The organism is Psychrobacter sp. Ps7, assembly GCF_022129225.1.
Classification (GTDB): domain Bacteria; phylum Pseudomonadota; class Gammaproteobacteria; order Pseudomonadales; family Moraxellaceae; genus Psychrobacter; species Psychrobacter immobilis_A.
The window spans coordinates 1-115,343 of sequence record NZ_JADQAH010000004.1 but is presented as its reverse complement, the minus strand read 5'-3'; the positions used below and the strand labels follow the sequence as shown (position 1 = coordinate 115,343).

Annotated in this window: 103 protein-coding genes, 1 tRNA gene and 1 pseudogene (1 of these 105 running past the window's edge); 46 read left to right on the top strand and 59 right to left on the bottom strand. The window is 42.8% G+C overall.

Annotation, left to right across the window (positions count from 1 at the left end):
* A protein-coding gene (locus I3257_RS02870; protein WP_238048755.1) for a nucleoside deaminase crosses the window boundary here: on the bottom strand, nucleotides 1-78 show its beginning. The gene continues 408 nt to the left of window position 1, outside the view; 78 of the gene's 486 nt are visible here — the first part of the coding sequence; it begins with the start codon at nucleotides 76-78; the stop codon falls past the left edge of the window.
* Between the two features lie 287 nt (nucleotides 79-365).
* A complete protein-coding gene (locus I3257_RS02865; protein ID WP_045454074.1) occupies nucleotides 366-1,019 on the bottom strand; it encodes a UPF0149 family protein in 654 nt (217 codons plus the stop codon).
* 246 nt (nucleotides 1,020-1,265) lie between these two features.
* Here I3257_RS02865 and I3257_RS02860 point away from each other — a divergent pair, with 246 nt between their 5' ends.
* Both I3257_RS02860 and I3257_RS02855 read left to right on the top strand, forming a co-directional pair.
* Nucleotides 1,266-1,706 (top strand): hypothetical protein, encoded by a 441-nt coding sequence (locus I3257_RS02860; protein ID WP_238048754.1) that lies wholly within the window; start codon nucleotides 1,266-1,268, stop codon nucleotides 1,704-1,706.
* A 116-nt stretch (nucleotides 1,707-1,822) separates the two neighbouring features.
* The gene (locus tag I3257_RS02855; RefSeq protein WP_238048753.1) at nucleotides 1,823-2,254 is read left to right on the top strand and encodes a cell division protein ZapA; all 432 of its coding nucleotides are present in this window, start codon (nucleotides 1,823-1,825) and stop codon (nucleotides 2,252-2,254) included.
* 82 nt (nucleotides 2,255-2,336) lie between these two features.
* Here I3257_RS02855 and I3257_RS02850 read toward each other — a convergent pair whose 3' ends face one another.
* From I3257_RS02850 to I3257_RS02835, 4 genes are all read right to left on the bottom strand, one after another.
* On the bottom strand, nucleotides 2,337-2,633 hold the full coding sequence (locus I3257_RS02850; protein ID WP_238048752.1) for a hypothetical protein: 297 nt from the start codon (nucleotides 2,631-2,633) through the stop codon (nucleotides 2,337-2,339).
* A 357-nt stretch (nucleotides 2,634-2,990) separates the two neighbouring features.
* Nucleotides 2,991-5,084, bottom strand: coding sequence for a glycine--tRNA ligase subunit beta (gene glyS, locus I3257_RS02845; protein WP_238048751.1), 2,094 nt, complete (start codon nucleotides 5,082-5,084; stop codon nucleotides 2,991-2,993).
* A 9-nt stretch (nucleotides 5,085-5,093) separates the two neighbouring features.
* Nucleotides 5,094-6,083 (bottom strand): glycine--tRNA ligase subunit alpha, encoded by a 990-nt coding sequence (glyQ, locus tag I3257_RS02840; RefSeq protein ID WP_201605245.1) that lies wholly within the window; start codon nucleotides 6,081-6,083, stop codon nucleotides 5,094-5,096.
* A 500-nt stretch (nucleotides 6,084-6,583) separates the two neighbouring features.
* Nucleotides 6,584-6,796 (bottom strand): PspC domain-containing protein, encoded by a 213-nt coding sequence (locus I3257_RS02835; RefSeq protein ID WP_238048750.1) that lies wholly within the window; start codon nucleotides 6,794-6,796, stop codon nucleotides 6,584-6,586.
* A gap of 561 nt (nucleotides 6,797-7,357) precedes the next feature.
* Between I3257_RS02835 and nadR the strand changes: the two genes are divergently transcribed.
* From nadR to I3257_RS02815, 4 genes are all read left to right on the top strand, one after another.
* Nucleotides 7,358-8,398 (top strand): multifunctional transcriptional regulator/nicotinamide-nucleotide adenylyltransferase/ribosylnicotinamide kinase NadR, encoded by a 1,041-nt coding sequence (gene nadR / locus I3257_RS02830; protein WP_238048749.1) that lies wholly within the window; start codon nucleotides 7,358-7,360, stop codon nucleotides 8,396-8,398.
* Nucleotides 8,399-8,502: 104 nt separating this feature from the next.
* On the top strand, nucleotides 8,503-9,234 hold the full coding sequence (pnuC, locus tag I3257_RS02825) for a nicotinamide riboside transporter PnuC (protein WP_238048748.1): 732 nt from the start codon (nucleotides 8,503-8,505) through the stop codon (nucleotides 9,232-9,234).
* 195 nt (nucleotides 9,235-9,429) lie between these two features.
* Complete coding sequence (locus I3257_RS02820; protein WP_055124739.1) at nucleotides 9,430-9,882, top strand: Mpo1-like protein; 453 nt, start codon at nucleotides 9,430-9,432, stop codon at nucleotides 9,880-9,882.
* A 347-nt stretch (nucleotides 9,883-10,229) separates the two neighbouring features.
* Entirely contained in the window at nucleotides 10,230-10,412 is a 183-nt protein-coding gene (locus I3257_RS02815) for a hypothetical protein (RefSeq protein ID WP_157292421.1), read from the top strand.
* A gap of 338 nt (nucleotides 10,413-10,750) precedes the next feature.
* On the opposite strand, the gene I3257_RS02810 is transcribed toward I3257_RS02815, so the two are convergent.
* The 4 genes from I3257_RS02810 to I3257_RS02795 form a co-directional block, all read right to left on the bottom strand.
* Entirely contained in the window at nucleotides 10,751-11,167 is a 417-nt protein-coding gene (locus tag I3257_RS02810; protein ID WP_157292423.1) for a hypothetical protein, read from the bottom strand.
* An 8-nt stretch (nucleotides 11,168-11,175) separates the two neighbouring features.
* Nucleotides 11,176-11,709 (bottom strand): hypothetical protein, encoded by a 534-nt coding sequence (locus I3257_RS02805; protein ID WP_060491787.1) that lies wholly within the window; start codon nucleotides 11,707-11,709, stop codon nucleotides 11,176-11,178.
* A 4-nt stretch (nucleotides 11,710-11,713) separates the two neighbouring features.
* Entirely contained in the window at nucleotides 11,714-12,442 is a 729-nt protein-coding gene (locus I3257_RS02800; RefSeq protein ID WP_238048747.1) for a BLUF domain-containing protein, read from the bottom strand.
* A gap of 188 nt (nucleotides 12,443-12,630) precedes the next feature.
* Nucleotides 12,631-12,990: a hypothetical protein gene (locus I3257_RS02795; protein WP_109591771.1), complete on the bottom strand. Its 360-nt coding sequence runs from the start codon at nucleotides 12,988-12,990 to the stop codon at nucleotides 12,631-12,633.
* A gap of 431 nt (nucleotides 12,991-13,421) precedes the next feature.
* Here I3257_RS02795 and I3257_RS02790 point away from each other — a divergent pair, with 431 nt between their 5' ends.
* Nucleotides 13,422-14,660: an amidohydrolase family protein gene (locus I3257_RS02790; protein WP_238048746.1), complete on the top strand. Its 1,239-nt coding sequence runs from the start codon at nucleotides 13,422-13,424 to the stop codon at nucleotides 14,658-14,660.
* Between the two features lie 212 nt (nucleotides 14,661-14,872).
* Here the strand turns inward: I3257_RS02790 and I3257_RS02785 are convergent, their stop codons facing one another.
* Nucleotides 14,873-15,664 carry a glucose 1-dehydrogenase gene (locus tag I3257_RS02785; RefSeq protein WP_193007180.1) on the bottom strand — a complete coding sequence of 264 codons (792 nt, stop codon included), beginning with the start codon at nucleotides 15,662-15,664 and terminating at the stop codon, nucleotides 14,873-14,875.
* Nucleotides 15,665-15,952: 288 nt separating this feature from the next.
* A tRNA-Gly gene (locus I3257_RS02780) sits at nucleotides 15,953-16,027 on the bottom strand.
* 654 nt (nucleotides 16,028-16,681) lie between these two features.
* Here I3257_RS02780 and I3257_RS02775 point away from each other — a divergent pair.
* From I3257_RS02775 to I3257_RS02760, 4 genes are all read left to right on the top strand, one after another.
* Nucleotides 16,682-17,494, top strand: coding sequence for a M48 family metallopeptidase (locus tag I3257_RS02775; RefSeq protein ID WP_045453551.1), 813 nt, complete (start codon nucleotides 16,682-16,684; stop codon nucleotides 17,492-17,494).
* A gap of 368 nt (nucleotides 17,495-17,862) precedes the next feature.
* Nucleotides 17,863-18,186: a BolA family protein gene (locus tag I3257_RS02770; protein WP_201560495.1), complete on the top strand. Its 324-nt coding sequence runs from the start codon at nucleotides 17,863-17,865 to the stop codon at nucleotides 18,184-18,186.
* 92 nt (nucleotides 18,187-18,278) lie between these two features.
* Nucleotides 18,279-18,638, top strand: coding sequence for a SirB2 family protein (locus I3257_RS02765; RefSeq protein ID WP_060491792.1), 360 nt, complete (start codon nucleotides 18,279-18,281; stop codon nucleotides 18,636-18,638).
* A gap of 147 nt (nucleotides 18,639-18,785) precedes the next feature.
* Nucleotides 18,786-19,187, top strand: a complete 402-nt coding sequence (locus I3257_RS02760) for a hypothetical protein (protein ID WP_201560496.1) — start codon at nucleotides 18,786-18,788, stop codon at nucleotides 19,185-19,187.
* 162 nt (nucleotides 19,188-19,349) lie between these two features.
* Here the strand turns inward: I3257_RS02760 and trxC are convergent, their stop codons facing one another.
* The 3 genes from trxC to I3257_RS02745 form a co-directional block, all read right to left on the bottom strand.
* Nucleotides 19,350-19,787 (bottom strand): thioredoxin TrxC, encoded by a 438-nt coding sequence (trxC, locus tag I3257_RS02755; protein WP_201560497.1) that lies wholly within the window; start codon nucleotides 19,785-19,787, stop codon nucleotides 19,350-19,352.
* Nucleotides 19,788-19,884: 97 nt separating this feature from the next.
* The gene (locus I3257_RS02750; RefSeq protein ID WP_045444095.1) at nucleotides 19,885-20,067 is read right to left on the bottom strand and encodes a DUF2892 domain-containing protein; all 183 of its coding nucleotides are present in this window, start codon (nucleotides 20,065-20,067) and stop codon (nucleotides 19,885-19,887) included.
* Nucleotides 20,068-20,237: 170 nt separating this feature from the next.
* Nucleotides 20,238-21,110, bottom strand: coding sequence for an MBL fold metallo-hydrolase (locus I3257_RS02745; RefSeq protein ID WP_201560498.1), 873 nt, complete (start codon nucleotides 21,108-21,110; stop codon nucleotides 20,238-20,240).
* A 357-nt stretch (nucleotides 21,111-21,467) separates the two neighbouring features.
* On the opposite strand from I3257_RS02745, the gene I3257_RS02740 reads away from it, so the two are divergent.
* The 5 genes from I3257_RS02740 to I3257_RS02720 all read left to right on the top strand — a co-directional run bounded on the left by I3257_RS02740 (nucleotide 21,468) and on the right by I3257_RS02720 (nucleotide 25,563).
* Nucleotides 21,468-21,758 carry a metalloregulator ArsR/SmtB family transcription factor gene (locus I3257_RS02740; RefSeq protein ID WP_045444611.1) on the top strand — a complete coding sequence of 97 codons (291 nt, stop codon included), beginning with the start codon at nucleotides 21,468-21,470 and terminating at the stop codon, nucleotides 21,756-21,758.
* A 238-nt stretch (nucleotides 21,759-21,996) separates the two neighbouring features.
* A complete protein-coding gene (locus tag I3257_RS02735; protein ID WP_238048745.1) occupies nucleotides 21,997-23,706 on the top strand; it encodes a SulP family inorganic anion transporter in 1,710 nt (569 codons plus the stop codon).
* Nucleotides 23,707-23,923: 217 nt separating this feature from the next.
* Entirely contained in the window at nucleotides 23,924-24,250 is a 327-nt protein-coding gene (locus tag I3257_RS02730; protein WP_060491797.1) for a sulfur transferase domain-containing protein, read from the top strand.
* Nucleotides 24,251-24,330: 80 nt separating this feature from the next.
* Entirely contained in the window at nucleotides 24,331-24,663 is a 333-nt protein-coding gene (locus tag I3257_RS02725; protein WP_198330184.1) for a TIGR01244 family sulfur transferase, read from the top strand.
* A 150-nt stretch (nucleotides 24,664-24,813) separates the two neighbouring features.
* Entirely contained in the window at nucleotides 24,814-25,563 is a 750-nt protein-coding gene (locus tag I3257_RS02720) for a glutathione S-transferase family protein (protein ID WP_238048744.1), read from the top strand.
* A gap of 44 nt (nucleotides 25,564-25,607) precedes the next feature.
* Here I3257_RS02720 and I3257_RS02715 read toward each other — a convergent pair whose 3' ends face one another.
* From I3257_RS02715 to ahpF, 3 genes are all read right to left on the bottom strand, one after another.
* The gene (locus tag I3257_RS02715) at nucleotides 25,608-26,372 is read right to left on the bottom strand and encodes a hypothetical protein (RefSeq protein ID WP_238048743.1); all 765 of its coding nucleotides are present in this window, start codon (nucleotides 26,370-26,372) and stop codon (nucleotides 25,608-25,610) included.
* A gap of 72 nt (nucleotides 26,373-26,444) precedes the next feature.
* Complete coding sequence (locus tag I3257_RS02710) at nucleotides 26,445-27,302, bottom strand: hypothetical protein (protein ID WP_238048742.1); 858 nt, start codon at nucleotides 27,300-27,302, stop codon at nucleotides 26,445-26,447.
* A 129-nt stretch (nucleotides 27,303-27,431) separates the two neighbouring features.
* Nucleotides 27,432-29,009 (bottom strand): alkyl hydroperoxide reductase subunit F, encoded by a 1,578-nt coding sequence (gene ahpF, locus I3257_RS02705; RefSeq protein WP_238048741.1) that lies wholly within the window; start codon nucleotides 29,007-29,009, stop codon nucleotides 27,432-27,434.
* A 502-nt stretch (nucleotides 29,010-29,511) separates the two neighbouring features.
* On the opposite strand from ahpF, the gene I3257_RS02700 reads away from it, so the two are divergent.
* Nucleotides 29,512-29,760 (top strand): DUF465 domain-containing protein, encoded by a 249-nt coding sequence (locus I3257_RS02700; protein ID WP_045444089.1) that lies wholly within the window; start codon nucleotides 29,512-29,514, stop codon nucleotides 29,758-29,760.
* A gap of 173 nt (nucleotides 29,761-29,933) precedes the next feature.
* Here the strand turns inward: I3257_RS02700 and ahpC are convergent, their stop codons facing one another.
* Nucleotides 29,934-30,500: an alkyl hydroperoxide reductase subunit C gene (ahpC, locus tag I3257_RS02695; RefSeq protein WP_045453533.1), complete on the bottom strand. Its 567-nt coding sequence runs from the start codon at nucleotides 30,498-30,500 to the stop codon at nucleotides 29,934-29,936.
* A 348-nt stretch (nucleotides 30,501-30,848) separates the two neighbouring features.
* On the opposite strand from ahpC, the gene I3257_RS02690 reads away from it, so the two are divergent.
* Nucleotides 30,849-31,757, top strand: coding sequence for a hydrogen peroxide-inducible genes activator (locus I3257_RS02690; RefSeq protein WP_201582013.1), 909 nt, complete (start codon nucleotides 30,849-30,851; stop codon nucleotides 31,755-31,757).
* A gap of 45 nt (nucleotides 31,758-31,802) precedes the next feature.
* Nucleotides 31,803-32,486, top strand: a complete 684-nt coding sequence (locus tag I3257_RS02685) for a hypothetical protein (protein ID WP_238048740.1) — start codon at nucleotides 31,803-31,805, stop codon at nucleotides 32,484-32,486.
* Here the strand turns inward: I3257_RS02685 and I3257_RS02680 are convergent.
* The 7 genes from I3257_RS02680 to I3257_RS14205 all read right to left on the bottom strand — a co-directional run bounded on the left by I3257_RS02680 (nucleotide 32,464) and on the right by I3257_RS14205 (nucleotide 41,309).
* Nucleotides 32,464-33,069 carry a methyltransferase domain-containing protein gene (locus tag I3257_RS02680; protein ID WP_238048739.1) on the bottom strand — a complete coding sequence of 202 codons (606 nt, stop codon included), beginning with the start codon at nucleotides 33,067-33,069 and terminating at the stop codon, nucleotides 32,464-32,466. The genes I3257_RS02685 and I3257_RS02680 overlap by 23 nt on opposite strands.
* A gap of 154 nt (nucleotides 33,070-33,223) precedes the next feature.
* Nucleotides 33,224-33,898, bottom strand: a complete 675-nt coding sequence (locus I3257_RS02675) for a YgjP-like metallopeptidase domain-containing protein (RefSeq protein ID WP_238048738.1) — start codon at nucleotides 33,896-33,898, stop codon at nucleotides 33,224-33,226.
* Nucleotides 33,895-35,433 carry a DUF1513 domain-containing protein gene (locus I3257_RS02670; RefSeq protein ID WP_238048737.1) on the bottom strand — a complete coding sequence of 513 codons (1,539 nt, stop codon included), beginning with the start codon at nucleotides 35,431-35,433 and terminating at the stop codon, nucleotides 33,895-33,897. The genes I3257_RS02675 and I3257_RS02670 overlap by 4 nt, the downstream gene beginning before the upstream one ends.
* A gap of 3 nt (nucleotides 35,434-35,436) precedes the next feature.
* A complete protein-coding gene (locus I3257_RS02665) occupies nucleotides 35,437-36,585 on the bottom strand; it encodes an imelysin family protein (RefSeq protein ID WP_238048736.1) in 1,149 nt (382 codons plus the stop codon).
* Between the two features lie 151 nt (nucleotides 36,586-36,736).
* On the bottom strand, nucleotides 36,737-38,404 hold the full coding sequence (locus I3257_RS02660) for a di-heme oxidoredictase family protein (protein WP_238048778.1): 1,668 nt from the start codon (nucleotides 38,402-38,404) through the stop codon (nucleotides 36,737-36,739).
* Nucleotides 38,405-38,703: 299 nt separating this feature from the next.
* A complete protein-coding gene (locus I3257_RS02655) occupies nucleotides 38,704-40,164 on the bottom strand; it encodes an imelysin family protein (protein ID WP_238048735.1) in 1,461 nt (486 codons plus the stop codon).
* A 491-nt stretch (nucleotides 40,165-40,655) separates the two neighbouring features.
* Nucleotides 40,656-41,309: an OmpA family protein gene (locus tag I3257_RS14205; RefSeq protein ID WP_045444070.1), complete on the bottom strand. Its 654-nt coding sequence runs from the start codon at nucleotides 41,307-41,309 to the stop codon at nucleotides 40,656-40,658.
* A 351-nt stretch (nucleotides 41,310-41,660) separates the two neighbouring features.
* Here I3257_RS14205 and I3257_RS02640 point away from each other — a divergent pair, with 351 nt between their 5' ends.
* The 5 genes from I3257_RS02640 to minE all read left to right on the top strand — a co-directional run bounded on the left by I3257_RS02640 (nucleotide 41,661) and on the right by minE (nucleotide 46,515).
* Nucleotides 41,661-42,623, top strand: a complete 963-nt coding sequence (locus tag I3257_RS02640) for an acyltransferase (protein WP_109591811.1) — start codon at nucleotides 41,661-41,663, stop codon at nucleotides 42,621-42,623.
* Between the two features lie 289 nt (nucleotides 42,624-42,912).
* Nucleotides 42,913-43,998 (top strand): hypothetical protein, encoded by a 1,086-nt coding sequence (locus I3257_RS02635; protein ID WP_238048734.1) that lies wholly within the window; start codon nucleotides 42,913-42,915, stop codon nucleotides 43,996-43,998.
* A gap of 126 nt (nucleotides 43,999-44,124) precedes the next feature.
* Nucleotides 44,125-44,958: a septum site-determining protein MinC gene (gene minC, locus I3257_RS02630; RefSeq protein WP_238048733.1), complete on the top strand. Its 834-nt coding sequence runs from the start codon at nucleotides 44,125-44,127 to the stop codon at nucleotides 44,956-44,958.
* A gap of 451 nt (nucleotides 44,959-45,409) precedes the next feature.
* On the top strand, nucleotides 45,410-46,225 hold the full coding sequence (gene minD / locus I3257_RS02625) for a septum site-determining protein MinD (RefSeq protein WP_045444058.1): 816 nt from the start codon (nucleotides 45,410-45,412) through the stop codon (nucleotides 46,223-46,225).
* Nucleotides 46,225-46,515, top strand: coding sequence for a cell division topological specificity factor MinE (gene minE, locus I3257_RS02620; RefSeq protein WP_055124765.1), 291 nt, complete (start codon nucleotides 46,225-46,227; stop codon nucleotides 46,513-46,515). The genes minD and minE overlap by 1 nt, the downstream gene beginning before the upstream one ends.
* A gap of 95 nt (nucleotides 46,516-46,610) precedes the next feature.
* Here the strand turns inward: minE and I3257_RS02615 are convergent, their stop codons facing one another.
* The 10 genes and pseudogenes from I3257_RS02615 to pilG form a co-directional block, all read right to left on the bottom strand.
* On the bottom strand, nucleotides 46,611-47,138 hold the full coding sequence (locus I3257_RS02615; RefSeq protein WP_109591815.1) for a cytochrome b: 528 nt from the start codon (nucleotides 47,136-47,138) through the stop codon (nucleotides 46,611-46,613).
* 146 nt (nucleotides 47,139-47,284) lie between these two features.
* Nucleotides 47,285-47,800, bottom strand: coding sequence for a hypothetical protein (locus tag I3257_RS02610; protein ID WP_193009023.1), 516 nt, complete (start codon nucleotides 47,798-47,800; stop codon nucleotides 47,285-47,287).
* Between the two features lie 17 nt (nucleotides 47,801-47,817).
* On the bottom strand, nucleotides 47,818-48,822 hold the full coding sequence (locus I3257_RS02605; RefSeq protein WP_238048732.1) for a chemotaxis protein CheB: 1,005 nt from the start codon (nucleotides 48,820-48,822) through the stop codon (nucleotides 47,818-47,820).
* Nucleotides 48,812-49,783: a response regulator gene (locus I3257_RS02600; RefSeq protein ID WP_238048731.1), complete on the bottom strand. Its 972-nt coding sequence runs from the start codon at nucleotides 49,781-49,783 to the stop codon at nucleotides 48,812-48,814. The genes I3257_RS02605 and I3257_RS02600 overlap by 11 nt, the downstream gene beginning before the upstream one ends.
* Nucleotides 49,722-55,703 carry an Hpt domain-containing protein gene (locus tag I3257_RS02595; RefSeq protein WP_238048730.1) on the bottom strand — a complete coding sequence of 1,994 codons (5,982 nt, stop codon included), beginning with the start codon at nucleotides 55,701-55,703 and terminating at the stop codon, nucleotides 49,722-49,724. Before I3257_RS02595 ends, I3257_RS02600 begins: the two co-directional genes overlap by 62 nt.
* Before the next feature lie 30 nt (nucleotides 55,704-55,733).
* Nucleotides 55,734-56,708 (bottom strand): CheR family methyltransferase, encoded by a 975-nt coding sequence (locus I3257_RS02590; RefSeq protein ID WP_238048729.1) that lies wholly within the window; start codon nucleotides 56,706-56,708, stop codon nucleotides 55,734-55,736.
* Nucleotides 56,709-56,820: 112 nt separating this feature from the next.
* Nucleotides 56,821-58,047: pseudogene (locus tag I3257_RS02585) on the bottom strand (methyl-accepting chemotaxis protein); the annotation flags it as partial.
* Between the two features lie 363 nt (nucleotides 58,048-58,410).
* Nucleotides 58,411-58,941, bottom strand: coding sequence for a chemotaxis protein CheW (locus I3257_RS02580; RefSeq protein ID WP_055124771.1), 531 nt, complete (start codon nucleotides 58,939-58,941; stop codon nucleotides 58,411-58,413).
* 3 nt (nucleotides 58,942-58,944) lie between these two features.
* Nucleotides 58,945-59,307 carry a response regulator gene (locus I3257_RS02575; protein ID WP_045444033.1) on the bottom strand — a complete coding sequence of 121 codons (363 nt, stop codon included), beginning with the start codon at nucleotides 59,305-59,307 and terminating at the stop codon, nucleotides 58,945-58,947.
* Between the two features lie 294 nt (nucleotides 59,308-59,601).
* A complete protein-coding gene (gene pilG, locus I3257_RS02570) occupies nucleotides 59,602-59,979 on the bottom strand; it encodes a twitching motility response regulator PilG (RefSeq protein WP_045453505.1) in 378 nt (125 codons plus the stop codon).
* A gap of 689 nt (nucleotides 59,980-60,668) precedes the next feature.
* Here pilG and I3257_RS02565 point away from each other — a divergent pair.
* From I3257_RS02565 to I3257_RS02535, 7 genes are all read left to right on the top strand, one after another.
* Nucleotides 60,669-61,961, top strand: coding sequence for an HlyD family efflux transporter periplasmic adaptor subunit (locus I3257_RS02565; protein ID WP_238048728.1), 1,293 nt, complete (start codon nucleotides 60,669-60,671; stop codon nucleotides 61,959-61,961).
* A 297-nt stretch (nucleotides 61,962-62,258) separates the two neighbouring features.
* Nucleotides 62,259-62,981, top strand: a complete 723-nt coding sequence (locus I3257_RS02560; RefSeq protein ID WP_045444030.1) for a response regulator transcription factor — start codon at nucleotides 62,259-62,261, stop codon at nucleotides 62,979-62,981.
* A gap of 102 nt (nucleotides 62,982-63,083) precedes the next feature.
* Nucleotides 63,084-65,258 (top strand): sensor histidine kinase, encoded by a 2,175-nt coding sequence (locus I3257_RS02555; protein WP_238048727.1) that lies wholly within the window; start codon nucleotides 63,084-63,086, stop codon nucleotides 65,256-65,258.
* 510 nt (nucleotides 65,259-65,768) lie between these two features.
* Nucleotides 65,769-66,539: a methionine ABC transporter ATP-binding protein gene (locus I3257_RS02550; RefSeq protein WP_055124775.1), complete on the top strand. Its 771-nt coding sequence runs from the start codon at nucleotides 65,769-65,771 to the stop codon at nucleotides 66,537-66,539.
* A gap of 19 nt (nucleotides 66,540-66,558) precedes the next feature.
* Entirely contained in the window at nucleotides 66,559-67,245 is a 687-nt protein-coding gene (locus I3257_RS02545; protein ID WP_045453498.1) for a methionine ABC transporter permease, read from the top strand.
* Nucleotides 67,246-67,467: 222 nt separating this feature from the next.
* Nucleotides 67,468-68,427, top strand: coding sequence for a MetQ/NlpA family ABC transporter substrate-binding protein (locus tag I3257_RS02540; RefSeq protein ID WP_238048726.1), 960 nt, complete (start codon nucleotides 67,468-67,470; stop codon nucleotides 68,425-68,427).
* 316 nt (nucleotides 68,428-68,743) lie between these two features.
* Nucleotides 68,744-69,592: an aldo/keto reductase gene (locus tag I3257_RS02535; protein WP_238048725.1), complete on the top strand. Its 849-nt coding sequence runs from the start codon at nucleotides 68,744-68,746 to the stop codon at nucleotides 69,590-69,592.
* A gap of 105 nt (nucleotides 69,593-69,697) precedes the next feature.
* On the opposite strand, the gene ccmE is transcribed toward I3257_RS02535, so the two are convergent.
* The 5 genes from ccmE to ccmA form a co-directional block, all read right to left on the bottom strand.
* Entirely contained in the window at nucleotides 69,698-70,198 is a 501-nt protein-coding gene (ccmE, locus tag I3257_RS02530) for a cytochrome c maturation protein CcmE (protein WP_238048724.1), read from the bottom strand.
* Nucleotides 70,199-70,469: 271 nt separating this feature from the next.
* Entirely contained in the window at nucleotides 70,470-70,691 is a 222-nt protein-coding gene (ccmD, locus tag I3257_RS02525; protein WP_045444018.1) for a heme exporter protein CcmD, read from the bottom strand.
* 44 nt (nucleotides 70,692-70,735) lie between these two features.
* Nucleotides 70,736-71,524 carry a heme ABC transporter permease CcmC gene (ccmC, locus tag I3257_RS02520; protein ID WP_201582032.1) on the bottom strand — a complete coding sequence of 263 codons (789 nt, stop codon included), beginning with the start codon at nucleotides 71,522-71,524 and terminating at the stop codon, nucleotides 70,736-70,738.
* Nucleotides 71,525-71,765: 241 nt separating this feature from the next.
* Nucleotides 71,766-72,422, bottom strand: a complete 657-nt coding sequence (locus I3257_RS02515; RefSeq protein WP_238048777.1) for a heme exporter protein CcmB — start codon at nucleotides 72,420-72,422, stop codon at nucleotides 71,766-71,768.
* A 139-nt stretch (nucleotides 72,423-72,561) separates the two neighbouring features.
* Nucleotides 72,562-73,191, bottom strand: a complete 630-nt coding sequence (ccmA, locus tag I3257_RS02510; RefSeq protein WP_238048723.1) for a heme ABC exporter ATP-binding protein CcmA — start codon at nucleotides 73,189-73,191, stop codon at nucleotides 72,562-72,564.
* Between the two features lie 76 nt (nucleotides 73,192-73,267).
* On the opposite strand from ccmA, the gene I3257_RS02505 reads away from it, so the two are divergent.
* The 3 genes from I3257_RS02505 to I3257_RS02495 all read left to right on the top strand — a co-directional run bounded on the left by I3257_RS02505 (nucleotide 73,268) and on the right by I3257_RS02495 (nucleotide 76,273).
* The gene (locus tag I3257_RS02505; RefSeq protein WP_238048722.1) at nucleotides 73,268-74,362 is read left to right on the top strand and encodes a hypothetical protein; all 1,095 of its coding nucleotides are present in this window, start codon (nucleotides 73,268-73,270) and stop codon (nucleotides 74,360-74,362) included.
* Between the two features lie 65 nt (nucleotides 74,363-74,427).
* The gene (locus I3257_RS02500; protein WP_238048721.1) at nucleotides 74,428-75,237 is read left to right on the top strand and encodes a YbjN domain-containing protein; all 810 of its coding nucleotides are present in this window, start codon (nucleotides 74,428-74,430) and stop codon (nucleotides 75,235-75,237) included.
* A 118-nt stretch (nucleotides 75,238-75,355) separates the two neighbouring features.
* Nucleotides 75,356-76,273 carry a histone deacetylase gene (locus tag I3257_RS02495; RefSeq protein ID WP_238048720.1) on the top strand — a complete coding sequence of 306 codons (918 nt, stop codon included), beginning with the start codon at nucleotides 75,356-75,358 and terminating at the stop codon, nucleotides 76,271-76,273.
* 48 nt (nucleotides 76,274-76,321) lie between these two features.
* On the opposite strand, the gene I3257_RS02490 is transcribed toward I3257_RS02495, so the two are convergent.
* Both I3257_RS02490 and coaBC read right to left on the bottom strand, forming a co-directional pair.
* Complete coding sequence (locus I3257_RS02490) at nucleotides 76,322-77,104, bottom strand: sulfite exporter TauE/SafE family protein (protein ID WP_238048719.1); 783 nt, start codon at nucleotides 77,102-77,104, stop codon at nucleotides 76,322-76,324.
* Nucleotides 77,105-77,143: 39 nt separating this feature from the next.
* A complete protein-coding gene (coaBC, locus tag I3257_RS02485; protein ID WP_238048718.1) occupies nucleotides 77,144-78,568 on the bottom strand; it encodes a bifunctional phosphopantothenoylcysteine decarboxylase/phosphopantothenate--cysteine ligase CoaBC in 1,425 nt (474 codons plus the stop codon).
* A 127-nt stretch (nucleotides 78,569-78,695) separates the two neighbouring features.
* Here coaBC and radC point away from each other — a divergent pair, with 127 nt between their 5' ends.
* The 3 genes from radC to I3257_RS02470 all read left to right on the top strand — a co-directional run bounded on the left by radC (nucleotide 78,696) and on the right by I3257_RS02470 (nucleotide 84,860).
* Nucleotides 78,696-79,379: a DNA repair protein RadC gene (radC, locus tag I3257_RS02480; protein ID WP_198330155.1), complete on the top strand. Its 684-nt coding sequence runs from the start codon at nucleotides 78,696-78,698 to the stop codon at nucleotides 79,377-79,379.
* 349 nt (nucleotides 79,380-79,728) lie between these two features.
* Entirely contained in the window at nucleotides 79,729-82,674 is a 2,946-nt protein-coding gene (locus I3257_RS02475) for an acyl-CoA dehydrogenase (RefSeq protein WP_238048717.1), read from the top strand.
* An 809-nt stretch (nucleotides 82,675-83,483) separates the two neighbouring features.
* Nucleotides 83,484-84,860 (top strand): dicarboxylate/amino acid:cation symporter, encoded by a 1,377-nt coding sequence (locus I3257_RS02470; RefSeq protein ID WP_045444003.1) that lies wholly within the window; start codon nucleotides 83,484-83,486, stop codon nucleotides 84,858-84,860.
* A 108-nt stretch (nucleotides 84,861-84,968) separates the two neighbouring features.
* Here the strand turns inward: I3257_RS02470 and I3257_RS02465 are convergent, their stop codons facing one another.
* Complete coding sequence (locus I3257_RS02465; protein WP_238048716.1) at nucleotides 84,969-85,724, bottom strand: TSUP family transporter; 756 nt, start codon at nucleotides 85,722-85,724, stop codon at nucleotides 84,969-84,971.
* A gap of 497 nt (nucleotides 85,725-86,221) precedes the next feature.
* Between I3257_RS02465 and nhaA the strand changes: the two genes are divergently transcribed.
* The 3 genes from nhaA (at nucleotide 86,222) to I3257_RS02450 (ending at nucleotide 89,606) form a co-directional block, all read left to right on the top strand.
* Nucleotides 86,222-87,424: a Na+/H+ antiporter NhaA gene (gene nhaA, locus I3257_RS02460; protein ID WP_045444001.1), complete on the top strand. Its 1,203-nt coding sequence runs from the start codon at nucleotides 86,222-86,224 to the stop codon at nucleotides 87,422-87,424.
* A gap of 149 nt (nucleotides 87,425-87,573) precedes the next feature.
* On the top strand, nucleotides 87,574-88,158 hold the full coding sequence (locus I3257_RS02455) for a DUF2799 domain-containing protein (protein WP_238034024.1): 585 nt from the start codon (nucleotides 87,574-87,576) through the stop codon (nucleotides 88,156-88,158).
* A 77-nt stretch (nucleotides 88,159-88,235) separates the two neighbouring features.
* Entirely contained in the window at nucleotides 88,236-89,606 is a 1,371-nt protein-coding gene (locus tag I3257_RS02450; RefSeq protein WP_238048715.1) for an oxygenase MpaB family protein, read from the top strand.
* A gap of 66 nt (nucleotides 89,607-89,672) precedes the next feature.
* Here the strand turns inward: I3257_RS02450 and I3257_RS02445 are convergent, their stop codons facing one another.
* Nucleotides 89,673-90,407, bottom strand: a complete 735-nt coding sequence (locus tag I3257_RS02445) for a CoA pyrophosphatase (RefSeq protein ID WP_055124790.1) — start codon at nucleotides 90,405-90,407, stop codon at nucleotides 89,673-89,675.
* Nucleotides 90,408-91,000: 593 nt separating this feature from the next.
* On the opposite strand from I3257_RS02445, the gene I3257_RS02440 reads away from it, so the two are divergent.
* Nucleotides 91,001-91,564, top strand: coding sequence for an NUDIX hydrolase (locus tag I3257_RS02440; protein ID WP_045443995.1), 564 nt, complete (start codon nucleotides 91,001-91,003; stop codon nucleotides 91,562-91,564).
* A 191-nt stretch (nucleotides 91,565-91,755) separates the two neighbouring features.
* Entirely contained in the window at nucleotides 91,756-93,084 is a 1,329-nt protein-coding gene (locus I3257_RS02435; protein ID WP_238048714.1) for a serine hydrolase, read from the top strand.
* Between the two features lie 101 nt (nucleotides 93,085-93,185).
* Here I3257_RS02435 and I3257_RS02430 read toward each other — a convergent pair whose 3' ends face one another.
* Nucleotides 93,186-96,263 carry an insulinase family protein gene (locus I3257_RS02430; RefSeq protein WP_238048713.1) on the bottom strand — a complete coding sequence of 1,026 codons (3,078 nt, stop codon included), beginning with the start codon at nucleotides 96,261-96,263 and terminating at the stop codon, nucleotides 93,186-93,188.
* A gap of 437 nt (nucleotides 96,264-96,700) precedes the next feature.
* Between I3257_RS02430 and I3257_RS02425 the strand changes: the two genes are divergently transcribed.
* Entirely contained in the window at nucleotides 96,701-97,162 is a 462-nt protein-coding gene (locus I3257_RS02425) for a universal stress protein (RefSeq protein ID WP_045453475.1), read from the top strand.
* A gap of 148 nt (nucleotides 97,163-97,310) precedes the next feature.
* Here I3257_RS02425 and I3257_RS02420 read toward each other — a convergent pair whose 3' ends face one another.
* Nucleotides 97,311-98,246, bottom strand: coding sequence for a LysR substrate-binding domain-containing protein (locus tag I3257_RS02420; RefSeq protein WP_060491834.1), 936 nt, complete (start codon nucleotides 98,244-98,246; stop codon nucleotides 97,311-97,313).
* Between the two features lie 233 nt (nucleotides 98,247-98,479).
* On the opposite strand from I3257_RS02420, the gene I3257_RS02415 reads away from it, so the two are divergent.
* On the top strand, nucleotides 98,480-99,565 hold the full coding sequence (locus I3257_RS02415) for a YeiH family putative sulfate export transporter (RefSeq protein WP_238048712.1): 1,086 nt from the start codon (nucleotides 98,480-98,482) through the stop codon (nucleotides 99,563-99,565).
* Nucleotides 99,566-99,824: 259 nt separating this feature from the next.
* Here the strand turns inward: I3257_RS02415 and I3257_RS02410 are convergent, their stop codons facing one another.
* The 6 genes from I3257_RS02410 to I3257_RS02385 all read right to left on the bottom strand — a co-directional run bounded on the left by I3257_RS02410 (nucleotide 99,825) and on the right by I3257_RS02385 (nucleotide 106,624).
* Complete coding sequence (locus I3257_RS02410) at nucleotides 99,825-100,034, bottom strand: cold-shock protein (RefSeq protein WP_045453470.1); 210 nt, start codon at nucleotides 100,032-100,034, stop codon at nucleotides 99,825-99,827.
* A 244-nt stretch (nucleotides 100,035-100,278) separates the two neighbouring features.
* The gene (locus I3257_RS02405) at nucleotides 100,279-100,701 is read right to left on the bottom strand and encodes a YbaN family protein (RefSeq protein WP_087813547.1); all 423 of its coding nucleotides are present in this window, start codon (nucleotides 100,699-100,701) and stop codon (nucleotides 100,279-100,281) included.
* A 348-nt stretch (nucleotides 100,702-101,049) separates the two neighbouring features.
* Nucleotides 101,050-101,445, bottom strand: a complete 396-nt coding sequence (locus I3257_RS02400) for a hypothetical protein (RefSeq protein ID WP_238048711.1) — start codon at nucleotides 101,443-101,445, stop codon at nucleotides 101,050-101,052.
* Nucleotides 101,442-101,582 carry a hypothetical protein gene (locus I3257_RS02395; protein WP_238048710.1) on the bottom strand — a complete coding sequence of 47 codons (141 nt, stop codon included), beginning with the start codon at nucleotides 101,580-101,582 and terminating at the stop codon, nucleotides 101,442-101,444. Before I3257_RS02395 ends, I3257_RS02400 begins: the two co-directional genes overlap by 4 nt.
* Before the next feature lie 198 nt (nucleotides 101,583-101,780).
* Complete coding sequence (locus I3257_RS02390) at nucleotides 101,781-103,550, bottom strand: P-loop NTPase fold protein (protein ID WP_238048709.1); 1,770 nt, start codon at nucleotides 103,548-103,550, stop codon at nucleotides 101,781-101,783.
* A gap of 140 nt (nucleotides 103,551-103,690) precedes the next feature.
* Nucleotides 103,691-106,624 carry a valine--tRNA ligase gene (locus I3257_RS02385; protein WP_238048708.1) on the bottom strand — a complete coding sequence of 978 codons (2,934 nt, stop codon included), beginning with the start codon at nucleotides 106,622-106,624 and terminating at the stop codon, nucleotides 103,691-103,693.
* 317 nt (nucleotides 106,625-106,941) lie between these two features.
* On the opposite strand from I3257_RS02385, the gene I3257_RS02380 reads away from it, so the two are divergent.
* Entirely contained in the window at nucleotides 106,942-108,045 is a 1,104-nt protein-coding gene (locus I3257_RS02380) for a formate/nitrite transporter family protein (protein ID WP_238048707.1), read from the top strand.
* 94 nt (nucleotides 108,046-108,139) lie between these two features.
* Here the strand turns inward: I3257_RS02380 and I3257_RS02375 are convergent, their stop codons facing one another.
* The 6 genes from I3257_RS02375 to I3257_RS02350 all read right to left on the bottom strand — a co-directional run bounded on the left by I3257_RS02375 (nucleotide 108,140) and on the right by I3257_RS02350 (nucleotide 113,567).
* Nucleotides 108,140-109,063, bottom strand: coding sequence for a bile acid:sodium symporter family protein (locus tag I3257_RS02375; protein WP_238048706.1), 924 nt, complete (start codon nucleotides 109,061-109,063; stop codon nucleotides 108,140-108,142).
* Between the two features lie 701 nt (nucleotides 109,064-109,764).
* Nucleotides 109,765-110,235 carry a heavy metal-binding domain-containing protein gene (locus tag I3257_RS02370; RefSeq protein WP_045453460.1) on the bottom strand — a complete coding sequence of 157 codons (471 nt, stop codon included), beginning with the start codon at nucleotides 110,233-110,235 and terminating at the stop codon, nucleotides 109,765-109,767.
* Between the two features lie 71 nt (nucleotides 110,236-110,306).
* Nucleotides 110,307-110,753, bottom strand: coding sequence for a YbjQ family protein (locus I3257_RS02365; protein WP_238048705.1), 447 nt, complete (start codon nucleotides 110,751-110,753; stop codon nucleotides 110,307-110,309).
* Nucleotides 110,754-110,838: 85 nt separating this feature from the next.
* Nucleotides 110,839-111,396 (bottom strand): YecA family protein, encoded by a 558-nt coding sequence (locus tag I3257_RS02360; RefSeq protein WP_055124803.1) that lies wholly within the window; start codon nucleotides 111,394-111,396, stop codon nucleotides 110,839-110,841.
* A gap of 283 nt (nucleotides 111,397-111,679) precedes the next feature.
* On the bottom strand, nucleotides 111,680-111,916 hold the full coding sequence (locus tag I3257_RS02355) for a hypothetical protein (protein ID WP_045443968.1): 237 nt from the start codon (nucleotides 111,914-111,916) through the stop codon (nucleotides 111,680-111,682).
* 184 nt (nucleotides 111,917-112,100) lie between these two features.
* Entirely contained in the window at nucleotides 112,101-113,567 is a 1,467-nt protein-coding gene (locus tag I3257_RS02350; protein ID WP_238048704.1) for a hypothetical protein, read from the bottom strand.
* 494 nt (nucleotides 113,568-114,061) lie between these two features.
* Between I3257_RS02350 and serB the strand changes: the two genes are divergently transcribed.
* A complete protein-coding gene (gene serB / locus I3257_RS02345; protein WP_238048703.1) occupies nucleotides 114,062-115,252 on the top strand; it encodes a phosphoserine phosphatase SerB in 1,191 nt (396 codons plus the stop codon).
* Nucleotides 115,253-115,343: the final 91 nt, after the last annotated feature.

Below are 115,343 nucleotides of genomic sequence, written 5' to 3'. Positions count from 1 at the left end.
ATCGCCCGCCTCTAGCGCTTCAGTAGCAAGCTCTACGCAGCGGCGCAAATACATCATATCATTGTCGGTGATCATCATAATCTCCCTTCTATTATCTAAGCGCCAGTAATGACTCTTAAAATCTCTCATATCTTTTTAGAAAATACTAGGGCGTGTTCTAATTTTGAAAATGGTGATAAAAATGATAGCCGAATCAGAAAAATAGCACAGATAATATCGGGATATTAACCAGCTATTTGACGTAGTTTTGCAAAATTTAACTATTTTTAACCCATTTAGTAGTTTTCGCTTAGATTAGGGGTACGCCCTAGCATGGATGATAAGTTGGCTTTTACGACAGATTGCTTCTCACGATAGCGTCTTTATTATGAAGGACGGTTTTGATTCATCGCATCAACGACTGGCGGCATTGGCTTTGGTAACTTACCTTCTGCCTGCAGCTCTTTGGTGGTTTTGGCATCGATAGCCAGTCCAGCAATCAGGGCAATATCTTTAACAGGTTTACGCTTGCGGGTGGCAAAGCTCACTGGCACCATGCGCGCAAACTCATAAATATGCAGATAAGACTCTTCGCCACCTTCAAAGTTTTCATCATCTTCTAATCGAATACCACCGATTTTGGCCAAATCAGACAGCATCTCATTTTCGTCACCACTAAGACCACAGTCGGTAATCCCAAAACCCGTCATAAAACCATTTGCCCACTGTTTCAATGCCATCACGCGCTCGTACAAATCATGTTCATCATCTGGCACTAATGGCGTGTAAGAATAAGCATCGTCTTTGTCTTTAAGCTGAAAAACCGTGTCTTCCGCTTCTTCTGTTAACAGTGTCAATGCTTCATCAGGTAAAGGCGCAAAACTGAGCTCCTCAAATACCTTAGCCCATACTTGCTCATCAGGCGCATTACAGGCAGTCATCAGCCCTGTCATCAAGCCGTGCACTTCGCTGATAGAGACGTCAGTCCAGTCATCAAAAGCCGTCAGCCATGTATTCCAGCCAGATATATTGTCATTCATAATAGAGGTCCTAGTGATTGATTATTGCTTAAAAAATATTGCTTAAAAAATAAAAACAGACGGATAAAATAGGTGTGAGACATCGCTTGATATTATCAATCAAACCATGGCTAATAAAAATAAACAAACAACGCCTAATATAGGTAATTACTTTGTTGATATAGATATTATGCGGTCACCTATGGCATTATTAAACGCAGAGAACAAAATTCATTCACGCTTACTTGTTAAGGATAAAAACTGACTATGTATGATCAACTTAGAATATTAGAAAAAATGATACTCGACATAAAAAAACAGTATCAGCTTGTCAGTGCTGAACTTAGCAGCCTCAAACAGCATCCTGTTAGCGACCCTAAAGAGCTTGCAGCATTAACGAACAAGCTCAACACTAGCCATAGCGAACGCGACGGTGCCAAAAAACAATTGAACGATCTCGACAAGCGCTACCAAAGCTTGGCTGAAGCGCATCATATGATAGGCGAAGAGCAAGATAAATTGCAAAAACAGGTCAGCCAATTGCAACAACAAAATAGCCAGTTACAGCAACAAAATAATGAATTAAAGCAGCAATATAGCGATATTAAACAGCAAAACAGTGAGCTGCAGAAAAAGAATCAATTGGCAGCGGAGCGTACACAAGTTGTATTAAAACGCTTAACTCACATCGATCAAGTAGAAGGCTGATCAGGGATAGCAATAAACGATGACCGATCACCACTACTTGCTAATGAAACCGACAAAATCAAAACGGTAATATTTTATATTACTCATTTTACTGACCAGACATTGTAGGATTTATCATGACCGATGACCACAAAAACTCTATAGAAAAACAGCCACAAAATGGCCAACAGCAGAATATTTCTTCTAAACCACAACCAGTCGCTGCAACTGGTTCAAATACGTCGAGTGCTACTGTGAAAACCACTATCTCTGAACCACAAATCAAAAAGGTTGATATTGCAATTGCGGGTGTCACTTATCCTATATATTGCCCAGTACACGAACAAGAAGAGCTGCTCTCAGCTGTCTCGTATATCAATAACCATGCGCTAGATCTCAAACGAGATGCGCCAAGCCTCAGTCAAGAAAGTATCTTAGTACTGTGCTGCTTGAATTTGTATGAAAAAATACACACCAATCAAAGAAGCGATGAAGATCGACTACAGCAAGACAAACAATCTGAAGCGCTATTAAATAAAATTATGAAAGACGCACAGTCTGTTTTATAAGCGCATATTACGCGACGAAACAATAAGCGCTTCGCTCTGATGAGCCAAGCGCTTTTTTATGCCTAAGTAATAATCTAATTAATTATACCTCAGAGGTATAAACCTTACCTGCATGAAAGTCTGCTTGATGCTCATAATTACAAAAAAACAATGCTTGGTTTTCGCCAATAGCACTCTCACTATTTGCAGCCAAGTTGGGCTTGGTTTCAAGGACGCCGCGGTATTCAGCCAAGCTGTTGCCACAAAAATTGCACTGACGCGGTGTAATCACATCCCCTTTTTTTGGCATCATGCTTTTGGGCGCACGCGGGTACATAAATTTATAAAACCCCCACATTACTATCCAAATAACGATGATGATAATGATAACAGCAAACACGGCAGTGCTCCTTTAAATATGAGTAAGCGCTATGACTGATAAAAGCCGCTTGGCGGATTATTCAATACGTCTGAACAGTATAACTTAACCAGCAATACTGACGATATAGTCAGAGCATTTTTAAACCGCTACGGTGTTACCCGCCCTAGATGTACTCAGTGTACTATCTGCGGTCGGTCGCCTTGTAGCGATTCTAAAATTCCTTGACTATAGTGCTATGCTTTAGCGAGTTAATTGTCTATCCATTTATCATGATAACTTATCAATAAATGCCATAATACGTTGTAAAAAACTGGCCTTAGCGGGCCAGTTTTTATATTAAACAGAAAATAAAGTGAGCGATCTATATTAGTGAAACTATAGCTGCAACTCACTGATATCAGCGACGGTTAAAAACAATGCGCGTACTTGCTTAAGCAGCGCTAAGCGGTTGTTTTTAAGGGCGGCATCTTCACTATTGACCATCACATTATCAAAGAATTGCGTCAACGGCTCATCTAAGCTGGCAAGCGTTTGCAATATTTGTGTGTAATCCGCTTGCTCTAGCAGCGGTTTAACCGCCGTCTGCGCTTGCAGCACACTTGCGTATAAATCTTGCTCAGCAGATTCAGACAATAGCGCTTCATCCACAGTATCAGCGACACTCACTTCTGACTTGGCTAATATATTGGCAACACGCTTGTTTGAATCAGCAAGCATTGAAGCTTGTGACAATTCGCTAAAGGCTTGTACCGCGCGAATACGCTGATCAAAATCAAGCGGCATATGCGGGTTAATCGCTTGCACTGCCTGAATGGTATCGACGCTCACGCCCTGCTCGGTATACATCGCCCGATAGCGCGAGTTTAAGAATGCCATGACCTGAGTAAACGTATCACCCATTTTTTCAATCTTGCTGCCTTCAGCGTCACTATAGCCTTTGATTGCTTGTTCAACGAGCGCAACCAGATTAATTGGCAATTGCTTTTCAATCAAAATACGCAGGATACCGATGGCTGAGCGACGTAAACTGAAAGGATCTTTTGAACCTGTTGGTGCTTGGTCAATCGCAAAAATACCAACCAATGTATCTAAGCGATCAGCTAATGCTAAGCAAATGCCAATTGGCGTCTGTGGTAATACGTCACCACTGAACTTGGGCAAATATTGCTCTTCTAAACTTTCCGCGACTGCTTCAGGCTCATTATTCAAACGCGCATAATAAGTGCCTGCAATACCTTGTAATTCAGGATATTCACCGACCAATGAGCTTGCCAAATCTGCCTTTGACAAAATACCCGCACGCACCGTTTCATCGATATCAATCTGCTGACCTTGCTGTTGCATCAAGGCGGCAATAAAGGCGGCAAGCTTGGCAATACGCTCAGATTTTTCCCAAATCGTACCCAGCTTGTCTTGGAAGACACGAGTTTTCAAGCTTTCTGTCAACGCAAATAATGGCTGTTTTTGGTCTTGTAAGAAGAAAAACTCGGCATCGGCTAAACGCGGACGCACGACTTTCTCATTACCTTCGATAATTTGATTGGGATCTTTTGACTCAATGTTGGTAATAAAAATAAAGTAAGGCTGCAACTTGCCTGCTTTATCAGTTAAGCAAAAATACTTCTGATCCGCTTGCATAGTAGAAATAAGCGCTTCTTGCGGTACCTGTAAAAAACGCGGCTCAAAGCTTGCTCGCAGTGCAATCGGGAAATCAACCAATGCGGTGACTTCATCCAACAAATCTTGCGGCACGATAGCATCAGCATTTACCTCATCTGCTAGCGCTTTGACTTGGTTTTTGATCAGCATTTGACGCTTATCAAAATCAGCAACGACTTTTAGACCGCCTAGTAATTCTTCGTAGTCATTGGCGTGCGCGATCTCATGATAGTTAGGACTATGGAAGTGATGGCCACGTGTTTGCGTTCCCGTCTGATGGCCTTGGATAGTAGCGTCAATGACAGTACTATCTTGCATCAATACTGCCCATTGTACTGGACGCACAAATTCATTGCGGCTGGCACCTGAACGCATACGCTTAGCAATCGGTAGATTGTCTAGTGCAGTCTGAAAAATGGCAGCTAACAGTTCAGTAGTTGCTTGACCATGAATGACTTGCTCATAACCAACATAATCACCTTTATCGGTGTTAATCGTTATCAGCTCACTGGCTTCAATACCCAAGCCTTTCGCAAAACCCATCGCTGCACGTGTTGGATTACCCTCTGCATCAAACGCGGCTTTAATCGCAGGACCGCGCTTTTGCTCGCTACGATCCGGCTGCTTATCGCTAATGCCCTGAATTTGAAGCGCTAAACGACGCGGGGCAGCAAAGGCTTTGATACTATCGAAGCTGATTTCTGCTTCATTTAATTGTTCGGTGACACTAGCTTGTAGCGCATCACGTAGTGGCTTTAGGCTTTTTGGAGGTAGCTCTTCACACCCCAGTTCAAATAGAATAGTACTCATGGGATGCTCCTATTTATTGTTATTAGTAGATTGGTTGTTATCAATAGCTTGATTGCTTTCTGTATTCTCAGCGGCTTGTTCTTTTGGCAAATACTTATCAAGCGCCGCCTGACGATGTGCTTCGTCTGCCAATGGAAAACCCAATTTTGCGCGTGCTTCAACGTAACCAATGGCAACCTTACGGGCAAGCGTACGCACACGTAGGATAAAACGCTGACGTTCAGTCACTGAAATCGCACCACGAGCATCAAGCAAGTTAAAGGCATGTGAGGCTTTTAGCACCATCTCGTAGGCTGGTAGTGGCAAACCTTCGGCAACCAACTTATCTGCTTGCTGCTCATAAAAATCAAACATCTGGCCCATCATTGGCACATCGGCGTGCTCAAAGTTATAAGTCGACTGCTCAACTTCGTTTTGATGGAAAACATCACCATAAGTGACGCGACCAAACTCACCATCTGCCCAGACCAAATCGTAAACGCTGTCAACACCCTGCACGTACATTGCCAAGCGCTCAAGACCGTAGGTAATCTCGCCGGTCACTGGGAAGCACTCAAGACCGCCTACTTGCTGGAAGTACGTAAATTGCGTCACTTCCATACCGTTGAGCCAAATCTCCCAGCCTAGTCCCCACGCACCCAGCGTTGGCGACTCCCAGTTATCTTCAACAAAACGCACATCATGCACCAATGGATCAATACCAATGGCTCTTAGCGAGTCCAAATACAGCTCTTGGATATTGGGTGGATTTGGCTTTAGCACCACTTGAAACTGATAGTAATGCTGCAAGCGGTTGGGGTTGTCACCGTAGCGACCATCAGTTGGACGACGTGATGGCTGCACATAAGCAGCATTCCAACGCTCAGGACCTAACGAGCGTAAAAATGTCGCGGTGTGAAAAGTACCCGCGCCGACTTCCATATCATAAGGCTGCAAGATAACACAGCCCTTATCTGCCCAATAATTCTGTAGGGTTAGAATTAAATCCTGAAACGTCATCGGTTGAGGGTCTGTATTTTCTATCATCGGAGTTGTCGCTTGGGATGTCATAGTTTGGGTTTTCATAGTAAAGCCACTGTGGAATGGATATTTATAAATAAAGTTTTGATAGCACTCGTACAGCCTATTCGGCAACGACTCTATTTGCCTGCTCACCTTACTAAAAATTGACCATTTTATCTATATTTACATCAATTAAATTTATGCTGCAGACCTAAACCAGTCGTTATAAGGCTCATTTGTAATCAAACTGCTGCAATATAGAAGGCACAAAAGTAGCAGATAAAAAAATACCCAAATGCGCGAGCATCTGGGCAGGAGGAAAGGTATGTCTTTGGTATCCTGATGAGTCAGGCTTTTTGTTTTTTAGTCGAACTGCTATTCTCTTTTTTGTAAAAATCTATCTGAGCTAATCTCGATAGTGATGCTATCAAAACGATACTATTAAAATGGTATTACTATTAAGCGATTAAAAAGATACGAGCAAATATAAAATAACCTTACTCGTAAGACGCACTAGTTGCTTTTGGCATGATTATCCATAAAATTATATAAATTAAGATGCCAGGTACTGCTGCACTCAAAGATGAGATAATCACAAATAATACTCTCACCCAAGTCGGTGACCAACCAACGTATTCGGCAATGCCACCCATCACACCTGCTATCATGCGATTGTTCTGTGAGCGATGTAGTTTTGCTAGTTTAGCCAAATCAAATACCTCTCTATCATTTCTATTGTTATTTAAAATTCTGCTTTTTACTTTTTTTCTTCTATTTTTATGATTTTTTCCGATTGTAGTCAGGAAGCTGCTTAGCCTTCTTAACTTATGAATAAGTATAGCAACTATTTAATATTTATCTGTTGAACGTATAGACGTACTTTGTGAGTTTATGCTAACCAAGCTTGCCCTAATCTGTCATAAAACCTCATAAACTGCTGATTTTAAATAGTTATTTCAAAATGTTTCACGATTAGCTTTATTGCTGCCATATTACACATGTTGTTACAAATCCAATATTTAGCCATTTTCAGCACATAGATATTGTGTAAATGGAATCTCAGAAATGGTGAGATACTCAAACAATCACAGTTAAATTAATAACTTGGTCATATTTTTATCAGAAAAAAGTCGTATAAAAAAACACCCCTTTACAATAACCTACCTGTAAATCGCCTTAAACCTTTATAACATGCTGGTAAATAACAGATATTCCAGCAGTCTATCGATAAAATTAGTGCGATGAAGCATGAATAAAAATTAAGGAAAGCTATGTACGAGTCAGGATTGATGATTGGACATTTTGAGCCACTACATTTAGGTCAAATGCGCAGTATATTGGCTGCGGCAGGACAAGCGAAAACCTTGCATATTATCATTATGGCGCATCCAGCACCGCATCCAGATTTTGACATTACTTTGCAAGACAAAGCACGTTGGCTACAGATGGCGTGTGCTGATTTGCCATTTATCCAGATTCATACCACTCATGAGATTGAGCTGCCGCTACATGATAGCTTCGTCGATGTGACAATCGACATTCCCGCCAGCAATGCCAAACTACAACGTTTGACGACAGCGCTCGACTTACCAGCAGAGACAGTATTGTTTGTGGCAGAAAACCACCCATTGGCGCAGAGTGGTGTCTATGAGCGATTATCGATACCAGTCGTCACGACCCCGCTACAGCCTGAGTTTGATTCTTATGCCATCGCTCGTAATCCAGTCGCGCATTGGTCAGCTATTCATCCCCAAGCGCGCGGCGACTATACCAAAACGGTGGCGATTGTTGGCGGTGAAAGCTCAGGTAAGACCACATTGGTGCATAAACTGGCCAATTATTATGGCGCCAGCTTTGCTTTAGAGATGGGACGCTTATATGTCGGCACTGATTTGGGCGGTAGTGAAGTCGGTCTACAATACAATGATTATGGTCCGATTGCCCTTCAGCATGCTCAAGCTATAAGAGATGCGGCGGCTAATGCGACCGCTCCTGTCACCATCGTTGATACCGGTTTTGTGACTACTCAAGCATTTTGTGAAGAATATGAAGGTTGCAGCCATCCTTTTGTGGCGGCTTGTATCGATGAGTTTCGCTTAGATCATACCATTATGCTAGATAACAATACGCCGTGGATTGATGATGGCATGCGCTCATTGGGCACGCCTGAGGCGCGTGGACGCTTTGAGCGACGTCTTGTCGATATTTTTGCTCGTCATGATATCAAACCGCACATGGTGGATCAGCCAGATTACGATGCGCGCTATCAGCAAGCGCTGCTGCTTATCAATCAGTATGTTTATGGCAAATAGACGACAGGGTAAAAATAGCGATGGCGATAATACAAAAATAATATGATACTAAAAAATAAAATAAGCACCCATTGTAGTTTTAATACTTTAAGGAAAAAGGCTTTATGCGTATTCAGCTATTAGATAATATTACTGGAAAGTGGGCGATGCAATGGATTGTCACTTGGTTCATTTGCGGGGTGATAGCATTATCCACAGGTTTTTGGCTCACGACAGAACACACCACGCTTGATATGTTTTATTTGAGCGTGTCTTTCGTTGGTTTGGTCTGTGTGGTTTCGCTATCATTTCGCAAAAACGTCATGGGCAACGGGTTGGGAATGGCAGCGACTGCGGGAGAAGTCGTCGTGCAGGCGACGTCTGGTGCAGTCGGTTTGATGCTCGCGCCGCTCTTTAACTTTTTCACCCATGTCTACGGTATTTTTTATTGGTCAAAACATACCGATCCTGATGGCGACATGATACCAAAGGCGGCGAGCAAAGCAGTTTGGTTGATTACCGCCGCCTTTATTATTATTGGTCTCGCACTTTTCCCCACGGTGAATGATTTACTGGCCAGCTATGGCTATGCAGTGGTTGAGGATGATAATAGTAAATTCCTAGGATTTATCTCCTTCTTTTGGATCAACGTCATTGCTTTTGTCCTCTCCATTACTGCACAAGCCGCGATGATTTTGCGCTATTCATTTAACTGGTGGTTATGGATTATCGTTAACTTTGTCTGGCTTATCGTCAATCTAATGTCGGGCAATTACATTTTTGCCATTCAAACCATGATATATCAAATAAACGCTTTTATTGGTTTGTATGAATGGCAGCGCAGTGAACAAGGTTAACGGTTATCTTGTATGGTCATAAGCGCTGATATCTCAAAAGAATAAAATCAAAGAGCTCGCAGATATTGGCAAACATGTTGATAACGTTATAGGTTTTGACTGTGCCGTCTATCAGATAATGTGGTGGACTGGTTCAATTAGTGCTACAACTGATAGGAGAGATTTTTCAATTCATCTACTAACATGGAGGTTAGTATGTCTCGTACTCAGCAAAAACGCCTGTCTAAACGCACACTTGAGCAATGGCTTAGTGAATATTCTGTCAGTCATCAAAACCTAGTCAATAAGAAGATCCATTGGCTATGCGTTCCTACTATATTTGTCAGCCTGTTAGGCATGGGCATGTCGCTATCAGTTTGGTTTACCTTGGTACTTAGCGCGTTGGTATTGTTATTTTATATGCGTCTATCCACGCCGTTATTCTTGGCAATGGGGATGTTTATTCTTATTTGTTTGTCAGTAATGGCATTATTACCATGGGGCTTTAAGGTTTGGGCAGCTGTTTTTGTGGTTGCTTGGATTGGACAGTTCATCGGTCATAAAATTGAAGGCAAAAAACCCTCGTTTTTTGAAGACTTACAATTCTTATTGATTGGTCCAGCATGGGTAGCTAATAGCTTGATAGGTCGTAAAAAAAGCCAAGCCTAACTATTTATCCTTGATAGTATCTTTAAGCTTAGTATCTTTAAACTCAGTATCTTTAAGCTCAGTATCGTGAGAATTAGTACCTAAAAAAGCACCGCTCAACAATCCGTTAAGTGGTGCTTTGTATATTAAGCTATCAAAGAACAAGTTATGAAAAATAAGCTATCAAAAAAATTTATTGACTGTAATTAATTACTCTAGATTTCAGAACAATAACACTGTAAATATAGCGTCAAATAGCCACAGCAGAACCTTTTACTTCAAAATCGAACCATTCATTTTAGAATAGAGCCAACAGCATAAATTCAGCCTATTCGCCCGATAGTTAATACGCGATAAGCCTCTACGCAATGTACTGTAGAAATTCTTCATTACGCGCCATCACCGATAGATACAGCACTGGCTGTCCCGTCCTAAACGTTGAGTTGGATTTTTCTGATCGACACGTTGATTTGATCGAAGAAGGGTATGAGATCGTCATTCGCATTAAGAGCTGCAAGATTCCAGCGACCAAACAAAACGGCTGGCGCTGACTCGTTATTCGCTCTGTGCCAGTCCCGATTATCTGAGCAGAATGGAATTACTTGAGACGCTAGCAGATTTGAGAAATCATGAATTTTTACAAGATGGTTTTGGCACAACCAGCAACCTAAAGCTGACCGATGAAGAAGTCAGAAAGCATAAGCACAGGATCCATGCCAAAATTAATACCGCTAATGCTGAGTTTTTGGTAGATATGGCCGTCAAAGGTCAATGCATTACCTTTATACAAGGTCGATATTTGATCACGCGAATAACATCACATGTCTATCATAGTCGAATTATCGCTTATAGCCCTACCGAATCCAGCAATCTTAGTTACTTATGCGCCTTACTCAGTGATAGCAGAAATGGCACCAATCAGTTTTTTGGTCTTATATCTTGCTTCTGCTAGTGCCATCTTATTCTGCGCTACCACGGTCAATACACACGGCTTACCGATATAGTCAGTTTTGACAAATAGCATATTTCCAGCAGTGGCTTCGACAATAGTGATGTCGCACTTGCCCTGCTTCATTTGACTCGCGGATGAATCGCTCAGCGCTGATAGTGTGCTACTCATCGCCGCAAACTTGTCCGTTTGATTGCTCAATTCACTGATCGAAAAGCAACTAATGGGAAAGCCATCTGTGGTGCATAAGCTAACCAATATGACTTCTCTATTGGCGTCACACAATGCTTTCATATGGCTTAATAACGCTATTTTTGCTGGTGATTTTTCGTCTAATTTTTCTTTTAACATAGTCATATCTGGCATTAGTCTTGATTATTAAGGGTATTAAATAATGACAACAGAGACACGGCGGACTCTCTGTTTCTAGGATCTGTATGCAGCACAGGTGCCACCACGTTATGCTGCATCAACATCACTCTTATTTCTTGTCCCAGTGCTGAAAGGCTATCTTTGTCAGCATCTTCGCAATGAGTGATACCAATGATACACGTGGTCTGATTTTTTTCTGGCGCAAAAAAGTGTAATAGCTTATCTAAATTGGCATAATCGGGTGTCTCGCCATATCTAATCAAAATGAGCAATCCCCATAGCGACTGATTGACAAACTCCCATAAAAAAGAAAACCGCTCTTGACCTGGCACACCGTAAATACCTAGCGCCATATCGTCAGACAGAGTGATGCGCCCATAATCGATGCCGACCGTCGTGTACTCTTTACCGATATCAATACTAGATTTTGCTTCTGTTTCGATGGGGCTTATCTCGCTTAATGTCTTGACCAACCGAGTTTTTCCAGCACCTACTTCACCAATGATTGCTAGCTTCTGATAATTCAATTTTTTACCTCATTCCTAAGAATTTTTTGATCGCACCATAAAATTTGTTAGGCTTTTTCTCATTTACGGTTTGCTCATGTATCGGTGCTGCCTCTGTGACGCTCAATAAACCTAAACGATCGAACTCTCTGATAATCTGTGTGACTTGATGATGGCTGCCAAACTCACCACTGTCCGCTAGTGCATTAAACGAATAAGGCTTTTTAGTCAATTTGATACACAGGTTCATAATCATCTGCGGCTGGCTTTCATTGTTGAGATCAGGCCATGCCAGCAATCTTAAATCCTTACCTTCATAATACCTTTCAGGCACCGTATCAGATTTTTTTATATCAATAAACGGTTGAATACGTCTTTGTTGAGACTCATTAAAGCTGTTTAACACAGCGCTATTATTCTCAATGAACGCATTAAAAAAGTTGCCTTGATCCACAAAATCAAACACGCTCACAGCCCAATTATGAAAGCTGCGTTTGATCACGCGCACATCCAAAAACACCCAAAGATCTTCATGTCTAGGATCAGAAGCTATCTTACTCATTAACTTGTCTACTTCCAGATAAGGGCCTTCTAGCACTTGCAGATACTGACGGTCACGGTAAGAGATGATACCCGTAATTTGCGATTTTGGATTGTGCTTGCGAGAGACGCTAACGATGTCTGATAACCCAGTAGGCATTCGAATAGTGCGATCACTGATTGGCACTCTACTGACGTATGCAATACACTTCATTTTGCCACCACTTGATAAAACGGCTCACGCTCGTTAAGTTGTTACCACTGCCTATAAAATAATAATTCGCTATGTACAGTACGTACATAGCGAATTTGACCTTGTTGCCAGTCTTGTCTTATTTAAGGCGCGATAAGCAACAAGGAGAGTTTGATAAATCACTCATTTTTTGAACACGACCAACCGAATTATATCTCTAGTTTATTTTCTACGGCTTGTACCTTACGGCGGGCTAATGCAAGATTGGCTTTTGATTTATCAAGCACCAAATAAATAAACAAGTCTTCATGCTTGGCTGTAGGACGGATGATGTGCAGTTGAGATTCCAAGGTGATTAACATATCTTCGATTTCACCTTTGATATCTAATGATTTCATCGTTGCTACCTTCGCCTTTACCACTTGCGAGTTACCTGCTGCTGCAAGTTCTAAGTCAACGCCGCCGCCAGCCATACCAAGTACCATGCCTGACATGTAGTCGACGATACAGCCACCCATTGCACCATCAAGATTCATTAATTCTTGTAACGACTCATCGATATTTGACATACTTTTTCCTGTTTATTTGATTGTATTTACATGAAGTCATTCCATCACAGAAATGCCTTCGTAGTTTCAAGGTATGAAGCTAAATTTAGCTTATTATTTACTCTTTTTATTATTAGTATATCTTAATATAAATTCAAAACTTATAAGATAATTATAACAATAAAATATCAATAACTAAGTATGTTTTTTGGTAAAAACGATATAGTCTATTTATAAACAAAGTCTACATACCGTAGCGGTGGTCATTATATTCCATATATTAGACTCGATGACGCTTGCCCCTAACCACTCATGAACAAAAAACGACCGTTGGGTAGGAAAAAATAAAAACATCGAATAGTCATGCGGATTTAAAGTTTAAAACCCCCACTCTTGACACTAAAATGCCATTAACCGTTGAGTCATTCCAAGCAAATAGTTAAGGAAAAACGATGCCCGATTTACTTATAAAAAATGCCCAATTACCCAATCATAAAAACTTGGTCAATATCAGTATAAACGGCTCTTATATTGAGAGTATTGACGACATTTCGGAAAAAACTGAACATGATGATGCGCCAAAAGCAATTTACGATGCTAAAGGTTACTTTGTCTGTGCAGGATTCTATGAGAGCCACATTCACCTTGATAAAGCCTGCATCCTTGATCGCTGTACTATAGAGCAAGGTGATTTAAACGAGGCTGTTGAAGAAACAGGTAAGGCTAAAAAGGATTTTACGGAAGTAGATGTGTTTAATCGTGCTTCACGAGTGATTGAGATGGCGATTAAAAAAGGCACCGTTGGTCTGCGCACCTTTGTTGAAACAGATTCAAAAACAGAGATGCGTGCCTTTAATGCCATCAAAAAAGCCCGCGACACCTATGCATTTGCCATCGATATAGAGATTTGCGCCTTTGCGCAATCAGGATTGAGCAATGACCTGCATACTTATGAGCTACTAAAACTGGCATTGTCACAAGGAGCTGATTTGGTTGGCGGATGTCCATACAAAGATGAACATCCTCACAAGCATATTGAAATGGTGTTTGACTTGGCTGAGCAGTTTGACGTCGATGTTGATTTTCATTTAGATTTTGATCTGGATCCACAAGGCTCGAGCATTCCAAAATTGGTTGAAGAAACCATCAAGCGCCATTATCAAGGTCGCGTGTCTATTGGTCATGTGACTAAACTGTCAGCGATGGACAAAGACAAACGTATAGAAATGGCTGCGTTACTGAAATTCGCTGACATTACCTTGACGGTGTTACCAGCCACCGACATATTTTTGAATGGACGTGATTACGAGGCGCTCATTCCTAGAGGCATGGTCAACGCCAATGAGCTATTAGCAATGGGCATCAATACGACTATTTCTAGTAATAATATTTTAAATGCTTTCACGCCTTACGGTGATGCCTCACTGATTAGAATGGCAAATATGTATGCCAATATCACTCAATTAGCAAAAGATGAGCAGATAGCGGAGGTATTCGATATGATTAGCAAAAATGCAGCGAAGCTTTTGTCACGGCAAACGGAGATTAAAGTACGAGCACCGGCTACCCTAGTCATATTAGAAGCGAAAGACGCGGTAGAAGCGATTAGAATTAATTCACAAGCCATCGCAGGCTTTAAGAATGGCAAGCAAACTTTTTGCAATGAGGTCGCTCATATTTGCTTTGAATAACTTGAGTTACTTGAATACTCATTAATTGAGCACATTCAGTCAATTGAAAGATATATCCTATCAATGCGCCAGCATCTTTATCATAAAACATAGGCCTAAAACGATAAAAGCGTCACCCAACTATACGTTGAATGACGCTTTTCATAGCGGGTTTTTTACTATTTACTATAGCTTTAACATCATGGTTTAAATACTTTCATATGCAGATAAGCTTAGTCTAAGGTTTGCACACCGCCGCCATTCACAAATATGGTTTGACCACTGACCCACTCAGATAGTGGTGCGGCAAAATACAGCATAGCACCAGCGATATCATCGGCTTCACCCAAACGTTGAATCGGCGTATGTTCTAGCATTTTCTTTTCGATTTCTGGTGTTAGCACGGTTTTTAAGGCATCAGTACGCGTGGCACCAGGGCCAACCGCATTGACACGTACCTCAGGGCCAAAATCATGTGCCAAGTTCGCCACCATATGATTGACAGCCGCTTTTGATCCCGCATAACCACTCATGTTCGGGCTTTTATTGATACTCGACATCGAAGTGGTAAATACAATCGAGCCATAACCCGACGCTTTCATGTGTGGCACGCATAATTGAGACAAGCGCCAGCCACTAAAAACATTCAACTCAAAATCACGGCGAATATCATCGACCGATGCTGTGGCTGGGTTTTCACGACCACCGCCGCCGCCACCAGCATTATTGATTAAAATATTGACCGTGCCAAATTCAGCGACTACCTTGTCTACCATAGCGACCAAATCTTCATCTTTCAAGATATTACATTCGACTGCCAAGCCTTTGACACCATACACTTCGATATCCTTGACCGCAGCCTTTGCATCTTCTAGTTTTAAATCAGCGATAGCGATATTTGCCCCAGCTTGTGCTAGACGTAACGCCGTTGCTTTACCAATACCATTTGCACCACCCGTCACAATTGCGGTTTTTCCTGACAGATCAAACAATTCATTAAATGCTCTATGTTTGAATTCTTGCATAATTATTCCTTATTATCATCATGTTTATAGATGGATTATTTGTTGTTATATTCGTTTAAACGATCTATATAATTATGCATGATTGAACTGAGCCTAATGTGTCAAATTGACCACCTTTTGTAACTTAGTTTTGACGCTACAACTTTTAGTAATCTATGTCGTGAATTCCGTCGATAGTAACTTAGAATGTCATCGAAATATTCTCAAGAAACAATGACAACCCTTAAAATTAGGACAAAAAAAAGCCTCACGATAAAGTGAGGCTTTGATGCTTTTTCAAGCCATATTTGGAGCGGGAAAAGAGATTCGAACTCTCGACCCCAACCTTGGCAAGGTTATGCTCTACCACTGAGCTATTCCCGCTGAATATCGAATTGTAGTGTTGTTAAAAACAACTCCGTCTCGATAGGCTGGCTATTCTATCAGATATTCTAGTACTGTCAACCTTATTTTTAACGTTTATTTCCAATATTATGTCTTTAACTCGCTATTTATTGATGTAATTATCATAAATAATTGATTTATCGATAATTATTTATTTAAAATAATATCAGTTATTTTTCACAATAATGTTAGAAATCTAAAGCTCTATCCTTGTAGGTAGTATCTCATTGCCTATGAGACTATTTTTTGACTGAGATTTATGCCGCCTATCAAGTTTATAGACGTTAGTCGCGAAAAATAGATTTGTTGGTGTAAACGTCCCTCTCACTTACAATCCTACGCTGTATTGTTACTTTTCCTGCATTGGTTTTGCCTTAGTAACATTATTATACTTATGCCTAATGACAGTTCGGGTAAAATTTTACTGTTGAGGTCGCGTGGCAAGCATAGGTAGAACATTAATAAAAAATTGCCTTACTTGCTGCTTTAACTCTTTATTCCACAAAAAAATTTAATACGAGTCATTTGAACGACAATTGTTTCAACGATAATCACTTTAACGACAACCGCTTTGTTATTAACCGCCACTTTGTTCTATTTTACTTTTTATCATTTACAGCGAGGATGTTTATTATGAAAAAATTACTGACCAGCACCGTGATGGCCGCTTCATTGTCGGCACTAGCCCTGACAGGCTGTACCAGCACCACCAGTACTGGGGCCGTTGGCGTTGACCGTCAGCAGCTATTACTGGTTTCTAGTGAGCAAGTTTTGCAGCTGTCTGCACAGAGTTATGCCAAAACGTTGCAAGAAGCAAAAGCGCGCGGCGTGTTAGATACCAATAAGGCTCAGCTTAATCGCTTAAAGAACATCGCTAATCGTTTGGTCGGTCAGGTCGGCGTCTACCGTCCAGATGCGGCGAAATGGCAATGGGAAGTGCATACGATCAAATCTAATGAGCTGAATGCCTTTGTGGTGCCGGGTGGCAAAATCATGTTTTACTCGGGTATCATTGACCGCCTGAATCTCACCGATGACGAGATTGCGGCTATTATGGGTCATGAGATGTCACATGCGCTGCGTGAGCACTCACGTGAACGTCTCTCACGCCAATATGCCACGCAGACTGGTATCGGTGTAGCGGCCAGCATCTTTGGACTGTCGCAAGGTCAAGCTGAACTAGCAAACGTTGCTGGGGATTTGGGACTGAGCCGTCCGCACAGTCGCACACAAGAAGCTGAAGCCGATCAAATTGGTTTAGAGTTAATGGCACGTGCTGGCTATAATCCGCAAGCAGCGGTTACCTTATGGCAGAAAATGCAAAGCGCAAGCCAAGGTGAGCCACCACAGTTCTTAAGCACTCACCCGACCAGCAGCAATCGTATTGCTCAATTGCAATCGTTAATGCCTAAAGTGATGCCGCTTTATCAAAAAGCGCGCCGCTAACGAGATTGTTAGATTTCATGCTTTGAGTAAATGGCTGTTACTTATAATGATTGTTACTTATAAAAGCAGAGTACAGGCTATCAATTGTGCTCTGCTTTTTTATGCTGATAGCTAACAGATACCGCTACTTGCCATGACCAGCTATTATGTATCGTCATTAAAGACAGTATGTTAAAAAGAATATCTTTCATTGCTATATTTTTTAAAAGCAGGATAGCTCAAAAGTTTAATCGCTTACAGGCACATGCCACTTAATAGCAGACTTTACCGCTAATAGCGTTTGCTATAATGGGCATTATTTGCAATTCACAAATTGCTAAGTATGATACCGCCAAGTACTATTAGGCAAAATATATGGAAAGATCATTATGAGTAAAACACCGACCGCTGATGCCCTCAATGCTGAGCTACAAGCGTTGCAGCCGCAACATATAGAATTGTTGAATGAGTCAATGAATCATTCTGGTTATTTTGATGGTAAAGAAAGCCATTTTAAGCTTACGATTGTTAGTGATGCTTTTGAAGCCAAAAGATTGGTCGCACGCCATCAGCTTGTATATGGACTGGCAAACTCCTTATTAACCTCGCAAGGCGGTCAAATCCATGCTTTAGCGATTCATGCTTATACCCCAGTAGAATGGCAAGGTCAAAGCCCTGATAGTCCGTTATGTGCTGGACAAAACAAGGGCTAATAACGAACTATTGCGAAGATAGTGTTTTCCATACCATAATTATATGTAACCAGTAAGCGCTGAAACTGCACCTTTAAAGGAAATAATATCTCATGAAACATCTACACATGCTCATGGCTGTATTGCTCATTGCCCTGTTTTTATATCAGAGCTATTTGGTATTAAGCTCAAACAAGCAAGCGCCACGCGTGGTTAAAATCTCTTCGCACATTCTCTATGCCCTCATTATTGTGTCAGGGGCAGTCATGCTAATGCAGCTGATGAGTGCCAATGCACCCATACAATGGGTATTTGCAAAAGTAATCTTACTCGTTGCGGCTATCAGTGCCAGTATTAAAGCGTTTAATAATAACGCCACATCTAGCCAAAGAAAGACCGGTATTCTTATTGCTGGAGCGGCGTATGTGGGCATTGTGGTACTAGCCTTTGCTAAACCTGGTAACTTATTTTAATAAACATATGACATTTTTATTGCACAAATACTTATATTACTAGTATTGAAAATATTTAATAAGTGCTATATTTTCAATATCTTAATCCCATTATTTTTGCTATCTTACATAAATACAATCGCCTCAACCTAGCCTAATGGAGCCACTATGAAAACTCTTACTGCAGCGACACTACTGGCGACAGCTGGCATTTTTGGTCTCTCAGGCTGTGCCTCGACGGGCAATGTCACGCCACAATATGTGCCGCCAAGCACGTATCAAAGTTACGATTGCCAAGCCCTTAGTCAAGAATATGCCCGCGTCAATCGCTATGTCGACGCGGCGCGCAATGAGCAATCAACTTTATCCGCCTCAGGTGTCGGGGTTGGGGTTTCTGCGGGACGTTGGGGCATCTCCCCTAATATCAGTTTTGGCGTGGGCAAAAGCAACAATACCAAGGCGCGCGATGCAAAATTATCACGGCTCTATGGCGAGCGTGATGCCATCATTCAATCCGCCCGCATTCAGCGTTGTAGCTTTGCCAATGGTGTTAAGATTTATGGCGAGTAATGCGTGATAGGTTATGTTTAATAGATTACATTTAATAAGTTAAGTTTGATAAGTGAGGTTTAACTGCTCAACTCTTCGATGACTTTAGATAGTATTTATTATGAAAAAAGCCAGCATGCAATAAGCATACTGGCTTTTTTCATAATCATAATTCGTTAAAACTCAAGAACGTAAGCTTTGTACCCACTGAACAATTTGATCGCTAGGTAAAGCACCTGACTGCCGTGCTATCTCTCTACCATTTTTAAAAGCCACCATGGTTGGCAAACTGCGAATATTATAAGGTGCCGCCGCTTGCTCATATTTATCGGTTTGTATTTTGGCAAAGACTACTTGTGGCAGTTGAGCCGCTGCGGCTTTGAACTGCGGTGCCATCATGAGACACGGCTGACACCAACTCGCCCAAAAATCAACGATGGTCAAGACCTCATTTTTTTGAATGACTTTACGAACCGTTTGAGCGTTTAGTTCATGAGGACTCCCCGTTAATAACGGCTGACCACATTTGCCGCAATTTGGCGCAGCACTAAGTTTGGCTGCTGGTATGCGGTTGGTTGCCTGACAATGTGGGCAGACCAGATGAGAGTTTTGCTCACTCATTATAAGACTCCTATGCAAGTAGCATGGGTATTGGTCAATCAAAGTATCCAATACCCATGCCTGATTATGTATTTATGACAATAAATTTAGCGACTGTTTAACGCTTGCAGGTATTCATCCCAAGCATTTTATACAAAGGACAAAAGCGGAAGAGTCCTGTGAGTAAAGGCACTAAGCCAATCACGCCCCACCAGCTTTGAAAATACAAACCCAAGCCGATAATCACGACACCCGCGATAATACGTAGTAAACGCTCAGTACTGCCGATATTAATTTCCATGGTTCAATCCTTAAGTGTGAAGGCTTAATGGTAGAGGGGTAATATAGCCATGTGTTTACGGTAAAGACTAGCATTATGATGGCTTGCTTATACTCGTATTGTGCTTACGTAACGTGATGCATGTTTATAATGTTTGCTTCTTCTGATGTCTACTTATCCTGATATCTGTCTTATTGCCCAAGTACATTAATCGGTACTTTTAGATAACGGGTACCATTGTCTTCTGGCTCTGGGAAATGACCTGCATCGATGTTTACTTGTACCGATGGAATAATGAGACGCGGCATATCAAGAGTGGCATCGCGGCGCTCACGCATTTGCACAAACTCTGCTTCATTGATGCCATCTTTGACATGAATATTGCCCAGTTTTTGTGCAGCGACAGTCGTGGTTGGACAGTGCTGGCGACCCTTGCTTGGATAATCATGGCACAGATATATTATCGTATCTTCAGGGAGCGCAAGGAGCTTCTTGATTGAGTGGTACAGCGTCTTGGCATCCCCACCTGGAAAGTCACAGCGAGCCGTCCCGACATCAGGAGCAAATAAAGTATCACCAACAAAGACTACGGTCTTTTCATCATCAGTAGCAATATAGGCCATATCTGCGGGCGTATGACCTGGTACATACATGACCGTAATAGTAATATTGCCAAGCGCCAAAATATCGCCCTCATCCGTTAGAATATCGAACTGGCTGGCATCGGTGCGAAAACTGGTATCAAAGTTGAATATTTGCTTAAATACTTTTTGCACTTCGGTGATATGTTGACCGATTACCAACTGCCCGCCAAGTGTGTCTTTGACATGTATCGCGGCGGATATATGGTCGGCATGCGCATGAGTCTCTATGATGTAAACCAGCTCCCAACCATGCTCGCGGACGAACTCAATCACTTCATCGACGCTAGTAGTACTAGTACGCCCTGACTTAGCATCAAAATCCAATACGGGATCGATGATGGCACAGACTTGTTGTTGAACGTCCGCGAGTACGTGAGTATAAGTTTCTGTGTCGCTATGTAAGAATGAATGAACTTGCATGGCTACCTCTTTGCTTTTAGATGAATATTTTATTTTTTGATAAATTGTTCAGTATAATATGCACCGGCTTCAGCTTATCGTATTGACCGCCACATATTTATCAACGATGCATGCCAATATAGCAACGATTTAACATTTTATCAATTTATATAATGTAAATAATGATAACTTGCTATCCGTGGCAATATCATTGATAATTAATCTTATCTTAGCTATTAATCCTAAATTTTTTATTATGTCTTATATAAGGAGCTTGCTCTGACTACTTCTACTTCAGCATTGAGCACCTCGACTACTAGCATTGATGATGCGTCATCTAGCGTAGCAGACTTTGCACCTAAAGACCTTGCTGAGCAAATGCAGCAAGCGTCCATGCAAGCCAGCCAACTATTAAAGTCGCTTTCACATCCGGATCGCTTATTACTCTTATGTCAGTTGACTCAAGGAGAATATTGCGTCAGCGAGCTTGAAAGCTTAGTCGGTGTTGGTCAGCCAAGCTTGTCACAGCAGCTTGGTATTTTACGCAAAGATGCGCTGGTGACGACCCGCCGCGAAGGCAAGCAAATTTATTATAGTATTGCCAGCGACGATGCCTTGGCGGTGTTACATTTGTTGTATGAACGCTTTTGTGCCAAAACTGACAGCTAGTTTGTTGGCTTGAGTTTTTAGCATCACTTGTTAGCATCATTTTTCAGCATAGCTTTATGAATTTAGCGCTTGGCTGTATTTAACCTTTTCTTTTATTCAATTTTTTCTACTATAGTCGGTTCAATATAGTTTAGATACTAGGAAGGCGAGCGAAAGTACTACCAATAGTAGACTAAGCGAGCCTGACACCGGATCTGATTTATATAGGATTGACTATATATTGTGATGACATATTGCTATGCCTTCTATCGCCGCTCGTCTGATTCCTGCTTGGTTGCGTCAGTACCAGCTGTCTGCCTTGCCAACTGACGTTGTTGCTGGGTTGGTGGTTGGGGTGCTCGTCATTCCGCAAAGCTTAGGTTATGCGGTATTGGCAGGATTACCACCCGTCTATGGACTCTACGCGGCCATCGTTCCCGTGCTGGTCTATGCATGGATAGGCTCGAGTAATGTGCAAGCAGTAGGGCCTGTCGCTATTACAGCGATTATGACAGCCAGCAGCCTACATCCTTATGCTACAGAGGGCTCTCAGCAGTATATATTGATGGCAAGTTTGCTGTCATTGATGGTTGGTACAATGTTATGGCTAGCAGGGCGGCTCAAGCTTGGCTGGATTATGCAGTTTATCAGTCGCGGCGTTTCAGCAGGCTTTATCAGTGGTGCAGCCGTATTAATTTTTATCAGTCAGCTTAAATATCTGACCGCGATTCCTATTGCGGGAAATAACTTAATCGGTTATCTATCAAGTATGCAAATGTATGCACGCCAGCTACATCCGCTAACCTTAGTTATTGGCGTCATTGCTTTTGCACTGTTGGTGGCCAATCGCTACGGTAGCAAATGGCTATGGAAATCTTGGTTATCAGCGTCTTATGCCAAATGGGCTGAGCGACTGTTTCCGCTTATTTTGCTCGGTATTGCGATTGTTTTGAGCATAAGCTTAAACTGGACAACGAACGGCGTGGCCACGATTGGGAATATTCCACAAGGCTTACCAACCTTTACCCTGCCCTATGTACCAGACTTCGATGAAGCACTGAATCTATTACCTAGTGCAGGTTTGATGGCATTGATTATCTTTGTCTCTAGCAGCTCCGTCGCCAGCAACTATGCACGCCTGCGCGGTGAGGCTTTTAACGCCAATAGCGAGCTGACTGGACTGGGGCTTGCCAATATGGCAGGTGGCTTTTTTCAAAGCTTTACCGTCGCTGGCGGCTTTTCGCGCACCGCTATCAATGCCGACTCAGGGGCCAAAACACCAGTGGCAAGTTTAGTAACTGTGCTGGTCATGATTGCTGCTTTAATCGCTTTTGGCAATGTACTCGCACCACTGCCCTACGCTTTATTGGGTGCAACCATCATGGCATCGATCATCGGTCTCATTGATATGGCAACCTTGAAGTCGGCATGGCAACGCGACCGCCTAGATGCGGCCAGCTTTTTGGCGGCATTCGTTGGTGTGCTGATATTTGGATTAAATACTGGCTTGGTGATTGGTTTGATGGTGTCGTTTGCTAGCCTCATTTGGCAATCGAGTAAACCGCACGTCGCCGTTGTTGGTCAGCTAGCTGGCACAGGGCATTTTCGCAATATAAACCGTCACGATGTGGTGACCTTTAGCAATTTATTGATGCTGCGTATCGATGAGAGCTTATTTTTTGGCAACAGTGAATCCGTCCATCGCAGGGTCATACAAGCCACTCAGCAATATCCAGAAGCGCATGAGATTATTCTTATTATGTCAGCGGTCAATCACATTGACTTGACCGGACAAGAGATGCTTATCAGTCTTAATCAAGAGCTGTTGAACCAAAACAAACATTTAAACTTTAGCTTTATTAAAGGGCCAGTAATGGACATCATCGAGCATACTCCAGTCATTACCACCCTCTCAGGTCAAGTTTATTTAAGCACGATGGATGCGGTAAATGCGCTAAAAGCTATCTAATCGGTCTGTGAGACATATGTTGCTCAATCAAGCATAATTATTATTATGCTGTGACAAAATATAGATATGATAAAAGCTGTGTTATGCTAAATTGGTATAAGCCCCTAAAAAATACAGCCTTTAGAAGAGATACCTAAAGCACAGCCTTTATAAAATGGCGCTTAGCTACAATACTATACATCCAAACGTCTTTTAATATACGCGACCGAAGCTACTTATGACCGATAATTTAACCATTTATAAGCAAATTTATCCAAGCCAATGCACCAAGATTGCTGAGCTTGGCTACCGCTCCGTGCTCAATATTCGTCCTGATGCCGAGACAGAAACGCAGCCCAATAGCGGCGACTTTACCAGTGCGACGGCAAAAGCCAACCTTACTTATCATCATTTACCCTTTGATGATGAGCGCTTGAGCATGGCGACTGTCGAGCAATTTGCGGCGTTTTATCGCTCGATGCCTAAACCGATATTGATGTTTTGCGGGACAGGTGCACGTGCTAAATTGTTGTATCAAAGCGCATTGATGCAAGGTTTGTTGTAAAAACCGCTATACCTTATTGAAATATTTTAATCCAAGCGCAAAAGTTTCGTTTTTACGCTAAAAAATAAAAAGGAGCTCTTATGAGCCATCAAATTAGTATTACCGGACAAATTACCCCTGATCAAGTACCTATGATTGCTGAAAATGGTTTTAAAACCATTATTAACAACCGTCCAGATGGTGAAGAACTAAACCAGCCGACTAGCGCCGAGATTGAAGCTGCTGCTAAAAAAGCAGGTCTTGCTTATAAAGAAGTGTCTTTCGCTGGTAGTGAGCTTAATCAAAACCATGTCGAAGAATTTGCTGATTTCTTTAATCAAGCTGAACAGCCAATGCTGATCTTTTGCCGTACTGGCAACCGCTCAACAGGTATTTATGAAGCGGCAAAGCGTATGGATTTATTAGACGATTGATAGTGATTTAAATATAATCGCTACTGCTGAAAAAACGCCCATCCAAATTTTGGATAGGCGTTTTTTATTGGAATTACTGAACTATAGACTGGTCAATTTTTAATATTGAGCACATAATAAAATACTACTTATACAGCTCAATAGGATTTTATGATGCAAAAACCGCTACTCATCATCGGCAATAAAAACTATTCGTCATGGTCATTACGAGCTTGGCTATTGCTCAAAGCTTTCAATATTGACTTCGACGAGCAATTGATTGAGCTGTTTCATCCATCCGCGACACCCATTCTCAATGAGCATGCGCCAACAGGCAAAGTGCCAGTTTTGGTCTATGGTGAAGGTGATGAAAAAGTTACGGTATGGGATACTTTAGCGATAGCCATTCACGCCAATGATTATTTGACAGAATTAGATCTTTGGACAGGATTGAAGAAGTCTGACGCTGAGACCAATACTAGCAACAGAATAAATAGCGCTTATTGCCAAAGCATCATCGCTGAGATGCACTCAGGGTTCATGGGCATTCGTAGTGAGATGCCGATGAACATTCGAGCTAAAGCAAAAATACAACCTAGCAATGCCTGCTTAAATGATATCGCGCGTATAGAAACAATATTCGAAAATTGCCTGAAAGAGCGCTCAAAAGACGGCTACTTGTTTGGCTCATTTACGGCTGCTGATGCTTTTTTCGCACCAGTTATTCTACGTTTGCAAACGTATGCCGATGCCTCTGGCATAGTGTTGAAATCAACGACCAAACAGTATTGTGAGACGATGTTAAACAATCCTCATCTACAGGCTTGGCGAGAGGCAGCACTTGAAGAAACTCGCGTAATTAAAGAAGATGAAGCAGGTGAGATACTTTCGGTGGTTGGGGTGTTGGCTGACCAAAAATGAATCATTGAAAACGAGCTTAATAATTATCTTTTAAAGGATATTCATTAGGCTCTATATAGCCTTTTTTTTTGGTAGTTGATGGAAAAGATACTATTTTTATAGGTTTTACCCTGATTATATCCATTCACAGTTAGCTTTAGAGGGTAAAACCCGTTTACCGTTTTACTGGTATCAATTTCTAAATCAGCACTCCTATCATTACACAGACGCTGCCCCTTACCACCGCAACTGTCTGAACCATCACTATCAAAACCTGCGCCAATCCAGTTCTCCATTATACCGCGACCATTTGGCGTCAATATCACAAAGCTGGTACTCGTGTAACCTTGATGCGTATCACCATGCTCATTCATAAAGCCCCACGTATTTGGTGCAAACTGTTCTAAACCCCAACCGCCTAAACCAAGCCCCCAACTACCTGCATTCATATAAGGATTGGCCGACTCAACTTGCCAACCTTCACCTTTAGGCTTTAAAACAAACATACCGACTAAACCACTAGCGCCATGACCGCGTAAAACTTCTTTACCATCTTCATCAAAGCTAACATCGCCTGTAATTAATATATATAAGCGTTTACCTTTATCCGTCTCTATGACTTTTTGCCGATCAATATCGATGCAATAGCCGGTCATATAAGGTTCTCTAGTTAAACCACTTACGGAACCAGAAGGGGCAATCGCACCATGACACCCTAATGCTTCATTATAAATCGGATAGTATGGCTTGAGGATATCCATCACGCTATCAGCAGCAGAGGTATTGGTGGCAAATCCTAATAGTCCAAAACTAAGACATAACCTTAACATGAGTATTGATCCATATAATTTGGCGTGCATCAGACATACCTCAATTGAATAATTAAATAACTCTAAACAAAATTATTGTAGTGGATAATCTTTAGTTACTTGATACCCTTTTTTTGGCTCGTATTTTATTTTATAGACCTGATTATTATAGGTATTCTTTTTTGAGGCATCATAGTTATACTTATGACCATTTATTGTAATTTCTAGCGGGTAAAAACCATTTATCAGCGTCGTTTTATCGATATTGAGCTTGGCTTTCAATAATGTGCAATATTCTACCTTTCTATCTTTACTACAGCCAGATAGTGCTATAGGATTGTTTTCTGTAGTTGCTTTCGCAGCTATATGACTATATATCACTTTTTTTGACTTAGGGTCTGGTGTCATTAATACGTATTCAGAAAAAGATTGAATGTAGTGCGAATCACTATGAATATTAATAAATCCCCAAATATCAGGGGCAACTTGTATCAGCTTCCAGTCTTTTAGTCCTGCACCAGAAGCGCCTGCATTCATCACTGGATTAGCGTATTCCACCTCCCAACCGGAACCTTGTGGCTTTAAAACGAACATACCCACTAGACCAGTATCAGCGTGAGAACTATATGCCGCAGCACCATTTTCATGAAAAGCGACGTCACCAATGACTGATATGTATAACCGTTTACCTTGCTTGGTTCGTACCTCCAGTTGTCTATCAATCTCAATGCAATATCCGCTTTGATGCGGTGTTTCTTCGCCAGATGATGAACCGTTATTAGCCATAATACCTTGACACTGCTTTGTCTCATTATAGATGGGATAGTATTCATTCAGAATCTCATTGACGGTTTGCCCTGCATAAGCATTGGTTACACTAAATATAAACGATATAAAAAGCAGACATTTAACCCAATGATTATTTTTGCGAATTGCATATTTATTTTTCACTATTAATGTTCTCATAAAATATTAACGAACATAAGTTAATTGATAAATTTTTACAAGTAGTATATCAGCACCCATAAAAAACCACCTCAAAAGAGGTGGCTTGTTAGAATAAATTTAGCGTGAAATAACTTACTGCATAACCAAGTATTCAAACGCTGATAATGCCGCTTTGCTACCTTCACCCATCGCAATATTAATTTGCTTAAATGGCACAGTAGTTACATCACCACAAGCAAAGATACCTTTGCGATCCGTACGGCAGCGTTCATCAATCTCAATCTCGCCAAAACGGTTCAAATCAACAAAGCCTTTGACAAACGCAGAGTTCGGTACTAGACCAATCTGTACAAACACCCCTGCCAAGTCACGCTCATGAGTATCACCTGTACTGCGATCTTGATACACGATCGAAGTCACTTTACCATCAGTCGCTTTAATTTCTTGCGTCGCTGCGCCAGTGATAAATTCGATATTGGCTTTTTCTTTGGCTTTGTTAATCAATACCTGATCCGCTTTTAAATCATCCGCGAACTCAAGCACAGTCACATGCTTCACGATACCAGCAAGATCTAATGCCGCTTCGATACCAGAGTTACCACCACCAACGACAGCAATGTCTTTACCCTTGAAGAATGGGCCATCACAGTGAGCACAGAAAGCCACGCCTTTACCGATGTTCTCTTCTTCACCCGGAACACCAAGCTTACGCCACTGAGCACCCGTCGCTAAGATAATACTGCGTGTCTCAAACGTCTCACCCGTGTTTAGATGAATGCGATAGTTTTCATCTTCTGTCTCACTGATTTCTTTGACACTGACGTGCTCTTTTAAAGTAATATCGTATTCGCGTAAATGTTTTTCAAAGTTCGCTGATAGCTCAGTACCCGTGGTTAAAGGCACAGAAATTAAGTTTTCGATATCCTGCGTGTCTTTCACCTGTCCGCCGATACGATCAGCAACCATCGTCACTTTTAAGCCTTTACGAGCGGTATAAATCGCAGCGGCAACGCCAGCTGGACCTGCACCAATAATCGTCACATCTTGCTGCTCTAACTGCTCAGCATCGTCATCAGCTTCTGCTAACAAGTCAGGAAATTGCTCTTGCAACTTTCCAATCAATTTGGCCGTGTCGATGAGACCATTGGCAAACGGTTTACCATTTAAGAATACCGCTGGTACACCTTGGATGTTATTAGCATCAACCTGCTCTTGGAATAGAGCACCATCAATCATCTCGTTGCTAATACCATCGTTCAATAGTGCAAACTGGTTGAGCGCTTGTACCACTTCTGGGCAACTGTGGCAAGATAGCGACACGTAAGTTTGAAACTGTAGTGGCTTATTAAAACGCTTAATCAGCTTTTGAATACTTGCATCCAATTTTAGCGTATGACCACCGGCTTGCAAAATAGCCAAAATCAGCGAAGTAAACTCATGACCACCGGGGATACCACTAAAGACGATACCCGTATCAGTCAATGCACCATCGACATGACTGACCACTTTAAAGCTAATTGGACTTGGTAAGCTATCATCAGTTGCTGTTGCATCAAAATTGATTTTATCTGTGGTGCCAGCGATTTTAGTCAAAAAATCAATCAACTCAGCACGCTTGCTATGTTCGCCACTACCCAATACAAAGGTAATTGGACGAGTCATTTTTTCGCTGTAACTTTTGATGGCATCTAATAAACTTTTATCTATCATGTTTGTTCCTCATCATTACTGGATATGTAACGGCAACTGTCATGTTGCTCGTTCAAATATAGACTATTTGGTATTAATAATTTTATCTAAAATATTATAGGCCATAAGTTTATGCCCTTTGATGTCTCTATTATCATAGGTTCTGAGGGTTTCGGCAAGCTGAGAAACTCAAACCTTACGTTTTATAAAACCAATCATTAATTATCATTTATAATTAAATATTAATCTATATGTGGATTATTCTCATGGTAACAAGGCTATTTTTTCGCTACAATCAAATGAAGTTAATAAGAAAAACTCTTATTTCCCTCGTTGCAGATTGTCTTTTATGCAAGTTTATCAAAGAAGCTTTCTGCTACTATTAGGTCTTATCCATATTGAGCTAAATAGTGTTTTGGCTTAATAAAATCAAGTCTCAAAATCATAGCAATTCATCAAAACAATCTTACGACCATGCGCGGATGCTTACTGCAAACTTGCGCTTCATAACAAGGATGACAACATGAGAAAGACTGATACATGGCAAGATAACAAAGACATTATTGCTGAGCTTAAGCTAAAAGACAGTCATTTTGCGACGATCTTTGATGAGCATACCCAGCTAGATCAGCAGATTAATCAGTTGGATAAAAACTTGGTGACACACACCAGTCGCGATGAAGAAATTGAACTGATGAAACGACGAAAACTGCATTTAAAAGATGAGATTTATAAGATAATTGATAAAAATAAACTACAATCTCATGCTTAGCGCTTCACTTATTATCACGATGCATGAATAAAAACACTTATTGATAAATGACATAAAAAGACCCCATCAACTTATGCTGATGGGGTCTTCATTTATAATGCTGATTTAACTCAAAGTAGGATATACAGCACTACAAATATCTAAAGTATTGAGCCAGTTCGTTAAATCAAGAGTTAGATTTTACCAACAAGATCAAGACTTGGTTTTAGCGTTTCTTGACCAGCTTCCCAAGCGGCTGGGCAAACTTCGCCATCGTTTTCACGAACATATTGAGCTGCTTTCACTTTACGTAGCATGTCTTTTGCACTACGGCCAATACCACCAGCATGAATCTCAGCAACTTGAATCAAGCCGTCTGGATCAACTAGGAATGTACCGCGTTCAGCCAAACCTGCTTCTTCGATCATGACGTTAAAGCCACGAGTGATACGGCCAGTAGGATCACCGATCATTGGGTATTGTACTTTACCGATCGCTTCTGAAGAATCATGCCATGCTTTATGCGTGAAATGAGTATCAGTAGATACTGAGTATACTTCTACGCCCAAACCTTTAAGCTCGTCGTAATGAGCCGCCATGTCTTCAAGTTCAGTTGGGCAAACAAAGGTAAAGTCAGCTGGGTAGAATAAAAAGATTGCCCAGTTGCCTTTTACATCTTCAGAAGTGATGGTTTTGAATTCACCATTAACGTACGCATCAGCTGAAAATTCTGGGATTTCTTGATTGATAATAGACGCCATGATTGGCTCCTTTATAGTTGATTGATAGTTAAGTTGATTAAAATTTCTTGGTATGATTGTTTCTATTAAGCCTTTACTGCTTTGGGCTACCTGACAAACTATACGCGAATTCTATCGTTAATCCAGTTAAAAGTTTTTAATGTGATGTTTTGTTTTATTAAACTTGTTAAACTATTCTCTCTACTTTTTATCATCAGTGCATTATGCATCAGCCACTATAGAGCATGCGTCAGTCACTATACAGCCGTTAGGTTACTTTAAGATGACATCGAGTTTGGATATCGAATTGGTACACCAAATGAATCAGCCTAATATATCGCGTTAAAAACCCATTAATAGAGAGGTTTTATGATTACTTTACGTCAACTTGAGTTTGCTTTAGCAGTGGCCAAACACCGTCACTTCAAACGTGCAGCAGAAGACTGTAATATCTCGCAATCGGCACTGAGCTTGGGTATCGCCGAGTTAGAAAAGCAACTGGATACGCAGATTTTTGAGCGTAATAATAAGCAAGTATTGATTACCCCTATCGGTGAAGACATTTTAACGCGGGCGCAGCGAGTTTTTTCTGAAGTCAATGATTTGACCACACGCGCCCATAGCCATCAATCGCCGCTGGCATATCCGATGACTGTCGGTATCATTCCAACGATTGCGCCTTATCTGTTGCCAAAAGTCTTACCTGCCCTGCGAGCCAATTATCCAGAATTTCGTATGACCATCGTTGAGCAACAAACGGAGCGTTTGCTAGAGCAAGTGCGTTACGGTCATATTGATACGGCTATTATTGCGCTGCCTTATGCGGTCGATGGTTTGCACAGCTTTGAGTTTTGGAGCGAGGATTTCTTTGCCGTATTCCCAAAAGATGATGTGCATGCCAAGCTTGAAACCATCAACGCGGATGAGCTGGCTACCGCCAATCTTATGCTGCTCGGCGAAGGGCATTGCTTGACCGATCAAACCCTTTCTGTCTGTCATTTTGACCGTGCACAGATGAAATCAAGCTTTTCAGATGCCAGTCTAAACACCCTGATTCAAATGGCACTTGCCAATATGGGGACGACATTGGTGCCAGAAATGGCGCTCGACCAGCTGCATCTGCAGAACCAAAATGCCGTCGCGATACCACTCGCTGAGAAAGGGCCGCATCGTCATATTGCCTTTGTCACCCGTTTGAACTACGCCCGCGTCGATGATGTCAATTTATTGGGTAAAGTGTTTAAGCAAGCCTTTGAAGATGCTGCTAATAAAGAATAATCTGTTGGTTGTAAATTGCCAGCAGTTATCAAATGAAGGTTAACGATGGACGATTTGTCGCAACTAAATACTGAGCTTGGTACGATTTTCACGTGGCATTTATCCGCTATAAGTAGCCATATCACGCTAGAACAAGTGAGCATACTTTGGCAAAATATCGCCATACGATATAACGAGCCGCAGCGTGTTTATCATAGCTTGCAGCATATTCAGCAGTTGTTTGGGCAGTTCGATCAGGTTAAGGATAATTTGCATGAGCCGCATATCATTGCGTTAGCACTGTTGTATCATGATGTGATATATGAACCGACGCGCTCAGATAACGAGCTTAAAAGTGCAGAATATGCAGTAGAGTCATTAACTGATTATTTAAGTGCGGAGCAATGCCAACATATCTACGCATTGATTATGATGACGGCTAGTCATCAAATTGACAAATGGTCAAACGAAACTAAAGAGAGAGAAAAATACAGCGATGCCGCTTATTTCCTAGATATGGACTTAAGTATTTTAGGGTCATCTTGGTCGGAGTATGAACACTATGCTCACGCTGTACGCCAAGAGTATACGCATGTCTTAGATGACGAGTATCGCGTCGGACGCATGGCAGTATTAAAAGCATTACTGGCACATCCAACGCTTTATCTGACAGATTATTACTATGCACGGTTAGAGAAGCAGGCTAGAAAAAATATTGAGCACGAAATTACGCTTTTACACGCATCTTAATAAACAGCTCACTGCCCTGCCGTGCAGGATGTGAATTATAGCTTGGCTCCATGATTTCAATATCAAAACGCTGCTCAAAACGCCGTTGATATTCAGCTTTTGTGCCGCCAAACGGTGGTTCTTCTCGTCCAAAGTCTTTATCAAAGAGCAAACCAATCAGCTTACCATTCGGTTTCAGTAACGCTGCCATCTGCTGCACATACTCGTCACGGCGTGATGGATTTATCGCACAAAAAAACGTCTGCTCAAGCACCCAATCAAACTGATACTGCTCAGGCGATAACTCAAAAAAGTCGGCACAGATTAAATACTCAACTGGAAAGTCAGGATAACGCTCAGCAAATGCTGCAATCGGCGCGGAGGCAAAATCTACCAAGGTGACATTGGTAAACCCTTGCTCATGTAAATAACCTACTTCGTAAGCATTGCCCGCACCTGGCACCAGAATCGCTTGCTCTTTGGCAGATTCGGGCAGTTGGTCAATATAGGCTTTGAGCGGTGGCGATACCTGTCCCATATCCCAACCGATACTGTCTTGCTCATAACGCTGCTGCCAAAACTCCGCTTGATTGACGTTTTCCATATGACATCCCTGTAGACAAAATTATTATTTAAACGACACGATTTATATCGTTATGTCTTATCATATCAGGCTTATTAGAGCGTGTCTCATTTTAAAGATAGTGATGAAAATGAGGACATGCCTTAAGATTATGGATATTATTTAGATAAATCATTTAATCTAATTTTCCCGTCTTCCCTGCCAGCATATCATGCCAATGCTGATAATCAGGCATTGCGGTTGCCACCGTTTGCCAAAAAGCGCGGCTATGATTGGCATGGTGTAAATGACACAGCTCATGGACGATGACGTATTCGGTGCATTCGATAGGATAAGCAGGCAGATACACAGATAACCAAATTCGGCGCGCACGCGTGTTACAACTACCCCAGCGCGTATGCATTTTTTTTAGGCGTATCTCATTGGCTGTCGCACCGACAATCGGTTGCCACTTTGCAAATAATGCAGGTATCGCTTCAGAAAGATGTTGCCGATAATAGGCAAGTTTTTCATCATGGTTTAAAGTGAACGGTTGCTCTTTACCCCACAATAGCAAAGTACTATCAGCAGTTAAAGCTTGCGCTAAAGGAAGTTTTTGCCGTTTATACTGCTCTAATACTTGTGGGTGGTTTGCTATCGCCCATGACACGCGCTTCATCACAGCCTGCGCAGCTTGGGCTGGGCTAATAAATAGTGGTACAGATACCAGTAATTGATGTGGCTTTAAGCGGAAATTGATATTTTTAACCCGCTTTTTGCTGAGATGTAGCTCAATACCTGCTTGCGCCAAATGCTGTATCGATTTTTCTAATAGGGGAGACTGATATATTGGCGGCACATTCATGCTCATAGCGCTTGCAGATGATTATCAAAGGACATCATATGGCATTGACTGTCTTTAACGATAGCTTGATTTGTAGTGACGATATCTGAGTTCGATATAGATAAATCATTGACCGTTAATCTGGTCAATTGACCTTGCCCATCACTAACGATGAAAGCTGATTGCTCATGATTATCTTCTGCTTTTTCAGTATTATTATTAGACAATACTGCTGCACCTGCACAATCTGGCAGGCTAACATCATCAATCAATGTACGAGTATTTAAATCGTAAATCGCTGCACAACCGCCAATAGGTGTGGTCACGCATAGTAGGTTACGCGCACTATCGACCGCTACACTGGCGATATACTGATGAAAGCGCTGCCATTGATCGTTTGGCATAATAAGAGGTTTAAAATCCGCATCACCGCGCTTATGGGTCAATACTAACGGCACATTGATATGTTTTTCACCTTGGAATTGAATGCCTATCATCACCGTTCCATCGTCATGCATGGCTAGGTGACGCACGCTCATTTGATTGTGCTCAGGCATAATCTGCTCAAGTAAAGCACCATTATGACGGCTGATGTAAACCAATGAAGGACACATGCTGTCTAAATTGAGCTCTTCACGCGACGCTTGCTCGGTTTTGATACCGCCGTTAGCGATCACCAACGTCTCGCCATCAGGATGCATAATCAGCTCATGCGGACCGATACCATACGAGTCATACTCTGCTATTTTTTTATAATTATCGTAAGCATCGTAGATACCGATTTTACCATCCAAACTTATGGTGTCATTCTCGGTCACATACAGCAACTTACCATCTAAGCTATAACAAGCGTGTCCATAAAAATGACGGTTGTTTGCAGCGTTAATGGCGAATTTTACTTGTCCTGTCGCAGTATCAAGCACCCAAAACTTTTCGCTCGGACGACGCCCCATCACCACGACATCTCTATTTTTACTATCGATAAACGCATTTTTAATATCAGCGATGGGCTGAACGACAATATCGTGAACACGTTCAGGCATGGTCGTTTGCCAAACAATTTGTCGATTAGCGTCGATACCGACCACACCAAAATTATTGTCAGCACGCTGCTCATCATTTGCTAATGCGCTATTTTTTGGCATAGAGGCGACACCGCTAACCCAACAAACGGGTCGCGTCAGTACGGTGGTGGTATGTGCCGTGCTAAAGTCAGCGACGCTATGATGGTTGGTATTATTCTTATCATCTAGCGATAAATGATAAGCGTGTTGCCATGCAGTAGCGGCTTGCTGACAAGCGTAACTAAACCGTGCTAGCTGGGGTGTTGGTGTAGAGGTTAACGACTGCAACTGCGAACGTATGCCTACGACATAATCCTGCAAGCGGGCATCAGGCTGACGCTGCTTGCGATAACGATGATGAATACCGACAAGCGCAGCTGTCCCCATGAAAGCAGAAAGCATCGTCAATGCTGATGTTGCCAGCAGCTCATTATTAGACTGCTTATCTTCTGGCTGCCGCGGTAGTTTATTTGCTGTATTAGTATCGATAGAGTGCATTTTTTAATCGCCATCAGTACTGTTAAAGCCGACACGGATACCCAGTGTCGGAATTAATTGGCGCTTAATAATACGTGTAATAGTCGTGAGGTGATCAAACAGCTCTTGTTGAGTGGCTTTATCGGCGGTCCCTAAGTCTTCTGGCATTTGCGCTAATAATGTGGTGGCATCAGCAAGCGCGGTTGATAAATTATCCGCTACTTCATTTTCATTATTGCTGCCCAAAATAGCGGTCAAAACGGGATCCGTCAGTACTTCATTCAATGTCGCCAATTTAGCATTGATAATGGCACGGCTTTGCTCTGCGGTAGCGGCTGGCAAATGACCTTTTGCCTTTCCTGTTAAGCCTAACGGTTGATCGATGGCATTAGACTTCATGGTCTCAACCAACGAGAGTAAAGAATTAAACCATTGATTCAACCCTTGATCGCTGTCAGCCGTTTTATCAATGGCTAATAGATTAGTGGCATTTTGCTGCCAGTTTTTCTCAATATCTTTTAGGCGTGTGCTCAAAGCACTGCTTGCACTCATCACATAAGCACATTGAGCAGCATCCAGACTGTCATTGGCATATAGCGCTTCTTCTAATCCTGGCACCCCTTGCACGATGGCACTCTCGTTAGCCAATTGCTCGGCGGTGAGCTTAGGATTGGCAGCGATTAGATCGGCAACGCCACTGTGTACCAGACCGCGCTCATCAGGATAGTAATTGATATATAAATTACTCATGCTGGCGGTCGCTGGGCCAAAGTTAATCATCTCAGCGCCTGCCCATGCTTGTGCGAGCACTAGCCATTGATCACGCAGTGCTTGCAGCTCATCACCGCTGACTGGTGCTTGCTGACAATGCTTTTGTGCCAAATCATGCAATAAATCACTCTGTTTTGCGGCATCCGCATAGGCTGGAATGACAATGTCATTTGCCACATGGGTCAAATAGGTCTTTTCGGTCTCGGCACTAATATCGACAGCGGTAATTTTATCTCCACTACTATCTTTTTCTGCAGCGCTGGTAGATGCCGCACTGTCTTGCGCAACTTTTTGGCTATCTACTTCTGGCGCTTTATTGTCATCAGCCGGTTTAACACAGCTGATCAGCAAGCCTGCGCTTAAGGCCGATAAGGCCATCGCTAAAGCATGGTTTATTTTCATAAATTTCTCAATATTATTATCAATAATGGTTTAAATTCTAATCTTTACAAGCTCTAGTCTCTAGTGTTTGATTGGGCGGATAACCTTATCAACACTTACTTATTTTCTCAGTTATTGCTCAGTCATTTAGCATAGATAAATGACATTATCTCTATAATGACTGTAAGAACGCATTCAATTCAGAACGACCTTGTTTGTCAAGTTTGAGTACTTTTTGCTGTTGCTTTTGGGCTTCACCGCCGTGCCATAGCACCGCTTCCATCAACGTACGGGCGCGACCATCATGCAAAAATGTCGCTTGTGGATCGACCGTTTGTGCCAGACCAATGCCCCATAAAGCAGGCGTACGCCATTCATAAGAATTAGCTAAAAACTCAACTTGGATATTTTTTGCGGGTAATTTCCCAGCAATCGTGCGATCGGCAAGATCATCACCCATGTCATGTAATAGCAAATCCGTATAAGGATAAATCACTTGTCCATGCTGCTCAAGATGGTCATCGTCGGTTTTTGACAACTGATATCTTGGCGTATGGCAACTTTGGCAACCTATATCATAAAAGCGTTTTTTGCCCGCTAGCACTAGCGTATCGTCAGCATCACGCCGATGCGGTACTGCCAAATTGCGTGTATAAAACTCCACAAACTTAGCCACTTCATCATTGACTTCAACAGGCGGCCTACCATTGCCTTGCTCATCAGCCCCATTCGTCGCATTCATACAAGCCGTCTGTGTCGGCATACAGGATTCATGAGGACGTATATTTGAGGTCAAGCCCATGTCTTCATTAAAAGCACTTTGGTTTTGAGTAATCAGCTTAGTTTGCCCAGCTTTCCAGCCAAAGCGTCCAAGGGCATGCTTGCCAGTCTGTGGATCCATGACCCAATTGAACTTGCCACTGATATCGCCATTCGTACTATTTTTATTATCAACCGCTTGTTTTTTAATCGCTTCATCCGGTATTTGCTCAAGTAATCCAAGCCCAATCATCGGTAAAGCCACTCGCGGCGACACCATCAAATCATCATCAAATGCACCATAACCCGGTTTGGTTAAATTAAAGGTGGGCGCACGCAATGTTTCGATATGACCATCTGCAAAAGTAACGGGCTTGTCTGTCCACTGGACTGCAATTCTGGCTTCAGCAGGCACACCTTGGATGCCTCGATCTTGTAGCTGACCACCATACATAGGATGAACGACTTTTTCGATAAGTGAGTTTTGCAGTTGCTGACGCTGCTCATCGGTGGTCGCTGGCATCGCAAGGCGAATAAGCAAGCTATCGGCATCGTCATCACTGGTCATCGGTGCATGACCGCGACCGTCCTTGACATGGCACGACTGACAGGCAGCAACATTGAACAATGCGCCCAGACCATCGCGGCTGTCGGTGCTGGCAGGGGCAATCACCCAGGGTTGCCGAAAAAACGCATTACCAATAAAGAAATGCCCTTTTCGTGAGGCCGTCAAGTTTGATGAAGGTTTAGAGTAACTCTCAGCGCTGCTAATACTAATACCAGTATCACCACCTTGCTTGACCTCTTGCGGATCAAAGCTTGCCAATTGCTGCATTGGTACGCCAGCGAGCGTTTCGATGGTTTGGAGGCGTTCAGGTGTTAGCGTTGGGTTGTCAGCATTATTAATGGCAGATTTTTCGTTTTCAGAAATATCATCAGACACACTGTCCGTCGGCTGACAAGCACTAAGGGATAGCACACATAGAATACCAAGCGTTGGCTTTAACAGGGTGGTTTTACTGATAAAAGGCGCATAAAAAGAGGCAGGGGTTTTGGCTTTAAAGATATTTGTGGTGTTCATCGTGGTGTTCATAAAGAGTACCTTAGTTCTAATCTAGAACCATTAAAATCGCATGCTATAAAGTGTTTCACTTCTAGTCGATAAGGTACAGCAATGTAATGACGTACTGACCTATCAGGCTATTTTAATATGGTAAAAAAACACGCTGCCAACGGTAGTCGACAACGTGTGTATTATACCTAAATTATTTTTCCATGAAAATAATTCTCATTAGCTTATAACGACTTGTCAGGCATTATCGATCACTGCTATGTCAATCACTGCTATGCTTGCTGTTAAGCCAGTAGATTAATGAGCAATTAAAACTGCGAACCTGCGTCAGCATCTAAATTGTCAATACCGACCGCTTTTGCCGCATTTTCGATACCAGCTGTCAGTTCTTGTAAACTAGTGATACTATTTTCAATCCAGCTACGACGGGTATTTTGCTCTTCAGCTGAAATACCTTGTTTACTTACTTGACCAGCGGTGGCAATCATTTGATCAACTTTGATGCCTTCTTTTTCACCTTTTTCAACAATCACATTAAAGGCGGCTTCTACCTTAGCAAAGTCAGTCGCCAATTTATCAGCCGCTTCTTTATTGTTGGTATCGACTAGATAGTTTTTAACACCATAACCACCGACGCTCTTACCAGCGACTGTCTTATAGTTGCCGTTAAAGACATTTTGGATACCACGGGCATTATTGGCATAGCTTAGATGGGTCAAATCACTGAAGCATTCGTGCTCATCTTCGGTAGAGCCCGTTACAAACGCAACCTGTATACGCTCAGAAGCAAGCTCACCCAATGCTAGGCTGCCCATCTGATACATGATCTGGCGTAGACCATTATCGTATTTGCGAGCCATCAGGTCGCTACGTAAGGTATTCTCACTCTCAGGCTGCCACTCAGCTTCCATTGCAGTCAAATCATCAACCAGTAATTGAGTCGCTGCTTTTAAGAACGCGCCACGACGCTCACATATACCAGCATCTTCATTGACCGTCTCACCACTGGTACATTGACCCGCTTCAGTCACATAATCTGTCACTGGACGATTGCCTGCACCTTCGCCAACGCCGTTGTTATCTTGTCCCCACAGCATAAACTCAATCGCATGGTAGCCGGTCGTCACATTGGCTTCACTGCCACCAATCTCATTCATTTCTGCTAATAGCTCAGGAGTGATAGTACTGGTATCTTGTTTGATACTACCGACCGTAATGCTATCGCTATTGATGATATTGTCTTGGCTATTGTATTCACCTTCATAGCCATCACTAACGTAATCAATCAGCGCCTCATCAAGTGGCCAAGCATTTACCTGTCCTTCCCAACCATCGATACTACCGAGTACTCGTTTATCGTTAGCTGTCACAAAGCCTTCATCAAAACGGAAAATCTCAGTTTGCGAATACGGCTGGCGCGCGGCTTTATACGCCACTTTTGCCGCATCAAGGTTTGCTTGGGTTGGTGTTGTCACATATGTCTCTACTGCTGTTTGCAGGGCTTTAGCAGTATCTAGCGAATCTTTATAGGCCGCATGCGCCATGTTGGCATAGCTGATCATAAGTCTATCGGTATAAGCTTGATCAACCGCTGATAGTTTCGTCGTATCTGCAGCGGTTGTGTCTTGCACCGCTGTTTGCGTATCGGCGGTAGAGTCCGTTTCTTCCTTGGCTTGCTTGGTACAACCCGACACCATTAACAACCCTGCAAGCGCAGCAGCTAAAGTAGTTGGTAAAATCTTACGGCTCGTTACTGTGGTAATCGTCATACATATCCTCAAAAAGTATCGCAAAAGAAAAATGGGCTTTGAATAAAGAGCATTAGGGCATATCCTCATTTTAAATAATGCTGATAAAAATGAGATAAATGACAGTCAAATGAGAAAAACAGCGCCCATAATATCAAAATATCGACCAGAATTTGACACTATTAGACAAAGTTTAGCTATTTTTGGTCCATTTAGAAAAGCCTCAAATGAACTGACAACCTACCCTAGTATCGCCACAATAACAAAGCTTTGTAAATTATAGTGTTATTGATAATCATTATCAATATTTAATTAATATTAATATAACCATTTAGCTAACGATTGTCTTATAAATAGAAACACCAAAAATATTTTAATATTGATTTAAAACTAACGGAATTCTCATACCTAAAATCATTTTCAACTTGAAATCTAAATATCAGGCATAAAAAAAGGCCAGTTTATCACTGACCTTTTTTAACACTATAATGACAGCTAGACCATCGTATGAATTAACGTACGTTGTTTGGCGCATTGATGGTTAATTCAACACGGCGGTTTTGCTGACGACCATACTCGCTGCTGTTATCAGCAACTGGGCGAGACTCACCATAAGCGACGACATTGATACGGCTAGAAGCCACACCGCGTGCGCTTAAATAGTTCGCTACTGCGTAAGCACGATCGCGTGACAGTTTCATGTTATAAGCATCAGAACCTTTGCTATCAGTATGACCAGCAACCGTTATCGTGTTTTGGTTATACTCATTTAGCGTTGATGCAAGCTTATCAAGCGTTGGTCTAAATGATGGATTTAAAGAAGCATCATCAAATGAGAACGTGATGTTGCCTGGCATTACTAGGTCAATATTACCGTTCGCATTTGGCGTAACGGTTACACCCGTACCAGCCATTTGCTGCTCAAGCTGCTTGGCTTGACGCTCCATGTAGTAACCAACACCAGCACCCAAAGCTGCGCCAATCGCGGCATCACGACCTGTGTTATCACCACCTGTTGCTTTTGAAATTGCACCGCCGCCTAAAGCACCTGCCAATGTACCAATAGCAGTTTTGTTCAAGCGTTGTTGTCCAGTGTTTGGATCAGTAGCACAACCGCTAAGAGCTAGACCTGACGCTACTGCTGCAATCATTAATGTATTACGCATAATATTTCCTCTTAAGTTTAAAAAATTATAGACAAAGTGTGCTTTTTATAAATATTTTCTGTTAATTCCATCTACATGCTTAATATACACTCGTCATTATTATGGCAATTACAATCTAATCATGTGTAATATTTTGTCACACCTGTGTATGAGAAGTGCAGAATGATTTAATGAGGCTTTCACAATGACTGGATACCTTTGTGTTCTCACTGTTAACTACCCATTAGCGCAAGGTGTTATCACAAGTCACGTTTACACTCGTACACTCTGAACCGTTTCTGCTAAAATTGTGCAATAAAACTGGCAATGAATCATTTATATACTAATAAGACTGACCGAAAAGGATTTAGCATGCGATTGACATCTACTATTCGAAAAATACACGAACGCAACCCTAAATTAGGCAAAGCCGTTTCACTTGCGACAGCGACTGGGGTTATTGCAGCCAACAGCTTCGGTGGTAGTATTCCCTTATGGTTAATGGGTGTCGGCAAAGTCATCACTGGTGCTCCTATCGCAGACAAAGCGGTCATCAAAATCGCGACTTATTGGATCAGTAGCAACAGTGCCTTGATCGATGACATGTTGCCACGTAAAGATTGGCGCATCAGCTTACCCGATGACGTTCACATCAATGGCAAATATTTGCTGGTCAGCAACCATCAGTCTTGGGTCGATACCAGTATCGTGCAGTACATTAGTGAAAAACGCTTGCCATTGACACGGTTTTTTACCAAATTTGAATTGATTTACATTCCGATTGTGGGTCAAGCCTTTTACTTTTTAGACTTCCCAATGATGCGTCGGCATTCTAAAGAAGCCGTCGCTAAAAACCCTGCTCTACAAGGCAAAGACATCGAAGAAGCCAAACGCGCCTGTGCCCTGTTAAAAGACAAACCTTTTACTTTGTTAAATTACTTAGAAGGTACGCGTTTCACCAAAGCCAAACATGCAAAGCAACAGTCTCCTTATACGCATTTATTGAAGCCACGGGCAGGCGGCCTATCTTTAGCCATTAACGCGCTAGGCGAAGACATCGATGGCATGCTAGATATGACCATCGTTTATCCTGATGGTGTGCCAAGTTATAGTGATTTGTGGAAAGGTAACATCAAGCGTTTGGGCGTCGATGTGCGTTATATTGAGATGCCTGATGCATTATTTAACGGTATTAAAAATGGTGGTTACGAAAATGATGACGCGGTAAAATCTCAAATGTTTGATTGGGTAGAGCAAATTTGGCAGCAAAAAGATCAGCGTATTACTGATATGTTGGCTGAGTTTGAAACAAACCCTAAAGCTCCGAATGCTTAGAGACATCGTTAACAGAGCAACGGCATACAACAGTGAATTACTTTAAGTCGTTTTAAAACTACGATTGAGCGCTGTTGTTTAAAATGCCGATTCGTAAATGCTGACTGTAAACCCCAACTCATAAATGATAATGCGTAATTATAATGAAAGATGGGTTGTTTTTTGGCTCTATTCATTGATAATGTGAATAGTCATGAGCCCATGACTTTTTGACCGTTAGTGACTTGATAGCCCTGTACTATTTGAGCCGCTTATTTTTCGTGCTATTTATCATTTATAAGGTTTGACTGTGCCCGCTTCCTCTTCTACTAGCCTGCCTCTAGACTCAGCGCCTGTATCCAATCAGCCGCCTGATAATACGCTGCCACCGCCAAACCGACCAACGCCAAATCGCTTAAAACTCACTTACGACATCGTGATGATTATTGCCATCAGTATCGATCTATTATTGATTAGTATTGATGCTATCTTAATGAGTAGCTTTAGTAGCAATGCCGCAGGATGGCTAAGTATTAGCAATGCTCTCAGTTGGTATCAAAATACCTTACATGAGCCTTTACGTACCGCTGGTGGATTTTTTACCCTATTTTTGATCTTTGAGCTACTGCTACGTTGGGCGATTGCGATTAAACAAAACGTCTACTATCGCTGGTTCTTTTTTCCTTTTGTCCATTGGTATGAAGTATTGGGGTGCTTTCCGCAGCTGCGTGCCTTACGTTTATTCCGAGCGGTCATCATTGGGCGACGCTTATACCAGCTTGGTTACCAAGTGCTGCCGCAGCCATGGATCAATCGGATTAGGTTCTATATCGACTTATTATTAGAAGAGCTGTCCGACCGCGTCATATTGACAACTATCCAAAACTTTCGGCAGCAACTGACCGATCCTAAAACGCATAAATCTTTTATTGAATCAACGATAACTCGTAATCGTAACGAGATTGAGGCAGCAGTGCTGTCGATACTGCGCACAGAGCTAGCACCAAAACTGCAGGAGTTGACGGCAGCATCAGGTGGCGGCAGTATATTAGCCAGCGAGATGGGCAATGCTATTGAAGAGGGTTTGGCCAATACGCCTGAGCTGCGTCGCTACCTACGCATGATACCGATTGCCGGTAGCTTGATTGAATCACAGTTGCAACACGTCGGGCACAATATAGGCGAAAATGTCGTTTACGCACTCAATAAACGCCTTCTAGACCCTGAACGCCTCGATTCATTGATGGTAGCAATTGCCAATGGCATTGCCAGTATCGATACGGATAATACTGCGTTAGATACCTTGATTTCGAGTATCATTGATGACAGTTTGACAGAATTTGAAGCGCAGGTAAAAGTGCAGCAGTGGAAGCATCAAGAGATGCTTCATCTATAATTCATACTGCTAATAGCACGCCATACCTAAAAAACATTAGGCTTAGCAAGCAAATGAATGGTATGACTCGATAATAAAAACAACACCGTGGATACAGCGACAGAATTATCTCTTGAGGATTTATATATGACAGTTTCAGACAACGACAGCCAAGGCTCGAGCGCCGCGCCAGCATTACCAGCGTTGGCATTTTATGGCAAGATGCTGACTTTTTCACGTTTGCAATTTAGCACAGATGATTTAAGTGCGATAGACGCCCAGCTTGCCGCAACGCTTAGTAATAAATCTAGCAATATCCCGATCCTTATCGATAGCGAGGTTGAACAAGATCTCTCAGCATTGGTAGAGCTTTTATGGTCGTGGGGCTTACAGCCTATTGGCGTCGTGACTGGCACACTAGATGCGCAAGCCCGTGAACAGCGATTGGCCATCTTCCCTGCTGATGGCAAACGTATTGAGCGTATTTTACCTAGCAAGAAAGCTGCAACGCAAGTAAGTAAAGCTCCCGATCATAAACATACAGAATCAACCAGTAACAATGATACTGCAGCCATCAACGAGTCAAATACAGAAACAACGATAGCAACCACCACAGCAGAGACATTGGTGAGCGCTGAGCATATTACTAGCCTAATTTACGATCAAATGCTACGTTCAGGACAAAGCCTGAATCACGTGGGCGGTGATTTGATTTTGACCAATAGTGTCAATAGCGGCGCGGAAGCGATTACCGATAATAGCTTGCACGTTTACGGTCGTGCCCAAGGGCGCTTGGTTGCTGGCGCTACTGGTGACAAAGATGCCCGTATTTTTTGTCAAGTTTTTAACCCTTCTTTGGTGTCAGTGGCGGGAACTTATTGCTTACGAGACAACTTACCTGAGCACGTGATTGACAAATCTGTACAAGTAAGTTTTGTAGAAGGTGAAGGCTTAGTATTTACGGTAATGGATGACGCTTAAATTCTTTTACCGTTAAGAACGATAAATTCATTCATGATTTTTATAAATGTAAACAGGCTAAGCCGATTTTCATCATACATGACGCTTATTAAAAAACGTTTATTAGAAAATCTCAACAGTAGACGTTTAGACAGCGCACTTAATATTATAGTAAGTTTATTTAACAAAACTGTTCTATGATGAATCGCTAGCTCTGCCACTATCTACACTACTCGTCAGCGTCTATTTTATTATTCACAATAGGCAATATTGACCAGCAAATTCTAGGTAGCACCGCTTTGTGATCCATATATAAGCTGTTTTTCTGCTTTACTATGGACGTGCTATAAATTTTTGTTTATTTATGCTAGGCTACCTTCGCAGGTAGTGTATATATAGCATGTGAATAATGTGCAATTGCGCTATTTTTTTATATAAAAGATATCCCATTGATTCATAGGAGTGTGCCATTGTGGCGAAGATAGTTGTAATCACTTCAGGTAAAGGCGGTGTGGGCAAAACCACGACAAGTGCCTCTTTTGCCGCAGGTTTAGCATTGCGTGGCTATAAGACAGTCGTTATCGATTTTGATGTGGGTCTACGTAATCTAGACTTAATCATGGGTTGTGAAAACCGAATTGTTTATGATTTTGTTGATGTCATCACTGGTAGCGCACGCTTGTCGCAAGCACTGGTCAAAGACAAACAGCTTGAAAACTTGTATATCCTACCCGCCAGTCAAACGCGTGATAAAGACGCCCTGACAGACGAAGGGGTGGCAGAGGTTATGTCTGAGCTGTCTAAGCAGTTCGACTATATTATCTGTGATTCACCAGCTGGTATTGAGCGCGGTGCACAACTCGCCATGTATCATGCTGATGAAGCAATCATCGTCACCAACCCTGAGATTTCTTCAGTGCGTGACTCAGACCGTATTATCGGTATCTTGCAAAGCCAGACCAAAAAGGTTGAAGAAAACCAAGGCTCTGTACGTGAGCATTTGATTATTACTCGTTATAATGCTGAGCGTGCAGCAGCCAACGAGATGATGGACATTGATACTATTTCAAATGATATCCTAAAAGTTCCGTTACTTGGGGTTGTTCCTGAAAGTCACTCAGTGCTTGAAGCATCTAACCATGGTGAGCCAGTTATTCATTATACCGATTCAGTTGCTGGTCAATGTTATGATGACATCGTCGCCCGCTTCTTAGGTGAAGAACGCCCACTACGTCATATTGACGTGAAGAAAAAGAGTCTATTACAGCGCTGGTTTGGAGGTCAATGATGACGAAGAAAAAAGGATTTTGGAGTAGCCTATTTGGTACTGACGACAGTGGTAGCGCAGGTAGCGCTAATATGGCTACTGAGCGTCTTAAGGTTATCGTTGCGAGCGAAAATCGCTTAAACAACCGCTTAACAGCTGATCGTATCGAAAAAATGAAACGTGAGATTTTAGAAGTGGTCAACAAATACGTCAATGGCGTACAGATTGATGATGTGAATATCAATCATCGTTCTGAGGACAGCCTAGACGTATTAGAGATGAATATCAGTCTACCTGAACACAAAAAATAAGCGCTGTCTTAGAAAAACAAAAAAGCCCTAAGTATCATAACTTAGGGCTTTTTTATATTGCATGAAATAGTAAGTTTACCTATAGCAGCCTACTATTATTTTATACGCGCTATCAAATTGTCTTTTTTGACAAACTGATGATATAGAGCAGCACCGATATGAATAAGTGTAAAGGCAATAATGGTCGGCCAAATAATATCAGTATGCAGGTCATTATAAAAGCGTGCCAACCCTCTATCTGGTGTAACAAATACAGGGATTTGAAACAAGCCAAAAATATCGACGGGGCGTCCACCATAAACGGACATCAGCAAACCAGCTATTGGCATTGCAATTAATAAGGCATATAAGCCAAAATGCGACAGTTTAGAGGCTAATAACTGCCACTTTGGCATCGGTACAGGTGGCGGCGCCTTAATAAATACACGATTAAGCACCCGTGCTATCATCCAACATAACAAACTAATACCAAACGCTTTATGCAACCCAATATAAAGATTGTTATCCAGATTATCGTACAACAGAATCATTATCCACGTAACCAACAGTAAAACGGCACTGATCCAGTGAAATATCCGGCTGCTAACTGGCCACTTTGACACATTTGAATTGGTACTATTCATGAGCTGTCCTATTACCCTCATCACTAATTATCTATCATCAATGTTATAGACAAAACAACCACTCATTCAACGATTAGCAATCATCAAAGTAATTGGGTAACCCTATTTCTCTGATAGTGAAAAATAACCCTGATATAAGCGAGAAGCTAACTGTCTAAATCGACCAATTGATGCGCAATTTTGTCTAAGTCGGGCACCAAATAAGCTTTATCATCGATCATAACCGTTTGAAAAAGATAGGATAGCATAACGTTTTCATCAAAAGGTAGGGCTGTTTTGTCGCTGTCTATATTATCGGCATGCTTAGGGCTGTTAAATTGCTCAGGAACGTCAATATCTTTGACCTCAGAAATACGCACTTGTCGGTGGTGCAGCTCGCCTGCCGTTTGTAAAGCTAAGCGATGATCGGTAGTATTACCCTCTAATACAATCATGGTATCTGGCATTTGATCCTGTGGTAGCAGATGACATACCACTACCTTTTGCTGCTGCCATTCATAGGTTGCCGTGCGCTCATTATAATCATCCACACTCAAAATCAGGCTGCTTGGAATAAGCCAGTCAGGTTGGTCAAATGCTGGCACAATAGTGACATCAAGCATACCGTTATTTGTGGTCAGTAAACTCACTGCCTCAAACGAATGTTTCAAAATTTGTTTCATACATCGCTCACAATCAGTTAATGCAAAGAGGCTACTACTAATCTTTCATCAATATAGTCTGTTAGTTTTTGTGCTAAATCGGCTGGACTGCCAATAAAACCACAATACCCTGAATCAATAATCGCCTGAGGTTGACTTGGGCAAGCGCTTAAGCTGGGATCTTGTACCCACAATTGACTGTTATTTTCTTGAATGAGATCCAGATACTGCGAACCATCATTACCCATGCCGGAAAATATAATATTGATAAGCTCGCTACCATAAACGTCGCTGGTGTTTTTGAGAATCTGACCAATCGCGGGCTTATACTCACCCTCCCAAGCTTGCTCTAGTAATATGACTCGACCGGTAGAGTCACAAACAATCTGTTTATCAATAGGAGCTATAAGACACTGGCCTGCTCTTAAACGCTGCGAAGAAGTAATCACCTGACAATGCCAGTCATTATGGCGATTCAGGATGCGTGGCAGTGTGCCAATCATCGTTTTATTAAAATGGTGCGCCAGCAAAATACATACCGGTAGCGTCGCCGACAAGTTATCCAAAAATTCTTTTATAGCACTCGGCCCGCCCATAGAAGCACCCAAAAATACCACGTAGCGCCAGTCTACATCAGCATTATCAGGTTTGTGCACGGGTGCATCCATTAAAACGGGTAATGCCAGCATATGTGCCAGCTTACGCTTTAATTTGCGCTGCCATTTCGCATATTGCGGCGCTTCATTTAGGTAAGGTGCTTGACTAAAACCCACCAACACCGCAGCAGGTTTAGATGCCGTGGTCGCGGCTACCACACTGTCGTCGTAATCACTATCTATTAGCCAGATGTCAATCGAGGTATCAGAGCGCCCCTGTTTTTCTTGCAGTTGCGCCCGTGACATACAGCCAACAAGGCTAAAACCACAACTGCGTACAGTATCTGAAAAGGCCATACGCTGATGATGGTCTTCTGCCACTACCATCACCTTAATATCATCCTTGTTTTTTCCTCTTAGCGCCAAGACACGTGCATTATCCTTCATAAGTTAAGCTGACCTTTTGACCCAGTATGTGCTGGATTTTATTAAGTAGCTCTTGTTCTTGGAATGGCTTACCCATGTAATCATTCACACCAATTTCCAGTGCACGCTCACGATGCTTTTCACCTGTACGTGATGTGATCATGATGATTGGGATATGTTGTAAGCGCTTGCTGTGTCTCACTTGAGTAGCCACCTCGAAACCATCCATGCGTGGCATCTCAATGTCGAGCAATATCATGTCTGGTATCATGTCTTGTAATATCTCAATCGCATCGATACCATCTTTTGCCACCGCCACAGTAAACCCTTGGCGCTCTAAGAAACGTGACGTCACTTTACGTACGGTAACAGAGTCATCAACCACTAAAATAGTAGACTTAAACTCTAAACGACTCCGTTTAGAATCAGCAGATTGCGAGATATTTTTGACCAACTGCGCATTACGCATCAAAGCAATCAGGTCTAAGATAAGCATTACTGAACCATCGCCCATGATAGTCGCTGCTGAAATACCTGGTAGATTCGATAACTGTTGTCCTAGAGGTTTGACCACGACTTCAATACGTGACCCTGCAATCTGATCAACCTGCAATGCAATATTTTGTCCGCTACGATTCTTAATGATAATGAGTGGCAAACTGGTATTGGTATTAACGACCAGCTCATTCAGCTCATTGCCTGACAAAATCTCATTTAAATAACGCACTCGATAATCAACATCTTCAAAGTTCAACGTTGCATCGCCTGACTGATAATAGTCATAAAGCTTCTCTGGATTAATCCTTACCACACGCTCAATCTGTACCAAAGGTATCGCATAATAGCGATCCGCGGCACGCACAACCAATGCATCAGATACCGCAACCGTCAGTGGTAAGCGCATCGTAAAGCGTGAGCCTTTACCCAGCTCTGAGACAACCGATACAGCGCCACCTAATTGACGAATCTCGCTGATGACCACGTCCAGAAATCTGCGTCACTTGCTTACTGGTACTCAATCCAGCATGGAAAATATACTGCATGATATCAAGATCAGTTAGGCTATTATCATTTGCATCAATCAAGCCTTGAGAAATGGCTTTGTTACGAACGGCTTCTACATCGATGCCGCGACCGTCATCTATTAACTGAATGACAATCTCACTACCTTCTCGATTTACCTCAAGAGTAATACGCCCACTACGCTCTTTACCTGCTTTTAAACGCGTTGAGGTATTTTCGATACCATGATCGACGGCGTTACGGAGCATATGTTCAAGCGGTGAAGTGATGCGCTCTAGAATGGTTCTATCCATCTCATCATCGGCATTGATGATCGTTAATTCAACAGATTTATTCAGCTCATTGGCAGTTTGTCGTACGATACGCTCAAGACGTGGCGTTAAGCGCGTAAACGGCACCATACGTGAATTCATAAGCCCATCTTGTAACTCGGTCTGTGTACGAGACAGCTGTAATAAAAGGCTTTCACTGTCTCGTGTTTTTTCTAATAGAGTATGATTAATATCAATCAAATCTGAGGCTGACTCTGTCAAAGATTTGGATAACTGATTTAAAGAAGAATATTGATCCATCTCTAGAGGGTCAAACCCTTCATGATTAATCAGCTCATCGTCTATCTGCGACAAGATCTGCGCCTCAAGCTCGATTTCCATTCGACGTAACTGATCAGCCAAGCGCTGTACCGTAATACCCATATCTTCGATACTATTGGTCAAGCTACTCATGCCCATATCGATACGAGCACGGTTGATGGCTGACTCACCAGACAGGTTAATCATATGCTCGATCAAACCACCTGAGATACGAATCATCTCATTATTATTGGCACTCTGATCTTCCTCACCCGTACTGCTGAGCATAGAAGGCATCTCGCTAATATCTTTTGCCAGATACTGTGAGTCTTGCTGCTCTCTAGCAATAAAGAGCGCTTCATGCTGCGATTGTAGGGATTCTTTAGGAATTTGCTTTAGGCTGTCAGGGTTTTTACTAAATTGCTGCAATGCCTCAATCAATAGCGCAGGCGTCGGTGGATTGACATGTTGTCTAAGGATAGAGATCGCATCAGCAAGCCAGTCATGACTGGCAACCAGCAACTCCAATACTTTTTTGGTAGCAGGACGACGATTATCTACAAAATCTGTATAAACCGATTCCATTTCATGTGCCAGATCAGCGATACCAGCTGCGGTGACCATTCGTGCGCCACCTTTGATGGTATGCAAATCACGCTGCAATGCCTGTAATGCTGTCGTATTATTGGTATCTTTTAAGAACAGTTGCAGATACTTATTACGATTGGTGAGCTCTTCAGCTTCTTCTAAAAACACCGACAATATATCAGGATCTGGCAAACCATTCGCCCATGACTGTTTAATCATCATGTCTAGGCTCAAGGTATCAGATACGTCAGCGCTGAGGTGAGCGTTGTTAGCCACCCTATTTTGTGCTTCAGGTTCGAAGTGGGTTTTCGGAATAGGTATGATTAGCTCTACCGTTTCTGGCAAGGCTTGGGCTTTTACAAACTGTTGTAGTTGCTCAATCAGCGCTGAGGCAAAAAATGATTTTTTATGATTTACGATATGCAGTACTTGCAACGACATTGTGTCTTGCACTATTTGCATTATTTCAAGCCATTGTGCTGTCGGTATTCTTCTATTCTCTACAAATGCTTCATAGACACTTTCAGCTTCATGGGTCAGATCACCAATACTACGAATACCTGCCATTCGCGCACCACCTTTGATAGTGTGCAGATGGCGCTGTAAAACTTTTAACGCATTTATATTGCTTATATCAGTACGCCACTTATTAAAACTCTCATCCAGCGCGGCATCGAGCTCTTGAGCTTCTTCTAAAAATATCTCTAATAGCTCAGCATCAGTATCAATAGATTCAAGCTGTAGCTCAGGTGCTGCAACGGCTCTCACGACAAAGATACCCTCATCACCATTGCTATCATCGTCTTGGTAAATACGTTGTAGATCTTCAATAACTTGTTGATCAATCTTCAATGACGTGCTACCAGCCAATGCATCGAACAAACCAACCAGTTGAGCATGACCAGCGTGTAAAACCGACTGGGTATCGATATTTCTTGCTGTATCAATATTATCACTCAAATAGGCATAAGCGTGACCCAACTCATTGAGAATAAAAGTGAATTTTGGAAACGCTTTTGCTTTATTGGCTAAGTAAGCTATTTGCGATATTTGCTGCGATATATAGCCCTGAACATGTGCTGTCTCAGAGTGATTAAGTGCGTCATCTAATTCCCACTCAGCATCCAATAGTTCATCAATATTATTATCCAACAACTGCTCTATCGTTGGTTTGTTATCAGCCGTGACCTTATCATCGCTAATGACGTATTGATCACCAAGCATGGCTTGCAATGAGGCTATGTCTTGCTGACTTTGTGCATCTTCGATCGATATATTTTGCGGCTGAACGTTTTGCTTGTAGTTGTTTAAATAACCGTCCATTAGCGTAGCAGACTTCGCCAATGCTTCTAGATGTTGAGCATTCATCGCAGTATCTTGCTGCTGTAGTAGCTCTAAGCTATGCTCTATCGTTGCGCTAACCTCGCTGATCGCTGCTAAAGCGCTAGAACCTGAAGCCCCTCGCAAGGTATGGAATGCGCGTACAATCTCATCCGTCACTTCAATATAAGACTGATCTTGATGCTCATCAACGAATTGGTCAATATCTTGCAACAGTCCTTCTGCTTCGTCGATAAAAATCTCACAAAACATTTTTTCTTCTTCGCTTTGCGGTGCTAAATAAATAGGCGCTTCTGCTATCATTTCATTGACAGAATTAATCGTCTGCAGCGTGGTATCTATCGCTGTATTAAGATTATCTTGGGTCGGGCTATGCTCATCAATAGCAGGCGATAGTACTGACGCTTGGATGGTCTCATCCTCAGAACTATTTGATGCTTGCTCATACAAGGCAGAATAGCTAAATTCGTCCCCTTGCTGTTTGCTGTAGGCATTGGCGCATGCGATCCATAAAGGCACCATCACCGGATAGTTTTGGCTGTCATTTTCAAATACTGTTAGCATCGCAGGATAGGCAGCTAGCACATCCGCAATAAGCTGACGCATATCTGTTGAGACAGTCACACTATGATCCAAAATGCGATTAAGCATATTTTCTATAGCCCAAGCCAGCTCAGCCGTATAATTTGCACCGACCATACGACCGGAACCTTTTAAGGTATGGAACCCACGACGAATATCCACCAATCCGCTTAAGTCAGCTGGCAATAATCGCCAATCTTCATATAAAGGTACAATCTCAGCCAATACTTCATCAGCTTCTTCTAAAAATATCTCTTTAATATCAGGATCGGCATCATGAGCATCTGCCGCTAGCTGCTCGGTTTCTTGCATAAAGGGTTTGAGTATCGCTGGAATATCAATAGCAGATAAGTAAGCAACAGCAGTGCTCTTTTTACTATCAGCAGTTGTCTCGTTTGACTCATTGCTCATGTCGAGAGCACTTAGCAATTCAGCATCATCATCAAATGGTTGCGATAGTTCTAATGCTGAGTCTGAATCAGCAGTGACAGCATCTAATATGGTCAGCCCAGCATTGATAGGTTGCTGTGTCATGAGATTATGGCTTTGTAGAATAGTGACAGCAGGATCAAAGCTTGGAGATTGTTGCGCTTCAAAATCTATCACTAATGCTGGTAGCCGTTTTGCCGTATCCATCACCAGATTTACGACGTCATCTGTGACAGGCAGCGTTTTATCTAACAGACGATTGAGCAGATTTTCGATTGACCATGCCATCTCGCTGATGCTAAAAGCCCCAACCATACGTCCTGAGCCTTTTAAGGTATGGAACCCTCTACGCACTTCAGTGAGTGGGGTTAAATCCTTTGAGTCTTGCTGCCAGATAGGTAAAAAGTCTTCTAAATCAGCAATGACTTCCGTCACCTCTTCGATAAAGATGTCACGAATCTCTGCGTCCATCTCAAAATTATCAGGCTTAACTTGTTCACGAGCACGCGTTAATGGTTCACTCTCGGTACTATCATCATCAGCCGCATCTTGCCCTACCACACGCTCATTATCTACATCAGTCAAAGCTTGGTTAGCAACATCATTTTGACTATTAGCAGGAGCAATCTCGCCACTATCATCGTAACGCAATACGTTGGTCGCTACAGATTTTTGGGTAAGGAAAGTGTCTTTAATGGTCTCTGGCGATGCAATATAATGAGTAAGAAGTTGGGCGGCAGTCGCAGTATACTCATTTGCCCGCATTAATAGCTGCGGGTCAAAAACCTGCTGCGCAAGGTAGTCAAGCAACAATTCAATAGACGTTAGTCCTTCAGCCAATGCCTGAGTCACATCCCAACTGAGTACGTCAATCTCATGAATGGTCAATTGTGTAAATATACTTGCCATATCATTCATGGTTTGACGAATTGATGGCAATCCCATGTCGGCAAAAGCATCGCCAATATCGGTAAAATCAGCAGCAATGGGCAGTAAGTCAATGTCTTGACGCTGTACATATTCATGGAAGCTTTGTTTGACATCTTCTACCGCGATGCGCAGCTCACGTAAACTTCCACCAACAGAAGCTGTCGCAAGACTTTCTTCCGACTGCGTTTCAATACCTTCAAACGTTGCAGACAATGTCGTAAAAGAAGCAGCATCCCCTATCTTGAGAGATATCGTCTGTTCAGTATGATAGATAGCGTTATATAGCTCTTGAAGCTGACGCTCAATCTGCCATTGTTCTTGTGCAAATCCTGTTTCTGATGATAGAGCCTGCTCTATGTCTGTAACAATTTCATGTATTTGCGACACGTAATAAGTCCAACCTCGACCTTCGAGTTGACTTTGTATTTTCTGTAAAGGAACAAGAAGCGTGTCTGGCTTATCCAAAGTAAAGATAAGTGTCTCAAGCTCACTGAGTATACGTGGTAAAAAGCGTGATCCCGTTGACGACGTTTGCGACAAATTATTTAGAAGTGACAGAGTGCGCTTGCTACTTTGAGCAAGGCTATTTAGTTCGATATACACCCTTATGATTAAGCTTCGAATAACGCTTGATGACAACTCAGCTTGCTGAGTGCGAGACTCTATTACTTGATCCAGCTGACTTAGCAATGACGCATAATGCTCAGGTAATGGGGTGTCATTATGAGCAAGGTCATTTAGCCACAGTTCCGTTAAGTACCAAAGGCGTTGTAAGTCATCATGTTGAGTGGTCTGCCATAAGTATTGGCTGACTCTTTCTAGTGTAGTCAATAAGGACGGTTGATTGGTATTAGCACTCAATAATGCTTGTACTTGCTGTCGCCAAACCAGTAATAATTGTTGATAGTGATAATCAGCTAAATGCGTCGCCGTTCTATTCGCCGGCATCATCACTTCGATGCTATTGATACCATCGATAATATGATCATCGATAGCATGATTATTTAGATTATTATGCTGAGTATTCGCCAAGCTGACCGAGATATCTGGCGCTACCCCCAGTTTCGCTAGCGCTTGAGTAAGCTCGTCAGCAGCATTATCAATTAAAATGGTGTTGTGATTACCCATACCTGCGTATTGATTCAATTCACGCTGTAGCAAGCGATGAGAAAACTGACCAATGCGGCGGTCGTTAGCAGAAATACGCTCGCGACTGCTCACATCTGCCAGCAAGCTCAGTTTATTAGCAAGATTTGCTAATAAACTGAGGCGAATCATCGTTAGCGCGCCGCCAACCTGATGATAATGTTGCACCATCTGATCATAATCAGTGCTATCAGCGTCTAACTGCCAGCCATCAGATATCTGTGATAATTGCTGATTAAACAGTGGTAATAACCACTCAAGCGTCACTATGTCATTGGGCTGGTTTTTCATAGGGTTATCCTAACTTGTCTAGGCACTAATCTAGACATTAATTTTTTGCCACACATTAACCTGTGGGTGCGCAATACGGCGCATATTTGAAGGACGCCAAAACAACGCCTCACCTGGAGCCAATATAATATATCCACCTAACGCACACTGCTCTGATAGCCTTGCCAAAATATCACGCTGATCAAACTTGCGAAAATATAGCAGCATATTTTGACAGATAATGACATGCTGAAGGTGCGAAGTGGGTGGTTTTTGCTCAATAATATTGTGTAAAGCGAAGCTAACATAGCGTCGTAGCATTGGCGCAATCTGCCAGTCGGTCTGAGTGCCAGTCATCGCCTTTTTTGCGGTAGACACCTTATAAAAATGCGATTGACTGATATCACACTTAGCTCGCAATGACTGAACGAACTGCTGGCACAGGTCTGGAATTAACGTCTGCTGCCGCTTATCATACTGCCCTAGTCGTGCTTTTGTAATGGCTTGTTGGCTAACATCTGTACCCAATATCGTATAATTAATCAATTGTTCAGAAGCCAAGCTCATCGCCAATGACCATGTTTCTTGCCCACTGGCACAACCAACACTCCAAATGCGAAATAAATCATTAGCATCATTGTTGTGACCACGATCAGTACTAGTAGCAGTAAGCTGCTGGCGCTGATGCTGTAATGCACACTTTGTGACAAAATCGATAGAAGGCATATGGCGAAAAAAACGACTTTCGTGAATCAGTACTTTATCCAATAACTGCTGGCGTACTTCATCGTTTTTTGGTAGTTGACACCACAGCTTTTCAACTGTCAATCCATGTGATAATGCCGTGTGTTCAATCGCATTTATCAACCATTGCAGCTGGACATTGGGTAGAACGAAACCAATCTCTTGTTCTATATATCGCTGCCACTGCTGCACATCAAAACTGTCTGCCTGCAGCAAACCCTTAATCAACGAGGGCTTGACTGCTTTGATGGAATTGCTGTCTGGTTGAGTAAAATTATTCACGTCACCTGCTATAGTCACTGCTGCAAATCATCGTATCTGCACAGCATATTATTAACACATTAATTTAAAGACGGTCAGTGGTCTAACACCTACTTGACGTTAACACTTGTCATTACACACTTGCTGATAACGCTTCTTCGGTGTCCAACATCTCGTTTTCTAGTAGCTCATCATCGTTCGACACTTTAAAACCAGTGACTGACTCTTGCAATGCTGCAGCCATTTCGCTCAACTCACCAATAGAGCGCGCGGTTGCCATTGTGCCAGAAGAGGTCTGTGAGGTAATATCTTGAATAATATTCATCGTATGAGAGATGTGACCAGCAGATTCTGCCTGCTGCAAAGCGGCGTTTGAGATGTTTTGAATCAAGTCAGCCAAGGTATTAGAAACGCTCTGCACTTCTTCTAGGGCTTCACCAGCATCTTTTGCCAAGCGTGCACCGCGCACAACTTCAGAGGTCGTCGATTCCATTGACATAACGGCTTCGTTGGTATCTGCCTGAATGGTTTTCACCAAGGTTTCAATCTGTTTGGTAGCGTTAGCTGAACGCTCAGCAAGACGTTGGACTTCATCAGCAACGACCGCAAAGCCTCGACCGGCCTCACCTGCCATCGATGCCTGAATAGCAGCATTCAATGCCAAAACGTTGGTCTGGTCAGCAATATCATTAATCAAACCAACGATATCACCAATTTCTTGCGAAGACTCACCAAGACGCTTGATACGTTTTGAGGTCTCTTGAATCTGATCACGAATCACGTTCATACCTTCAATAGAGCGCTGTACAACTTCCGCTCCATTATGAGAGATAGCTACTGAGCGCTGAGCAACAGTCGCTGATTCTGAAGCGTTGTTCGAAACTTGGTCAATCGATACTGTCATCTCATTAATAGCCGCTGATACACCAGCAATTTCTTGTGCTTGGTGCTCAGATGCTTCAGCAAGTTCGACTGCATTCATCTGTGTTTGGTCTGAAGACTGCGAAACGCGGTCAGCCGTGTTGTTAATAACCAAAACCAATTGACGTAATTGGTCAATCGCAAAGTTCACTGAGTCAGCAATTGCCCCAGTAAAATCTTCTGATACGGTGGCATTAACCGTCAAATCACCTTCTGCTAAATCACCCAATTCATCAAGTAAACGTAGAATAGCAATCTGGTTACGTTCGTTTTCTTCTTGAATTTGACGCGCTCGCTCAGATTCCGCTTCTGCTTCCTGACGACGACGCAAGGTTTCTTTTTCAATGAGTAGGCGCTCTGATCCCCCACGCTGCTTCAGTAACTGATACAGAGCAAAGAGGATGCCTAATACCCCTACGACAAATATAATCGCTGGTAAAGTAACGGATTGATTAAAATCAGCCAAGTACTGACTTACTGACGATAACGAATTGACCAGCCAAATCAGGCAGGCCACACTTATTAGCACAAAAAACCCTAACAATAACTTCCACTTGCTATTAGCGTCCTTGCCATCTGTTGTATTGGTCGTACCAGCTACAGGTTTCTTTATAACATCACTCATCGTACGTATTCCTTTCAAACAATCATCAAAGTCTCATCGTGACTGACTTTGACAATCTTATTGTTATAAAAACAACAGTGATTAGCAAAGCCTGTATGAATACTGACACCCAACCGTATCATGTCATTCGCTATTATTTCGTCATCGTTATAGCAGCCAGATAGCTGTTATCGACTGCTATATTGCAGCATCGGTATACTGCAAGTCTTGTGCGAGCAGGCTTGGCATAAAAACATACCAATCTTGCTCATTTTTAAAGAACTTACCATGATTATAAGGAGCAAAGGGCGAATTAGGCTCTATAGCTTCGGCACGGTATTGATCATGCGTAAATTGTTCAATCCCAATAACTTGATCCACTAACAGTCCTGAAAAGAGATTGTCATGTTCAATGACAATGACTTTTCGTTGGCTCATTTGCGTTAAACGACTAGGAACCTGTAGAAACTGAGACAAATCGGTGATTGGCAATAGGCGTCCGCGAATATTGGCGATGCCTAGCATCCAAGGCTTCACTAGAGGCAAGCTGGTATACTCTGGCATGGCCAATACTTCTGATACTTGACCCATCGGTGCAACTAACCGCTGTCCGCCAATCTCGAATACCACACCTTGCCAGTCATACTCTTGTCCACCGCGGCGACCACTTTTGCGCGCGCGTGCCAAGTCTGCTAAACGCAGAAGCTCAATAAACCCTCTGGAAGCCACAATCTACTCCATTACTTTACGAATGATATTAACCAATCCATTTTCGTCAACGGGCTTTGCCATATACTCTTTAGCGCCTTGGCGTTTTCCCCAAACTCGATCGGTTTCCTGATTTTTGGTACTGATCATAATCACTGGAATATGCGCGGTGGTTTTACCTCGAGTAATTTTGCGAGTGGCCTGAAAACCGTTCATCTCAGGCATAACCACGTCCATTAAAATGACATCTGGTAAGTGATCAATCGCCATCTGGCAACCTTGCTCACCATTTATGGCCTCTAATACTTTAAAATTATGTCTGGCAAGCATGTCGCGAAATTTCGCCATCTCAGATGGTGAGTCGTCAATGACTAAAACTGTAGTCATAGGAATTTCCTTTATTTTCGAAAGTATCCATAAGGATATGTTGTTATATTATTGAGACAATCCGACTGAAAGTAGCACGCCAACCATGAATGGCAGCGCAACTCTCTTAACAGTTTCGATTAAATATTGAGCAATTATTAGTAATATTTTATCAATACTAAATCTCTTAACCGTAATGCCTAGCCTAATTTATCTGACTCTATATAAAGCATAGCTATGCATAAATCATACCAACTTGTAAGACGATATTTAATGATATATCTACAAGCGTATATCTACAAGCGGACTTATATATTAGCGGTACTGATTAATCGCCTCGAACAGCTCATCTTTACTAAATGGCTTGGTCAAATACTCATCTGAACCCACAATACGACCACGCGCTTTGTCAAATAAGCCATCTTTAGACGACAACATAATCACAGGTTTGCTGGCATAATCAGGGTTGTTTTTTATTAGCGCACAAGTCTGATAGCCATCCAAGCGCGGCATCATGATGTCGACAAAAATAATATCTGGATTGTTATCGACAATTTTTGCTAAAGCATCAAAACCATCAATGGCGGTCACAACTTCGCAACCCGCTTTTTGTAATAAAGTCTCTGCGGTACGGCGAATGGTTTTTGAATCATCAATCACCATTACTTTTAAACCATCAAAATTATTTTCCATTATCAGTGTCCTATAAACGACTATTTATTCTTAATACCATCCATCAATGCAAAAATTTAACGGTTATTTCAACCTGTCATATCATTCATTATTGGACTGATATGAGACGCTAAATTTGCATTACCATATGTTATGACAGTCGACATATCATCTGCCAGTATCTGCCTGTCAAACAGAGCGTCAACATGGGCTACTATACGCACTTTCTAATTAATAAGCTTACTAAATTGCGCCAAACCTATGGCTTTTTAGACGACTTATTTTGCTTTTATTATCGTCCACTGCAACCGTATTTGGCTTCAAACAAGGTAGAGTACCTTTTATTACTGATGGCCATGACGATAAAAGAGGTAAGCCCGAAGTAGAAGAACCATCAACCTTATGATATTTCTGCATTATATAGAAACGCTTGGCACATTGCTGAATAATTTTCTTTTGTGATAAAAATGTATCATTGTATTTTGTTATGTTTGTTTTAGCACAGTTATCGACTAATTTCCAGTTATGAGTGAGCCAATATTCGAACTGGTCAGTAATATAAAAATATGTTCAGACTAGCTGTCACTCCTACCTTAGCCAATGACTGGATTTAGTAGCCTTAATGTCAGCGGTTTATTAAGTTTTTTGCGCTTATTTCACCCAGTGGCAATTCACTATATAATAAAACGATGACTACTATGGTGACTGCTATGACGGCTTCTAAATTTTTAAAAAATAGCACCTATCTACTGAGTGCTTTTCTTCTTGCTGCCTGTCAGCCATCACCGCCTACCAATGAGCCTGTGACTGCAGAAAACAGTGAGACTGTAGATACCCCTATTGTCATTACCGACGATAGTGTGACCATGACGCCAGATCATATATTGAGCATAAAACCTTCACGTTATCAGCCCAGTCTTGGTTTACAAGGTAAGATCGAACCTATCAAACAGACTAAACTTATCGCTGCATACCCCATTAACGTCGAAGAAATACTGGTTACTGAGGGTCAATGGGTAGAAAAAGATATGCCGCTGCTTATTGTTCGACGCGTGCAATCAGAAAGCAAAACAATAGATGCATCCAACCCAGCCAAGGAGCAATCTTCGGCATCGAACAGCGTTGCCCCAGATTCTGAAATGACGAACGATGCGGTTGATGTAAAGCAAACACACTCACAAAAAACTGACGCTAGCTCAAAACCCAATCAACCTACAGCAGAAAATGGTGCAACAACCACTAAAAACGACCCAATTGCTAACAAGGAAGAGGCAGCAGCAAACGCCACAGTGGGCACTCCTAAAAACGCAGTCGGCAACCTTAAAAACAATGACCAAACCAGCGCTAATAGCACGGCGAGCTTAAAACCGCAGCAGAATCAGTATAATTTGGTCACTGTGCGTGCCAGCTTTTCTGGCCGTGTAAAAAACTTATATGCCAAAGCAGGTCAAAGACTAGAGGCGCGCACGCCTTTATTACAGCTTAGCGATGAAACTAAATTACACTTTATCGCGACCCTACCTATCCAAGCAGAACCGCAACTTTCGGTTGGTCAGACTGTCAATTTTACAGCTGAAGGTATGTCGGAACAGTTCACAGGACAAGTCAGTAAACTGACCGCGACCAGCCAGCCGAAAAAGCTGTTGGTCTATGTTAACGTCATTGACAATGAAGCAAGTCGAGACAAGTTATTGCCAGATATGAAAGTCACGGGGCGGGTTAATTATGGTCAAATAGATGTGGGCACTATCGTGCCTAAGCGGGCGTTGCACGATGTTGACTTGACAGAATTACAAACGTCACCATATAAGCCTCTGTCACCGTTGACTGCTAACGTGTGGATTATTGGACAGGATCAGCGCCTGACACGCCAGCCTATTGAAGTAGTCGAATATGACCCTATCACAAAGCAGTATTTAATTGCAGGTATTAGCAACGACAGCTTGATTTGTTTGGCTGATTTACCGGCTGATGCTAAAGGTAAAAAAGTCAATGTCTCATAGCTATGCATGCCGACAGTTACATTGTGTAGAAACATTAACAAAGCCTCTCTTGTTTTGTAACTGCGTAATTAGGCAATATGACCGTATAATATATAGCATTAACCGAGTATTCTGAATCATTGGTATTAAATGACTCAATATCTTGAAAGTTCGAGAAATCTTAGAAAGTTTGAGAACCTAGAGGCTTAATCGTTTAACTGTTTGAGATCCTAAAATCAGCGATGTATTTATCGTGATACCAAATATCAAAACAGATGAAATGTTTGGCCAACCATAACAACAACTAGAGGATAACCCATGAGCAAGCAGATTTTATTAATCGAAGATGATCCTGATCTAGCTGAGTTAATCAGCGATTACCTGACCATGAATTATTATGACGTCCATCATGCAGGGCTTGGTCAAGAAGGGCTTGATTTATTGGATGCTAAAGAGCGTGACATTGATTTGGTCGTGCTTGACTTAATGCTGCCTGATATGGATGGTATGCAAGTTTGTCAAAAAATTCGCGGCAATAAAAACAACATGACCAATAAAGTACCAATTATCATGTTGACCGCGAAAGGTGATACCACCGATCGCGTGCTAGGTCTTGAGATGGGTGCTGACGATTATATATCTAAGCCTTTTGAGCCACGTGAGCTTCTCGCTCGAATCCGTGCTGTTATTCGCCGTCATGAGCAGCCCAATCAAGCAGATAGCCAGTCTGACAGCTTGACCTTTGGTCGTTTGAGTGTCTTTCCTGACAGCCATGAAGTGACCATCGACGATGAGCCTGTTCGTTTAACGACGCATCAGTTTCAATTATTGCATTACTTTGCCACCCATTCTGGTAAAGTATTGAACCGCGAGCAACTGTGGCAAGCCATGCCCAATGATGACAGCTCAGATAATATCGATCGCGCCATTGATGTTCATATCTCGCGCCTGCGTGCTTTAATTGAAGACAACCCACGCCAGCCAAAACGTATTATTACGGTACGCGGTGTTGGTTATCAATTTGCCACTGATCAGGTTTGATCACAAAAGTGGCAAATTAATCGATAAAAACCATACTTTTGATTTGTTTATGCAAATTAGAAGTATGAGTCGATATAAACGGCTGATAGTAGAGATGGTTTAATGCAGCAGTTGGGATTTCGTTCGGTATTTGCCAAATTATTTGCCAGTGTCATGCTGGCACTTATTTTATTTGCAGTGGCGATGGTGCTGTTGACGCAACTTGTACACGATAAAGATGCAAGTATTCGATCAGAAGTATTGGCCACCCAGATTTTAGGACAAATAGACCCTTTCTTGCACGAGCTGAATATCTCTGTTAGCGAGGACAATCGCTTGCAAGCGCGCTTTATGCTAGCAGTGGTCAAAAAGAGCTTTGATATCTTTGATGAGTCATTGCAGGCAAAGATGGGCTTGTATGACAGCGAAGGTCGATTGCTAATGCAAACGGATAACAGCGATTTGCCATTGGAGTTGCCCGCACCGCCCTCTTTATTTTCACGCGTTTTTCCCTCTCTCGCAGACACCTCCCCTACCAAGCAAGCTCAGGTTTATAGCAGCACCGGCTATACGCTTTTGTATGAATCACGCTTACCGCCTAAAAAACCAGTACTCTCCTCTGCGCTGAATTTATTTACTGGCACACTACTACTGTTACTGATTATGGCAGGTGTCCTATGGTGGATTGCTCGTACCATCACTTGGCGCATCAATCAGATGAGCCAGCAGATGGCGCAACTGGGTGATGGTGATTTTACCGTACGGGTGAATGCTCGTGGTAACGATGAGATCGCCTCACTAGCGCGTGGATTTAACCAAGCAGCACAAAAAATCGAACACCTTATCGATGCCAATAACCTGCTCTTAGCACATGCTTCTCATGAGCTACGTACCCCCATTACTCGTATCCGCTTACAGATTGAGATGATGGATATGCTCGCAGGGGCGCTACCATCTGATACCAAAGCAAAGTTTGATAAACGTGCGCAAGCGATTAACCGCGATTTGTCAGGGCTCAATGATTTGGTAGAGAGTATCTTATTGGTGAGTCGTTTAGACGCCGGTCATGCCTTGCAGCAAGTTGAAAGCTTAGACTTATACGATCTGGTGAATCAAGAACGGCAACATTATCCTGAAGCGACGCTCATTGGTGAACATATTGTGATCGATGGTCAATCATCGATGTTGACCCATTTAATTCGCAACTTGTTAACCAATGCCATGCTACACGGCAAGCCACCCGTGACGGTACTATTGTATGGTGTGCAAACTATTGATGAAGCAGATACCATACCTGATTACCTGCTACAAACGATACTCTGCAGTAGCTTTGCCGATTATAATAGCTCTGATTTTGACTCCTATCACGAACCAATTGAGGCTAATGAAGACGATACGCACAATCATATTGCGCATAGTCATACACACTCAAACGATTCTTCTCATAGTACTGGTAAAGTTAAATCTGAAGCAACGGATGCTATTATCCTGTTGCCAGCACCACCGATATATCGAAATGGAGAAAATATTGCGGTTGAGCATGATCTCAATTCCGATACCGATGTGAATATAGAGACTAAAATCGATAAAACTGATATTAATCATACCAACAGCGACATTGACTCTATTGAAACCTGTGCAACCTTAACAGAATCTACTGATGTGGATAGTGTTCAAACGGACTCAAGTACTTCGACAAACTTAGTTGACAGTGACGATACCTTTGGAAGCACCAGCGCATCCTCATTGATTGCTAATTATCATAACTTTACCAATGATTTGACTGACAAAATTAAAAAGATGGTTTGGAAAGCAGTTCCTGACACTGAAGAGCCGTCTGCAGTTATCAATGACGCTAAGAGTACTGCCTTGAATGATACAGTTCCTAAATCCAAAGGTGCTGTAATAAATAAAGGTGGCAATACACGCGATAAGGGTGATGCTCAAAACAACACTCAAAATCCTACGGAAGCACTCAGTACACCGCGCAAAGAAGGCTTATTTGCCAAGCATCTAAAAAAAGCCAAGACCGATCCTGTACGCCCATTACCGAAATATGCAGTATTGGCAGTGATTGATGAAGGCACGGGTATTCCAGAAGACAAACGTGAAGAAGTATTTAGTCCATTTGTGCGGTTGCAACAAAAAAATAAAGGCTCTGGACTAGGCTTATCACTAGTATCACAAATCGTTACCGCCCATCAAGGGCGCATCATTACTGATACATTAAATGGACATACTAGGTTTTTAGTTGTCATACCAGTCAAGCACGACCCACATTATCACCAGCATGACTAGAATGGGCTAAAAATGGCTAAATTTTGCCAAACATCGTCAAATAGCGTATCAATGTCTCGATATTATTTGCGCTACTTTCCTTGTTTGACGGCAATTTATCTCATTCTTATCACTATTTTTAAAATGAGGACACGACCTAGTCAGCAATGCTATAGTCGATTCAATTTAAAAGTAGTACAAGGCAACTGAGTGTAGATGTATATTTAATACTTCAAGCGAGGTTAACGCAGTAATACTTTTATAGTGGAATGACTATATAGGGTGCTATGAACAGACACTTCATTCTACTCGATCGTCGCGACTCACATTCTACAAACCCCTCTTACTAATAGCTATTAATCATAAGCCTGTCACGGATGTTCATATCCAAAGTGCTCGATAATATGCTATATTAGCGCCCCTTATTATAGGGTTATTAACGGTTGTTTCTTAATTGGCTTCTTACATTGTTAAAGAGGCCCGACAGCGCGTTTGTGACTATTAAAAAAATTATTGAATTTTGAGCCCTCCATGAATGACATGATTGTCTTAAACAATGTGACCAAGAGTTTTTTAAGCGACCGATCAATCAAAGACAAAGATGGCAAACCACATTGGTTTACTGCCGTTGAACCGACCTCGTTATCTGTCCAGCAAGGCGAAATCTTCGGCCTAATGGGATACTCGGGTGCCGGTAAGTCTACTTTGCTACGCCTAATCAATATGCTTGAGCGTCCAGATGCTGGTCAAGTCATCGTCGATGGCACTGACTTGACCACTTTGTCTGCCAGTGAATTGCGTATCGCTCGGCATAATATTGGTATGATTTTTCAGCAATTTAATCTGATGTCCAATCGTACTGTTTTTGACAACGTGGCCTTTAATTTAACTGTTTCAGGATATCCGAGCCGCGACATTCATAAACGAGTCATGGATTGCCTAGAGATTGTTGATCTAACAGACCGCGCTGGTCACTACCCTGCGCAGCTGTCAGGCGGACAAAAACAGCGTGTCGGTATTGCCCGAGCGATTGCCCCCAGTCCTAAAGTATTATTGGCTGATGAGCCAACCAGTGCGCTTGATCCTGCGACGACCCGCAGCTTGTTGACTTGTCTACGCGATATCAACGAACAACTTGGCGTCACCATTGTGATTGTGACTCATGAGATGAGTGTCATCCGTAGGCTTTGTGATCGCGCCGCATTACTGCATCAAGGTCAACTCTTGGAAGTTGCAGATGTTAGAGACGGTCTGATTCAGGCGACCACCCCGATTGGCAAAGGCTTAGTGCACGAAGACTAATGAGGCAGGAGAAATAAATATGTTAACTGGTAGTGAATTATCCGCCTCGATAGACAAGCTGTTTGCCCTGCGCAAAGAGATTGTGAACGCGTTTATTGATACATTTATTATGCTTGGCATCTCAACGACGGTGGCGATTGTCATCGGTGGGTTGTTTGGCATATTTTTGTTTTTATCCAGTGATCGACAGTTTTTGCAAAACAAAACATTGTATGGTCTGCTTGGTGGTATCACCAACTTTATGCGCGCTTTCCCATTTGTCATTTTGATGATTGCCATGAGCCCATTTACTAAGGCTATCGTTGGCACGGGTATTGGACCGATTGCGGCCTCATTGGTACTCGCCATTGCAGGTTCGTTTTATTTTGCCCGTTTGGTCGAGCAAAACTTACGTGAAGTGCCACGCGGTATCATTGAGGCGACCGAGTCTATGGGCGCACGTCCTTTGACCATTATTAAAGTCTTACTCAATGAAGCACGCTCAGGACTGGTATTGTCCGTGACGATTCTCTGTATCAGCCTGCTATCTTATTCAGCAGCGGCAGGTATGATTGGCGGCGGTGGTCTGGGGGATTTAGCCATTCGTTATGGCTACTATCGTTATCAAACGGAGGTGATGATTTTTATCGTTATTGTCCTATCAATAATGGTCGTCTCCATTCAAGCATCGGGTAATTGGTTGGCTAACCGTTTGGATAAACGATAGAAAAAAGACTTAGATAAAGTCAGTTAACGCTAATATGAATAATACTCAGGGTTTAATGCCGATTCATCCTAAGCAAAATGCTTGACTTTGTTACTGAGACCCTTTAATTTTGATACTAACTTAACAGTCGTTAACTTAGCAGCATTACTATCCCTAATGTTGCTTTTTTAATGGCCAGCGTTTGCCCTCCATCCCATCCATCCCTCTTATTAAGGAAGTTCCATGAAATTAACAGATATCAGCCGTCAGTTAGCGACTGCATTTGCTGCCGTTGGCGTATCAAGCCTAGTCTTGGTTGGTTGCAACAACTCATCAGCACCAGAAGCGACTAAAGAGCCTGTTACGGAAGGCTCAACAGCAGAGACTGCCGCTAGCGATATCGATCCTGAGCATACCAAAATTGTCATCGGTACCACCGAAGGTGACTTCGCCGATATGGTGCGCAACCAAGTGAAAAGCTCACTGGAAGCGCAAGGTTACGAAGTTGAGCTGGTTGCTTTTACTGACTATGTACGCCCAAACCTTGCCTTGGCTGAAGGTGATTTGGACATCAACATCTTCCAGCATAAGCCTTATCTTGATACCTTTAAAAAAGAAAACAATCTTGATCTAGTAGAAGTTTTCCAAGTACCTACTGCCCCACTTGGCATTTACTCAGGTAAAAAGACCACGCTTGATGATGTCTATAAAGGCATGAGAGTCTCTGCACCAAATGATCCAAGTAACTTTGCTCGTGCGCTGGTGATGATGGATCATCTTGGCTGGATCACGCTAAAAGACAATATTGATCCGCTAACGGCATCAAAAACTGACATCGCTGATAACAGCAAATACGACATTGAAATTATTGAGTTAGAAGCCGCTCAATTGCCACGTGCTCGTGATGAAGTCGACTTTGCAGTCATCAATGGCAACTATGCCACGGATGCTGGTATCAAGCTGACTGAAGCGCTATTTCAAGAGCCTAGCTTTGCTTACGTCAACTGGTCAGCCATCAAATCAGCCGATGCTGGCAAAAAATGGGTCGAAGATGTGACCAATGCATATAACTCAGAAGCCTTTAAAAAGTATGCTCATGAAACTTTCCCTGGTTATAAGTACCCAAAAATCTGGGGCTCTGATCACAGTGCGCACACGGATACCGCAACAAAACCTGCCCCTGTAGAAGCTGCTGCTCAATAAGCTCTTAAGCCAAAAACACTTAAATCCAAAACACTTAAATATCGTCTTCGTCCCGATTGTAAACGCCCATTGCTAGATAGTGATGGGCGTTTTTTATGGACTCGATTTTACGATTTTTATTTTTTAACCGCGCGCTGCTGTCTATCAGTTACTTAAAATGACGTTACAGCCTGTTTGTCCTTTGTAGGAAAGCGTCACGTGCCCTTTTACTTGCTGCCAATTTTTTCTATAGTGGGTAGGTCAAATAGAGAGGGTGATCAGAATATTGATGATTCGATGCTCTATCAATAAATACATAAATAACAAGGATAATAAGATGCGTGCTAAAACTTATAATATTCGTACCGCTGGACAAGCAAATATTCCTGTACTAGGGCTTGGCACATGGCAATCGACCGGTCAAGATTGTGTTGATGTCGTCAGTCAAGCGTTGAAAATGGGTTACGAGCACATCGATACCGCTCAAGCTTATGGCAATGAAAAAGAAGTCGGTCAAGGTATCAAACAATCAGGGGTATCTCGGGATAAGTTCTTTTTGACCACAAAGATTTTTCCTGATGACATGAAGTTTGAGCCTGAGAAATTGATTGCCGCCGCCAAGCGCTCTTTAGCAGACTTAGATACTGATTATGTTGATTTGCTACTATTGCACTGGCCGGATGACCGCGTTCCTTTATCCGAAACTATTCCTGCCTTGTGCGAGCTACAGAAACAAGGTTTGACACGCCATATCGGGGTTTCTAACTTTAATATTGCTAATATCATTGAAGCTGAGAAATATGCTGATGTACCGATTGTGGTCAATCAGGTTGAGTTTCATCCTTTCATCAAGCAAAAAACCTTGCAGACTTTTTTGAACAATCACCACATTCTACTCGAAGCTTATTCACCACTTGCACGCGGGGATGTATTCGATAATGAGATTATTAAAGAAATCGCTGACAAACATAATGTCACGCCAGCACAGATATCATTGGCTTGGATTCTGGTAGACAAGCATCGTATCGCTATTCCTAAAACGTCTAACCCTGATCATTTGCAAGGCAACTTAGACGCTATAAAAGTACAATTAAGTGCGGATGATATTGAGAAAATCAGCAGCTTAGCGCGTGCTGATGGGCGCAAAATCGAGCATCCAGATTACTCGCCTGAATGGGACGACTAAGTTCTTGTAAGAAACTATCAAAACTTATTAGTACTAAAATTCATGTAAAAAAAGAGCCGCTAATAATATATTAGCGGCTCTTTTACTATGGTATGGACTATATAATTACTGCTGTAAGGTATCTGTCTCATACACCTTTTCAGCAGGATTATATTGCTCAGAAGGAGGCACTACACCGCTACGGTTGTTTTCTTTCATCGATTTGGCCACTTCTGGCGGCATGTAGTTTTCATCATGCTTCGCCAAGACTTCTCCAGCGACAAAAGTATCACCCTGCATCTTACCTGTTGCGACGACACCTGAGTTTTCAGCAAATAAATCTGGCAAAATACCTTGATAAGTCACTGGTACTGTCGATTGAAAGTCAGTAATGGCAAACTCAACGTTTAGTGGATTGTCTTCTGCGCGCTGGACACTACCCGCAACGACCATACCGCCTGCTCGAATACGCTTATCTTGTGGTGCTTCACCTTGTGCAATCGCGGTAGCATCAAAGTAGTAATCGGTCTGTTGCCCAATGGCATAAAGAACCAATACCACGGCTATCGCCGCTCCTGCAAGCGTAAACATAACCCACATCAGTTTTTTGCGACGAACTGCGTTCATACCACTACCTCATTGATGAGTCACTGTTTTATAAACTATAGTCAATGCCATACAAATATATAAAACAGAAAAATTTGAAGAAACTACCATTAGAAAAACGTTCTAAAAATGTCTTTCTAATCGTACTCTTCTAATGGCTATATGGTAGCATTTTTCGGACAAATCAATAAGCCCTATAACCTCTGTGGCAGTCACCTCTTTATCAGGTGCTAAGTTGCAGATTGAGTGGCTAAAAATTAACGGCTAACGCTAGATAGGACGAACCTACTAGCTAATTAGGCTGCTTGGTGACAGGCATGGTTGTTTTAGCAGTACGCTGTGCTTGCCGCGCTTGCTGAATGGTCAACTGTTTGATTAAAGCCTGTCGTTGTCTCCGACTATAAATAACAAACGCCAGCATCATGCCAACGGTAATTGCCCAGCACGACCAAACGAACACGCCATGCTTACCCATGGCAAGAAATTCAGATACGCTATAAAAGTAAGGCTGCATAATATTTTCCTAGCCGTGATTTTTTTTGGCGACAGTCATGACCATCATTTAGCTTGCCCGCGAATGTATTCTTTGACCCATGCTTTGCCTTGATCACGATACAAGATAAGCGTATTGGTACGATAAATCGCTAATGTTGCCACTAATAAATAGCTACCAATAATCATCAGTAATAAGGGCATCCACATATCTGCTGACATCTTAGGCGCGGCGGTCAAAGTAAAGGTCGAGCCTTGGTGCAAGGTGTTCCACCACTGTACCGAATACTTGATAATGGGCAAATTTACTGCGCCAACAATAGACAAAATGGCGGCGGCTTTACCACGATTGGCAGTATGCTCAAACGCGGCAAATAACGCCATCACCCCCGCATACAGAAACGCCAAAATGAGCATAGAGGTCAAACGTGCATCCCAAACCCAGTAAGTACCCCAAGTGGGTTTCGCCCAAATAGAGCCCGTGATTAAGCTAATCACACAGAGCAAGAATCCTAGCGGAGCAAGCGCCTGTGCCACTAAGCTAGCCGTTTTTATTTTCCAAACCAAAAAAATGACCCCTAGCACTGCTAAGGCAAAATAGATGGAAATGGCGATACTGGCAGCGGGTACGTGGATAAAGATAATGCGATAGCTATTACCCTGCAGATAATCAGGCGGCGCAAAAGCGAGACCCCAGATACTACCGATCAACAGGCAAATACTGGCTAATATGGCTAACCACTTGACCCAAGGCGAAAAAATGCGAAAAAACTGCTTGGTACCCACAGTGGTCAAAAAGCCTTGCCAGATGCGCTGCCACAAGCTAGGAGATGAGACGTTATTCAAGTTGGGCATGGGAATAAACCTATTGGCACAGCGTATTGGTTGTAACCGATATAGCGCATCATGGGCGCGACTACCTGTTAACCTGCCGGCGTTAAACACTGGATAAAATCTACAAGTGATTGTTTGCTTAGTTAACTGACTATTATAGCAAAATTGCCAGTTTTCAACATGCTGTTAATACAAAGGTTTTTTATAGCGTTTTTTATTACAAACTCTCAATACAGAGAGTTGTACATAACTTATGTCGCTTCTAATTCAGCCACGCCATTTTTAACGTCATGGCAATCACCCATGGCATCACCAAAACCGAGATAATACTACCTGCTAATAATAAAGCCAGTATCGGTAAACCATTGAGACCAGTGGCAAATAAATCAACCGCTCCTGTGGCAAAAATTAACACTGGTAACTGCATCGGCAAAGCAATCAAAGGCACCAGCACCGCACCATTCTTTAATGACAGCGTCAAACTACTCGCGACCGCTGACAGCATCAAGAGCATCGGACTGCCCGTCACAATAGAAGCCATCAATATCCACGCCTCAAACCAACTAAGCTGAAATAAAGGCACGGCAAGTAAACTAAGCGCTGCCACAATACCACTACTAAAAATCCAATGGATAACCAAACGAATCAGCACCCATAAGGGCAATGATGCTTTGGCGACGAACAATTGCGCCAGCGTGCCATTATCAAGGGCAGGCTTAAACAAACCATCGACACCCATGACCAGTGACAATAGAGCGGCAATCCAAACCGCCGACACGCCAAGGCGTTGCAATAGCGCAGGCTCGCTACCAACTGCTAGTGGAAATAAGGTGATAATGACCAAAAACAGTACCAAAGGGTATAACCATTGTACGGCACCCTGTTGTTTGACTTGCCACTCGCGCCGCCATAGCTGCATAAAGCTGATACCGCGCACCGCAGCTAAGTCAGCATTTGAGCTTTTATTCACTGTTTGTACTGGACCGTCTGTTTCTATCATTTATTTGCTCTTCTACGGATGCTTGGGACACTTATACTGAGAGTATGCAAACTAGTATTCAAACCATATAATCGGACAAATCGAGCACTTGATTGGCAACAGCAACGGCCTGATGACTGGTCATTAATATAGCGCCGCCTTCATGGGCAAAATCGCGCAATCTGTCTTCCATTCGCGCTACCATATCGACATCAAGGGCAGTAAAAGGCTCATCAAGTAGCCATAATGGTGTCACCTCAGGGGTCAATAAATATAACCTTGCAAGGGTAATACGGCGGGTTTGCCCAGCAGATAAATGGCTTGAGCTAATCGTCTCAAAGCCTTGTAATCCTACCCAAGTGAGGGCATCATCAATATCAGTAACGCTTGGGCTAATCCCATATAAATTTAGCAGAAAGGTCAGGTTTTGTGCGACCGTTAGATTTGGATGTATACCCAACTGGTGCGACACGTACAAAGGCTGAATAGGTAAATTCGCTGCTCCTTGATAATAAACTTCACCGCTTAACACTGGCAATAACCCAGCCAGCTGCATCAGTAAAGTGGTCTTACCAGTACCGTTAGCACCAATTAAATGGCAAATGCTACCAGCTGCCAGATTGAGTACAACCCCTTCGCATAGAGGGATTTCGCCGCGCTGAACGGTCAGTTCATCAAGCGCAAGTAAGGCGGTATTCAGAGCTGTCATCAAAACCTCTCATTATTTATTAAGCGGCAATCAATATTCATCACAAACACAGATGACGTTCATGGCATAATACTTTATGCTTACCCCAACCACACAGTATAACAAATTGTCGATTATTATGACCTCAAAACCTATGCAGACTTCAAAAGATAACCAAAATTTAGATATGCCAGCGCTAACCATAGATGGCTTAATCGAGGCACAAGTTGCGTTTATGCAGCAATGGTTGCGCACGCAAGCTGAACCGCTGTCTATGCAGGCATGGCAATGGTTTGCTGCACAGCCATTGAATAAATATGTCAGTGCCGATGATTTGCAACAGCTGATTAATGACTGGTTACTAAACCAGCCGATGACGGATGTGATACGTAAAGATATTCGCGATATCTTGCATACGATTATTTATCATCCAGTCAATGACAATGTGCCGTTGTCTGAGCTGGTGGATGACACTCAAGTGCAGACCCTAGCCAACTATGTCGGTAGCCACGATCAGCAGCGTAATATCTTGATTCATACGCTGGTCGGCAACGAGACTTTTGCCGATTTGCTAACCCAAACACTATATCATGCCATTAACGACTTTATGGAAACCACGCTGGATAAAGCAGGCGCTGCTGGTAAACTCATGAAATTTGGGCGCAGCTCTTTTGAAAAGGCGACTAATAGAAATCTTGATGAAAAACTGCAGGCGTACTTGCATCGTAATATTAAAGATTTAGCACGCCGCGCAGAAGCCAATGCGCAAGAGCATTTATCAAATGACGAAGTCGCGCGATTATTAATCACTGGTTGGGCGCGAATCAAAGACCAGCCTGTCAGTCATCTACAGACTTATCTGCGTGATGAACCTGACAACAGCAGCATCGATCATATCGAAGCCAGCATTCAGCAAAGCTATAACCGCTTGCGCCAGTCGCCTTACTTACACAGCCTTGTGGCAGCGAGCATCGATACTTGGTATGGTAATCATCAGTCAGATACTATTGCGACAGTAGTTTCGAGTCTTCATATTGATGAGCGGGCCATGACTCAATTCAGTACAGCGCTATTACCTATAGTGCACGATGCCATTGAAAGCGAGTGGTTGACGGCACATATTCGTGAAATGTTACAAGCGTTTTATGAGCAACCGAATATCAAAGAAGGTTTAGCACTTAATGCTCAATAATTTACTGTCTTGATGTATTTGTCTCAATTTTCCATCTCATTCATTTATTTGACAGCACCATACTTATGAGTCAACGTAATACACTCAGCTTGTGGCAAAAACTCAAACAGTTACTGACTGGTTCAGTAGCGCAGGCTGATGAAATTGATATGATACAAACAGAGCCTCATGACATGTATAGTAGTGATACATATAGTAGTGATACAGATGATGAGGATACTAGTGACGCTCATGATAATACCGAAATCGATTCTGAATCTGATGTCAAAAATACAAGCGAACATTCAGAAACTGACGCTTTTGACTCGAGTGCCAGTCAACACGAAGCTAGCGACACGCCCATTATTGATTTTCTGAAACAGTACTTTAATGATAAGCAATGGCACTATACTCACTATCGACCCAAAAGCAGTGGCAACAAAAACAACGACCGTCAACAATCACATCACTTATCGCTTAGAATGCGCAATAAAAATCTCGATTGCGGCTATTTGTTTCGCGTGCAAGAAAACAACAAGCTGCTAGCCGTCTATGGAATTTTGCCATTTTTGATACCAGAGAGTCACCAAAGCGCGGCGATGCTACTGATTACTCAAATAAATTATGACTTGCTAATCGGCAATCTAGAAATGGATGTCAATGATGGCGAAATACGCTACAAACACGCTATCGATGTCGAAGCGGTAGGCATCGGTAATGATGTTATCGAGCATTTATTACAAAGTGTCATCGCGATGACCACGGTCGCGAATGAGATATTTAGTGATTTGATCGATAATCAAAACCCTGCGGAAGACTTACCGACATTGCTAACCGAGCTACGTCAACAATCAGATTCTAGAACCTTCTTTTTGCCAACGCAATTTGTGCAGTAATGAACTGACTATCATAGCTATCCGTAGCTTTTACAATGTCTCATCAGCACCTTATTGTTAAAGCGCTTAAACCTATTTATCCTTAACATACTTTTCAAAAAAGACATCCTCTAACACTATGCTAAAAATTGCTTACTCTGATATTTTTCGATATTCCGTGCCTGAAAAACACCGCTTTCCCATGCAAAAATACACCATGATTCCTGAGCGGCTGTTGGCTGAAGGCATTATCAGTACCGACAACTTTTTTGCCCCTGCACGTTTGAGCGAAGATGAAATTTTGACCACGCATACTGCGGACTACTGGTATCAGCTGAAAACCCAAACGCTACCACGAAAGGAAGCGCGAGCCATTGGCTTTGAAATGACACCAGAGCTGGTAGAACGTGGGCGTTATATTGCTCATGCCACTTATGAATGTGCATTATATGCGCAGCAATATGGCGCGGCGATGAATGTCGCAGGTGGCACGCATCATGCGTTTGCTGATCATGGCGAAGGGTTTTGCGTGTTTAATGATGTTTGTATCGCGAGTAATTTATTATTAAATCGCGGACAAGCGCAAAAGATTTTGGTGATCGATTTAGACGTCCATCAAGGCAATGGCAATGCCAGTATTATGATGGATGAGCCACGCGTTTTTGTGTTTAGCATGCATGGCGCAAAGAACTATCCATTTCGAAAGCAAGTATCAGATTTGGATATTGAACTAGACAATGATACTGGCGATGCGGAGTATTTGCAGTTACTAGAGGCGACATTACCACGTTTGATTAGCGACGTTGCGCCAGATATGATCTTTTATCAATCCGCTGTCGATGTACTGGCAACTGATAAATTAGGAAAGTTAGGGCTGACGATAGAGGGTTGTAAAGCGCGTGATGAATATGTATTACGCCAAGCAAAAGCCGCTAAAATTCCTATCGCTATCGTGATGGGTGGTGGCTATTCAGAAGATATCGACGATGTGGTTGAGGCGCACTGTAATACCTTTCGTTTGACGCAACAGATATTTTTTGATGAAATAACAAAATAATGCGCGCATAAAATAGCATCTAAACAGCCAGCTGCCTCGCGAGCTATCTTACAAAAATGCCATAACTCCCTGCCAGCCGACACGAATACCAAGCACGGTAAGTATCAATAAAATAAGCTGACGAAAGCGTGCTTGTGGTAAATAACGACGTAAGCGGATACCAACTAAAAGCGCGGCAATAGATAAAATACTGAGCAAAGTAATCAGCTGCCATTCACCACTGCTGAGCGCCATAATAGGCTCACGTAATACAATTATTTGGGCAATTTTACCCAAAAAATAGCACATGTTGCCGACTTTGGCGATGGTATTTTTATCATCGCTGGCAGACAGTAGATACATCATCAATATGGTCGACATGGCATTGGTCGAGCCGCCAATCACCCCTGCACTAAAACCAACGATGATTAACACAGGCTTGGTAGCAGGTAGACGGAGTTGCTTACCAAGCAAGCTGCTTATGACATAAAAACCAATAACCGCTGCCAATAGCAATAAAATATAGGCGCTATCGACCCATAGTAAGAGCTTCGCGCCTAGAATACTACCAAGTAAGCTGGTCAACGCCAATAACCAATAGCGCCTGCCGTAATAGATAAAATTTTGCCAGATTGTGCGCCCGCCACCCGCGAGCCAAGTCATGGCATTAAGCAATAATGACGGAAAAATGACCAATACAATAGCATGTGGTAACGGGTAGATACTAGCAAGCGCAGTGGTCGTCACCAACGTCACACCCAGCCCACTAATACCGTGTAGCAACGATGCCAGCGCAAAGATTACCATCAATAACAACGTCTGAGTGCTATCACCATCCATCATATTAGCCATAAATATTAAGACCTAATGTCTGGATTAATAGTGACATAACTAGGCATTGTGACCATTGTGGCGTTGCCATATTGTCTCGCCAATGATGCCAGCCAACTGCTCGGCAATCTTATCTTTGCTCGCCTTCTCAAGTGTGACGCTATCGTGCTCATAACGCTCTGAGAAAAATACCTGCATGGCATTGTCATCGCTGGCAAAACCAATATCTGCTCGTGAAACATCATTACAAGCAATCAAATCTAGATCTTTAGACACCAGTTTGCCACGAGCATAGCGCTCGATATCTTGCGTTTCTGCCGCAAAACCAACGACAAACAGCGCTGGATGCGCAAGCGAAATCGTCGCTAAAATATCAGGGTTTTTGACCAAACTCAGCGTCATAGCATCTTGGGTTTTTTTAATTTTTTGCGGGGCAGCTTCTTCAGTACGATAATCAGCGACAGCCGCCGTGGCAATAAAGATATCCGCCATTACATTTTGATTCTCGCTATGAGCATGCTGTTTATCATCAATCTCATGGCTGTGATTATGACTGTGGCTATGATCATCGCCGCAATCACACTCGCCATGATGTTCATGTTGATGGCTATGATCGTTTTCGTGATCGTGATCGTGAGAATGGTCGTGTTCATCTTCAGGCACATACTGTAGCGCACTGTGCGTACCATCCACGCACTGCTGCGCCGCCATCAGCATCTCTTTAGCCGACAATACATCAATACGTGTGACATTCAGCGGTGTCGGTAGTGCCACTTTGCCGCCCGCAATCAAGATAACGTCTGCACCAGCAGCCACGCACGCACGTGCTAATGCAAAGCCCATCTTGCCAGTAGAGTGATTGGACAAGTAACGCACCGGATCGATAGCTTCTACCGTCGGTCCTGCAGTAATCACCACTCGTTTACCTGCCAATAATTGCGGCGTGGTTTGCATCGCATTGAATAATAACACTTCTGCCAATAGCTGCTCAGGTTCAGGCAAACGCCCTGCGCCCACATCACCGCAGGCTTGCTCGCCACTAGCAGGTTGAATAATCTGATAATTCATATCGCGCAGGGTCTGGACATTGAGATTGACCGCAGGATGCGCCCACATCTGCTGATTCATGGCTGGCGCAATGATGACTGGTGCCGCCGTTGCAAGGCATACGGTTGTCAATAAATCATCAGCCATGCCCATCGCGAGACGCGCAAGCGTATTGGCAGAGGCTGGCGCAATGATGATTAAATCTGCCCATTTCGCCAATTCGATATGCCCCATCCCCGCTTCTGCTTTTTCATCGAGTAATGAGATATGCACCTCATTGCCAGTCAAAGCTTGCAGGGTCAGTGGCGTAATGAAGGCTTGTGCGCCTGTGGTCATAATGACACGCACCTCAAAGCCTGACTTGATTAATAGGCGGGCAAAGATAGCAGATTTATAAGCGGCGATACCGCCAGTGATAGCAAGCACAATATTGGACATAAGCATGGCATCAATAAAAAGTTGAAAGATAAAATTGCGCTTATAGTAACAATTATGAGATAAGTTGGGTAAGAATTTCCGTATTTACTCAATATATCTGGCAGCAATCCATTCTCAAGGAGTGACGATGGCGATTAAAGACTGGCATGAAGATGATAGACCACGTGAAAAACTACTAAAATTTGGGGCAGCGCATTTATCTGATGCCGAGATATTAGCGATATTTCTGCGCACAGGTACGCAGTCACAGTCAGCTATCGAATTGGCGCGTCATTTGATCGAGCAATTTGGTAGCTTGGCAGAATTATTGGCAGCGCCGCAAGAGACTGTACTGGCTTGTCATGGTATTGGTCCTGCTAAATACGCGCAGATATTGGCCTCACTTGAGATGGGTACGCGTTATTTGGACAGTCAGCTTAAAACTGGTCACGCACTTGGGCGCTCGCAAATGGTCAAAGACTATATCAGTACTCAGCTGCGCGGGGAGCATCGCGAAGTCTTTGCGGTACTTTGCTTAGACAATGCGTTAAATCTCATTAATTTTGAGATACTGTTTACTGGCGGCATCTCCTCTTGCTCCGTCTGTATCAAACACGTTCTGCGTCATGCTTTGAGTCACGCCGCCAGCCAACTCATCGTCGCGCACAATCATCCACATACCGATGCGACCCCTTCAACGGCAGACAATTTATTAACTTACGAGCTAAAGAAAGCCTGCGATTTAATCGATTTATCCTTGGTAGACCACATCATTGTTGGACGCAATGAGACATTATCTTATGCAGAAAGCGGCTTAGCGCCTTTTGGATAACTGATTACGACTGTTGTTTTTGCCTATATGAGAAAATCTTGATACATATAATCGACACAGCGTAGCATTTTAGCTATTGATAGTTATCGGCAACTGTTTCATATTGATGGCTAAATTTGTCTTTTATTTGTCTGTCACTGGTTAGACAGTTATCAAAGCCACTTTTGTAAAATGCTCGACAAATTAAAATTGATTATAAAATATGCTACAAAATCCATAACGGCTCATTGGTTTAATTTGGTCACCAGACCCTTAAACATCAGCAAAAATAACAACAAGATTTATTCAAATACTTAAATACACACACATTTTTCGCGCTTTTGGTTTAGCGTTATAAAAGGAGACAGTCATGGCAATTGGCTTATTTATTTTGGCAATCATTATTCAATTAGCCATGGTTTTGGCCATATTTTTATTGTCCCTGTCACGAGTCACAGGCAGTATCGTTGCCCTAGTTACCGTCCTTGTCACCGCCTTTATCAGTCCTTGGTCGCTCATTTTGGGCATACCAATCGCTTTACTTTGCATCGTTTTGCTCGTCGCTCCTATTCGTCAGTCACTGATTACCAGACCTGTTTACAAGACTTTGGGCGGGGCAATGCCGAGCATGAGCGATACCGAGCGAGAAGCACTCGATGCGGGTACCAGCTGGTGGGAAAAAGAGCTGTTTATGGGCAATCCCGACTGGGACACTTTTGCTCAATATCCCTATCCAGATCTGTCGGCAGAAGAGCAAAGCTTTATTGATAATGAAGTAGAAGTACTATGCGCCATGCTTGATGAATGGAAAATTCAGCATGAAGACAAAGAGCTGTCGCCTGAAGCGTGGCAATTTATCAAAGCCAATGGATTTTTAGGCTTAATCATTCCAAAAGAGTTTGGCGGTTTAGATTTTAGCTCTTATGCACAAAGCCGTATCATGAGTAAAATCGCTTCGCGCTCGCCGACCGCTGCGGTTACCTGTATGGTGCCAAACTCGCTCGGCCCTGGTGAGCTGTTGATGCACTACGGTACGGACAAACAAAAACAGCGCTGGCTACCCGGTCTTGCCAAAGGCGACGAGGTGCCTTGCTTTGGTCTCACGGGCCCAGAAGCAGGCTCCGATGCTGGTGCGATTCCAGATACAGGGGTGGTTTGTTATGGTACGCACGAGGGCGAGCAAGTGCTCGGTTTGCGTATGAACTTTTCTAAGCGCTGGATTACCCTCGCACCTATCGCCACGGTCGTGGGGTTAGCATTCAAAATGCACGATCCTGAAGGTTTGCTTGGCAAGCCTGATAAGATCGATTACGGTATCACTTGTGCGCTTGTGCCTGCCAGCCATGAAGGCGTTATCATAGGACCACGCCATAATCCAATTGGCTCGCCATTTATGAATGGTACAGTCGATGGTAAAGACGTCTTTATTCCACTAGATTACATCATCGGCGGCGTCGAAAATGCAGGTCGCGGTTGGCGTATGCTGATGGAGTGCTTGGGCGTTGGTCGCGGCATCTCTTTACCAGCTTTATCAACCTCAGCCAGTGAAATGACATATCTGTCTGTCGGTGCTTTTGCCAAAGTACGCGAACAGTTTAAAATCTCTGTTGGCAAGTTTGAAGGCGTCCAAGACGCTACCAGCCGCATGGCCAGTAACACTTATATGCTAGAGGCATTTCGTCACCTCGTCACCTGCGGTCTGAACCAAGGCGGCACACCATCAGTGATGACGGCAATGGCAAAATACTATGCGACTGAAACCATGCGCAGTGTGGTTAACGACGGTATGGATGTCGTTGGTGGTCGCGCGGTACAGATGGGTCCACGTAACTTTTTGGCCACCCCTTATCAGGCAATTCCAGTATCTATCACGGTTGAAGGCGCAAATATCTTGACGCGCTCACTCATGATATTTGGTCAAGGTGCGATGCGTTGCCATCCTTATCTCTTTGATGAGCTGCAATTGCTGCAAAGCGAAGATAAAGAAGGCGCACTCAAACAGTTCGACACGCTATTTTTTAAACATTTGGGTTATACCTTTAATCGCGGCGCAAAGGCATTTGTCGCAGGTTATGTCGGTGGCAGTAATCATGCACCAAGCTTTGCGGACAGCTTTACTCGTCCCTACTACAAACACATCAACCGCCTGAGCGCAAGTTTTGCCTTAACGGCTGATATGGCGTTAGGGTTGCTCGCTGGTGACTTAAAACGTAAAGAGATGCTGTCTGGACGCTTAGCTGATATTCATAGCCATTTATTCATTAGCACTGCTATTTTGCAGTTTTATGAGCATGGTACTAAATCAGCGTCCGAACGCTTGCATGCTGAGGTTGCCTTACAAAATAGCTTATATACCATTCAAGAAGCTTTTGAAGCCTTTTTTGCAAACTTCCCTAATCGTATGGCGGCCAGTTTGGTCAGTTTTGTGACTTTCCCCAGCGGCTCTATCTTTACGCCGCCAAGCGATGAGCTTAAACGTAAGCTGGGTGATGCTTTTATGGATGACTTTGAAGCCAACCCGTTCCGTGATTATCTCAAAACCATGGTCTACTATAATACTGAAGCCGATGATGTCACTGGACGTATGGAACACGCTTATCAAACGCTACTTAGCATCGAGCCATTATGGCAGAGGTTTAAAAAGGCTGAACACAAGGACAGTTTTGAAGGGCTTACTTTTGAGGATCATGTGGTATATGCCAGCCAAAACGGCGATATTACCGAAGAAGAAGCTGAAGTGCTTATTCAGTACAACGCCATACGTTTTGACTCATTATTGACTGATGTGTTTGATAAACATTTATTGCATGCTCAAGAGCGCACCAATCCACACAGCCTTGATAATGCCGTACAGCAATTAACGGACTATGCACAATTGAAAAATGACGCGCAAGCTAGAAACGGCATTGCGACAAACATGACAGCTGAAAGTGATGTCGACTCTAATGATTTGGGTACGCCCGTCAGTACAAACAAACCAACTGGCGATGCCAATCCCAATCATGGTTATGAGAGTGACGGTGATGTAGAAATGGTCAAAGAGCAAGATACCATTGAGGAGGTACGTGCACAGACCGACTTTGATGAGTCTGAGCCTGAGGTGGAAGCACTAGATCATCGCCACCGTGATGCAGAGTCACACTTAAGTGAACGCATGAGTAACAACCATCGTCTGAATCAACATAATGCTGACGACCTAGAGCCTTCTGAAATATCTGAAGATGCAGAAAATGTGAAGGATGATATAGACAAACCTGTCGCTACTGATCCTAAATGGCAGGATGGTCTACGCCGTGATGAAAGTGACAAAGTTTAAAATAAAAAGCTTTGATAATTCTTAAAATGACAAGCTTTGAAACAATAGGCTTTGAAATAACAAGCTTTGAAATAACAAGCTTTGAAATAGCAAGGCACAAAAGAATCAGGCTTAAAATATTTAAAAAACAATAGATGTTAAGGCTGCTAGGAGCCTTGCACGATACATTCTGATCATTCACTTAGAAAAGACTGCCCAATTTGAGCAGTCTTTTTTTAGTTATAAATCGCCGTTTTTAACCATTAAGGCGTATTTGATGATTCAACCATGGCACTGACAGAGACTGTTTTTTAGGCAGTTCAACGTTAAAAATAGTCAGTTTAGTCATTCTAAGCGTCTACTTTTAACAATGAAATGGCAAAAAACAGCCCTATCGCCCTCTATTAATATTGGAAATAATACTAAATTCTTCCAGCTCCATATAAAAAATATGTTATAAAACTAATTAAGGCATGAGCATTACCGTCATTTTATGCTTTGTCTAGAACAGTTTTGGCGATCAGCAATATCTATTTTTGAATGTTCAACACACCCTAATATTGGTCAATATGCCTTGTTATTTACCTACTTTACTCGCGAAAAATTCGGCGCAGATAACTTAACTATTGATTTATATTACCTTAGTCATAAAAAAACGTTGCAGTATCCTTAACAATTATTTTATATTGTGCCCCGAAAACGTGACACTAAGTGGAAGTTGAAAGAATTTAATAGACGTAGCAAGAGCGGTGATAATAATGGCAACAATCACATTGATGTGAGCAGCCTATCTATTCGCTACTGGGGCACGTACACAAAGGATATAAGTTATGTGGAAAAATATGGGACTGACCGGCAAGATTATTGTCGCTATGGTACTCGGTATCATACTGGGATTGTTTATAAACTATTCAGGACTGAACGCTGAAGGCGGTTTCATTCATACGTACATTACCAATGGCTTCCTCGCCATTGTCGGCAAGCTATTTGTCAACTCGTTAAAAATGCTAGTCGTGCCTTTGGTGTTGATCTCATTGATTTGCGGTGTTTGCGGTATTGGTGATATTCGTTTGCTTGGTCGTATTGGTACCAAAACGTTTCTTATTTATATGATGACAACAGCTCTGGCTATCGCAACAGCAATTGGCCTTGGCGTGCTATTTGGTATCGGTAAAGGCATGAATATCGAAACCGAAGCGGCATTTGAAGCAGCATCAGCGCCGCCGCTGCTAGATGTGTTCTCTAATATTATCCCATCAAACCCCATCAGCGCGATGGCAAATGGTGATATGTTATCGATTATTTTCTTTGCTATTTTGATCGGTGTTAGTATCTTGATGGTGGGTAAACCTGCCAAAGGCTTAGTACAGAGCTTAGAATTAATCAATGAAGTCATCTTAAAAATGGTGACCATCATTATGAATCTTGCACCTTATGGTGTATTTGCGCTATTGACCAAAGCAATGGCAGAGCTGGGTTTAGACTTGATTTGGTCACTGCTCGGTTATGTGGCGGTATTGGTCGGCTCATTGGCATTCCATTTCTTTGTCACTATGATGATTGTACTCAAAGTCTCTTCAGGCTTATCCATCAAAACCTTTTTGGCAAAAATGCGCGAAGTGCAGATTTTTGCTTTTAGTACGTCAAGCTCGAACGCGACGATTCCTATTACCTTGCGTACGGTCACCAAGCGTATGGGTGTCAATAACTCAGTTGCTTCGTTTACGGTGCCTTTTGGTGCGACCATCAACATGGATGGTACCGCCATCATGCAAGGTACGGCGACCATTTTCATTGCCAATATTTATGGTATTGACTTGGGCGTGACTGAGTATCTGACTGTCATTCTAATGTCCGTTTTGGCTTCCGTCGGTACTGCTGGTGTACCGGGTGTTGGTCTGATTATGCTATCAATGGTATTTGCCCAAGTCGGTCTACCTATCGAAGGCATCGGTCTTATCTTAGGTGTGGATCGTATCCTTGATATGTTACGTACCGCAGTGAACGTCGGTGGCGATGCCGCTGTGACGGCTATTGTGGCAAAATCAGAAGGCAAAATGGATTTGGCTATTTATAACGATCCTAACGCTGGCGCAAAAGACGTATTTGATGGTCACATTGATGAAGACAATGAGCGTGAATTCTCTGAAGTCTTTAGTGATGGGATCATGGGCAGTGAGTACGATGATATCGATCGTCGCCGCTAGGCATTGAATAGATTTTGATAATTTATTCACGATACATAAAAAACCTCAGTCATATTGGCTGAGGTTTTTTTGCTTTACTAAATACATTTAGGGCGTGTTGAACAACAATCAACCAAAAACGTATTTGGTTACCATCGCCAAGCATACCACTACAATCATCGGACGAATCAGCTTACTACCGCCCTTGACCACCATATGAGAGCCAAAATACGCGCCTATCGTTTGTCCCACCATCATGGCAAGCCCTACTTTCCACAACACATTACCGCCCAAAATAAAGAATATTAACGAGCCAATATTGGTCGATAAATTCAATACCTTTGCTGCGCCTGTTGCTTCGATAATTTGACGACCGCGCAATGCCACGTTGCCGAGCGCAAAAAACATCCCTGTGCCTGGTCCAATATAACCATCATAAAAACCAATTAATGGTGCAACCACTTTTTGCCATTTACCTTCTGAGATACGCGGCGCAGCTTGTACTTCGCCAAGTCGAGGCGCAAACAAAGTATAAATCCCGATAGCCGCAATCAAAAACGGAATCAGTGTCTCAAGCAGATCCGGCGGCGACATCTGTACAGCGATAGTGCCGAGAACAGAACCGATAAAAGCGCCAACAATGGCTACTTTGATACGTTGCGGTTTGACCACCCCTTTTCTAATCATCGTAATAGAGGCTGCTAGCGCACCTGAAGCGGCTTGTAGCTTATTGGTACCGAGCGTTAGCACTGGTGGGATATTGGCAAGTAACATGGCGGGGATGGTCAATAAACCGCCGCCACCAGCGATAGCATCAATAAAGCCTGCCAACGCTGCCACAGCGGTAAGCATTAATATAACCTCTAACGAAAGCGATAAGTCCATGACGCTGACCTGTAAATTTTATGATGGAAAATGAGGAAGTCCTAAAAACTGGCTTTAAGAACAGGAAATAAAATATTAGTAGCAATGTTGCTATCAAATTTGCTATTTAGTAGCTGATAGTACTGCTGATATGTATTAAAGCTGTGACAGAACATCACAAAATGCCAATCATTATAAAGATAAAACGCTAAAAAAAGCCAAAAACGTAAAAAAGTCTGCTAGATTTGTCTAACGGCTTAATAAGTATCTAAAATAAGTAGCGATTGATTAAAAGTATGTAACGACTGAGCACGATTTTGTCTGCTCTATCGACTCTATAATATCGCTATTATTAATGTGACAAGCGGCACTTATAACTTTTGGTTGACGTATTTTGTTGTCTATATCAATAAGAGTATGAGAAACTGTTGCTGTCTATCATGTCTTTATGAGTCGTGTCATAGATATTTGAGGTTATTGGATTAATTTGTAATTCGTGTTTAGCAAATGAGGATGATATGGCAATACGCAGGATTAAAGCATTTTTTGAATTTGAGGCAGCGGGCGGTATCGTCCTAGCATTGGCTGCCATTGCTGCAATGATTATTGCCAACTCCCCTCTTAATGTATGGTATGAGGGCTTTATTCACGCACCCGTTGCCATTCAAATCGGTGAGTTCGCTATCGCTAAAGACGCTCATCACTGGATCAATGACGGTTTAATGGCGATTTTCTTTTTTTTAGTGGGACTTGAGCTAAAGCGTGAAGTGTTGATCGGTGAGCTGTCTAATGTTAAGCAAATCATCTTGCCAGCTGGTGCGGCGCTCGGTGGCATGATTATGCCAGCGATTGTCTATCTACTTTTTAACTATAACGAGCCTGAGTTTTGGAAAGGATGGGCGATTCCAGCCGCGACTGATATTGCTTTTGCCCTAGGTATTTTGAGCTTATTAGGCAACCGCGTCCCCAACTCTTTAAAAGTATTTTTAGTATCGATTGCTATTTTTGATGATATTGGCGCCATTTTAATCATCGCTTTATTTTATACCAGTGATTTGTCATTAGAGTCATTGGCAGTGGCAGGTCTATGTCTACCTTTCTTATACCTTCTTAATCGTCGCAACGTCACCAGCATCACGCCTTATCTGCTGATCGGTGTGATCATGTGGATTGCGGTACTCAAGTCCGGCATCCATGCCACCTTGGCTGGCGTGGTCTTAGCACTATTTATTCCTATGTTTGACCGTACTGATCCTGAGCACTCACCACTAGAAGAGCTAGAGCACGATTTACATAACACCGTTGCCTTCGGTATCTTGCCATTATTCGCATTTGCTAACTCAGGCATATCTCTCAAAGGTGCAGGCTTCGCTGAGCTGTTCCATTCAGTACCGCTTGGTATTGCGGCCGGTCTATTCATCGGTAAGCAACTGGGTGTGATGATCATGTGCTGGTTAATCTTTAAGCTTGGTATCTCAACCATGCCAAGAGGCATGAACTATAAGCAGATTTACGGTGCAGCCTTACTCTGTGGTGTTGGTTTTACCATGAGTCTGTTCATTGGCGGTCTGGCATTTGCTGGTGAAACAGCCTTATTTGATGAGCGCTTAGGTATTATTATGGGCTCAATCGTCTCTGGTATCGCAGGTTACCTCATGCTCAAAGTCAGCTTGAAAGACAATGTAAGCGGCACCTCAGTCGATCTGACTCGCCCTCATTAATAAGAAGATAAGCCACCTAAAGGCGATTTAGCTTATCGGTGGCTTATGATTTTATAGTTCACGTACTTTGGCAGCCGAGCATGGTTCATTAAAAGTATTTTTCATTAGCCATATCAGCACTTGCATCAATAGCCATAGAAGAGAGAATCATGCGACAGTTTGTACTGCGGCCTTCGTTAAGCTTGGCGCTCCTTGGTAGCATTGTTTTACTATCAAGCTGTGCCACGCTCTCTAAGCAGGAGTGCCTCGTTGGTGACTGGCAGGCTATTGGCTACAATGATGGCGTGGCAGGTTACCCATCAGACCGCCTTGCATCACATGCCAAAGCCTGTGCCAAGGCCAGTGTTGCCCCCAACTATCTGGCATGGGAGCGCGGTCGCCAGCTGGGTCTTAAGCAATACTGCACGACCAGTAATGCTTACAATGTCGGTCGGCGCGGACGTCAGCTCAATAATGTTTGCCCTTTAACCTTGGCGAACACACTGCAAACTGCTAATCAAAAAGGCTTAGACTATTATGCATTAGACAGTCAGTTAGACAAAGACAAGCGCCTCATAGAAACCTACCAAGAAGAGTTTGATAAGCTAGAAAGTGGGGCGATGTTAAACTTTGCTAATGAAAAAGAAGCACGCGCGCGTCTACTATCATTAGCCGACGAGCTGCGTAAAGCCAAGCACCGTATGAACACCACGCAAAGACAATTAGAAGCTCTAAACCAGTCAAATAGCTATTAATACTATTGGCCTTGTGAAATAATCTAATAGGAAAATATTTGGTAAGAAGGCATTTGGTAAGAAGGCATTTGATAAATATGGATTCAATCAACATAACTGATAAACAGACGGCTGCTACTTTGAATCACCAACAACCCTTAATAAAACCTTATCAGCGTCACGGACGGACGACCGCGATTGATGACCATAGCGACTTGCAAGTATTAAAGCGCATCAAGCGTTATTTATTGCCAAAAGACTTCGTTATCTCGCAAGATTTATTAAATGAAATAGTCGCGGGCTACGATATTGGCGATTCACTGGCAGATACGTTGGCCGCTGACGGCATTCGTTTTGCAAAGCCCCTACAGCAATTTATTATCAGCGACAGCAGCAATAGCAATAAATTCGATGCTAATCTCACAAACAACTCTGCATTTAACGCCTTGGCTGAACAATTTAGCCACCATCCCGATTGGTTCGATCCCAAGCTTGCCCAAATCGGTGCGGTTGCCTATCGACGCTATCCGCTGATGCTGATTTGGCTACTACGTAATGTCGCCCTGATGGCAGGCTACAGCATTCCCGCCCTCTCCCTGCCGCTCATTCAGACAGGCGCATTGATGCACGATGCCCTGCCGCGCCTGATGCGTACGTATGCCTATATCCTAGCCGTCTCTGAACATCCCCCATTACATAAGTCGAATACAAACGCCCATAATCAACGTCAGTCTATCGAGCAAGTATTGGCGATTGGCTCAGAAGGTTGGCGGCAATCAATCAAGGTGCGGCAAATTCATACCCTAGTACGGCAAAACTTGCTCAAAGGTAAAGGCAATGCTGCTAAAGGCGTCATACCAAATGCCGACCAACATCACAAGCCAGATGGCAGCTGGAATACTGATTATTGGGGTCTTCCTATCAATCAAACCGACATGATTGCTACTCATTTGCAGTTTTCATTGTTGATTATGCGCGGGTTACGGCTACTTGGCGCACGCATCAGCACTGAAGAAGCGGCAGGTATTCTGCATCTATGGAATCTTGCCAGTTATTGGATGGGGGTTGACTTAGAGCGCCTGCCAAAAGATGAAACCGCCTGTTGGGAATGGCTTTATACCTATTTATCAATTCAGCAACTTGATTTTAAAATGGGGCAACCATTAGCCAAAGCCTTGCATGATTTGCCGCGTCAGCTGATGGGCGAAGACAATCGACGGGGGCGTTTCGTTGAGATGGTCAATGCTAGCGTGACTCGTACTTTGGTCGGCGATGATATCGGCGATGGGCTGGATTTGCCAAAATCAAAAATCCGCTTTGGTGTCTTATCGTCGGTGCCGATTCTCTTTGCCCTTGATACGGCACGCCAACACAATCAAACGATAGCCGAAAAACTAGAAGCCTTCCGCGCCAAACGCCAAGATAATATGAATTGGTGGCTAAAGAAAAACGACGAATATTATAAGTAAGGAATTATAAATAAAGCCTAGTAGATAAAAAAATGAATAGGGATTAGACGTCAGTCGCCTTACGGATTAATTGCGCGTATTTTGGATACGATAATACCACTCAAGCTGGCGATCAAAGCCTGTTTCTAACAAACTGGCAATGACACGTCCTGTCAGACCCCAAACCGTTTCACCATCCACTTGCCAGCTAGGCGTGAGAATGGTCGCGATCTTATCTTGCATTGCATATTCTACCGCATACTCGACAGTAGGCTGAGTCAGCAAGGTTTCAAAATCTGCCCAAAAAATGCGCGAGATTTCGCCAAGCTCAGGTACCAATAATAAATCGGGCGCAATCAGCGCCACAATAGGACGCACACTCATACCACTTTTAGAGGTTTGAATGGGCAATTGACCAATTAGCTGGACTTTATTAGGTGGTAGTGCGGTCTCTTCACAGGCTTCACGCAAAGCGGTGACGACATTATTACCGTCGCCTGCATCATGTTTACCACCAACGCAAGAGACCTCGCCAGCATGGCTGTTCATGTGCGCAGCGCGGCGTGTCAGTAGCAGTTTTGGATGGCGTTCATGGGTAATGGCAACCAATACCGAGGCATCGGCAATGGGTGTTTGATACAAGCTATCTAGAATGCGAGTGCTACGAGAAGTGCTAGCATCATACAGCGCAGGACTGGTAACGGCATTTAAGGTCTCATGCTGCACCCGTTCCGCCAGCGTTCTAATGGTGGGATAACGAATAAAGTCCGGCACAGCGACTGAAAACTCATCAAAACGTAGCGACTGCGGGGGAAGTAACATGATTATTGCCCTATATTTTTATTAGAATTAAGCATCGGATAGTGGAGCTTATCTCTCGCAATGTGTACAACGCTTGCGCCAGTATTATTGCTACGCGTATCGCATCTACATGCTGGCCTCCATTCATTTATCGTTATGCTTGGCGACGTAAAGTGGCATTTTTTAATACCCTCTACTCTGATAAATGCGCGCGCTTTGCTGATTGCCCTTATTTAGAACAATACCAGTCGCGGCAGCCATTACTCTCGTTATTGGCAAAGCTATCATTCAATAGTTAGCGTGAGTCTAGCCTAGCGCAATCTTATCGTGACTGCATATACTTTTTATGTGACTGTCCTGCTTTGCCTGCTGATGCATTCATTAATAGCAACCATAGCCGTAAGCAGTTGCACAAACCTGTGTGCTTGTTATTATCACTGCCAGTGTGATGAGAATTTGTGTTATCTTAGGATTAACAGCTATGATCACATAACATCTGATAAGCTAAAGTCATACTATTTTATAAAATAAGAATCATAATTCTTCCAAGAACGACAATCCTTTTTCTCATTTCTATTTATCATGTAGATTTATCACTAAATAAGGCAGTTGATATGCGCTATTGTTTACAATGCGGTCATGAAGCAGAACGTAAAATACCAGCCACGGATAATATCCCACGCTTGGTATGCCCCAATTGCCACTATATTCACTATGAAAATCCAAAAGTGATTTGTGGCTCACTCGTTGTGCATAAGCATCGGGTACTGCTATGTCGCCGCGCGATCGAGCCACAGTATGGCTTATGGACACTACCAGCTGGCTTTATGGAAAATGGCGAAACCATGGCAGAAGGGGCCGCTCGTGAAAGCTTTGAAGAAGCAGAAGCGGTCGTCGTCAATCCGCATTTATATTGCCTATATGATATTCCTGATATCGGGCAAATCTATAGTATCTATATCACTGAGCTAAAAGACGGCGCTTATGGCATCGGCTCTGAAAGTCTTGATTGTGCGTTATTTACCGAAGAAGATATTCCATGGGACAAACTTGCCTTTGAAGCGGTACGTCGTACTTTAAAAAGCTACTTTGCTGACCGCAAGCAATACGATAATCATGAAAATTTCCCTATTCATCAGGATATCATCGGTAAAGACCAAGCGATCAAGCGCTACTAACCCTAAGCACATAAAGAATAGAGTTATAAACATAACGTTATAAAAAATAACCTTATAAAAAAATCAATTGCTTTACAAAAGTGGTTGGTAAAAACCATTGATAAGTCTTATGCTAAGTTTTGAATATAGCCACTTATCAATGGTTTTTTATTGTCTGAAGTTAATCGTTTAAGCCGACTTGCGAGAATATTATGCTGACTTTATTGCAACGCTTTTTACCGCTACTACCACTGACCATCGCCATGACCCTAACCAGTATAAGTATCACCAGCCATGCGGAAGATGCACGGTTAACCGCCAAACAATCAGACCCACAAACGCTTGGCTGGATGCAAGGTTTTCCGCCGCCTGCCGATAAACTGATTACTCAACCTTCCTCTAATTTTTTTAGTTTCCCCAAGCTGCGTTGGACGGTCTGTCATATCCGTGAATTGATGCCCACCACTGACGTCAGTCGCGGTATCGGTGCGCCTTCCAAGCTCAGCTATGCGTTAGATAAAAACATCGATGCCATCACCTTTATGCCTACTAACAGTAAGCGCCCGATGACTTGGAAGCAATCACTGGATGCCAATTATACTGACGGCATTATGATCATGCATCATGGCAAGGTGGTATACGAGCGCCAAAACGGTTGTCTCAATGAGCTGGGCAATCATGCGGCGATGTCGATGACCAAATCAATGACTGGGCTGTTAGCAGAAATCCTCGTGACCGAAGGTAAGCTTGACGATAAAGCCTTGGTAGCGTCTATCATTCCAGAGCTCAAAAACAGTGGCTTTGGTGATGCAACCGTACGCCAAGTCATGGACATGACCACAGCGCTCGATTATAGCGAAGACTATGCTGATCCTAATGCCGATATCTGGAAGTATTCAGAAGCGGCAAGCCCACTACCAAAACCGAAAGATTATAAAGGACCCAATGGTTACTTTGAGTACCTGCAAACAGTTAAGAAGAACGGCGAACACGGGGAAGCTTTTAACTATCGAACCATTAATAGCGACGCCCTAGGCTGGATTATTTCGCGTACGACTGGTAAAGCGGTGAATGAATTACTCTCTGAACGCATCTGGCAAAAAATCGGTGCTGAACAAAGCGCGTATATGACGGTCGATGCTAAAGGTACGCCGTTTGCTGGCGGCGGTCTTAGTGCAGGTTTGCATGATATGGCACGCATTGGTAGCTTGATGCTCAATAAAGGCGAAATTAATGGTGAGCGCTTATTCCCAGCTACAGTCGTTGATAATATCGAAGCGGGTGGCGATAAAGAGGCTTTTGCGAAAGCCGATTATAAGCAGCTGACTAACGGCAGCTACACAAGCATGTGGTGGTTATTTAATAACCCCACGCCCATCTATGCGGCACGCGGCGTCCACGGTCAAACGGTCTATGTTGACCCAGCAGCGGACATGGTCATCGTCCGTTTTGCGTCATATCCAGATGCCAGTAACGGTAAAATCGACCCAACTTCTTTACCTGCCTATAAAGCAGTCGCCAATTACTTAATCAAAAAGTAAGCCTTTAAAAAACACTATCAAGCAATAAACACCGCCGCTTCCATTTTTAGTGAAAGCGGCGGTTTTTTATATAACGATTAAATCAGCAGACTTTAAGAAGGTTAACTTTTAATTTTACAAACGTTAAAGCCCAATTCTTGTACTGCTGCTTCTTTATCATAAGGCGCGAGTACTGCACGTACGTGTTTTTGACCTTGTAGATATTGCTTAGCAACGCGCTGCAAGTCTGCCACGGTCACAGCCAATATTGAGGCACGCATTTTACGCTGCCACTCTACGCCGCGATGATGCAAATCTGCAAAGCAGGCTTTAACCGCCTCCCCTGCTGGAGAGCCTGGCTTATCCATTCCTGAGATAATACCTAAGATGGCTTCTTCTAACTGCTCGTCCGTTTGCGGCTCATTCAATAGCCACTCGATACTGGCATCGAAGTGCGCAAAAGTTTCAGCACACTGCGGGTCACGGTAGCTAAAGAACTTAAAGGCACAGGCATTGGCATCGTAGCCCGCACCGCCGCCATAAGCACCGCCGCGCTCACGAATAGCGCTATGCAGATAACCATTGCGTAGATAAGGCGCGAGTACCATGAGAGCTGCTGTATCAGGATGATCAGCCGCTGGCACGGTATAAGCACTGGCATTATGATAGACGTTGGTCGGGACTAGCCACGCCAAGTCTTCAACATCGAGCACCACATCACTTTCTAGCGCTTCGACCGCGTCTTTCTCACCATTTAACGCCGCATCAAGTTGCAATTCGGCAAACTCGCTTGGAATATTGGCGTCGATACTCGCATCGGTATTTTTTAACTGCGCTGCAATCTTCGGCGCTTGACTGTCTTTCCAGCTATCAACGATTAAATTGCTTAAGCGTTCGGTTTGCTCCGCTTCACAGATGATAACCGCGTGCTTAGGCAAACTAATTAGACGTTGATGTAAGTCCATCAAGCTGTTTGCTAATTTATCCCACTGTGCGTCATCGCTACTGGCATGAGTTAAGAAGTCTTTTAGCGCGTTCAATGCTGGCAGACCACTGCGCACGTACTCTAACTGCGCTTGACGACTCATACCACGGCTGGCGGTTTGCATGGCATAAGAATGCCCTGAACCAGCAAGGTTTGATTGCCAGCCTGCTTGACGCTGCTGCAAGATTTCTTTGATACGATCATGCTCACTAAAGATACTGTGTTCCATCACTTCTTTGAGCAAATCAATCGCTTCAGGTTTACGATTCAGTGCGCGCGTTGCCACCACAAAGTAGCTGCTAATCGCTTGGCTATCATCGACATTGGTACGTTGGCTAATTCTAGCAGTCACCCCTGATGAATGCGCCGCTTGTTTGGCCTGCATTTCGTGAGCGCTGAGCGAATCTGTACCTAGCTCTGATAACAAGCTTAAATAAATAGGCAACAGCGGATGATTAATGACTTCATTAACGGGTAGCTCGCTTGTACCCTCATTACCAATCGCATCAGTCAACGGTACAATTATTTGATAATAATACAAGCCGTTGGTGCCCGCTTCATATTCAAATAGCGTACTTTCTTTGCCGCTCAAATTAATCTGCTTTTGCGTGCCTTGTTTAAAGCTGATATCGGTCGGTACGTCTTCTAAACCCACTTTTGGCAATAGGCTTAAATCATCAGGCGCTGCTTGGCGCGCTGCCAAATCAAGCGCTTGTTGTTTTAAGATAGCTTTATCATCAGCGGTCAAATCCATCTCGATGGTATCAAGGCGAGTCTGCTCAGCTGCCGCCAAACGGGCGGATTTTTCACTATCAGGCGTCATGGTCACACGCACACGATGCTGATTATCAAGCAAATGCTGCTTAATTAAATTCGGTAACCACTGCGCATTTTTTACTTGCTCACGTAGCCACTGCAAATGCTCATCAACTTCCCAGACATCGATAGGATTACCATCATGAATCGCGGTACTAAAGCCTTCTAGCATCAGATTCAGACCATACGGCATGCTATCGCCGCCGATATGACGCTGATCAATCTCGATTTGATGCAGAATCGTCTCAATCGTTTCATCATCAATCGGTTGGCTCGCGACCTCTTTAAGCAAATCAATAATGCCCTGTTCTACCGCTTCGGCGTGTTCAGGGTTAGAACCGCGTAGACCGGTATAAAAGACCATTTCATAATGACTGTCATCCAGCCCTAGTAGCGGACTTGGCGCTTTGCCGAGTGGATGGCTGTCCAAATAAGCACGCAGCGGCGAACCAGCATGCTCAACTAATACGCCTTCTAATAGACGCAACGCCAAACGCTGCTTTGGATCGGTAATCGACGGTAATAACCACGCCACCACATGATGCGTTTGGTCAGGACCTGCTTCGTCAGCCGTATAAGTATCAACCGCACTAATCGGTGCAGACAAACGCTGCTCTGGACGTGAGACGTGTTTTTTACCTGCTTCAAACTGAATCAAGGCATCTTCATGGATTTTGGCTTGGGTTTCAGCGACTGGAATATTACCAAAGCTCATAATCACGCTGTTTGACGGATGATAATGGCTCTGATGAAATTCAACCAGCTCAGTATGGGTCAAGTCAGGAATATCGGCAGGATCTCCGCCCGAATTATAGTGATACGTCGTCGTTGGGAATAAATGATGGGCGACCGTATGATACAACTGGTCAATCTCGCCACTCATTGCGCCTTTCATTTCATTAAAAACGATACCCTTAAATTGCGGCTTGTCATTTTCGTCTAACTCAACACGAATGCCTTCTTGGGCAAAATCCAGCGGATGAATATTCGGAAAAAATGAGGCATCCAAATAAACGGCTAGCAAATTAAAGTAGTCGTTTTTATTTTGCGTCGCATACGGATACGCCGTCCAATCGGCAGCGGTCATCGCATTCATAAACGTGTTTAATGAGCGTTTAATCATTGAGAAAAACGGGTCACGAACAGGGAACTTCTCAGAGCCACATAAAGCCACGTGCTCTAAAATATGGGCCTCACCTTTTGAATCCATTGGCTGAGTGCGAAAACCAACCAAAAAGGCATTTTCGTCACTCGGATGTGCCAAATGGTAATGCATCGCGCCTGTTTTGACGTGTTGGCTTATCAATACGTCCATCGACAATGCATCGATATGGCGGTGCTCAATCAGCTCAAAGGCAGGATGCAAAGTTAGATCAGTAGTAGATAATGTGTCGGTCATAATTTTCCTTATGGATTGCTCTAATTTTATTTAGAATAATATGCGATTAATGACTAAATATAGCCAGTGGCGATAAAATAGAATCAGAGTAAACAATAGATAAATAGTGTATTTAGTACTTATCGTAGGGTGTTTTTTATATGATATTTATATAAAAATATTGTGAGTATTATTGTGATTAACTTATGAGTAATATTCAAATTTAATGGCATGTACCCGTGCATCATTTTAAATGACAGCAATGCACCGGTATAAATTAAAAAGAATTTGCCTAACGGAATTAGATGGGGTTCGCACCTTCATAAGTCAAGATACTGTAGTAATAAAGATGACCAATATGGCAGAATGTCGGATTTTCACAAAGCGAACTCAAAGCTTACTTAACAGCGGCCATCAGTAGTGCTATAGTTAAAATCATCTGTCACAAGGAGCCGCTCATGAGTTACGAACATATTTTATTGGTCACCGACTTAATGTCCGATGCTGATGTGGTCGCCCAAAAGGCCAAACGTATCGTCGAGAATCGTCCTAATGCCAAGTTATCGGTATTACATATCGTCAAAGATACCATGGTTGGCTTTGGCTATGAATTGGTGCCAGCCTCCAGCTTATATGACGAAATTGACGATGAACGCTGTCAAGAAGCGCGTGCCAAACTGGCACAGTTTTTGGAGCGTAATGATCTACATGCGGTGAATTCTGAAGTGACCACTGCCATCTCTAATAGCGAAGGTATCGTCAACTATTGTCACAAGCATGATGTTGATTTACTAGTCATCGGTCGTCATGAACGCCATGGTATCGCCGCTTGGCTCAGTGGCGCGACGGCAGATAATATCTTGCCTAACGTCCCATGCGATAGCTTGGTCGTAAGACTGGATAAACCCGTTAATAAGTAGTTTAAGAAAAGACTTAACGTCGTTTTCAAGTTAGTTAAAACTATTAAAAAAGCTCATTAAAAAAAGCGCATTGTCTGACATTGCGCTTTTTTATTACTGATTAAAATAGTAAACATTCTTACCAATACTTCTATATTTACCAAAAAAATCAATCTTCTGTCAAAATATCAATAAAGCTTTGCCAAATCGGGCTTTGATGGCGGGCTTTATGCCACACTAGCCACCAAGTTCGTGACAAATCGATGCCCGCGACTTTCACCTGTACCAGCGCTCCTGCTGTCAGCTCTGCCTGAATGACATGCTGTGATAAACAGCCAAGACCAATATCTGCACTCACCATATGCTTAATAGCTTCCGACTGCTGAATCGCCATCACAATTTCTGCATCAGGCAAATGCTTGAGCAGCTGCTCGTCGATAATTTGCCGTGTACCTGACCCTGCCTCTCGTACCAATAGCGGCAGCTTTGCCAGTTGTGCAATGCTAAGCTCGTAGCAATTATCCGCATCATTATACGCTGCCATGTCTGTCAACCATTTGCTATCGCGCTTGGTAAAGATCATCAAGGTATCTGTCCGCCACGCACGCTGCTCAATCACCTTCATATCTGTGGGGCGTGGCATACCCTCTACGAGCGCAATATCAATATTTAATTGCTCAACTTCGCTGACCACTTCTTGAGTATTGGCGATATACATATCGATATGGGCATCGGGCAGCGTCGCATATAGCTTGGCAAGCAGCGGCGGCAGCACATAATTGCCGATCGTGGTACTGGCACCGATATGAATCTGCCCTGCTTGATGCTTATGATAATGCTCTAGAGTTAAGGCCTGCCCTAGGATAGCTTGTGCCTGTATGTAAATAGGATGGGCGTTGGGGTGCTGATTGAGCCTACGCCCGACGCGCTCAAACAATGGCATCTGCAGCCTTGCTTCTAATTCTGTCAGCGCACTACTGACCGCCGACTGCGATAAATGCAGCGCTTCACTGGCACGGCTGGTACTACCCGTTTGATAAATACTGACAAACACCGATAATTGCTTGAGGGTAATCTTTGGTAATACCTGCATGGCTTTTTTCATACTTTCTCTGATACCCTATCTTATTGATACAACCTAAAAACCACCTGTTATTTTAAAAACCCTTTATTACCTAAAAACCCATATTTTTAACCCAAAGACTTTCATTGACCCAAAAGATCGATAGGTTTTATCTAATTAATCTGTTTTTATTATAGATTAGTCTGTCTTATAATGTCTATTCATAAGCTTATGCTTATTTCGATTATAGATAATACATAATAGGACAGTCAGTCATGTACGCCTTGACCCAATCAGTAAATAACTATCTCCCGCGCAGCCGCCATCTAGCAGGGCTCATCGTCGTGCTGATTGGCAGCTTATTTTGTTTGTGGCTCAATACTAGTGTCAACACATGGACAAATGGGCGTATCGTTGGCTTGTCTTCTCTCACTTTAGCCATTATCATTGGTATGGTATTGGGCAATACAGTCTATCCTAACCTTGCTGAGCGCTTAAGTGTCGGCGTGACATTTGCCAAAGGTCAAATATTGCGCCTCGCCATCATGTTTTATGGCTTTAAGCTGACCCTAACGCAAGTATCAAGTGTCGGACTGTCTGCGGTGATGAGCGATGCGTTGGTATTGACATCGACCTTTTTACTCACCTATTGGATAGGTACCCGATGGTTAAAAGTCGATAAACAAACGACGCTATTGATTGGGTCAGGCGCGAGTATTTGCGGTGCCGCCGCAGTGATTGCCGCCGAGCCTGTGGTCAAAGCGGAAGCCCACAAAGTCACTATTGCCGTGGCGACAGTGGTGGTCTTTGGTACGGTTGCGATGCTGCTCTATCCGTTTTTATACCATCTTGGTTGGTTGCAACCTTGGCTAAATGCTCAGCAGTACGGGATTTATACGGGTTCCACCATTCATGAAGTGGCGCAAGTCGTCGTCGCTGGTAACGCAGTCAGTCCTGAAGTGGGTGACACAGCGGTTGTCACCAAGATGATACGGGTCATGATGCTTGCGCCTTTTTTACTTATTTTATCGTTTGCCTTAACCAAAGGTAGCAGCGACAATGGCAAAAAACCATCGTTTATGAATCGCGTCCAACAAGTCAAAGTGCCTTGGTTTGCCTTTATATTTATTGCCATCGTTTTACTGCACACTTGGGTGCCGATGAGCGCAAGCTTTGAGCGTAGTATGGTGATGCTAGACGATGTGCTGCTTACCATGGCGATGTTTGCGCTTGGTCTAACCACGCATTTGGGCGCTATTAAACAAGCTGGCGTTAAACCCCTTATCTTGGGGGCGATTATGTTTGCTTGGCTGATCGTTGGCGGTGGATTGATTAATATTGGTATAAGCTTGCTTGGCTAAAGTAAGCTACCAAACATCCTTACCGTTCGTTATCATTCTTGCCATGAGTTATATAGATTAAAAAAGCCGATGACTATGCTAGTCATCGGCTTTCTTGGTTTATCGTCTGATTTAAAAGCTACTCAACATAAAGCGCACGTTACGTTATAGATATTAAGCTTTTAATTGCAAATAGCTTATCTTAAATCGTAGACGAAAAAAAAACGAACCCGAAGGTTCGCTTTTTTTTCATCTTGCTCTAAGTGTCTATAAAGACAAATTAGATAGCAACGATGTTATGGGCTTGTGGGCCTTTTTGACCTTGAGTTACAGTGAACTCAACTTCTTGGCCTTCAGCTAAAGTTTTGAAGCCTGAACCAGTGATTTCGCTGTAATGAGCAAAAACGTCTGCGCCAGTTTCTGGAGCGATAAAACCAAAGCCTTTAGCTTCGTTGAACCACTTAACTGTACCTTTTTGAACGTCTGACATAATATAATCCTACTTTTAAATTTATTAATGGCCTAGTGACCGATAACGCTTGCAAATAGCTACTGAACGATAAATATTAAAACGAAGGATTATAACTAATACTACGAGGTAATGATTTGGTGCAGAACTGCTCTTAAGCTTGGACGTATTATAGGGGGAACATCCTGATTTCGCAAGTCTTATCTTAGCTTTCATGTAACTAAAGCCCATTTCTTACGATTTTTGACCTGAAAATCAACGCATTTTAGGCATTTGGCAAACGGAATAAATAGACCGCTACCCCAGTACAGACCACGGCTACAAGCCATGCCATCCATATCATATCGGCGGGAATATTAAAAAATAACATCGTTGTTGAAATAGTCATCATTATTGTCGCTAACCACTTAGCATAGAGTGGCACCGCATGATTATTTTCCCAGTCGCGGACAAATTTCCCAAAGTATTTATGATTAATCAACCAAAAGTGAAAGCGCCGCGAACTACGTGCCCAGCAACCTGCTGCTAATAATATAAAAGGCGCAGTCGGCATGACTGGCAGTAATACACCGATAATCCCTAATACAAAAAATAGCCAGCCCAGTATGACAAACGTCCAACGCACCGTTGGGCTGTTATGCTGATTGGTTTTGGGTCGATAATAAAAGGCTTTTTTGTGTTGGCTCATAAAAATACTGTCATTGAATTATATGGAGTGGCTAATATTTAATGAAGGTTAGACAGTTAAATTGTTAAACCGGATAATCATTTATAGAACTGCCTACCTATATAGGTAGCTAAGCATGCAATATCACTCAAAATGGTACAAGGCTATTTTTACGAGGTTTTTGCTATCAATAGGTATGTTTGGTTAGTGGTTGGGTAAGTGAGCTCACAACCTTTGACTGAATTTTTAGCAATAAAAAACCGCTCACAGTCTAGACTATGGGCGGTTCTTCCGTACTAAATAGTTTAAGAGTCAAAAGCTAACTGCTAAATTTGAGATTTATTCGATGGCATCTTACTCAATATCTGCTTATTTAAGATAGCCTTCCCAGTTGTCCGCAATCACCTTAGGAAAACAAAACGTTCTTGGGGCAACGGTAATTGCTATCGGTACTAAAATCTGTTTAGTGACACCACCAATGCGAGCGCAGCTCTCTACATCAGGCACATTGTAATAGATAATTCGTAGAGTATTCTCAGGACATAAATCCGCACACCGAAAGGATTTAACGACTTCAGTCCCATGATGGTAGCCAATAATCCACTGCTGCTCGCCTTCGGTTGGTGCGGGTTCTTTTTGCTGAACAGCGCGAATAAGATCGGCATCTGTTAAGGTGTCTTCATTGGTCGGTAAAGAGACGCAAGCGCTTAGGCTTAATAACAAGGCGCTTAAAGTGAAGGCTTTGGCAGTAGATGTCATTTTCATGTTGAGCGTCCTTGTTTAAAACAGCTGATGTCCATCTCTATTGGGCTCTGGCGAGTGAACTTGAGCGTGACTGGTGCGGCCTCGTCAATAGTAAGGTTGCTTAGAGGCGCGCGTTGTCCGATAGTGAGATGGTTCATAGTGTTCCTTACGTTAGCGTGTTATTCCTTTAAAGATAATAGACTAATTACTGGCAATAGAAAACCGCCATAGTATTTGCTGTGGCAGTTTTTTATTATTTTTGGTATAGGGAATTTATACAATCTAACTTTAATGATTACGAATTGATAACCCTTAAATAATAGAAAATACTTATTTTTGTTAGGATTACTAATAGCTCAAATATCTTGATTAATATATTGTTTTTTAATTTCTTCTAAATATTTGATGTTTTTTTCCAATAGCTCGATTAAGATTTTCAGCTTCAATGCTATAAAATCATCTCTGTCATCCTTTTCAAGATAAGTTCGGATATGTGTAGATAAAGCTTGTAAAAAAGATAACTCCTCTAATCTATAAAATGATATGGGTCTATTATCCATTGTATGATTACTGGGATATCGATGATTTATTACCATAGAAAAACCAAATATCCGACTATCATCTTCCATTATTTTTTGGAATATCATATCAGCATCAAGATTATGCAAGTAAGCTACAGTAGAATACTTTTTATCAAGAATATCTATTAAACCCAAAAAGTCGCCAGTTTCTATCATACTGACTGAATTCGCTCTGTCTTCCTTCTCTGCATATACTTCATATTCTGCAACAATATCATCTATTTTAATATTTATTAGTCTTAAAATATTCTTAAAATCAGCGTCATCATCATTTGTGTATCCTAATCCTGTAGAATTAAAAAAACTGTCTCCTCTGTTCTTTTTATTCCATTCTTTATTAGTATGGCTTCTAATATACTCACACGTTGTATCTCTAATTTTCTCAACACTAATAACTGTTTTAATGCCCGCCTTTGAGAAGGTTATAAGCAAACTAACAACATGTAGTAGAATAAGTGGATTGTTATATTTGAAATTCAAAAAATCTGTCTGCATAGACTTTAAGTTTTTATAGAAAGCATCTTTATTAAGATGATTATAATCCCAAAGCTCTCTCCAAGAGGGTTTTTCTACCTCCTTTTTAAAGAAATATAATTCCTGAATAGTTTTCGTCAATTCATCTTGGTTTATTATATTATTCTCGATAATATCTTTCCAAGTTTTAGAGTTGAATAACTGGTATTTATTATTGAAAGACTTCAATATATCTGAGATATTATCTAAGTTACCAGCTATCTTATATGTAAAAGAATATATAAAATACTGGTGAACTAAATTTTCCATAAAATCTGAATTTTTTTTAAATTTACGAAGAATCGATTTGCTAAAATACTTATAATTATCAATGATTTGAATTAGAACCCTATAATTATTATTACCTGATTTATCAAAGATATTTCTAATACCTTCTACATGATTAGTTAAAACATTGTGCTTGTTAACTATTTCTAAAAAAACCTCACTATTTTCTGAAACTAGCTTATACGTCTTATTTATAGTTTTCTCTTTAAAGTCATTGAACACATCATTGGTTATCTTATCTTCATTAGCGATAACAATTACGGTCAAGCCTGAAGTCTCTACCATACTATTTATGTAACCTAAAACTTCTGTATAATCTAACAAAGTTCTTTCCAAGTCATCAAAAATGAAAATAACATTCTTATCTTTATTTTTTTTGTCAAAATAATCTAGTACACTGTCTAAGTTTATATTAGCATTTACTGAATTCAAATTTGCATTTTCTGAATCCACATCCACTCTTAGCCCAAGCTTCAATGCGCTTTTGAAAACGGTATTCAAAACTTTAACTGGTGCAGAGCTCAGCACAGGATGTAGCTCATCAAATATTGCCTCATCAATAGCTTCTGTACTTTTCAAGCCAAAAAGACTCACATATACATATTTGTTGTTCTTATCATTTTCAATAAAATTTTTAATAAAATATGTTTTACCTGACCCCCAATCGCCTTTCAACATTACAGCGTACTGAGGTTTATCCATTGTTATAAATTCTTTTAAATAGCTTTCAATATGTTTATTCACTAAACTAACCCCCAAATAAAAATTATTCTATGACTCTAGAAATAGTAGTCCATCTTGTCTGATAATTACCTAATAGACAATAAAAAACGCCGTCACAATTGTGACAGCGTCTTTTATTACTATAGATATTTACGCTTCAGTTACAACGCTTTCAACTGCTCCATCTGCGCCGTCATTGCCGTCAACTGCCCTTCTAGCTCAGCCAGTTTCGCCTTCTCAGCATCGACCACTTCCGCAGGTGCTTTACTGACAAAGCCTTCATTGCCTAGCTTGCGGGCGATGCCTTCGGATTGACCTTTCAACTTATCATATGACTTACCCAAACGTGCCAGCTCAGCCGTTGGGTCAATCAGACCTTTCATCGGTACGAGTACGCGTAGCTGACCGACCATACTTGATGACGATAGTGGCACTTCATCACCTTCTTTGACGATCTCTAGGCTCTCGACTTTGGCAAGCGCTTTGAACTGGTTTTTGATGCGTGACAGACGCGCATCTTCGTCGCTAGAGATATTTTGTAGTAGCACTGGCAGACGTACCGCGTTACCGAGTTTCATCTCACCACGAATATTACGGACGCTCGCGATGAGCTCCTGTAGCCACGCCATATCCGCCTCAACCTGCTCACTGATTTGTGCATCATCCGTTTTTGGATAGTCAGCGACCACGATGCTTTCAGTATTTTTACGATTCAATAATGGCGCAACCGTCTGCCAGATTTGCTCGGTTAGATACGGCATGATTGGATGACTGAAGCGTAGCGCCGTCTCTAGCACGTGCAGTAGCACATAGCGGATTTGCGCTTTACGCTCATCCGTTACCGAGTCGTCATTTAGACTGGCTTTGGCAAGCTCAACGTACCAATCACAGTACTCATTCCAGATAAACTCATAGATATCTTGGCTGACCATATCGAGACGATACTGAGCGAAATGCTGATGGATATCGCCAACGGTAGAGTTCAGACGACTCATGATCCATTTTTCTGGTAATTCCCAAACGTCAGGGTTTGCCGCTTGGTCGATAGGCTTGGCACTGCCTTCGCTATCGACACAGTTCATGAGTACAAAACGGCTGGCGTTCCAGATTTTATTACAGAAGTTACGATAACCTTCGACACGTTTTAGATCAAAGTTGATATCGCGACCAGTACTGGCAAGCGAGGTAAAGGTAAAGCGCAGTGCATCCGTACCAAAGGCTGGGATGCCTTCTGGGAACTCTTTACGCGTTTGCTTTTCGATTTTGGCCGCGTCTTTAGGATTCATCATGTTACTGGTGCGTTTTTCGACCAGCGCTTCTAGATCAATACCGTCGATGAGGTCAATCGGGTCTAAGACGTTACCTTTTGATTTTGACATTTTTTGACCATTGCCATCACGTACCAGACCATGGACATAGACGGTCTTAAACGGTACTTGCGGCGTGCCATCTTCGTTTTTCACGAAATGCATGGTCATCATGATCATGCGCGCGACCCAAAAGAAGATAATATCAAAACCTGTCACTAACACGCTGGTTGGGTGGAAGGTGTCCATCACGCGTGGATCAGCATTGACGTCTGCCCAGTCAAGCGTACTGAACGTCCATAGACCAGAGCTGAACCATGTATCGAGTACGTCATCATCTTGGCGCAAGATTACGTCATCGCCAAGGCTGTATTTACTACGGACTTCTGCTTCGTCACGGGCGACATAGACTTCACCAGTCGCATCGTCATACCATGCAGGGATACGATGTCCCCACCAGAGCTGACGGCTAATGCACCAGTCTTGCAGATCGGTCATCCACGACATATACATGTTTTTGTACTGCGCAGGGACGAACTCGATGCTGCCATCCTCTACTGCATCAATCGCAGGCTTGGCCAGCTCTTTGACCGCGACATACCATTGATCGGTCAACCATGGCTCAACGATCGTACCACCACGCTCAGCACGTGGGGCTTTGAGTGCATAGTCTTCGATGTCTTCTAGCCAGCCCTGCTCGCCTGCTTGCTCAACGAGGAACTTACGAGCGGCAAAACGCTCAAGTCCTGCATACTCACTTGGCGTAGTCTCTAACGTTGGCTCACGCGTCTGCAAATTAGGATAAACTTCCATCGCTGGTAGGATATTGGCACGCTCATCAAGAATATTAATCAATGGTAAGTCATGACGACGACCCAACTCATAATCGTTAAAATCATGCGCTGGGGTGATTTTGACGCAGCCCGTACCGAAGTCCTTTTCGACATAATCATCAGCGACGATAGGTACAATACGACCCGTAATTGGCAAGGTAATGGTTTTGCCGACTAAGTGCGCATAACGCTCATCGCTAGGATTGACTGCGACAGCGGTATCACCAAGTAAAGTCTCAGGACGTGTGGTTGCGACGACCAGATAGTTTTTGCCGTCTTGGGTCAGCAGCTCTGTGTCCGTGAAATGGTAGCGGAAATGCCACAAACTGCCTTTTTCATCATGGTTTTCGACTTCTAGATCAGACAGCGCGGTTTGGAACTTTGGATCCCAGTTGACCAAACGCTTACCACGATATATCAAACCATCATCGAATAGGCGTACGAACACTTCTTTTACCGCGTTAGACAGACCATCATCCATGGTAAAGCGCTCACGCGACCAATCAACCGAGCTGCCCAAACGGCGGATTTGGCTGGTGATATTGCCGCCCGACTCTTCTTTCCATTCCCACACTTTATCGACGAAATCTTCACGCGTCATGTCACGGCGCTTAATACCTTGCGCCTCCAAACGACGCTCAACGACCATTTGGGTCGCGATACCAGCATGATCCGTACCCGGTTGCCACAGCGTATTGTCACCATCCATGCGGTGATAACGCGTGAGCGCATCCATGATTGCGTTGTTAAAACCATGACCCATGTGCAGCGAGCCAGTGACGTTCGGCGGTGGCAAGGCGATAGAGAAAGACTCGTCTTTGTCAAACGTCGGCTTAAAATAACCGCTTTCTTCCCAGCCTTGATACATGCCCGCTTCGACTTCCGCAGGATTGTACGCATTCTCTAACTGGCTTAAGGCCGCTTGAATAGATGTAGTGAGGTTTTGGTTACTCATAATGGCATTATCTTTTATTGATTGAATGTGATTAAAGCGAATATAAAAATTAGGAAAATCATGAATAGAGTGATTTTAACGCAGATAGGCAGATTTTGTTAGATGCTAAGGCAATTTATCAGACTTGCAGAGTGGCATTGCCCCATTAATAAGCGCAAAAGCCCATAAAGGCCCTCAATCGAATGAGATTCCAACAAAATAAGTGCTAGTGATGTTATAAAATATGGGTCATGCTATGAGGTGTATTTTATAACATCACTAGCATATAAATGGCGTCTTTATCCTAAAATCATGATCTTATAAACAGCGAGCCGACCGTGTCCAAAGATACCGAGCACACCTATAACAATAGCAGCCACTCTCAAGCTGATGAATCTGATACTAATGAAATAGACGATAAGCGCTTGATTGATGATAGCGCTTATCAATCATCTACTGCTGAAGATAAAGACGTTAGCAAAACTGAGATGCCAGATGATACCGAGGCTACAGAAAGTTTAGAAGACGAAGATTTCTCTGAAGATATGAGCGAAGAAGATAAAGAGACCATCAAAAAAGTCGCCAATGATGACAACTTGAGTCAAGCAAAGAGCTATGCCAGTATCTTGGTTGAGCAAGTGATGGATGCCAAAGAAACCTTTGAACGTTCGCTTGGCTCGCTATTTACCAGTGCCTTTACCGCAGGGCTTGAGATTGGCATTAGCTTCTTTATGATTTTATCAGCTTTTGCGCTGTTGAGTGGTGTGCTACCAAGCCAATACGCAATCGTGCTCGCCTCCCTACTTTACCCGATTGGCTTTATCATCGTCGTCATTGGTCAGTCGCTATTATTCACCGAACAAACCTCATTATTAAGCCTACCTGTGCTTAACAAGATTGAACCGTTGCATAAATTGCTACGCCTTTGGGGCATTGTCATCGCTGGCAACATCGTTGGCGGCTGTTTGTTTGCCGCATTGATGATAGGGTTGGGTTTAAATATGCAGCTGTTTAGCGTGAGCGACATCGACACTTATGCCGAACACATTTTAGGATTTAGGTGGTGGGTCATATTTGGTAGCGCCATCTTAGCAGGTTGGATGATGGGCGTCACCGCGTGGCTTGTGACCTCAGCACGCGACACCCTTAGCCGCATCGTTTTGGTAACGCTTATTACTGGCAGTATTGGTTTTTTAGGATTGCACCACAGTATCGTGGGCAACATTGAGATTTTTTCTGCCTTGCTATACGGCAATACCGTCAGCTTGGGGCGTTATTTACTGTTTTTAGTAGTGATATTGCTGGGCAATACCGTCGGCGGCGTGGTGTTTGTGGCGGTACTCAAAAACCGTACCTTCTTATTTCAAATCGAAAAAGTGAAAGAACAAACGGCTAGTGAACAAGCGGAATCTAAAACCAGTATAAATACCCGCCGACCTTGATTGGTATTGGTTAATGCTAAATGCTATAAATAGATAACTCACCTATTACCCATAACAAGGTTCAATATTTAAACCTGTTATGGGTTTTCAGCATCTACAGCATACGCGCTGCCAACACGCTATCTTCTATTTCAGATTTTCTCAGCTTATCGTGTTGAGCGCTAAATATACGCACCAAAATCCCCGCGCTTAAGAACATCACCAAGGTATAAATGGCTGGCATCATCGACATGTCGTAGTTAGATAATAGTGTCAATGCCATAAATATCGATAAGGTGCTATTCTGCAAACCGACTTCTAGCGTCACCGAGGTTCTTTGCGCCCAGTTGAGACCGAACCATTTACTACTATAATAACCGAGCGCCATGGTTGAGAGGTTTAATAATACCGATACGGGACCAGTAGCGATAAAGGCGTCGACAATGATATCGCGTTGCACATATCCCAAAAACAGCACTAAAAACGTTAAAAATATCACCCCAAATCGAGACACATAGACTTGTGAACGATCGGCAACGGTTGGTGCATAGCGTTTAATCAGCATACCGACACTAATAGGCACTATCGTCAGCACCACCAAAGTAAGCATCGTTTTTACTACTGGTAACTCAAACTCACTACCGCTGCCCATAAAATAAATCAATGAAAAGCTCAGCACAATGGGAATGGTAAAGACGGTAATCACGCTCGCAATCGCGGTCATCGTCACCGACAGCGCCACATCGCCTTTAGCCAAATAGGTAAATAAATTTGAGGTAGTGCCGCCCGGACACAATACGAGGAGCATAACTCCGACGGCATACTCTGGGCGTAATGGCATGATGTTGGCTAAGGCAAAGCCAATGATAGGTAACAGTATCAACTGATTGGTCAAGCCAATGCCGACTGCTTTTGGGTATTTTAAAACCCGTTTAAAATCGTTGGTGACGAGGGTCAGACCCATGCCCATCATGATTAAAAACAGACAAATAGGAATGATAACTGAATTGACTAACGTGACTATTGCAAGACCTTCCATAACTACATCCTTGTAGATAAGAGCTGTTTATAGGTTCATTTTATAGATGAATTTTTAGACCGAGTATGCTGATTAAATGACGCCTGATTAGCAATCCTTGCTAAAGCGTACTCTCATAATCAATAGCCGTTAAATACCGACAATCAATTAAAAAACAGCAAAAAATAAGACACGATAAAAACAAGTATATAGGGGTAAAGTCTGCCTTATCTATTTTATTCAACTACTCACCAGTCAGTATCCAAACGTAGGATATCCGCCATATAAAAGTATAGAAAAACTTTAAGGTATACCGTTATTTATATTTTTAGGCTGAGAACGAGCAGATTTGTCGCTAAGAAAGGAATCAATCACACCCGCCACCATCACCACCACTGTGACCACAAGAGTCATTGCTGCTATATCCGCTATGATTACTGTTGTTGATGTCATCTCCAGAAGATGAGCTGGAAGTACGCTTTGAAAGCTTTGTACGACTAGACCAGAGCATCACTTTAAACACACCATAAAACATCAATAGCCCAAAAACAATCTGTAAAAGTAGCAGGAAGCCCCAGAAGAAAAGTTCAAGCATAATATAGTCGACTCTCTATAATTTCTTGTTAGACATTGATAGCAACGCAAGGATAACTAAGATAAGTGCTTATTTTGGGGATAAGAAAGAACATAAGATTAAGAATATATCTTAAATTGGCAGGACTTTAGTGACGGTCAGTACTGATAACTGCCGTACCATAGGCAATAGCTTCTACCATGCTGCCCAGTTGATTGATATTGCTGACTTCTAGACGTAAGCCATAGATATGGTTATAGCCTTTGGCTTGTGCTTCGGTACGCATACGTACCAGAGCTTCGCGGCGGGCACGGTCGAGTAATGTCTCGTAAGTGGTCAAGTTTTTGCCAAAGATGCTCAATACCCGAGCGATAATCATTTTGAAATAATCTTGGGCAATAACCACGCTACCAAGTACCAGCTCGCCCTCAGTATTGGCAACAAGTTTCGGCACATAAAAGCGCTCACTTGAGACCATAATATGGCTTAATTCTTGCTCTGCAATGCTTAACTGCGCGAGATGTTGGCGCTCATGACGCGACCCAAAGAACCAACCAGCAGCAAATAGTAAAATAAACGGTGCATAATTGATAAGCATTTGGGTAAGGGAATTATTCATGGCACGTCTCTTGTCATAAACTTATCATAAACTTATCAGAAAAAAGCATCGATGCTTTAAGATTTGGTTAGCTAACCAAAAGGGTTGAAACGTGGCAAGTCATCGGTCGCTGTCGGTGCAGAACTTTGTAGATTTGGCTGTTGACCAGACTGATGATGAGAGTCGCTTGGTGGGGTTTGATAGACTTGCTGCGGCATCGGTATGGCTTTGACAGCGGTGCCATAGACAAACAATTCAGAAGCTCCCTGCGCGATGCTAGAGGTCGAAAAACGCAACCCCACAACCGCATCTGCACCCAAAGCTTCTGCTTTGACAATCATCCGATCGATCGCCTCTTGGCGTGACTCTTCTAACAGCTCGGTATAAGCCGTTAACTCACCACCGACGATATTCTTAAGTCCAGCAAACAAGTCTTTGCCGACGTGTTTTGAGCGTACGGTACTGCCGTACACCACATCTAAACGCTCGGTGATCTGATAGTTGGGCAAATGCTCAAGATTGGAGAGTTGCACAGTCATAATACGACCTTATCGGTGACGTTATATAGACAGCGTCAACTTGGATATAGACCAAACCACGCTGTCCGTATATTGATAAAAAAGGCTAATCGTTGGTATGGAACAATAAAAATAACTCGGTCAAATTGCCTTCGATGCTATTGGCCATTTGTGCCAGCTTGTCTTCATCTTTACGCATCTCTGCAAGCTCTGGATCTTCATCATCGATACCGCTTAGCAAAATCATTGGTAAGGTCAAGACAGCCACATCTTCAGCCGTTTCTTCATCTTCAAACCAATCGCTGGCTTCGTCGCCATACATCGCATCGACAAAGCCAATTGACCAAGCAACGATATCTGATTCATCTGAAAAATCGACAGCCACTTCTTCATCACCCGCATCTTCGCCAAACGGTAGCTCAATAGGCGTCTCGTTTTTTAGCTCAGCGATAATAGAATCGCGCCAGCGCTGGATACCGTCGATGACGTTTTCTGGGATTTCACTAACATGGCCTTCAAACAGTGCATCCAGCCAATTCGGTAATGGACGCCCAATGACTGTCGCTGTCAAAAAACCATGCGCAGCGACACTATCAAGCACAAATGGGCTCTCTTGATTGTCCAAATAGTCTAATAATTCATCGAAGCTTAGTTGGTTACTCATGATGTAATTGTCCTTGAAAGATAGAGTGCGGCAGTCACCATAAACGATCGGTTAAGTGCAGAATAGTGGATAATTTGAAGGTAAAAATGGTTTCGGTAAAGCACCCAAACCATCTTTATAAAATAAGAATCATTGCATAGAGCGGGTTGCGAGCAACCGTCAAAAAATAACGATCGCGATATCATTAGCATTACACTGTCAGCTAATATGCCGTTATTAAAAGGCTTTAGTCGGCTTAAATGACTGAGCACTTTCACATGAGGCTATGACTTAAGTTTAAAAACTAAAGATCGTCATCATCCCAATCATCGCCATCTTCATCGAAATTGTCTATATCGTCTAGATCGTCCTTTAGCTCTTTGGCCAAACGCTTTTCTTCTAACAGATTATCGATCAGTCGACGCTTCTCAAGACTACTTAAGCGCGTACGCACGCTCGTCTCGGCCTCTTCCACCATCTTTGCATCATCATCGTCGACAAAATCATCATCAAAATCGTCGTCAATATCAGCGTCACTCATGACAAACTCCTATCATTTTTAGCAAGGGTATTAAGAATACATTAATATATATATGCCTTATAAAGTCTCTACTTCACGTTGTCAATGCTTTTTATTATTACTGCCCTATTTTTAGGCTATATAAACATAACGACAGAGACAATATCTCAGACAATTGTATAGTAATAAGCGAATATAAGCAGCATTAAATAGCCGACTCATCTGCGCTTTCAATCATCAATACCGCATTGCGCACATCTGCTAAGCGTTGAATCATCGAATCATTACCACCATCGAACACCGCACATTCACGCTCATAAACCGTGGTTGGGCGCATGATACTCTGCACCTGCACATGGTGGCTGATTTGCTTGAGACCTGCATTGGGTAACAAAATCAGCATTTGCTCTTTTTTGCCGACGCTGTGTAATAATTGCGTCATTGCTTGCGCCTGTGCATCATCGCTGACACCTGCTTTAGCAGGTAGCGCAAAGCGACTTAGCTCAATGTGCTTGTCATGGATGATTTTGTTAAGCATCAGATACAGCTTGCCAAGCATCACACCTGCTAATGCCACTTTGGCATGGCTATTGTCCGCCTTTAACAACACACTAGCACCCGTGTCATCGAAACGCGGCTCGTTCATCGCGCTGACACCCAACAACAATGGCTGCTTAAGTAACTCTGTCACCGCTTGGTTCAATAGCTGCGTACATAATGCCAAGTAAGGTAAACGCTGAGCCGGTGCCAGACGCTCAAGCATATTGAACTCGTCATGGAATACAATCTGCACTCTCACACTGTCAAATGAGCGTGTAGCAGACAACCGAGAGGCGCTACCAGATTTAGGAGCGCGGCTTATCTCATCTTGGGCAGCACCATTTGCAGCATCATGCTCTGCTCGCTCTTCAGTCGTACTATCGATAGGCTGACTATTAGAGCCAGTGGTATCAGTCGCCGCTTGATTTTGTTGCGTTCTTAAATACTGGTTTACTTCACTATGTATATCCAATTTGTGTGCATTGGTTGGCTGACTGTCCGTTGCACTCTCTACAGAATGCTCCGATGTTTCTCTATCCGTATCCGTGGCACGGCGTTCAAACTCCCGATCATAACTGCGCTGATCGATTTGCATATACTGCTCACGATGCAAATCTTGAATATCGCGGCTAAGCGCGTTAATTTGCTCTTTGGTTGGACGAGCAAGGTAACCATAAACCAGCCAAAGCAACAAATGCAGCAGCATCGTACCGATGACAAACGGCCATTGCATAGCGATAATCTCGCCTTTGCTAATATCTTTTAATGTCAACGACACACTGCCAATCACCGAATCGCCATTGGTGGCAATCTGCCGAATGGTATCACCTTGCTGCATGGGCGCATTGCCAACAGGCACCAAAATGTCGTCGTTATTGTCTTTAATCAATATGCGCGTCACGTCTTGCTCGCTGGTATAGCGATTGGCAATGACACTCAAGCTGACACGGTCTTTATTTTCTAAAGACAACCTTGCTTCATCAATCAGCTGGGCGACCATCTGCTCGCCTTTTAACGCACGACTTTTGCTCAGCTGTTGATCAGTGCTGATGACCAATAACAACGTCTGCAAACAAAAACTAACCAGAAGAATAATGGCAAACAACCCTTGCCGCGGCGCTAAATACGTCATGATATGGTAAACTTTTTTGGATAAGAGAAATTAAAAAAACAAGGCTATCCCTCATTTTTTGGCGAATTTAAAAAAACTATAATAGTACGCATCTTAATAAGTATGTATTGAACTTAAGTACCATAACCCGACACCTCTGTTGTTGCCTACAATAGCATTTACAACAAGGTTTGGTTACTTAAAAACTGCTGTCTCAAATACTAATACTCAGGATAATCTACGGCACATTTGGTAAGCGGCGACTGAGAGCATTGTTGTGAATATCATCATGAATACAGACCACTTATCTTATCTACTATATCACCATAATAAGTCTTATAGCGTTAGTTGATTTATAAATTTATCATAATAATCACATTCAATTTCAAATGATTTTTCAATGATTGCTGCCATCTTTAATCGACGGTGATACTTTGCGCGTCATCTATAGGCGCTGCCGAGTAAAGCTGCTATTATTCCCAATCTTATATGAGCATACAAGGGACCATTGAGCCATGCCACACAATACATCTTACTCGTTACCAAAAGACAGCAAAGCATGGCAACAAGCCGTTGACTCTATTGCATCACTGTTACCAGATAACACGAACTTACAAGATTTTGATGCGCTACAGTCCCTGCCAGTTTTTGCTCTTATTGTTGTGCTACCGACCAAAGTATCGACGCTTGATATCCACCAGTATGTGCAATCATGGGTCGATGAACAGCCAAGCTGGCATTTGGTCACCGTCGCTGAAGATACTGACGCCAGTTTTGTCAATATTACCGTTTCTGATACAGAGCCAACGGCAGCAAACGCACAGCGCTTGCCTTTTACTCAAGCACAAGTGTTCCGCTATTTGTTGGTACCAGTCACTGATACGCTCATGCATCCTGGCAAAAAGACCGCGGCAGCTCACATCATTGATGATCAGCTGACCACGCGCTTGCGTCATGACTTGACCGAAGCTTATAACGATAGTCATCAAGCGAGCAGTGCTGAACGCTTGGATATTGTCGATTGCCATATTTTATCAGTCGGTCATATGCTACGTACCCACAAGCTTGCCTGCTTTGATATGGATTCCACCTTAATCGAGCAAGAAGTCATCGTTGAGTTGGCAAAAACAGCGGGCATCGGCGAAGAAGTCGAAGCCATTACGGAAGCGGCAATGCGCGGTGAAATGGATTTTGATGAGTCTTTTGCCCAGCGGGTAGCGTTACTAAAAGGCATCTCGACCGATGTGCTGGATGAGATATGCAGCCGCCTAACGCTATCAATGGGCGCTCGCACTACCATCAGTGCACTAAAGGCTTTGGGCTACCATACCGTACTGGTATCAGGCGGCTTTACCTACTTTGCACGCTACATCGCTGAGCAATTAGGCATTGACGAAGTTCACGCCAACGCCCTAGATATCGACGAAGGGGAAGTCACTGGTCACGTACAGTTGCCCATCGTTAATGGTGCCAAAAAAGCGGCTATCGTTGAGCATACTGCGGAGCGCTTAGGCATCGAGATGTCACAAGTGGTCTGTATCGGTGACGGTGCCAATGATTTACCGATGATGGCCATTGCTGACCTAGGCGTCGCCTATCACGCCAAGCCCATTGTGCAAGCACGTGCTGATGCCGCCATCAATGTCACAGGGCTTGAAGGCATATTTTATGCCCTTGGTTATCCAGCACTTGCGCCCACGGAGTAACGAATACACTCGTAACACCATACCATGGAGCTAGAATAGGGCGTGTTGAACATTCATAATTTCAGCCAGATATAGGCACAAGCGAGAGCCA

Bases quoted from the DNA above. Each gene is read 5' to 3' on its own strand.
- I3257_RS02795 (WP_109591771.1), bottom strand. From the start codon at position 12,990: ATGTCAAATATCGATGAGTCGTTACAAGAATTAATGAATCTTGATGGT.
- I3257_RS02820 (WP_055124739.1), top strand. From the start codon at position 9,430: ATGTCTCGTACTCAGCAAAAACGCCTGTCTAAACGCACACTTGAGCAA.
- I3257_RS02815 (WP_157292421.1), top strand. From the start codon at position 10,230: ATGTACTGTAGAAATTCTTCATTACGCGCCATCACCGATAGATACAGC.
- pilG (WP_045453505.1), bottom strand. From the start codon at position 59,979: ATGGAAAATAATTTTGATGGTTTAAAAGTAATGGTGATTGATGATTCA.
- I3257_RS02605 (WP_238048732.1), bottom strand. From the start codon at position 48,822: ATGAAGGATAATGCACGTGTCTTGGCGCTAAGAGGAAAAAACAAGGAT.
- I3257_RS02865 (WP_045454074.1), bottom strand. From the start codon at position 1,019: ATGAATGACAATATATCTGGCTGGAATACATGGCTGACGGCTTTTGAT.
- coaBC (WP_238048718.1), bottom strand. From the start codon at position 78,568: ATGTCCAATATTGTGCTTGCTATCACTGGCGGTATCGCCGCTTATAAA.
- I3257_RS02610 (WP_193009023.1), bottom strand. From the start codon at position 47,800: ATGAAACAAATTTTGAAACATTCGTTTGAGGCAGTGAGTTTACTGACC.
- nhaA (WP_045444001.1), top strand. From the start codon at position 86,222: ATGGCAATACGCAGGATTAAAGCATTTTTTGAATTTGAGGCAGCGGGC.
- I3257_RS02735 (WP_238048745.1), top strand. From the start codon at position 21,997: ATGCCTTCTATCGCCGCTCGTCTGATTCCTGCTTGGTTGCGTCAGTAC.
- I3257_RS02400 (WP_238048711.1), bottom strand. From the start codon at position 101,445: ATGAAAATGACATCTACTGCCAAAGCCTTCACTTTAAGCGCCTTGTTA.
- I3257_RS14205 (WP_045444070.1), bottom strand. From the start codon at position 41,309: ATGCGTAATACATTAATGATTGCAGCAGTAGCGTCAGGTCTAGCTCTT.
- I3257_RS02690 (WP_201582013.1), top strand. From the start codon at position 30,849: ATGATTACTTTACGTCAACTTGAGTTTGCTTTAGCAGTGGCCAAACAC.
- glyQ (WP_201605245.1), bottom strand. From the start codon at position 6,083: ATGACGTTTCAGGATTTAATTCTAACCCTACAGAATTATTGGGCAGAT.
- I3257_RS02475 (WP_238048717.1), top strand. From the start codon at position 79,729: ATGGCAATTGGCTTATTTATTTTGGCAATCATTATTCAATTAGCCATG.
- I3257_RS02745 (WP_201560498.1), bottom strand. From the start codon at position 21,110: ATGCAAGTTCATTCATTCTTACATAGCGACACAGAAACTTATACTCAC.
- I3257_RS02370 (WP_045453460.1), bottom strand. From the start codon at position 110,235: ATGAATAATTCCCTTACCCAAATGCTTATCAATTATGCACCGTTTATT.
- I3257_RS02700 (WP_045444089.1), top strand. From the start codon at position 29,512: ATGAGAAAGACTGATACATGGCAAGATAACAAAGACATTATTGCTGAG.
- I3257_RS02680 (WP_238048739.1), bottom strand. From the start codon at position 33,069: ATGGAAAACGTCAATCAAGCGGAGTTTTGGCAGCAGCGTTATGAGCAA.
- I3257_RS02670 (WP_238048737.1), bottom strand. From the start codon at position 35,433: ATGCACTCTATCGATACTAATACAGCAAATAAACTACCGCGGCAGCCA.
- serB (WP_238048703.1), top strand. From the start codon at position 114,062: ATGCCACACAATACATCTTACTCGTTACCAAAAGACAGCAAAGCATGG.
- I3257_RS02770 (WP_201560495.1), top strand. From the start codon at position 17,863: ATGAGTAAAACACCGACCGCTGATGCCCTCAATGCTGAGCTACAAGCG.
- I3257_RS02445 (WP_055124790.1), bottom strand. From the start codon at position 90,407: ATGTTACTTCCCCCGCAGTCGCTACGTTTTGATGAGTTTTCAGTCGCT.
- I3257_RS02765 (WP_060491792.1), top strand. From the start codon at position 18,279: ATGAAACATCTACACATGCTCATGGCTGTATTGCTCATTGCCCTGTTT.
- I3257_RS02355 (WP_045443968.1), bottom strand. From the start codon at position 111,916: ATGAGTGACGCTGATATTGACGACGATTTTGATGATGATTTTGTCGAC.
- I3257_RS02615 (WP_109591815.1), bottom strand. From the start codon at position 47,138: ATGAATAGTACCAATTCAAATGTGTCAAAGTGGCCAGTTAGCAGCCGG.
- I3257_RS02505 (WP_238048722.1), top strand. From the start codon at position 73,268: ATGCTTACCCCAACCACACAGTATAACAAATTGTCGATTATTATGACC.
- I3257_RS02465 (WP_238048716.1), bottom strand. From the start codon at position 85,724: ATGGACTTATCGCTTTCGTTAGAGGTTATATTAATGCTTACCGCTGTG.
- I3257_RS02775 (WP_045453551.1), top strand. From the start codon at position 16,682: ATGAAAAAATTACTGACCAGCACCGTGATGGCCGCTTCATTGTCGGCA.
- I3257_RS02405 (WP_087813547.1), bottom strand. From the start codon at position 100,701: ATGAGCCAACACAAAAAAGCCTTTTATTATCGACCCAAAACCAATCAG.
- I3257_RS02655 (WP_238048735.1), bottom strand. From the start codon at position 40,164: ATGACGATTACCACAGTAACGAGCCGTAAGATTTTACCAACTACTTTA.
- I3257_RS02430 (WP_238048713.1), bottom strand. From the start codon at position 96,263: ATGACCGACACATTATCTACTACTGATCTAACTTTGCATCCTGCCTTT.
- ahpF (WP_238048741.1), bottom strand. From the start codon at position 29,009: ATGATAGATAAAAGTTTATTAGATGCCATCAAAAGTTACAGCGAAAAA.
- ahpC (WP_045453533.1), bottom strand. From the start codon at position 30,500: ATGGCGTCTATTATCAATCAAGAAATCCCAGAATTTTCAGCTGATGCG.
- glyS (WP_238048751.1), bottom strand. From the start codon at position 5,084: ATGAGTACTATTCTATTTGAACTGGGGTGTGAAGAGCTACCTCCAAAA.
- I3257_RS02860 (WP_238048754.1), top strand. From the start codon at position 1,266: ATGTATGATCAACTTAGAATATTAGAAAAAATGATACTCGACATAAAA.
- I3257_RS02720 (WP_238048744.1), top strand. From the start codon at position 24,814: ATGATGCAAAAACCGCTACTCATCATCGGCAATAAAAACTATTCGTCA.
- I3257_RS02535 (WP_238048725.1), top strand. From the start codon at position 68,744: ATGCGTGCTAAAACTTATAATATTCGTACCGCTGGACAAGCAAATATT.
- I3257_RS02740 (WP_045444611.1), top strand. From the start codon at position 21,468: ATGCAGCAAGCGTCCATGCAAGCCAGCCAACTATTAAAGTCGCTTTCA.
- I3257_RS02810 (WP_157292423.1), bottom strand. From the start codon at position 11,167: ATGACTATGTTAAAAGAAAAATTAGACGAAAAATCACCAGCAAAAATA.
- I3257_RS02350 (WP_238048704.1), bottom strand. From the start codon at position 113,567: ATGACGTATTTAGCGCCGCGGCAAGGGTTGTTTGCCATTATTCTTCTG.
- pnuC (WP_238048748.1), top strand. From the start codon at position 8,503: ATGCGTATTCAGCTATTAGATAATATTACTGGAAAGTGGGCGATGCAA.
- I3257_RS02385 (WP_238048708.1), bottom strand. From the start codon at position 106,624: ATGAGTAACCAAAACCTCACTACATCTATTCAAGCGGCCTTAAGCCAG.
- I3257_RS02800 (WP_238048747.1), bottom strand. From the start codon at position 12,442: ATGAAGTGTATTGCATACGTCAGTAGAGTGCCAATCAGTGATCGCACT.
- I3257_RS02410 (WP_045453470.1), bottom strand. From the start codon at position 100,034: ATGTCAGACGTTCAAAAAGGTACAGTTAAGTGGTTCAACGAAGCTAAA.
- I3257_RS02555 (WP_238048727.1), top strand. From the start codon at position 63,084: ATGCAGCAGTTGGGATTTCGTTCGGTATTTGCCAAATTATTTGCCAGT.
- I3257_RS02495 (WP_238048720.1), top strand. From the start codon at position 75,356: ATGCTAAAAATTGCTTACTCTGATATTTTTCGATATTCCGTGCCTGAA.
- I3257_RS02685 (WP_238048740.1), top strand. From the start codon at position 31,803: ATGGACGATTTGTCGCAACTAAATACTGAGCTTGGTACGATTTTCACG.
- I3257_RS02375 (WP_238048706.1), bottom strand. From the start codon at position 109,063: ATGGAAGGTCTTGCAATAGTCACGTTAGTCAATTCAGTTATCATTCCT.
- I3257_RS02790 (WP_238048746.1), top strand. From the start codon at position 13,422: ATGCCCGATTTACTTATAAAAAATGCCCAATTACCCAATCATAAAAAC.
- ccmC (WP_201582032.1), bottom strand. From the start codon at position 71,524: ATGCCCAACTTGAATAACGTCTCATCTCCTAGCTTGTGGCAGCGCATC.
- I3257_RS02665 (WP_238048736.1), bottom strand. From the start codon at position 36,585: ATGAAAATAAACCATGCTTTAGCGATGGCCTTATCGGCCTTAAGCGCA.
- I3257_RS02725 (WP_198330184.1), top strand. From the start codon at position 24,331: ATGAGCCATCAAATTAGTATTACCGGACAAATTACCCCTGATCAAGTA.
- I3257_RS02360 (WP_055124803.1), bottom strand. From the start codon at position 111,396: ATGAGTAACCAACTAAGCTTCGATGAATTATTAGACTATTTGGACAAT.
- ccmD (WP_045444018.1), bottom strand. From the start codon at position 70,691: ATGCAGCCTTACTTTTATAGCGTATCTGAATTTCTTGCCATGGGTAAG.
- I3257_RS02565 (WP_238048728.1), top strand. From the start codon at position 60,669: ATGACGGCTTCTAAATTTTTAAAAAATAGCACCTATCTACTGAGTGCT.
- ccmA (WP_238048723.1), bottom strand. From the start codon at position 73,191: ATGACAGCTCTGAATACCGCCTTACTTGCGCTTGATGAACTGACCGTT.
- radC (WP_198330155.1), top strand. From the start codon at position 78,696: ATGGCGATTAAAGACTGGCATGAAGATGATAGACCACGTGAAAAACTA.
- I3257_RS02540 (WP_238048726.1), top strand. From the start codon at position 67,468: ATGAAATTAACAGATATCAGCCGTCAGTTAGCGACTGCATTTGCTGCC.
- I3257_RS02785 (WP_193007180.1), bottom strand. From the start codon at position 15,664: ATGCAAGAATTCAAACATAGAGCATTTAATGAATTGTTTGATCTGTCA.
- I3257_RS02550 (WP_055124775.1), top strand. From the start codon at position 65,769: ATGAATGACATGATTGTCTTAAACAATGTGACCAAGAGTTTTTTAAGC.
- minC (WP_238048733.1), top strand. From the start codon at position 44,125: ATGACAGTTTCAGACAACGACAGCCAAGGCTCGAGCGCCGCGCCAGCA.
- I3257_RS02640 (WP_109591811.1), top strand. From the start codon at position 41,661: ATGCGATTGACATCTACTATTCGAAAAATACACGAACGCAACCCTAAA.
- I3257_RS02730 (WP_060491797.1), top strand. From the start codon at position 23,924: ATGACCGATAATTTAACCATTTATAAGCAAATTTATCCAAGCCAATGC.
- I3257_RS02395 (WP_238048710.1), bottom strand. From the start codon at position 101,582: ATGAACCATCTCACTATCGGACAACGCGCGCCTCTAAGCAACCTTACT.
- I3257_RS02750 (WP_045444095.1), bottom strand. From the start codon at position 20,067: ATGGAAATTAATATCGGCAGTACTGAGCGTTTACTACGTATTATCGCG.
- nadR (WP_238048749.1), top strand. From the start codon at position 7,358: ATGTACGAGTCAGGATTGATGATTGGACATTTTGAGCCACTACATTTA.
- I3257_RS02675 (WP_238048738.1), bottom strand. From the start codon at position 33,898: ATGAGCATGAATGTGCCGCCAATATATCAGTCTCCCCTATTAGAAAAA.
- I3257_RS02490 (WP_238048719.1), bottom strand. From the start codon at position 77,104: ATGGCTAATATGATGGATGGTGATAGCACTCAGACGTTGTTATTGATG.
- I3257_RS02545 (WP_045453498.1), top strand. From the start codon at position 66,559: ATGTTAACTGGTAGTGAATTATCCGCCTCGATAGACAAGCTGTTTGCC.
- minE (WP_055124765.1), top strand. From the start codon at position 46,225: ATGACGAAGAAAAAAGGATTTTGGAGTAGCCTATTTGGTACTGACGAC.
- I3257_RS02560 (WP_045444030.1), top strand. From the start codon at position 62,259: ATGAGCAAGCAGATTTTATTAATCGAAGATGATCCTGATCTAGCTGAG.
- I3257_RS02450 (WP_238048715.1), top strand. From the start codon at position 88,236: ATGGATTCAATCAACATAACTGATAAACAGACGGCTGCTACTTTGAAT.
- I3257_RS02420 (WP_060491834.1), bottom strand. From the start codon at position 98,246: ATGAAAAAAGCCATGCAGGTATTACCAAAGATTACCCTCAAGCAATTA.
- I3257_RS02435 (WP_238048714.1), top strand. From the start codon at position 91,756: ATGCTGACTTTATTGCAACGCTTTTTACCGCTACTACCACTGACCATC.
- ccmE (WP_238048724.1), bottom strand. From the start codon at position 70,198: ATGAACGCAGTTCGTCGCAAAAAACTGATGTGGGTTATGTTTACGCTT.
- I3257_RS02515 (WP_238048777.1), bottom strand. From the start codon at position 72,422: ATGCAGCTATGGCGGCGCGAGTGGCAAGTCAAACAACAGGGTGCCGTA.
- I3257_RS02415 (WP_238048712.1), top strand. From the start codon at position 98,480: ATGTACGCCTTGACCCAATCAGTAAATAACTATCTCCCGCGCAGCCGC.
- I3257_RS02660 (WP_238048778.1), bottom strand. From the start codon at position 38,404: ATGAACACCACAAATATCTTTAAAGCCAAAACCCCTGCCTCTTTTTAT.
- trxC (WP_201560497.1), bottom strand. From the start codon at position 19,787: ATGAGTGAGCAAAACTCTCATCTGGTCTGCCCACATTGTCAGGCAACC.
- I3257_RS02595 (WP_238048730.1), bottom strand. From the start codon at position 55,703: ATGAAAAACCAGCCCAATGACATAGTGACGCTTGAGTGGTTATTACCA.
- I3257_RS02500 (WP_238048721.1), top strand. From the start codon at position 74,428: ATGAGTCAACGTAATACACTCAGCTTGTGGCAAAAACTCAAACAGTTA.
- I3257_RS02365 (WP_238048705.1), bottom strand. From the start codon at position 110,753: ATGACTGTGCAACTCTCCAATCTTGAGCATTTGCCCAACTATCAGATC.
- I3257_RS02760 (WP_201560496.1), top strand. From the start codon at position 18,786: ATGAAAACTCTTACTGCAGCGACACTACTGGCGACAGCTGGCATTTTT.
- I3257_RS02855 (WP_238048753.1), top strand. From the start codon at position 1,823: ATGACCGATGACCACAAAAACTCTATAGAAAAACAGCCACAAAATGGC.
- I3257_RS02470 (WP_045444003.1), top strand. From the start codon at position 83,484: ATGTGGAAAAATATGGGACTGACCGGCAAGATTATTGTCGCTATGGTA.
- I3257_RS02715 (WP_238048743.1), bottom strand. From the start codon at position 26,372: ATGTTAAGGTTATGTCTTAGTTTTGGACTATTAGGATTTGCCACCAAT.
- I3257_RS02425 (WP_045453475.1), top strand. From the start codon at position 96,701: ATGAGTTACGAACATATTTTATTGGTCACCGACTTAATGTCCGATGCT.
- I3257_RS02455 (WP_238034024.1), top strand. From the start codon at position 87,574: ATGCGACAGTTTGTACTGCGGCCTTCGTTAAGCTTGGCGCTCCTTGGT.
- I3257_RS02440 (WP_045443995.1), top strand. From the start codon at position 91,001: ATGCGCTATTGTTTACAATGCGGTCATGAAGCAGAACGTAAAATACCA.
- I3257_RS02575 (WP_045444033.1), bottom strand. From the start codon at position 59,307: ATGACTACAGTTTTAGTCATTGACGACTCACCATCTGAGATGGCGAAA.